We start from the raw sequence: 114,420 nt of genomic DNA, 5'->3' as shown, positions 1-114,420 counted from the left end.
ATGGGTGGCAAGCCGCTGGTGGTGTGCACGGGCGGCGAGCCGCTGCTGCAGCTCGATGCCCCGCTGATCGACGCGCTGCACGCGCAGGGCTTCGAGATCGCCATCGAGACCAATGGCACCATGGCCGTGCCGCCCGGCATCGACTGGGTCTGCGTGAGCCCGAAGATGGGCTCGGAACTGGTGGTCAGGCGCGGCGATGAGCTCAAGGTCGTGATCCCGCAGGCCGGCCAGGACTTTGCCGCATACGAGCAGCTTGATTTCCGCCATTTCCTGGTACAGCCCATGGACGGCCCGCTGCAGAGGGAAAATACCGCTGCGGCGGTGGACTTCTGCCAGCGCCATCCGCGCTGGCGGCTGTCGCTGCAGACGCACAAGCTGCTGGGCATCCGCTGAGCCCCGCACAGCGCGGGGCATATCCACTGGCAGGGTCGCCCCAGGGCGGCAAAACGTACACAATACAGGCTTCGGACGCACGCGCGGCGTCCGCACCAACGCAGGCGGCCAGTACGGCGCCGCTACCCATGAGCAAACAAGTTTCCATCACCCGCCGGCTGGAATTCGATTCCGGCCACCGCATCCCGAACCACTGCGGCCAGTGCCGCAACATCCACGGCCACCGCTACCGGCTCGACCTGACGCTGTCGGGCGAAGTCCTGCATCGCGAGGGCGCGTCGGATGACGGCATGATCCTGGATTTCGGCGATATCAAGGCGCTCGCCAACGAGCACCTGGTCAACAAGTGGGACCACGCCTTCCTGATCTATCGCGGCGACATTGCGCTGCTGGACTTCCTGCAATCGATGGAAGGGCACAAGACCGTGGTGCTGGACGCGATCCCGACGGTCGAGAACCTGGCCCAGATCGCCTTCGACATCCTGGCCCCCGTGTTCAAGGACTGCTTCGGCCACCACCTGCAGCTTACGAAGCTGGTGCTGTTCGAGACCCCCAACTGCTGGGCCGAGGTGAGCGCGCCGGTAGTGCTGCCGGCACAGGACTGAGCGGGGACGATGCCAGAGACGCCGCCGCTGCCTGTGCGCGCGCTGCCAGCGCTGCCCGACGATCCCGCCGAGGGGGCCGCGCGCGACGCGCGCTACATGCGCGCCGCCCTGGAAGAAGCCCGCCTGGCCGAAGCCGCCGGAGAAGTGCCGGTGGGCGCGGTGGTGGTCTGGAACGACACCATCATCGCGCGTGGCCATAACCTGCCGATCCGCTCGGTCGACCCGTCCGCGCATGCCGAGATGCAGGCGCTGCGCGCCGCCGCGCAGGTGGTCGGCAACTACCGCATGCCCGAGTGCGAACTGTACGTGACGCTGGAACCGTGCGCGATGTGCAGTGGCGCGATCCTGCATGCGCGGCTGCGCCATGTAGTCTTTGGTGCCACCGATCCCAAGACCGGCGCCGCCGGCAGCGTGGTCAACCTGTTCGAGCAGGCGCAGCTCAACCACCAGACCACCATCACCGGCGGGGTGCTGGCCGAACCCTGCGGGCAGATGCTGAAGGATTTCTTCGGCGCCCGGCGCCGGACCCAGAAAGCGGCGCGCAACAACGCCACCGCATCGGCCACCGATCCCGACAAGAACAACTCCGACACCGAAGCATGAGTACGCCCAACAGCAGGCCGCCGCATACCGAAGTCCGACTGATCGCCTCGTCCGGTTATCCGCACGACGTGGCCGTCGCCGCGCGCGGCTGTGCCTGGCTCAAGCAGCATGGCTACCACATGACCAACCCCGACGTGCTGGCCCGGCGCTACCTGCGCTTCGGCGGCACCGACGCCGAGCGGCTGGCCGATCTGCACGCGATCGGCACCGGCGTGCCGCACGAGCTGACGCTGGCGGTGCGCGGCGGCTACGGCATCGCCCGGCTGCTGGCGCAGGTGGACTTCGCCCGCATCGCCGAACAGGCGCGCGCCAGCGGCACGCCCATCGTCGGGCATAGCGACTTCACCGCGTTCCAGCTCGCCTACCTGGCAGCGACCGGCGGCGTCACCTTCGCCGGGCCCATGCTGCTGGCGGACTTTGGCGCCGATGCCGTCGATCCCTATATGTGGGAGCACTTCGAAGGCATCCTGCGCAATCCCGCGTACAGCGTGGACGTCGCCGCGCCGCAATCGGGCGGACAACCGTTCTCCGGCACCGTGGCGGGCACGCTGTGGGGCGGCAACATGGCGATGCTGTGCAGCCTGCTGGGCACGCCATTCATGCCGCAGGTCGAGGGCGGCGTGCTGTTCCTGGAAGACATCAACGAGCCGCCGTACCGCGTCGAACGCATGCTGATCCAGCTGCAGCAGGCCGGCGTGCTCGGCGCGCAGCGCGCCATCGTGCTGGGCGACTTCTCCAACTACCGCGTCACCGACTACGACAACGGCTACGACATGGACGCCGTGGTGGCTTACCTGCACGAGCACTTGCCAGTGCCGGTGCTGACCGGACTCCCGTTCGGGCATTGCGCGCGCAAGCTGACGCTGCCGGTGGGCGCGCAGGTGCGGCTGGATGCACGCGCGGACGGCTACACGATGGCGTTCTCGGGCTATCCGGTGCTGCCGCCGCTGCCCTGAGCGGCCGGTCCACGGATGCCGCGCATCCGGGTCGCAAGGAATGCGTCCGGATGATATAATACGCGGTTATTTCCTGACTTCCTGCCGGGTTCTCACATGAACCGGGCGCGGCCGGCGGCGCATCACCAGCGATGCTCCCAGCGATACCCCCGGTATCCTGGGGATCGCGATGCATCCCCGGCAAGGCCGGCCCCGCAGGGCAAGGGCGCAAATCCGGCATCGCACCGAATTTTTCGCTTCGGCGCCACAATCTCCAGACAAGGTTCCAGACGTGCTTTCTACCGCAAACATCACCATGCAGTTCGGCCCCAAGCCGTTGTTCGAGAATATCTCGGTCAAGTTCGGCGAGGGCAACCGCTACGGCCTGATCGGCGCGAACGGCTGCGGCAAGTCCACCTTCATGAAGATCCTCGGCAGCGACCTCGAGCCGTCGTCGGGCAACGTCATGCTGGAGCCGGGCATCCGCCTGGGCAAGCTGCGCCAGGACCAGTTCGCCTATGAAGACATGCGCGTGCTGGACGTGGTGATGATGGGCCACACCGAGATGTGGGCCGCCGCGCAGGAGCGCGACGCCATCTACGCCAACCCGGAAGCGACCGACGAAGACTACATGAAGGCCGCCGACCTGGAGGCCAAGTACGCCGAGTACGACGGCTACACCGCCGAGTCGCGCGCCGGCGAACTGCTGCTGGGCGTGGGTATCCCCACCAGCCAGCACCAGGGCGCGATGAGCGACGTCGCTCCAGGCTGGAAGCTGCGCGTGCTGCTGGCGCAGGCACTGTTCTCGAACCCGGACGTGCTGCTGCTGGACGAACCAACCAACAACCTGGACATCAACACGATCCGCTGGCTGGAGACCGTGCTCAATGAGCGCAACTCCACCATGATCATCATCTCCCACGATCGCCACTTCCTGAACTCGGTCTGTACCCACATGGCCGACATGGACTACGGCACGCTCAAGGTCTACCCGGGCAACTACGACGACTACATGGAAGCGTCGATGCAGGCTCGCGAGCGCCAGGTGGCCGCCAACGCGCGCGCCAAGGAGCGCATCAGCGAGCTGCAGGACTTCGTGCGCCGCTTCTCGGCCAACAAGTCCAAGGCGCGCCAGGCCACCTCGCGCGCCAAGCAGATCGAGAAGATCAAGGTCGAGGACATCAAGCCGTCGTCGCGCCAGAACCCGTTTATCCGCTTCGAGTTCGAGAAGAAGCTGCACAACCTCGCGGTCGAGGTGGAAAACATCACCAAGACCTACGACCGCAAGATCATCAACGGCCTGTCGCTGGCGATCCAGGCCGGCGAGCGCGTGGCGATCATCGGTGAGAACGGCGCGGGCAAGACCACGCTGCTGCGCAGCCTGCTTAACGGCGCGGTGCAGACCGGCGTGCAGCGCGGCGTTGAAGTCGACCGCGGCACGGTCAAGTGGGCCGAGAATGCCAACGTCGGCTACATGCCGCAGGACACCTACGAGGAATTCACCGACAACCGCGTCCTGATGGACTGGATGAGCCAGTGGACGCAGGCCGGCGACGACGAGACCTCGCTGCGCGGCACGCTCGGCCGGCTGCTGTTCTCGGCCGACGACATCAAGAAGTCGGTCAAGGTGCTGTCCGGCGGCGAGAAGGGCCGCATGATCTGGGGCAAGCTGATGCTGGGCCGCCACAACGTGCTGGCTATGGACGAGCCGACCAACCACATGGACATGGAGTCGATCGAATCGTTGCAGATCGCACTGGACAAGTTCCCGGGCACGCTGATCTTCGTCTCGCATGACCGTGAGTTCGTCAGCGGGCTGGCTACGCGTGTGATCGAAATTCGTACCGACGGTACGTTGACCGACTACCTGGGTACGTATGACGAGTACCTGCAGTCGCAGGGTATCGACGGCTGAGCGCGCGGCGCTGCGCCATGCACGAAAGGCCGCCTCCGGGCGGCCTTTTGCTTTGGGTGCGCTTGCGTGGGCCGCTCAGCCGGCGGCAATGACTTCTGCGATCAGGTCGAGCTGGCCGGTGATCGCGTGCGCGGTGATCTCGCCCTTGGCCTTGAGCAGCGCTGCGTGCAGCGGCTCGCGCAGCGCCAGCAGCGCGGGCAGGTCCGTCGCCTTTTCGACCTTCACTTGCAGCATGTAGCCGCGCAGGCCGAGATGCTGGCCGATCACATCGGTATAGAAGTGGTAGATACGCTGGAAGGCCTCGATTTCCGCGGCCGAATGCGCTGGGGCTGATTGCGGCGCATCGGCGCTTGCGCCGGCCCCTTCGTCCGCCGGCGCGTGCCGCATGGCATACACGGAGAACAGGTTGGTGTCGGCCGCGGACGCTGCAGTGCCGGCCGGCGCATGCACCACCGCCGGCGCAACTTGTGCCGGCTCCGGCACAGTCTCGACCAAGCCCTGTAGCAGCAGTTCGTCCATCGCATCGGCCCCGACGCCCATGCCCGCCACCTGCGCCAGCAACGCCTGCCCGCGCCGCTCGCCGTTGACCATCAGCAGCAGTGCGCGCAGCTTGTGGTCCAGCCTGCGCGCGCGCGTCTTGATCTCGTCCTGCCCCGCCTCCGTCTTGCGGTAGATCGGATCGACCATGTCTCGCTCCCTTGTTATGCCGGCCGTCCGTGCGAGCATCCCATGAGGGTGCGGCCGATTATCGCCATCTTATGTGCCACCTTATGGAGAGCCGGGTTTGGGCCAATTCCGGCGGGCCAGAAACATGGCCCCGATTCCGCTCTACAATGTGCGTGCACCATAAAAGTAACAAAAAATTGCAATCGCCAATTCAACAAACCGAGAACTGTGGCCATGCAACAACGAGACAAAGTCTTTATCAACGGTAAGTGGGTCACCCCCCACGGCAGCGGCAAGATCGACGTCATCCATTCCGCCACGGAAGCGGTGATGGGCACCATCCCCGAAGGCTCGCCGCGCGACGCCGAGGACGCCATCCAGGCCGCCCGCGCCGCCTTCGACAGCTGGTCTGCCACGCCGGCGGCGGTGCGCGCCGGCTATATCGCAAAGATTGCTGAAGGGCTCAAGGACCGCAGCGAAGAGCTGGCCGAGCTCATTGCCGGCGAAGTCGGCATGCCGATCAAGCTGGCCCGCGCGATCCAGGTGGGCGGTCCGGTCTACAACTGGGGCCAGGCCGCGAAACTGTTGGAGGGTTTCCGCTTCGAGGAGGAAGTCGGCAACTCGCTGGTGGTGCGTGAGCCGGTGGGCGTGGTGGCAGCGATCACGCCGTGGAATTTCCCGCTCAACCAGATCACGCTGAAGGTGGCCCCGGCGCTGGCCGCGGGCTGCACCGTGGTGCTCAAGCCCTCTGAAGTGGCGCCGCTCAATGCCTTCGTGCTGGCCGAGGTGATCGAAGCCGCCGGGCTGCCCCCGGGCGTGTTCAACCTGGTGACCGGCTACGGCCCGGTGGTGGGTGAGGTGCTGGCTAGCCACCCGGAGGTCGATATGGTGTCGTTTACCGGCTCCACCCGCGCCGGCAAGCGCGTGTCCGAGCTGGCCGCGCAGACGGTCAAGCGCGTGGCGCTGGAACTGGGCGGCAAGTCCGCCTCGGTGATCCTGGACGATGCCGACCTGCCGTCGGCGGTCAAGGGCACCATCAATGCCTGCTTCCTGAACTCCGGCCAGACCTGCTCGGCACATACCCGCATGCTGGTGCCGCGTGCCCGCTATGAAGAAGTGAAGGCGATCGCGCAGAAGGTGGTCGCAGGCTTTACCGTGGGCGACCCGCTGCAGGAAACCAGCAAGCTGGGCCCGCTGATCTCCGCGGTGCAGAAGGACCGCGTGACCGCTTATATCCGCCGCGGCCTGGAAGAGGGCGCCGAACTGGTGGCAGGCGGCCCGGAGACCCCCGAGGGGCTGGACAAGGGCTTCTTCGTCAGGCCGACCGTACTGGGCAACGTGGAGCCGCGTGCCACGGTGGCGCAGGAAGAGATCTTCGGGCCGGTGCTGTCGATCATCTGCTATGACACCGAGGAAGATGCGGTGCGCATCGCCAACGACAGCATCTATGGCCTGGGCGGCGGCGTCTGGTCCGGCGACGAGGCGCGCGCCATCCGCGTGGCGCGCCGCATCCGCACCGGTCAGGTCGACATCAACGGCGGCCCGTTCAATATGCAGGCGCCGTTCGGCGGCTACAAGCAGTCCGGCAACGGGCGCGAGGCGGGCAAGTACGGGCTCGAAGAGTTCCTCGAGTACAAGTCGCTGCAGTTGAAGAAGCCGGCGGCCTGACGGCCTGCAGGTTCCTATGAAGCTTGGGAAATGCCCGGCGGGACCGGGCATTTTTTCGCGCGGATAATCGCGCTGCGGCAGCAACGCTGACAACACAACAACAAGGATAGAAGGGGAGCAACGATGCGTTGGTTCGGTCGGCTGGCCAGGCTCTTGGCAGTGCTGCTGGTGGTGGCGGTGGCCGGTGCCGGGGGGGCGCTGGTCTGGTATCGCCATGCGGCGCAGCCGCCTGCATCGGGAACCGTGGCACTGCCGGGTTTGCGCGACAAGGTGACGATCGTGCGCGACAGCCACGGCGTGCCGCATATCCGCGCCGCCAGCAAGGCAGACGCCTGGTTTGCGCTGGGCTATGTGCACGCGCAGGACCGGCTGTGGCAGATGCAGATGAACAAGCGCGTGGTGGCCGGCCGGCTGGCCGAGATCCTGGGCCCGTCCGCGCTCGATAACGACAGGTTCCTGCGCACGCTGGGCGTGCGGCGCAACGCCGAGGCCATCCTCGCCCAGACCCCGCCCGAGACGCGCGCCGCGCTGCAGGCCTATGCCGACGGCGTGAACGCCTGGATCGATCACCGCAAGGGCCCGCTGCCGCCCGAGTTCCTGCTGCTGCGCGCGCAGCCCGAGCATTGGGAGCCGGTCGATACGCTGGGCTGGCAGACCATGATGGCCTGGGACCTGGGCGGAAACTGGGTCCAGGAAACGCTGCGCATGCGCCTGGCGCAGGTGCTGCCGGTGGCCCGTATCAGCGAACTGCTGGCGCCGTATCCGGGCGATCAGCCGGTGCGCACCATGGACTACGGCCACCTGTACCAGCAGCTGGCGCCGCTGGCGAACGCCATGGCCAGCGTCGGCGACAAGGCGCCGCCGGGCTATGTCGAGGGCATGGGCTCGAACAACTGGGTCGTGTCCGGCGCGCATACGCAATCGGGCAAGCCGATGCTGGCCAATGACCCGCACCTGGGGCTGCAGGCGCCGGCGCTGTGGTACTTCGCACGGATGACGGCGCCCGGGCTGGACGTGGCCGGCGCCACGCTGCCCGGCATACCGGTGGTGGTGCTCGGACACAACGCCCGCATCGCATGGGGGCTGACCAATACCGCGCCGGACGTGCAGGACCTGTATATCGAACGGCTGCGCCCCGGCAGCGACAGCGAGTACCAGACCCCGGAGCGCTGGGCCGCGTTCGAGACCCGCATCGAGACCATCCGCGTCAAGGGCGCGCCAGACGTGACGCTGAAGGTCCGCGCCACGCGCCACGGGCCGGTGATCTCGGACGTGGCCGAGGTGGTCAGCAGCGCCGCCGGCCCGCTGGGAGCGCAATACGTGGTGGCATTCCAGTGGACCGCGCTGCGCCCGGACGACCGCACCTTCCAGGCTGGCATCAAGATGAACGAGGCGCGCGACTGGGCCAGCTTCACCGCGGCGCTGCGCGACTTCCATTCACCACAGCAGAGCATCGTCTATGCCGATGTCGACGGCAATATCGGCTTCTATGCGCCGGGGCGCGTGCCGCTGCGCCGTGCCGACAACGACCTGAAGGGCCTGGCCCCCGCGCCCGGCTGGGACGCGCGCTACGACTGGACCGGCTTTATCCCGTTCGAGGCGCTGCCGCACCGCTACAACCCCCAGGACGGCGTGATCGTGACAGCCAACCAGCGCATCGTCGCGCCGGACTATCCGTACTTCATCACCAGCGAATGGACGGTGCCGTACCGCTTCGACCGGATCAAGTCGTTGCTGGCGGCCACGCCGAAGCACTCGTTGGACAGCTTTGCCCTGATCCAGAAAGACGTGGTCTCGCTAGCGGTGCGCGACACCTTGCCGCTGCTGCTGGCCGCACCGGTCAGCCGCGACGCCGCGCGGCCGGCACGCGAGCGCGCGCTGCTGGACGCGCTGCGCAAGTGGGACGGCACCATGGACGCCGGGCGTGCCGAACCGCTGGTGGTCACCGCCTGGCTGCGCGAGCTGTCGCGGCGGCTGTTCGAGGAAAAGGTAGGCGAGCCGATCTTTGTCCGCCTGTGGGACCAGCGCAACGTGCAGCAGCCCATGCTCAATATCCTGCGCGATCCCGGCAAACTCGGCGCGTTCTGGTGCGATCGCCCGCATACGCGTCCGGCGGAAAGCTGCGACGACGCCATCGCCGATGCCTGGGCCCAGGCTCTGGCCGACCTGTCGCGCCGCTACGGTGGCGACCCGGCGAAATGGCGCTGGGGCGAGGCCCACACGGCCCGCTCCGAGCACAAGCCGTTCGGCAAGGTGGCGTACCTGTCGCCGCTGTTCAACCTGCGCGTGCCCACCGGCGGCGACACGTATACGGTCAATGTCGGCCGGCATAACCTGCGCGACGACAAGGCGCCGTTCGAGAACACCCACGCGGCCAGTGTGCGTGCGCTCTATGACCTGGCCAATCTGGACACGTCGCGCTTCATGGACTCCACCGGGCAGTCCGGCAACGCGCTGCTGCCGCGCTACCGGGACTGGACGGACAAATGGGCGGCGGTCGAGTACGTGACCATTCCGCCCGCTTCTGCCGGATCGGGCCCGGCGCATTCGCTGACACTTGCCCCGGCTGCGACAAAATAGCGCAGGCAGGCCACGGCGCGCCGGGACGATTCGCATATAGGCGATATCCCGCCGGGGTCATCCGCGAGGCGCAGCAATTGGCGCTACCATGGGGACCCTCTCGACCCGGCAGGAGCCCGCCATGGCCACGCGTACCACCCATGTGATCCAGCACGTCGCATTCGAGCATGCGGGCGTGATCGGCAACGCCCTGTGCGCACGCGGGCATGCGCTGCAGGTGTTCCAGGCCGGCGTCGACGACCTGGCTCCCATTTCAGAAAATCCTGCAGACCTGCTGCTGGTCCTCGGCGGCCCGATCGGCGTCTACGAAACCGATGCCTATCCGTGGCTGGAGGCCGAGATCGCGCTGATCCGGCAGCGCCTGGCCAGCGGCGGCAAGATGATCGGGGTTTGCCTCGGCGCGCAGCTGATCGCACGTGCCGCCGGCGCGCGCGTCTACCCGGGTACTCGCGAGATTGGCTGGGCGCCGATCACGCCTACGCCGGCAGGGCAGGATTCGGCGCTGGCCGAACTGGCCGCGGCCAACTGGGAGGTGCTGCACTGGCACGGCGACACCTTCGACCTGCCGCCCGGCGCGCAGCTGCTCGCCTCCACCGCCGCGGTACAGAACCAGGCCTATGCCATCGGCAACCAGGTGCTGGCGCTGCAGTTCCATCCGGAGGTGATGCCGCGCGATATCGAGGCCTGGCTGATCGGGCATACCGTCGAGCTGGGCAAGGCCGGGATCGATCCGCGCACCATCCGCGCACGGACGGCGGAAGCCGGCGCCACCGTGGCGGCGGCGGGCGAGCGCATGTTCGCGCGCTGGCTGGAGGATGCGGGCCTATGAGCGAGCCCGCCACACCTGTGCGAGCCGTCATCGATGCGGTGCTGGTCGGGCAGGTACGCCCGTTTGGCCCCAAGGCTGTGCCCAGCGGCATCGACAAGCACGCCACCGGCGCCCGCGTGCGCGTGGGCAAGCTGGGACTGGCAGGCGACGAGCAGGGCGATTTGCGCCATCACGGCGGGCCCGAGAAGGCGGTCCACCACTATGCCTTCGACCACTATCCGGCGTGGCGCGAGCAACTGGGCGCACAGGGCGCGACGGGGATCGGCGTCCTCGAAGCGGCGGGTGCTTTCGGCGAGAACCTCAGCACGCAAGGGCTGACCGAGGCCGAGGTCTGCATCGGCGACCGCTTCCGCCTGGGCACCGCACTGGTCGAAGTCTCGCAGGCACGCCAGCCTTGCTTCAAGCTCAACCCTCGCTTCGGCTACCCGGACATGTCGCGCGCAGTGCAGCAGAGCCTGCGCACCGGCTGGTATTACCGTGTGCTGGAAGAGGGTGAAGTCGCGGCGGGCGATACGCTCGCACTGGTGGCGCGCCCGCATCCGCAATGGTCGCTGCTGCGGCTGCTGCAGGTGCTGTATGTCGACCGGCTGGACTACGCCGCGCTTGGTCAGATGGCGGCTCTCACCGTGCTCGCCGAGAGCTGGCGCAAGCTGGCCCGGCAGCGCCTGGAACGGCGCGAAGTCGAAAACATGGAAAAGCGCCTCGCGGGCGGCTGAGCGCCGCGGGGCGCATCAGCCCTGCCGGAACCGCTTTGCAGTGCCTTCGCGGGTGATCCGCTCCCACACCACCTGCTTCTCTTCATTGCTGAAGAACACCCAGTTGCTGACCTCGCTCGCGGTGCGGCCGCATCCCTGGCAGATTTCGTCGAACAGCGTCGAGCAGATGCCGATGCAGGGGCTGTCCGGGCGCTCGGACAGCGTGGAATCCGTGGAGCCGGTGTCCGGTTCAGGGCGGAACGGGGCGGATTCGGTGAACTGCGGCATGGTGGCGGATAAGGTCGGGGTGAAACGGGGGGTCATTATACGGGGTGGGGCCGACCGCCATCGGCCCGGCCCCAATGCCGTGCCCTCTTAGTGGCTATCGCGCAATCCCAGCACGTTGGCGCCGATCTTCGGGTCGATGCCGCGTTCCAATTGTTGCGGATACGTCGTAACCGTCACTTCCAGCGATCCCGTGCCGACTTCCATCGACAGAATGTGGCCGCCGTAGGTATCGAAGCGACTGTCTCCGGCCACGCCGTGTGCATGGATCGAGGGTTTGCCTTCCTTCCACGCCAGGCTGCCGACAATGCTGGCCATCTCGACATTGCGGAAGGTGCGCGGGTTGAACTGCTTCTTCTCCGCATCCCAGAAACCGAACGTGACATTGGCGAAGCCGATCGCTGACAGGCTGGCGCTGGGCACCTTCTCGCAGATGGCGAAGGCCTCGATCTGCTCGAAGACGTTGTCGCCCATGCGCAGCACCAGCAGGTAGCCGGTGGGGGTCTTGATGTAGCGCGGCACGCTGTCGCGCGGATAGTTGGCGTTCTGGGCGCGGGCGTCCAGTGCCGCCTTGCATTCGGCGGACGGGGCCTGCTGCGCTGCGGCGGGTGCGGGCATCAGGGCAGCGGCGAGCGCAGTGCCGGCTGCCAGCATGGTGAGCGCGTGGCGGGCCCGCAGGGTTGTGCGAAGGATCATCTGTTGTCTCCGGATCGGTTGTGTGTGGTTGGGTTTGTGGCTACGGCAATCGGATTTACGAGGTGTGTTGTGCGTAGAGGCGGGAATGGAATCGGCGGTGCCTCAGTGCAGCCACGCGGCCGGCACCAGGATCAACTGCGGGAACAGCACGAACAGGGACATCAGCGCGGTCAGGCTCAGCAGGAAGGGCCAGACGCCGGCGATCACGCTGTCCAGGCTGCAACGCGAGGTGCCGGCCACCACGTTGAGCACCGTGCCGACCGGCGGCGTCAGCAGGCCGATGGCGTTGTTGAGCACGAACATCACGCCGAAGTACACCGGATCGATGCCCGCCTTGGTGATCACCGGCATCAGGATCGGCGTCATGATCAGCACGGTCGGCATCAGGTCGAGCGCGGTGCCGACCACGATCACCAGGACCATGATCACGAACATCAGCAGGATCTTGTTGTCGATGAAGGGCTCGAGCAGGTCGGTCACCTGTGCCGGGATATTGGCGATGGTGATCAGCCACGCCGAGACCAGCGCGCACGCCACCAGGAACAGCACCGTGCTGGAGGTCTTGGCCGCGGTGACGATCAGCTCGGGCAAGGCGCGCAGCTTCAGCTCGCCGTAGACGAAGCGGCCGACCACGATGGCGTAGACCACCGCCACCACCGCCGCCTCGGTCGGCGTGAAGGCGCCGATCTTCATGCCGCCGATGATCACCACCGGCAGCACCAGCGCCCACACGCCGTCGAGCGCGGCCCTGGCCAGGCGGCGCACGTTGAACGGCTCCACCGGCGCCAGCTTTTCCTTGCGCGCGCAGAAGTGCCAGGTGACGGCGAGCGTCAGCGCCATCATGGCGCCTGGCGCAATGCCGGCCAGGAACAGCTTGGTGATCGATACCTGCGCGACCACGCCGAACACGACGATGGCGATCGACGGCGGGATCACCGGCGCAATGATGCCGCCCGCTGCGATCAGCCCCGCGGCACGCGGCACGTTGTAGCCGGCGTTGCGCATCATCGGGATCAGCAGCGCGGCGACGGCGGCGGTATCGGCCACGGCCGAGCCGGAGATGCTGGCCACCACCGTGGCCGCGATGATCGCCACGTAGCCCAGCCCGCCGCGCACGTGCCCGACCGCCGCATCCGCCACGCGCACGATGCGTTTCGACAGCCCGCCGGCATTCATCAGCTCGCCGGCGAGCATGAAGAAAGGCACCGCCATCAGCGGATAGTTGTTAACGCCCTCCAGCATGTTCTGCGCGAGGATCTGCGTATCGAAATTGCCCAGGTGCAGCATCAGCGCGACACCTGAAGCGAGCAGCGCAAAGGCGATGGGCATGCCGAGCGCCATCGCGCCCAGCAGCGAGCCGACAAAGACAAAGATGGTCATGATGGACTCCTCGCGCTCATTCGCCGGTGGTGCCGGATTGCGGCACCAGTTCGTGCTGCGGCATGCGGCCGCTGACCAGCCGCCACAGCCCGTGCAGCAGCATCGCCGCCATGCCGACGCTGCATACCAGCAGGCAGGCATAGACCACGCCCAGCGGCACGCCGGTGACGGGGGCACGGTCGTCCATGCCGATCGTCACCAGTTGCCAGGCGCCGTGCGCCAGCAGCAGGCAGCAGCCCAGCGCGCCGGCATCAGCCAGCAGGCGGCAGGCGCGCTGGCCGCTTTCGCCCAGGCGCGAAACCACGGTGGACATGCCCAGGTGGGCCTTGTCGTGCATGACCAGCAGCGCGCCGGTCAGCGTCAGCCACATGAAGACGAAGCGCGAGGCTTCCTCGGAGAAGGCAATGCCGGAATTGAAGACGTAGCGCAGGACCACGTTGCCGAAGACCAGCACGATCATGGTGGCCATCATGGCGACCATGGCGCCCTGGGCCAGGCGGAGCGTAATGCGGTTCATGATTTGGAACTCCTGGTTGGACGGGCGTCAGCGCAGGCTCGCTGCAGGCGCCTCGATCCGGTAAAAGCGCATGGCGTTGTCGTGCCACACCGCTTGGGCGGCGGCGTCGGGCAGGCCTTCCAGCCCCGCGGCCACGGTGTTGACGATTTCATGCAGCGATGCGCGCAGGCCGGAAACCGGCAGGTTGCTGGCGAACATGCAGCGCTGCCAGCCGAAGATCTCCAGCGCCTGGCGGATCACGCCGACATTGCCGGCGCGGTCCCACGCCGCGCCGGGCAGGCCGAACTCGGACAGCTTCAGGTGCACGCCGGGCAGGCTGGACAGCGCCGTGAGTCCGCGGCGCCAGCCGCCCAGGCCGGCTTCCGAGCGGTCCCATGGCAGGCCGGTGTGCTCGACCACCACGGCCAGCCCCGGCACGGCCGCTATCGCCTCCGCGGCTTCCTCAAGGTGCCACCAGGGCACGCGCAGGTCCCACGCCAGACCATGCTCGGCCAGCCGCTGCAGGCCGGACTGCCAGCGCGGATCCTGCAGCGTGCCGGGCTGCCCGCGCACGCTGCCATCGGCGGCGCGGCTGGTGCGCGGCTTGCACCGCACGCCCCGCACCAGCGGGAAGGCCTGGTGCGCGCGCAACTGCGTCGCCAGCGTGCCGCTGTTGAAATCGGCATGCGCCACCACCGCGTTGGGGAAGCCGTGGCGTGCGTGGACCTGATGCAGCCACGCGGTCTCGGCCACCGACTCGGCGGCATGCCGTTCGGCTTCGACATGCACGCTGGCGGCCAGGTGCAGCCCGTCCCACTGCCGCAGGTAGTCCGACGGGGTGAAGTCCTGCCGCAGGGTGGCGTAATCGCCGAGAAAGAAGGCGGCAGGGTCGTACCCTTCCTGCAGCCAGGGATAGCGCGCCGGGCCGAGCCGCCACAGGTGGTGGTGGGCATCGACGATGGCGGCAGGCATTGCGGGCATGGCGTGGTCTCCTAGCGCTGGGCGTCCATGGCGCGCAGCACGGCGTCGCCGTTCTTCTGCACGAACAGCTGGCGCGTTTCCTCGCGCACCACCTTGCGGATACTGGCGTTGTCGGGATGCTCGTTGACCTGCACGCCCTTGGCGCGCAGCGTGGCGATCGCGGCCGCTTCGTTGTCCGCGTTGAGCTTGCGCTGGTAGGTGGCGGCGGCCGCGGCTTCTTCCAGCAGCACCTTCTGATACTCAGGCTTGAGCGAATCGAACTTCGCCTTGTTCATCAGCACCACCAGCGCCGTATAGGCGTGGCGCGTCATCGAGACGTACTTCTGCACCTCGTACATCTTGGCCGACACCATCAGCGTGGGCGGGTTCTCCTGACCGTCGACCGCGCCGGACTCCAGCGCGCCGAAGACCTCGGCGAACGGCATCGGCTGCGGGCTCGCGCCCAGCAGCTGGAACGCCTTGATATGCGACGGGTTGGGCGTGGTGCGGATCTTCAGGCCGCGGATGTCCTCGGCCTTGTTGATGGGCCGCTTGTTGTTGCCCAGGCTGCGGAAGCCGATCTCCCAGAAGGCCAGGCCCTTGATGCGGTGCGCGCCCAGCTCGTCGAGCAGCGAGCGGCCCACCGCGCCGTCCAGCACCTTGTAGGCCGCCGGGCCGTCCTCGAACTGGTAGGGCAGGTCGAGTACGTTCAGGCGCGGCGCCAGACCGGTGACAAAGGGATTGCCGGTGGCACCGATGTCGATGGTGCCGCTGCGCACGCCCGTAACCAGCGTGGTGTCGTTGCCGAGCTGGCTGTTGGCAAAGACCTGGATCTCGACACCGCCCTGCGTGCGCTCCTTGACCTTCTTGCTGAAGGCGAGCGCGGCCTGGTGCTGCGAATCGGTTTCCGGAACGGTATGGGCAAAGCGCAGCTTGACGGGGGCCTGCGCGGCGGCCACGCCGGCGAAGGACAATAGCGCCGCCAGCACGATATGCGGGATAACGTGTTTCATGGTGTCTCCTCGGTTGTCATGCGGCCCGGTCGGATGTGCCGGGCTCTGTACTGCCCCGTGCGGGGGCGGGTGTTTCGCGATCTACAGGGAGGCCTGCAGCATCGCCATGTAGTCTTCGGCGCTGGCCACGCGCGGGTTGGTCTTGTGGCAATGGTCGGCCAGCGCGTAGTCGATCGCGCGGGGGAACAGGGCAGGGTCCACACCCATCTGCCGCAGGCCTGCCGGCAGGCCCAGGCGCTGGTTCATGTCCATGATGGCCGCGCCGATGGCATCGGCGCCGGGCAGGCCCATGGCCTGCGCGATGCGCTCCAGCTTGGCCTCTTCCTGCATCGACGGCGCATCCGCATTGAAGCGGATTACCGCGGGCAGTAGCACCGCGTTCAGGGTGCCGTGGTGCAGCGTCGGCATCAGCCCGCCGAGCGCATGGCTCAGGCTGTGCACGCAACCCAGGCCTTTCTGGAACGCCAACGCGCCCTGCATCGACGCGCTCATCATCGCCAGCCGTGCGTCACGGTCCTGCGGATCGCGGTGGGCGCGCTCGATATGCAGCCGCGCGCGGCGCAGGCCGTCCAGCGCGATGCCGTCGGCGGGCGGGTTGAAGGCCGGCGCCATGAAGGTCTCCAGGCAATGCGCGATGGCATCCATGCCGGTGGCCGCGGTCAGCATCGGCGGCAGGCCGAGGGTCAGCTCGGGATCGCAGATCGCCACGCGCGGCACCAGGTAAGGCGAGAGCACGCCCACCTTGCGGCCGTCGTCGAGGATCAGCACCGCGCCGCGGCCGACTTCGCTGCCGGTGCCGGCCGTGGTGGGAATGGCGATGACCGGCGCGGTGGCGGCCGTGATGCGCGCCACGCCGCCCTCGATCGCGGCGAACTGGCGCAGCGGGCCGTCGTGCGTGGCGCAGACCGCCACGCCCTTGGCCAGGTCGATCGGCGAGCCGCCGCCCACCGCGATGATACCGTCGCAGCGGTACTCGCCATAGAGGCGCACGGCCTCGCGCATGGCGGCTTCGGTCGGGTTGGACGGCGTGCCGTCGTAGATCACCGCTTCGCAGCCGGGGCGCAGCTGCTCCAGCACGCGCTTGACGATGCCCGCGGCCTTGACGCCGGCGTCGGTGACCACCAGCGGGCGCGTGATGCCGATGCGTTCGCATTCCTGCGCCAGCAGCCCGATGGCGCCGAAGTCGATCTGGATCTGGGTGATGTAGTGGATGAGGGCCATCTTGTCTCCATGCTGTGGGGTGCGCTGCTTGCCGGAATCACTGCAGGACTGCCTGCGGTACGCATTGCGGTGGTCCGGTCGGCTGCATTGGTGACGAAGTCTAGGAACAAGGCCCGTCAGTCACAACGTGGATTTACTTGAAGGCAGCCCAAGAAAATCTCACACCTCCGTGCGCCTAGTTTTTCTTGAAGCGCCGCTGAGATTTTCTCGTTTTGACGCGCGCGGCGCCGGCCCTAGACTTGCGCTGACCAGCCGGATTCCAGACCCCAGCCCGCGTTTGCCGGGCCTCCACCAAACCAACGACAACCATGAGACAACCGATCCTGATCGAGCGCGACGCGCAGGTCGCCACCATCACGCTGAACAACCCGGACAAGCTCAACGCCATGGACCTGTCCATGTGGCAGGGCCTGACCGAGGCCATCCAAAGCCTGTCAGCCGACGACACGGTGCGCTGCGTGGTGCTGCGCGGCGCCGGCGACAAGGCCTTTGCCGCGGGCGCCGACATCGCCGAGTTCGACACCATGCGCGCCAACGCCGCGCAGGCGCAGCAGTACGGCGAGATCACCAATGCCACCATGCGCGCCATCGCCGAATGCCGGCACCCGACCGTCGCGCTGATCCAGGGCGCGTGCGTCGGCGGCGGGCTGGAAATTGCGTCGATGTGCGACCTGCGCATCTGCGGCAAGTCGAGCCGCTTCGGGGTCCCGGTCAACCGGCTCGGGCTGGTGATGTCGTATGGCGAACTGGGCGGACTGGTAGCGCTGGCGGGGCCGGCGACGGCGCTGGAGATCGTGCTGGAAGGCCGTGTGTTCGATGCCGCGGAGGCCTTGGGGAAGCGCCTCGTCAACCGCGTGGTGGTGGATGAGGCGGTGCCCGACGAAGCGTACGCGGCGGCACGCCGCATTGCAGCAGGGGCGCCGCTGGTGGCGCGCTGGCACAAGCAGTTCGTGCGCCGGCTGCTGGACCCCACGCCGTTGCGTCCGGAAGAGCATGCCGAGTCCTATGCCTGCTTCGATACCGAGGACTTCCGCATCGGCCACCGCGCTTTTATCGACAAGACCCGGCCGCAGTTCGTGGGCCGCTGAAAGCACCCGACCCGCTTTTTTCAACACCGTTGCGGCGCCATCCCTGTGCGGCCGCCCGAACCTCAGGTGGTATCCATGAATTTGCCGTTATCGAAAATCAAGGTCCTGGACGTCAGCCAGATCATGGCGGGGCCGTTCTGCTGCATGCTGCTGGGCGACATGGGCGCCGACGTCATCAAGGTCGAGACCCCCGGTGCCGGCGACCAGACCCGCAAGTCGATGGGCTTCCGGCTCAAGGGCGATGACAGCGGCGGCTTCCTGGCGCTGAACCGCAACAAGCGCAGCGTCGAGATTGACCTGAAGAACCCCGCCGGGCTGGAGGCGTTCTATGAACTGGTGCGCGGCGCTGACGTGCTGGTGGAGAACAACCGCCCCGGCGTGGCCGCGCGCCTGAAGATCGACTATGCGGTGCTGCGCGAGATCAACCCGCGCCTGGTCTACGCCAGCATCTCCGGGTTCGGCCAGACCGGGCCGTGGTCGCGGCGCCCGGGGCTGGACCTGATCGCGCAGGCCATGTCTGGCGTGATGAGCGTAATGGGCCATCCGGACGCGCCGCCGGTCAAGGCCAGCGTGCCGATCGCCGACCTGGGCGCGGGGCTGTTCACCGCCTATGGCGTCCTCAGCGCGCTGATGGGGCGCGAGCACACCGGGCAAGGGCAGTATGTGGATGCCTCGCTGTTCGAGACGGCGCTCGGCCTGTCGGTGTGGGAGTCGGCGGAGTACTGGGGCACGGGCGAGGTGCCGGTGCCGATCGGCAGCGCCAACCGCATGAGCGCGCCGTACCAGGCGGTGCGTGCGGCGGACCGGCACTTTGTCATCGGCGCGGCCAATCCCAAGCTGTGGGCCGCGCTGTGCGATGTGATCGGGCGGCCTGACCTGCTCGCCGATTCGCGCTTTACCGACAATGCAGCGCGCATCCGCAACCGCGCTGCGCTGATCCCTGAAATTGAGGCAGAATTCGCGCGCAAGCCGGCGGCAGAATGGGTCGACGCGTTGCTGGCGGCCGGCGTGCCGGCGGCACCGATCTTCACCTACGACGAAGCGCTGTCCAGCGAACAGGCGGTCGCGCGTGACATGGTGCTGGAGATCGACCACCCGGTGGAAGGGCGGGTCAAGGCGCTGGGCTTCCCCGTCAAGCTGAGCGGCACGCCGCAGCAGGTGCGCTATCCGGCGCCCTTGCTGGGGCAGCATACCGACGAGGTGCTGGGTGAGTTCGGCTTCGACGCGGCCACCGTAGTGCGGCTGCGTGCGCAGGGCGCGTTCGGCGCCCCGGCACGTGCACAGGAACTGGAACGCGGCGCCGCGTGAGCGCGGCCGCGGCCATCATCTATACCGATAAGAGACAGGAGACAACGATGCAGATGTCACGTTCGCTATTGCGGCGCTGGGCGATGCCGGTGGCCGTGGTGCTGGGGCTGCTGGGCGGTACGGCCACGGCGAGTGCGGAAACTTACCCCAGCCGGCGCATCGAACTGATCGTGCCGTGGCAGGCCGGCGGCGGCGCCGACGTGGTGGCGCGCGCGCTGTCCGCGGCGGCAGCCAAGCACTTGCCGCAGCCGATCGTGGTGATCAACAAGCCGGGCGCCACTGGCGCGGTGGGGTTGGGCGAAGTGGTCCACGCCAAGCCGGACGGCTACAAGCTGGTGCTGTCGTCCAGCGAGCTGACCTTCCTGAACTACCTCGGGCTGGCCAAGTTCACCTACCAGGACCTGATCCCCATCGCACGCCTGAACGCCGATCCCGCCGCCGTGGCGGTGCGCGCCGACGCGCCGTGGACCACGATCGAGCAATTCGTCGCCGACGCGCGCAAGCCGGACGCCAATATCCGCGTTGGCAATGCAGGGCAGGGCTCCGCGTGGCATATGGCTGCCGCCGCGCTGGCGGACAAGACCGGCGCGAAGTTCAACCATATCCCTTACGCGGGCGGCGCTCCCGCCACGCTCGCGCTGCTCGGCGGACATATCGATGCAGTTACGGTCAGCACGGCTGAGGTCTTCACGCACGTAGCCGCGGGCAAGCTCAAGGTGCTGGCGGTAATGGCCGACAAGCGCGTCAGCGGCTTCGAGAACGTGCCGACGCTGAAGGAGCGCAATATCGACCTGTCGATGGGGATCTGGCGCGGCATCTCGGCACCCAAGGGCACGCCGCCTGAGGTGATCGCGGTGCTGAAGACGGCGATTGCCAAGTCGGTGCAGGAGCCGGTGATGCGCCAGACGCTGGAGAAGCTGCACTTCAGCACCGATACCTATGCCGACGACGTGACGCTGCAGGCCGCCATGGTGAAGGAGTCGGCGCAGTTCAAGCAGCTCGCTACCCGCATCGCCGTTAAGGAGTAAGCCCATGCGCGACGAACACGCGGCGCCCGTCGAGCCCTTTATCGATGCGCATCAGCATTTCTGGGACCTGGACCGCAATCCGTACCCGTGGCTGCAGGGCGAAACGGTGCCGAACTTCCGCTATGGCGATTACTCGGCGCTGCGCCGGAATTACCTGCCGGAGGATCTCGCCCGCGACACTGCCGGCTGCGCGCCGGTCCAGACCGTGCATGTCGAGGCCGAGTGGGCGCGCGCCAATCCTGTCGACGAGACCGCATGGCTGACGCAGCTCGCCGCGCGGACGGGGAGGCCAACGGCGATCGTCGGCCATGCCCAGCTTGACCGCGGCGATGTCGAGGAAGTGCTGGCGGGCCATGCCGCCTGCGCCATGATGCGCGGCATCCGCAACAAGCCGGTGACCGCGGCGCGGCGCGAGGATGAGCGGCGCGGGCTGCCGGGCTCGATGGACGATGAGCGCTGGCGGCGCGGCTACGCCTTGCTGGCGCGCCATGGCATGTCCTTCGACCTGCAGGCGCCGTGGTGGAACCTGGACCAGGCGGCGGCGCTGGCGCGGGATTTCCCGGGCACGCAGCTGATCCTGAACCATACCGGGCTGCCGGCTGATCGCAGTGAAGCGGGCCTGGCCGGCTGGCGGGCTGCGATGACGACTCTGGCGGAGCAGCCCAATGTCGCGGTGAAGATTTCCGGCCTCGGCCTGCCGGACAAGCCGTGGACGTTGGACGACAACGTGCCAGTGATCCGCGACGCCATCGCCATCTTTGGCGCCGAACGCTGCATGTTCGCCAGCAACTATCCGGTGGACAGCCTGGTGGCCCGCTACGACACCATCGTGGCTGGCTTCCGCGCCGCCATCTCTATCTGTTCGCCCGAACAGCAGCGCGCGCTGTGGCACGACAACGCCCAGCGCATCTATCGCCTGTAGCCACCCAACACATGGATACGCCACCAGCCCGCACACGCCGTGCCGTGCCGTGCCGGCTGGCGTCGTCCGCAACCATCAAAGGAATCCCTGATGAAGAACGGATTGCAACCGGGTGCGACCTGCTCGCGCACGCTGACGGTCGACCGCCAGCGTACTATCGATTTTCTCGGCGAAAGCCTGCGCATCTACGCCACGCCGGAACTGGTGCGCGATATCGAGCAGACCTGCCTGGACTTCCTGCAAGGCTATCTTGATGACGGCGAAAGCTCGGTCGGCGCGGAGGTGTCGGTGCAGCACAGCGGGGCCACGCCGCTTGGCGGGGAAGTGCGCATCAGCGCGGAGGTGACCGCCATCGACGGGCGCAGTGTCACGTTCAGCGTGACTGCCGAAGATGCGGTGGAGACGGTGTGCAGCGGCACGCATCGCCGCTTCGTGGTCGATATCGAGCGGCTGCGCGCACGCGTGCAGAAGAAGACGGCATCGATGCAGGGCGCGGCGTAAGCGCGCAAGGCCCGCCTGCCAACCCCGGCAGGCAGGTGCGACACGCGGGCAGCGCCCGCGTTGTCCTCAGGCGGGCGCCGGCTGCTGCTGGTCCGCCGCCACTTCGCTGCGGATCCAGTCGGTAAAGCTGCGGATGCGGCGATCTTCCAGCCGCTCCTTCGGGAACACCACGAAGTAAGAGAACTCGACCGGCAGCCGGATCGATTCGAACAGGCGCACCAGCCGGCCTTCGGCCAGGTCCTGCTCGATCCAGTTCTTCTTGACCAGCGCCACCCCCAGGCCGCTGAGCGCGGCGTTGATGACCAGGTGGCTCGGCCAGAACGACGGGCCGCGGCTGGCATCGACATCCTTCACGCCGGCGTGCTCCAGCCACATCGCCCAGTCAGGGTTGCTCACGTCCGTGTACGTGCTGTCGTCGTGCAGCAGCGTATGGTGCTTCAGGTCCGACGGCGTTTCGAGTGGCTGCGGGCCCTGCAGCAGTGCGGGGCTGCAGACCGGGATCACTTCCACCGCCATGCACAGCTCGCTATGCAGCCCGGGATAGTCGCCGCGGCCGTAGCGGATCGCCATGTCGAAATCATCGCGCTCGAAATCGATGCGGTGGTTCGACGTCGACACCTTCAGGTCGATATCCGGGTGCGCCTTCATGAAGCGGTCCATGCGCGGGATCAGCCATTTGACCGCGAACGTGGGCGGCATGTTGACCTTCAGCGCAGGGCGGTCCTTGCTGTGCAGACGGTGCGTGGCATCGGCGAGCTGCTTGAACGCCAGCTGCACGCTGGGCAGGTAGGCCGTGCCGGCCGGTGTCAGCACCAGCGCCTTGGCCTCGCGGATGAATAGCTGTACGCCCAGGCTTTCTTCCAGCGCCTTGATCTGGTGGCTGACTGCCGACGGCGTGACAAACAATTCCTCGGCAGCCCGCGTGAAGCTCAGATGCCGGGCCGCCACTTCGAATGCCCTCAGCGGGTTAAGTGGAGGAATCTGTCTCGACATATTGGGGGGTTACCGCAGCGTGGCAACGTTTCACTCGCATTCCTGTAGACGCCTTGCCGGCATGCCATGTGTGGTCTCATCGGCAGGCCGCAGCACGATAGCATCCGGGCAATGGCGTGTGAATAGGGGGCTGTCCCCGTGTAGGGGAATCCATGTCCCCCGTCTCACGGCCGCCGGGCAACCCGGAATATCGGTACCATGCATGCGCAGTCGCGATGTGCGCGATATGACTCTCGCCACGGGCACCTTTGCACGATCGCCGCTCAACTACGCGGGACGTAATTGAGCCGTTCCTCTTCGCTCGATATGCTGCCGTCATTGCCTGCCCATTCCGCTTAGGAGACATCCATGCCGCAAACCATCGCCAGCCTTTCCCGCCAGCACGAGCGTGACCCGAGCGTCGATCCGCGCATGCGCACCATGATCGACACCGTGCTGATGGGCTCGCCCGTCGCCCGCACGCTGGGCATACCACTGGCCAGCCTGGCGCCGGATCATGTCGAGCTGGAAATGCCGTTCCTGCCGACCAACGTGACCTACGGCAGCATCGTTCACGGCGGGGTGATCGCCACGCTGATCGACATCACCGGGGCGGCCGCGGCGGCGTCAGGCGCCAGCGCCGAGGAAGTGAAGGGCGGAGCCACTAGTTCGCTGTCGATCCAGTACCTGGCGCCGGCCCAGGGTGCGGCGTTGCGTGCCGTGGCGACGGTAGTGCGGCGAGGCCGCCGACAGGTGGTGACCGATGTGTCGGTGTATGCCGAAGCGCCCGACGAGGGCGTCCTGGTCGCCAAGGCGTTGATGAGCAGCGCGATGTTCTGATCGTGGTTACGGGCGCGGCATCGCGCCCGTCTTTAACACAGAAAACGCAATTAACTGCCGGAACTTTACCTCGACACCCCAGCGCGCCAGTACACTGGCGCGGGCTGCCTGCAACCCAAGGTAGTTGGCTCCCTGGAGGAATCGATGCAGCAAGACCCCGACACGGCGCAGCAGGGCGGTGCTCCAACGTCTTCGACACCGCCGGTCACCCCAGCAAGCCCGAATCCACCCGCACCACCCGAGGCGCCGCATTCGCAGATCGCTGTCTATGGCGCGATCGCCGCCAACGTGGCGATCGCCACCACCAAGTTCATCGTGGCCAGCATCACCGGCAGTTCGGCGATGCTGTCCGAGGCGATCCATTCCACCGTCGATACCGGCAATGAATTCCTGCTACTGGTGGGCATGGCGCGCAGCCGCCGTCCGGCCGATGCCATGCATCCCTTCGGCTACGGCAAGGAGCTGTACTTCTGGAGCCTGATCGTTGCCGTGCTGCTGTTCGGCGTCGGCGGCGGCATCTCGGCGTATGAAGGCGTGCTGCATATGCTGGAGCCGGCGCCCCTGACGGATCCGCACTGGAACTACATCGTGCTGGGGCTGGCGATGGTGTTCGAGAGCGTCAGCTTTGCCATCGCGTGGCGCGCGTTCCTGCACGAGAAGGGCGACGTGCCGTTCTGGCGCGCGCTGCGGCACAGCAAGGACCCGACCACGGTAACGGTACTGGCCGAAGACGCGACCGCGCTGGCCGGGCTGGTGATCGCCGCGCTGGGCGTGTATGCGAGCCATCGGCTCAATATGCCGGTGCTGGATGGCGCCGCGTCGCTGCTGATCGGCATCCTGCTCGCGGGCGTGGCCACGCTGCTGATCGTGCAGAGCCGCAGCCTGCTGGTAGGCGAGGGGATCGACAAGGAGATGGCACAAACCATGCGGCAGATCGTGCTGGATGACCCGGCGGTGCAATCGGCCGGCATGCCCCTGACAATGCACCTGGGCCCGGTTGACGTGCTGGTGACGCTGGACGTGCGCTTCCATCCGGAATCCAGCGCCAATGAAGCGGCGGGCAGCATAGATCGGATCGAACGCCGTATCCGGGCGGAGTTTCCGCAGGTCAGCCGCATCTATATCGAGGCCAGGCTGATGACAGGGGCCTCGCGGGTCGCGGCCTGATTACTGCCACGGCGCGAGGCCCCTGCGCTCGTATCTCCGGGCCGGCGGACCCGTCAGGGCAAGCGCCGGCCCGACTGCTACGCGCGGATCAGTACTTCCAGAAGACCTGCTGCAGCGCCTTGCTGTCGTTGGTCTTGGTCAGTGCCAGCGCCATCAGGATGCGCGCCTTCTGCGGCATCTGGTCGTCGGTGACGATCCAGTCGTACTTGTCGTCCGGCTGCTCGGCGTTGCGGATCACCACGCCGCTGCCGGTGCGCGAGGCACGCACGATCTGCACGCCCTTGGCACGTGCGGCCTTGAGCGGCTCGACCATGTAGTCGCCGACGCTGCCGTTGCCGGTGGCGGCGTAGACGATGGCCTTGGCGCCGCTCTTCACGGCGGCGTCGATGCTGGCCGGGTTGACGTTGCCGTAGGCGTAGACCACGGCCACTTCAGGCAGCTTGTCGATCTTGTCGATGTCCCACTCGGTCTGCACGGTGTGCGGGCGCGCCGGCAGGCGGTAGTACTGCGAGCGGCCTTCCACCACGTAGCCCAGCGGGCCGAACGCCGAGCGGAAGGTCTCGGTCTTGAAGGTGTTGCTCTTGGTGACGTCGCGGCCGGTGTGGATTTCGTCGTTCAGCACCACCAGCGTGCCCTTGCCCCTGGAAGTCGGGTTGGAGGCGACCAGCACGGCGTCATACAGGTTCAGCGCACCATCGGCGCCCAGCGCGGTGCCCGGGCGCATCGAGCCGACCACTACTACCGGCTTGTCGCTCTTGAGCGTCAGGTTCAGGAAGTAGGCGGTTTCCTCGATGGTGTCGGTGCCGTGCGTGATGACGATGCCGTCCACATCCGGCTGCTTGAGCAGTTCCGACACGCGCTTGCCCAGCTTGAGCAGGCGTTCGTTGTTGAAGCTTTCCGAGCCGATCTGGAAGATCTGCTCACCCTTGACGTTGGCGACCTTCGAGACCTCGGGTACCGAGGCGATGATCTTGTCGACCGGCACCACGGCGGACTGGTAGGCCGCGGTGTTGATCGCCGAGGCGCCGGCGCCGGCAATGGTGCCGCCCGTGCCGATGATGACGATATTGGCCTTGCGGGCTTCGGCCGGAGCCGTAGCAGGTGCGGCGGCGGGCTGTGCGGAGGGGGCGAGCTGCGCGTGGACGGTGCCAGTGATCAGGCTGGCCGACAGCAGGGCAGCGGCCAGCGTGGTGACGCGGGCGAAATGTTTCATGATTCTCCTCGGTATATATACGAACGTGTAGGCACGTATAGGAGCGACACGACATACCTTTTGGGTGGAACGGTGTCGTCTGTGTTCAGTCCATAGCCGCTTGCCCACGAGCCTGTGTTCCAGGGCCCCGGACGAGCAGCGGCAGAGACTATACGTGAGGAGAATTTGGCGCGGGAGGCTCGGTGGATGGGTTATGCCGATTCGGCATGAAGTCGCCGAAGTGATAACTCAAATTGCATACATATCGATGTACTCATTGACCGCCACCCCTTCCAGCCGGGCCTGGTCGAGCGACACGGCAAGGATGGCCTCCTGCTGCTTGGGCGGGAAACGCCGCGCCAGGTTGGTGCGGAATTTCTCCACCAGCAGCGGGATGCCTTCGGCGCGGCGGCGCTTGTGGCCGAGGGGATATTCGACCAGTACCTCGTCAAGCACGGTGCCGTCGTTCAGCGTCACGGTCAGGCCGTTGGCAATCGAGCGCTTGTCCGGGTCGTGGTAGTCGCGTGTCAGTGCGGAGTCTTCGACGCAGGCAATCTTGTCGCGCAGCGCGTCGATGCGCGGGTCGGCCGCGACGTTGTCTTCATAGTCTGCGGCAGTCAGCCGGCCGAGCAGCAGCGGCACCGCCACCATGTACTGGATGCAGTGGTCGCGGTCGGCGGGATTACTGAGCGGGCCTTTCTTGTCGATGATGCGCAGGCACGCTTCGTGGGTGCGGATGGTGATCGCGGCAATATCGGCAGCACTGCGACCCGCCAGCGCCAGCGTGCCGTGCAGGCGCATCGCTGCCTCGACCGCGGTCTGCGCATGGAATTCGGCCGGGAACGAGATCTTGAACAGGATGTTCTCCATCACGTACGACCCGTACGGCCGCTGGAAACGGAACGGCTGTCCCTTGAACAGCACGTCGTAGACGCCCCAGGTCTTCGCCGTCAGCACGGACGGGTAGCCCATCTCGCCGGTGCGCGCGATCAGCGCGAGGCGCACCGCGCGGCTGGTGGCGTCGCCGGCGGCCCAGCTCTTGCGGCTGCCGGTGTTGGGCGCATGGCGATAGGTGCGCAGGCTTTGCCCGTCCACCCATGCCAGCGATACGGCGTTGATGATCTCGTCGCGCGTCAGTCCCAGCATCTGCGCGACCACGGCGGTAGAGGCCACCTTGACCAGCACCACATGGTCGAGCCCGACCTTGTTGAACGAATTCTCCAGCGCGATACAGCCCTGGACCTCGTGCGCCTTGATCATGGCCGTCAGCACTGCCTTCATCGTCAATGGCTTGCGGCCGGCGGCGATGTTGTTGCGCGAGATCCAGTCGGCGGTAGCGAGGATGCCGCCGAGATTGTCCGAGGGATGGCCCCATTCGGCCGCCAGCCAGGTGTCGTTGAAATCCAGCCAGCGGATCATCGTGCCGATATTGAACGCGGCCTGGACCGGGTCGAGCTGGAACTGGGTGCCGGGCACGCGCGCGCCGTTGGGCACGATCGTGCCCGGGACGATGGGGCCGAGCAGCTTGGTGCAGGCCGGATAGGACAGGGCCTCGAGCCCGCAACCGAGCGTGTCGATCAGGCAGTTGCGGGCGGTATCGTAGGCGAGGCCGCTCTTGATCTCGTAGCGCGTGACATAGTCGACGATGTCGACCAGTATCTGGTCCGGATCGGGGCGTTTGGCGGACGGCGTGTCAGTAGCAGACATGAGCAGCCTCGGGAGGTGGCTTAGATCAGAACGCGTCGCCGGGCACACGCACCCAGCCCTCCATCAGCACGCGCGCACTGCGGCTCATGATGGCTTTCTTGACGACCCATTCGCCATCCACCTGCTGCGCCTCGGCGCCCACGCGCAGCGTACCGGACGGATGCCCGAAACGCACCGCATTGCGCTCGCCACCGCCGGCGGCCAGGTTGACCAGCGTGCCGGGGATCGCCGCGGCGGTGCCGATCGCCACCGCTGCCGTGCCCATCATGGCGTGGTGCAGCTTGCCCATCGACAGCGCGCGCACCAGCAGGTCGACATCGGCCGCGGCCACTTTCTTGCCGCTGGAGGCGACGTAGTCCACCGGCTTGGCCACAAAGGCCACCTTGGGCGTGTGCTGGCGCTTGGCGGCCTCGTCCACGTCCTTGATCAGGCCCATGCGCAGCGCGCCGTAGGCACGAATGGTCTCGAACATCGCCAGCGCCTTGGTGTCGCTGTTGATGGCGTCCTGCAGTTCGGTGCCGGTGTAGCCGATGCTCTCGGCATTGACGAAGATGGTCGGGATGCCGGCGTTGATCATGGTGGCCTTGAGCGTGCCCACGCCCGGCACTTCCAGGTCGTCGACCACATTGCCAGTGGGGAACATCGCGCCGCCGGCGCCTTCTTCCTCGGCGGCCGGGTCCATGAATTCGAGTTGCACTTCTGCGGCCGGGAAGGTCACGCCGTCTAGCTCGAAATCACCGGTTTCCTGCACTTCGCCGTTGGTGATGGGCACGTGGCCGATGATGGTCTTGCCGATATTGGCCTGCCAGATGCGCACGATGGCGACGCCGTTCTGCGGCACGCGGCTGGCATCGACCAGGCCGGCGCTGATGGCGAACGGGCCCACCGCGGCGGACAGGTTGCCGCAGTTGCCGCTCCAGTCGACAAAAGACTGGTCGATCGAGACCTGGCCGAACAGGTAGTCGACGTCATGGTCGGGACGCGTGCTCTTCGACACGATCACGGTCTTGCTGGTGCTGGAGGTGGCACCGCCCATGCCGTCGATCTGCTTGCCGTAGGGGTCGGGGCTGCCGATCACGCGCATCAGCAGCGCGTCGCGGGCCGGGCCGGGCACCTGCGCGGTTTCCGGCAGGTCCTGCAGGCGGAAGAACACGCCTTTGCTGGTACCGCCGCGGATGTAGGTGGCGGGGATTTTGATCTGGGGTACGTGGGCCATGGGAATCTTTGTCCGGGTTAGGCTAGGGGGCCTTGTCACAGCTTAGGAATCAATCGCGGGGGAAGCAAAGCGCGGCGGTGGTTTTCTCCCCTCTCCCTCTGGGAGAGGGGCGGGGAGAGGGCAGGCGTCTCCACGAAGTGAAGCGGCCTCATGCTTGCCAAGCGCCGGCCCTCTCCCCCGGCCCCTCTCCCGCAAGCGGGAGAGGGGAGCAATCCAGCGGTCTCCGCTTACGCCGCCTTGCTCGACTCCAGGAAGTCCTGCGCAAACCGCTGCAGCACACCGCCAGCCTCATAGATCGACACTTCCTCGTCGCTGTCGAGACGGCACGTCACCGGCACTTCCACGCGCTCGCCATTCTTGCGATGGACCACCAGCGTCAGCGTCGCACGCGGCTGGCGCTCGCCGATCACGTCATAGGTCTCGGTGCCGTCCAGCCCCAGCGTCAGGCGGTTCACGCCCGGCTTGAACTCCAGCGGCAGCACGCCCATGCCGATCAGGTTGGTGCGGTGGATGCGCTCGAAGCCCTCGGCGACGATGACTTCCACGCCAGCCAGGCGTACGCCCTTGGCAGCCCAGTCGCGCGACGAGCCCTGGCCATAGTCCGCGCCGGCGATGATGATCAGCGGCTGCTTGCGGTCCATGTAGGTCTCGATCGCTTCCCACATGCGCACGACCTTGCCTTCCGGCTCGATGCGGGCCAGCGAACCCTTCTTGACCTGGCCGTCGATCACGGCCATTTCATTGATCAGCGTCGGGTTGGCGAAGGTCGCGCGCTGCGCGGTCAGGTGGTCGCCGCGGTGGGTCGCGTACGAGTTGAAATCCTCTTCCGGCAGGCCCATCTTGGCCAGGTATTCACCGGCAGCGCTGTCCAGCAGGATCGCGTTGGACGGCGACAAGTGGTCGGTGGTGATGTTGTCACCCAGCACCGCCAGCGGACGCAGGCCCTGGAGCGTGCGCTCGCCGGCCAGCGCGCCTTCCCAGTACGGCGGGCGGCGGATGTAGGTGCTCTGCGGGCGCCAGTCGTACAGCGGCGCGGCGCTCTCGCCGGTTTCCGCGGTCAGGGCGAACATCGGTTCGTAGACCTTGCGGAACTGCTCGGGCTTCACGCTTTGCTTGACGATCGCGTCGATCTCTTCGTCGGTTGGCCAGATGTCCTTCAGGTACACCGGTTTGCCGTCCTGGTCCGTGCCCAGCACGTCCTTCTCGATGTCGAAGCGGATGGTGCCGGCGATGGCGTAGGCGACCACCAGCGGCGGCGAGGCCAGGAAGGCCTGCTTGGCGTACGGGTGGATGCGGCCGTCGAAGTTGCGGTTGCCTGACAGCACAGCCGTCGCGTACAGGTCGCGGTCGATGATTTCCTGCTGGATCTTGGGATCCAGCGCGCCCGACATGCCGTTGCAGGTGGTGCAGGCAAAGGCGACGATGCCGAAGCCGAGCTTCTCCAGGTCCGGCAGCAGCTTGGCCTCTTCCAGGTACAGCTCGACCGCCTTGGAGCCCGGCGCCAGCGACGACTTGACCCACGGCTTGCGCGTCAGCCCACGCGCATTGGCGTTGCGCGCCAGCAGGGCCGCGGCGATCACGTTGCGCGGGTTGCTGGTGTTGGTGCAGCTGGTGATGGCGGCAATGATCACCGCGCCATCCGGCATCAGGCCTTCGGCTTCCTGCGCGCGCGCCTTGTCCAGGTCCACGGCGATGCCGCGCTCGGCCAGCGCGGAGGTCGGCAGGCGCTTGTGCGGGTTCGACGGGCCGGCCATATTGCGTACCACGCTCGACAGGTCGAACTTCAGTACGCGCTCGTACTCGGCGTTCTTCAGCGAATCCGCCCACAAGCCCGCGGTCTTGGCATACGTCTCGACCAGCTTGAGCTGTTCGTCGGTGCGGCCGGTCAGGCGCAGGTAGTCGATGGTCTGCTCGTCGATAAAGAACATCGCCGCGGTGGCACCGTATTCCGGGGCCATGTTGGAGATGGTGGCGCGGTCGCCGAGCGTCAGGCTCGAGGCGCCTTCGCCGCGGAACTCCAGGTAGGCGCCGACCACTTTTTCCTTGCGCAGGAATTCGGTCAGGGCCAGCACGATGTCGGTGGCGGTGATGCCGGGCTGGCGCTTGCCGGTCAACTCGACGCCGACGATATCCGGCAGGCGCATCCACGAGGCGCGGCCGAGCATCACGTTCTCGGCTTCCAGGCCGCCCACGCCGATGGCGATCACGCCCAGCGCATCCACGTGCGGGGTGTGGCTGTCGGTGCCGACGCAGGTATCGGGGTAGGCCACGCCGCGGCCGTTACCGTTCACTTCGGCGTGGATCACCGGCGACATCTTCTCCAGGTTGATCTGGTGCATGATGCCGTTGCCCGGCGGGATCACATCGACGTTCTTGAACGCCTTCTTGGTCCAGTCGATGAAATGGAAACGATCTTCGTTGCGGCGGTCTTCGATGGCGCGGTTCTTGGCGAAGGCATCGGGATCGAAGCCGCCGCACTCCACCGCCAGCGAGTGGTCGACGATCAGCTGTACCGGCACCACCGGGTTGACCTTGGCGGGATCGCCGCCCTGGTCGGCGATGGCGTCGCGCAGGCCGGCCAGGTCGACCAGCGCGGTCTGGCCCAGGATGTCATGGCACACCACGCGTGCGGGGAACCACGGGAAGTCGAGGTCGCGCTTGCGCTCGATCAGTTGCTTCAGCGAATCGGCCAGCGTGGCCGGGTCGCAGCGGCGCACCAGGTTTTCTGCCAGCACGCGCGACGTGTACGGCAGCTTGTCGTAGGCACCCGGCTGGATGGCCTCGACCGCGGCGCGCGCGTCGAAGTAATCCAGCTTGGTGCCCGGTAGCGGTTTGCGGTTTGCAGAATTCATGGTGTAGGGAAATCAATATTGGTATGAAAAAGGGGTAGTGGCCCGGTGTCAGCGACCAACTACCCCCTTGCCCGCAGGCTCGGATCAGTGCAACCCGACGCGGAGCAAACCGGCAGCCGGTCTTACTTGCGATCCTTGATCGGCACGAACTTCAGGTCTTCCGGGCCGGTGTAGTTGGCGCTCGGGCGGATGATCTTGTTGTCGATGCGCTGCTCGATGATGTGAGCGGCCCAGCCCGAGGTGCGCGCGATCACGAACAGCGGCGTGAACATCGCCGTCGGCACGCCCATCATGTGGTAGCTCACCGCACTGAACCAGTCCAGGTTCGGGAACATCTTCTTGATGTCCCCCATCACCGTTTCCAGGCGTTCGGCGATGTCGAACATCTTCATCGAACCGGCGTCCTTCGACAGCTTCTTCGCCACTTCCTTGATTATCTGGTTGCGCGGGTCGCTGATGGTGTACACCGGGTGGCCGAAGCCGATCACGACTTCCTTGTTCTCGACGCGGCGGGTGATGTCGGCCTGGGCCTCGTCGGCGTTGTCGTAGCGCTTCTGGATCTCGAACGCCACTTCGTTGGCGCCGCCATGCTTGGGCCCGCGCAGCGCGCCGATTGCGCCGCAGATGGCCGAGTACATGTCCGAGCCCGTGCCGGCGACCACGCGCGCGGCGAAGGTCGAGGCGTTGAACTCGTGCTCCGCGTACAGGATCATCGAGGTGTGCATGGCGCGCTCCCACAGCTCCGACGGCTTCTCGCCGTGCAGCAGGTGCAGGAAGTGGGCGCCGATGGAGTCGTCGTCGGTTTCCACCTCGATGCGGCGGCCGTTGTGGCTGTAGTGGTACCAGTACAGCAGCATCGAGCCGAAGCTGGCCATCAGGCGGTCGGCGATATCGCGCGCGCCCGGGGTGTTGTGGTCGTCCTTCTCCGGCAGCACGGTGCCGAGCACCGACACGCCGGTGCGCATCACGTCCATCGGGTGGGCGCTGGCGGGGACCCATTCCAGCGCGGCCTTGACGTTGGCGGGCAGGCCGCGCAGCGACTTCAGCTTGGCCTTGTAGGCGGCCAGTTCAGCCTTGGTCGGCAGCTTGCCGTGGACCAGCAGGTGGGCGATTTCCTCGAACTCGCAGGTGTCGGCGATATCGAGGATGTCGTAGCCGCGGTAATGCAGGTCATTGCCGGTGCGGCCGACCGTGCACAGCGCGGTGTTGCCGGCGGTGACGCCGGACAGCGCGACGGATTTCTTGGGCTTGGGAGTGGCGAGCGGTTGCGCTTCGGACATCTGGGTCTCCTTGGTGTGATGCCTGGTGTTGCCTGTCTGTTGTGGGTCGTTCTCGACCAGACGGCCGGGCATGCCCGGCCGTGCGAGTGTCTTGCCTGCGTTGCTTACTTGCCCTTGCCTTGCGCGAACAGGGCGTCGAGCTTCTGCTCGAAATCATGGTAGCCGATGCTCTCGTAGAGCTCCGAGCGGGTCTGCATGGTATCGACCACGTTTTTCTGCGTGCCGTCGCGGCGGATGGCCGCGTAGACATTTTCCGCCGCCTTGTTCATGGCGCGGAAGGCCGACAGCGGGTACAGGACCATCGACACGCCGGCGCTGCCGAGTTCTTCGGTGGTGAACAGCGGGGTGGCGCCGAACTCGGTGATGTTGGCCAGCACCGGCACCTTCACGGCGTCGACAAACTTGCGGTACATGCCGAGGTCGGTCATGGCTTCCGGGAAGATGGCGTCGGCGCCGGCTTCCACGCACGCCACGGCGCGCTCGATGGCCTTGTCCAGGCCTTCCACGGCCAGCGCGTCGGTGCGGGCCATGATGACGAAGTTCTCGTCGGTGCGGGCGTCGACGGCGGCCTTGATGCGGTCGACCATTTCACCCTGCGTGACGATTTCCTTGTTGGGACGGTGGCCGCAGCGCTTGGCGCCGACCTGGTCCTCGATATGCATGGCCGCAGCGCCGAACTTGATCAGCGACTTGGTAGTGCGGGCCACGTTGAAAGCCGAGGCGCCGAAGCCGGTATCCACGTCCACCAGCAGCGGCGTGTCGCACACGTCGGTGATGCGGCGGATGTCGGTCAGCACGTCGTCCAGGTTGGAGATGCCCAGGTCGGGCAGGCCCAGCGAGCCGGCGGCGACGCCGCCACCCGACAGGTAGATGGCACGGTAGCCGGCGCGCTTGGCCAGCAGGGCGTGGTTGGCGTTGATGGTGCCGACCACCTGCAGCGGATGCTCGTCGGCAAGCGCCTGGCGGAAACGGGCGCCAGCGGAGCGCGCGAGGTCGGAAGCGGAATAGGTCATTGGCGTATGCGTTGGGTGAACAGGACGAGCCAATAGTGCAAGGGGTGTGCCAGCCTTTCCGCCGGCTGCCATGAAATCTCTCCAGCCCTTGCCAGTACTGGGCTGGCGGGCAGGATGCCGAACTGGCCACAGTGTCGCATGCCATGATTTCACCACATTTGCATTTCACGGCCGCAATTGTGGATTTCAAAGTTGAAATCCGGCCCGGCGTGGCGGACAATGTGCCAGCACTGTACGCCTGTTCGCCACGCGTTTCATCACGCTTCACACGCCGCATCGCACCATGAACCCTCCCGCTTCCACACCCGCCCGCCCGCGCATCTGGGCCATCGGCATCAGCCGCCTGGCGCGCGCCTTTGCCGACCTGATCCCGTCCTATGCCGCCCGCGCGGAATTCCGCATCGTCGGCAAAGGCTACGAGGCTGCGGCCAGCGCGGTAGCGCGCGAGGCCCGCGAAGGGCGCCTGGACGTGGTGGTGGCGGGCGGCTCCAACGGCGCCTACCTGCGCCAGCACGTGGACGTGCCGGTGGTACTGGTCAAGGTGACCGGCTTCGACGTGATGAGTGCGCTGGCCACCGCGCGGCGCATCTCGCCGAGGGTCGCGCTGGTGACGCATGCCTCGACGTACGCGGAGGTCGACGAGTTCGTGCGCGCGTTCTCGCTGTCGATCCCGGCCTATACGTACCTGACCGAGGATGACGCGGTGGCGCGCGTCAAGGCGCTGAAGCAGGAGGGCATCCAGGTCGTGGTCGGCCCCGGCCTGGTGACCGACCTGGCGGATCGGTACGGCCTCACCGGCGTGTTCCTGTACTCCGGCAACTCGGTGCGGATGGCGCTGGAGGACGCGATCGAGGCCGCGCGCCTGCGTCGCATCGAGGCCACCCGGCGCGACTACGTCAACACCATCCTGGCGCACCTGAACGAGGGCGTGGCGGCGGTCGACGCGGAAGGGCGGATCCAGTCGTTCAACCCGGCGATGGAGCGCTTCCTCGGCACCTCGGCCGCCGCCGCGGTGGGCCGCAAGCTGCAGACGCTGGCCCCCAGCCTGGCGCTCGACGGCGTGATGCAGAGCGGCGACAAGGAGCTGGAAGCGATCCACAAGCTCGGCGACAAGATGGTAGTGGTCAACCGCATCCCCATCGTGAGCGAGGCGGGCACCACCGGCGCGGTGCTGACCATCCAGGACGCCAGCGCGATCCAGCGCGTGGACCGCAACCTGCGCTCGCGCAGCCGCGCGCGGCCGGCGGGCGTGCGCTACAGCCTGGACGACCTGGCCGGCACCTCCGCCGCCATGACCGAGTTGCGCGAGCTGGCGCGGCGCTATGCCGCGGTGGACTCGACCGTGCTGATCGGCGGCGAGAGTGGCACCGGCAAGGAGGTGCTGGCGCAGGGCATGCACGATGCCAGCCCGCGCCGCGCCTTCCCGTTCGTCGCCGTCAATTGCGCGGCCTTCCCGGAAGCGCTGCTGGAAAGCGAACTGTTCGGCTACGAGGAGGGCGCCTTCACCGGCGCGCGCCGAGGCGGCAAGGCCGGCCTGTTCGAGTCGGCCCACAACGGCACGCTGTTCCTCGATGAAGTGGGCGACATGCCGCCCGCACTGCAGACGCGCCTGTTGCGCGTGCTGCAGGAAAAGCAGGTCCTGCCGATCGGCGGCCTCGATGCGGTGCCGGTCAACGTACGCGTGATCGCCGCCACCCACCGCGACCTGGTGGCGCTGGTGCGCGACGGTACCTTCCGCCAGGACCTCTACTACCGCCTCAATATCCTGCGCATCGAGATGCCGCCGCTGCGCGAGCGCACCGAAGACCTGCCCGAGCTGGCCGAACTGCTATACCGGCGCGCACAGGACCGTTTGGGCATGGAGCGTCCCCAGCGCCTGCCCGCCGCGGCCCGCGCCCGGCTGGCGCGCTACGGCTGGCCCGGCAATATCCGCGAGCTGGAGAACGTGACCGAACGGATTGCCGTGCTGGTGGCCGGGCGCAAGCTGGAAGCCGATGCGCTGCTGCGTGAACTGCAGGCTGCGGCGCCGGAGCTGTTCGGCGGGGATGGCGGGCAGGAGATACCGGCTGCGCCAGCCGGGCCCGCCGCCCGAACTGGGCCAGCCCGTACCCCGGGCCGCTTGCTGGCCGGCGTCAAGCAATCCAGCGAGGTCGAGCATATCCGTCGCGTGCTGGCCGAGTGCGGCGGCGACCGCACCGCCGCCTGCCATATCCTCGGCATCAGCCCGACCACGCTGTGGCGGCGGCTTAAGGCCGCGTAGGGCCGCGTAGGGCCGCGTAGGGCCGCGTAGGGCCGCTCAGGGCCGCCTGGCACGGCTACGCCACAGGACCGACGCGCCGGAACGGGATCGGCTGCAACCCCTTGCTGGCCAGCCAGGCTTCGTTGAACAACCGGGCCATATACAAGTCGCCCCGGTCGCACAACAGCGTGACGATGGTATGCCCGGGCCCCATCTGGCGCGCCAGCGCCACCGCGGCGCCGACGTTGATTCCCGACGACCCGCCCAGGAACAAGCCTTCCTCGCGCAGCATCCGATAGACCATGTCCACGCAGGTCTGGTCGTCGATCCGCACCGCATCGTCGATGGGCGTGTCCTGCAGGTTGGCGGTGACGCGGCTGGTGCCGATGCCTTCGGTGATCGAGCTGCCTTCGGCCTTGAGCTCGCGGTGCTTGACGAAGTTATAGAGGGCGCTGCCGTGCGGATCGGCCAGCACGATGCGCACGCCCGGCTTGTGTTCCTTCAGGCAACGGGCGATGCCGGCGAGCGAGCCGCCGGTGCCGGTGGAACAGGTAAAGGCGTCGATGCGCCCGGCGGTGGCGTGCCAGATCTCGGGGCCGGTGGTTTCGTAGTGGGCCTGGCGGTTGGCGAGGTTGTCGAACTGGTTGGCCCAGATCGCGTTGTCGGTCTCCTCCGCCAGCCGGCCGGCGATCTTCTGGTAGTTGCCGGGGTCGGCATAGGGCTTGGCCGGGACCGGGCGGACCTCGGCGCCCAGCATGCGCAGCCGCTCCATTTTCTCGGGCGACTGGGTGTCGGGGATCACCACGATGCAACGGTAGCCGCGCGCCGCGCACAGGTGGGCCAGGCCGATGCCGGTGTTGCCGGCGGTGCCTTCGATCACCGTGCCGCCTGGCTTCAGCAGTCCGCGCCGCTCGGCATCGCGGATGATATACAGCGCCGCGCGGTCCTTGACCGAGCCGCCGGGGTTCAGGAATTCCGCCTTGCCGTAGATGTCGCAGCCGGTTTCCTCGCTCACCCCGGCCAGCCGGATCAGCGGCGTGTGGCCGATGGTGCCGGCAAATCCATCCCTGACTTCCATGATGCACTCCCGCCGGGGCCCTTCCGGGCGTCAATCTGTGTGATAGACCGGGGCGGCGGGAATGACAAGCGGCCGGGGAAGCGATATCTGGGCCAGCCGGGGTGGCGCGAATGGCGCCTGGGGAAGGGGCGGGGTTGCCGTCAGGCGGCGTTGAGCCAGCGGAAACTGAAGTCGCCCTCGACGAAATCCCGGCGCGAGGCGTGGAAGTCGCGCATATACGGCCGGTTCAGGTGCGATTCGAGCGCGCGCTTGGAGTCCCAGACCATGTAGATCACGAAGACCTGCGCGTCCTCGGCGTCCTGCCCGACGTGGTAGTCCAGGCAGCCGGGCTCGGTCAGCCCGCGCGAGCGCAGCGAGGTGAGCTGGGACACCAGCGCCTCACGGCGATGGGACTTGGCGCGGGCGATGCCGACTAGCGTGTACGTTCCGGACATGGGTGAACGGGGGCGACTGGCTGGGGCGTCTGGTGAGCACTGGGCCAGCCATTGTAGCGCGGGCAATCCGGGCGCCGGCAATGCCCGAGGGCGCCGACCGGACATTCGTGCGCCGCTTGACAAGGCCCCGCGGCACAGTTCTCTCCCCCCGAAAGAGGGGGCTCAAGGAGCGCCCGGGGCTGCCGTTATCCGCATCGACAAGAAGAAAACCAATGTTCGAGGGGGTCTCGTATGCTCAGGCGCATCCGGTCGGAACAATTGCAGGTGGGAATGTTTGTCGCCAGGCTCGGCGGCCCGTGGATCAGCCATCCGTTCTGGCGGGCAAAATTCCTGGTCAGCCATGACGACCAGATCCGGCAGATCCAGTCCGCCGGCGTCCAGGAAGTCTGGATCGATATCCTGAAGGGCCGCAACCTGCCGCCGCCCGAAGCGGCCGACGCGCCGGTTGCGCCGGTGGGGGACACCACGCCCGAGCCCTTGCCCGCAACCCCGCCACAGCCCGCCGCGTCGCTGGAAGGGGAAATCGTCCGCGCGCGCGAGCTGCTGCAATCCGGCAAGAGCGTGGTCGGCTCGATGTTCGCCGCTGTGCGCATGGGCCGGGCGCTGGAGGTCGACGGCGCGCTGCTGCTGGTCGATTCCGCGTCGCGCTCACTGTCCCGCCACGGGCAGGCACTGCTGGCACTGGCGCGGCTCAAGGCCCGCGACGACTACAACTACCTGCACGCCTTTGCCGTCTGCGCGCTGATGATCGCCGTCGGCCGCACGCTCGGCCTGCCGGACGAAGAAGTGCGCGAACTCGGCCTGGCCGGGCTGGTGCACGACATCGGCAAGCTGACGCTGCCCGAAGCCGTGCTGCTCAAGGCCACCGCGCGCACTCCCGAGGAAGAAGAAGCCTACCGCCGCCATCCGTCGGCTGGCTACCGCATCCTGAACGAGGCGCGCCTGTACTCCAACATCCCGCTGGATGTCTGCGTCCACCACCACGAGCGCGTTGATGGCCGTGGCTATCCCTTCGGGCTGGTCGGGCGCGAGCTCAGCGTGCACGCCAAGATCGCGGCGATCTGCGACGCCTACGACTCGCTGACCTCCGCGCGCCCGGGCCACAAGGAGTGGTCGCCGGCCCGCGCGATGGAATACATGGCCGTGCGCGTCGACACGCTGTTCGACCGGCGCGTATTCAAGGCCTTTGGCCGCACTGTTGGCATCTATCCGCTTGGTACCGTGCTGCGGCTGCGCTCCAACCGTCTGGCCGTGGTGTGCGCGCAGAACGAGGCGGACCCGTTGCGGCCGCGGGTGATGGCGTTTTATTCGGTGTCGCAGTCCAGGCCGGTGCCTACGGAACTGATCGACCTGCGCCACAGCGATGAGACGGTAGTGGCGTTTGAGAATGCGGCGGAGTGGGGGTATTCGGATGAGCAGTTGATGGCGATGTACACCACGCTGTCATAGCGTTTAGCGTTCTCGTCGCTGCAGCCACGGCGAGGCGCCCAGTCTTTCGTAGAGGAAGTCGTTGAAGGCCCGCACCCGGACGCTGTGGCGCAAGTCCGGGTGGGTCAGTATCCATAGGGCCGTGTCGAGTGCCGGCTCCGGCGAGGCAAGCCGGACCAGCTGCGGATCGCCCTCGGCCAGCAGGCATAGCAGCATGCCCGCTCCCATACCATGCCGTACCGCCTGGGCCATTGCCACGAGGCTGTCGGCGCTGACCAGGCGGCGCGATTCCGGCACGTGTTCCATGGTCCAGCGTGCCTGCGCCAGGTGTGCCAGCGCATCGTCTGGCACTACCCAGTCGTAGCGTCCCCAGTCCGACGCTACCGTTCCCCCTCGCGCCGGCTTCTGCTGCGTTTGCTTCAGGTATTCACGCGAAGCGTATGGCGCGGTCTGGAGCAAACCAACCTGCCTGCCAACCAGATACTCCGGCACCGCATTCGCCGGCCGTATCGCCACATCCGCTTCCCGCCGGCTCAGGCTCAAGAAACTGTTATTAACCACGATCTGCAACTGGATCCGCGGATGCATGGCCCGAAACTCGGCAAACAGCGGCATCAGCAACCCACTCAGCAACGTGTCAGTGGTCGTCACCCGCAACGGCCCGCTCAACTGGCTATCAAGCCCCGACAACTGCCTTTGCGCAGCATCGATCTGTTCGCCGACTCCCGCAAGCCGATGTGCCAGCGCTTCGCCGGCTGCAGTCATCGCATAGCCGGTGGGATGGCGCTCGAACAGCAGGGTCCCGAGGACCTCTTCCAGCCGCGCCAGGCGGCGCAGCACGGTGGAATGATTGACATGCAGCGCCCGCGCCGCCCCGGCGAGGGAGCCGGACTGGCTAACGGCGAGGAAATACTTGAGGTCGTCCCAGTCTGCTTCCTGCATGTTTGCATAACTCCTTTGCAAAAACCGCCAGTTTGCGTGCCGATCCGCACAGCCTACAGTGCCCAGGGCAGCCCCGGCAATAGTTGCGGCGGGCGGCGAACCGGACGAAAGGAAATGACGATGGCGTGGATGCTTCTGGGCCTGGCGGGCCTGATCGAGATCGTGATGGCGCTGGCCCTTAAACATACCGACGGGTGGACGCGGCCCGGCCCGACGGCGTTGGGGATCGGGGCGGCGCTGGCCAGTATTTTCCTGCTCAGCGCGGCGCTGCGGCACTTGCCGGTGGGGACGGCCTACGCGGTGTGGACGGGGATCGGGGCGATCGGGGTGACGGTGGTGGGCATCCTGTTCCTGGGCGAGAGCGCTGCGCCGATGCGGCTTCTGCTGATCGCGCTGATCTTCATCGGGATAGGCGGTCTGAAGTTGCTGCCGGCGTGAGCCAACGGGGCGGGGCGAAGTAGGAAAATGGCCAGGCAACTACACAGATTCGCGGTGTGTCGGACACGTTTTGTACACTTACACTTTGCTATCCGGCCGGTTGACCGGCCTCCGACGCCCCCTTATGAATTTCGATGCCCTGCTGGAGTTGTTCCAGCAACGTATTCCCGCCTATCCGTGGGCGCAGCTTGCGGTATCCCTGCTGGTACTGGTGCTGATTGCAGTGCTGGCGCAATGGCTGTTCGGCCATGTTATATCGCGCGTGGGGCATCACATGCTGGCGGTATGGGGCAAGGCGCCCTGGGCCAAGGCGCTGACGCACCATCGCGCCAACCGGCGCTTTGGCTACGCGGTGGGGTTCGCGGTCATTACCATCGGCATCGGCGAAGTGCCGAACATGGGCCGCTATGCGGTGGTGATCGAGCGCCTGGCGCACGCCGGCCTGTGGATCAGCTTCTTCCTGATGCTGAGCGGGATGCTGGGGGCGTGGCAGGATGTCTACGCCAACACCCGGGAGGCGCAGACGCGCTCGATCAAGGGCTATATCCAGGTGGGCCGGCTGGGCCTGGGGCTGGTGTGCGCGGTGCTGGTGCTGTCGATCCTGATCAACCGCTCGCCGCTATGGATGCTGTCAGGCCTGGGTGCGCTGTCGGCGGTGCTGCTGCTGGTGTTCAAGGACACGCTGCTGTCGCTGGTGGCGAGCACGCAGCTGACTTCCAACGACATGTTGCGCATCGGCGACTGGATCGAGATGCCCCAGTGCAATGCCGACGGCTATGTGAAAGACATCGCGCTGCATACGGTCAAGGTGCAGAACTGGGACAACACCGTGACCACGGTGCCGACCTACAAGCTGTTCTCCGAGAGCTACCGCAACTACCGGCAGATGTTCGAGTCCGGTGCCCGGCGCATCAAGCGCACGCTGAGGCTGGACGCGGGCAGCGTGCGTTTCCTGGAGGACCACGAGGTGCACGCGCTGATGCGCTTCCGGCTGCTGCACGACTACCTGGAGGAAAAGCAGGCCGAGGTCGACGAGGCCAACCGCCTGCTGATCGCCGCGGGCAGCGACCCGGTCAACCGGCGCCGGCTGACCAATATCGGCACCTTCCGCGCCTACGGCATTGCCTACTTGAAGGCGCATCCGGAGATCCACCACGACCTGCTGCTGAACGTGCGCATGATGGAGCCCGATTCGCAGGGCATCCCGGTGGAGATCTACTGCTTTACCGCGCTCACCGCGTGGATGGACTATGAACGCATCCAGGGCGATGTGTTCGATCACCTGCTGGCGATCCTGCCGGAGCTGGGGCTGCGGCTGTACCAGGCGCCGTCAGGCGCTGACCTGACCGGCGCACGCGTGGCGCCGGTGCTGGCCGCGGCACAGGTGGCTGCGGCGCAGACCGCCGTGCAGCATGCGCCGGGTCAGCCCAGGGCGGGCAGCCATCCCGTCTGACCTGCAGCCAACCGCTCAGCCGACCGCGCGCGGGCGCACGCGGCTGGCGGCTTCTTTGGCGCGGGTGCGGGCGGTATCGACATCGTCCGCATATGCCAGCGCCACGCCCATGCGCCGCTTGATGAAACTCTCCGGCTTGCCGAACAGGCGCACCTCGGTCTGCGGCACGTTCAACGCCTGGTCCACGCCGTCGAAGACCACGCCCTGCGCATCCACGCCGCCGTAGATCACGGCGCTGGCGCCGGGGCTGCGCAGCGTGGTGTCGACCGGCAGGCCCAGGATGGCGCGCGCGTGCAGCTCGAACTCGTTCTGCCACTGCGTGGCCATGGTCACCATGCCGGTGTCGTGCGGGCGCGGGCTGACTTCGCTGAACCAGACCTGCTCTCCCTTGACGAACAGCTCCACGCCGAACAGGCCCATGCCGCCCAGGTCTGACGTGACCGCCTGCGCGATGCGCTGGGCCGTTTCCAGCGCGGCTGGGTGCATCGGCTGCGGCTGCCAGCTCTCGACATAGTCGCCGCTGACCTGCACGTGGCCGATCGGCGCGCAGAACTGGGTTTCTACCTGGCCGCTGGCACCGCAAGCGCGTACGGTCAGCAGCGTGATCTCGTAGTCGAAATCTATGAAGCCTTCCACGATCACGCGGCCGTGGCTGACGCGGCCGCCGGCCATGGCGTAGTCCCACGCGCCCTTGACGCCGTCGGGGCCGTCGATCTTGCTCTGGCCTTTGCCGGAGCTGCTCATCACCGGCTTGACCACGCACGGATAGCCGATACCGCCGTCGATGGCGGCCTGCAGTTCGTCCAGCGAGTCGCAGAACTTGTACGGGCTGGTCGGCAGGCCGAGCGATTCCGCGGCCAGGCGGCGGATGCCTTCGCGGTCCATGGTCAGGCGCGCGGCGCGGGCGGTGGGGATCACGCGAACGGTGCCGGCGGCTTCCAGCGTCTCCAGCATGGGTGTGGCGATGGCCTCGATCTCGGGCACGACCAGGTGGGGCTTCTCGGCCTCGATCAGCGCTTTGAGCTGATCGGGGTCGCTCATGGCGATGGTGCGCGCGTGGTGGGCCACCTGCTGGCCGGGCGCGTTGTCATAGCGGTCGACGGCGATGGTTTCCACGCCCAGGCGCTGCAATGCGATCAGCACTTCCTTGCCCAGCTCGCCGGAGCCGAGCAGCATCACTTTGGTGGCGGAGGGAGAGAGCGGGGTTCCGAGGGTGGTCATGGCGGCGGGGCGATGGGGCGGTAAGGAAAACCGAGATTGTACGTGTTGCCCGCCGCCGGTGGCGCCCCCGGGGAGGGTGCCCGGATCAGCGCTTGCCGGTCGTGTCGGGGGCGGCGGGCGTGGCGCGCCGCGCCGCGGTGTCCTTCTCGTCCGCGGCCTGGGCCTCTTCAGGGGTGGAGGCGACCCCGTACATGCCGTGGCGGGGCGTGCCGGGCGGCAGGTTGCCCAGGTCCGTCGGCTGGTACGGATGGGGGCCCGGGGGCGGGTGCGACGTCTCGCTGGAGGGATGGACGCGCCCGGCCAGTTTCTCGTCCTGCGTCACGCTGTGGCCGCCGTAGTGGTAGTCGGTCAGCGAGTCCGGGCGCGTGCGCGCCGACGGCGCAGGCGCACCGGAGATATCGGCAATGCGCACGGGGATGGACGGATAGACCTGGTGCGCGCCGGCGATCGCCATCTCGGGCGAATCGAAATCGCCGGTCAGCCGCTCTGGCGCGCCCTTGCCGACGCGCATCTCCAGATGCCAGCGGCCGTCTTCCGGGCCGCAGACCAGGATTTCCTGTTCGGTCGAGGTCATGGCGGGGCCTCCTTGGGTCTAAGCTTGGTTGCAGGGTCGAAGCGCGCACCGCTGGCGCCAAGGGCGTCGGGGCTTGCGCGATATTGCATAGCAACAGGCAAGTTGTGTTCCAGCGCCGCAGCGCTGGAACGGAACATGCTGCGCAGCCCGCGATACCTTCGACCTGCATCCCACCTCTGTTCCACTTCCGTGAGAGGCCCGCCATGCCCCCGACCCGACCGCTCACCGTTGTCATCACCGGCGCTTCCAGCGGCATCGGCCTGGCCACTGCGCTCGCCTTTGCCAAAGCCCATGCCCGCGTGGTCCTGTGCGCCCGCGGGGAAGCGCCGCTGGCGCGCGCCGCCGCGGCCTGCCGCGAACTGGGCGCGAAAGCGCTGGCGGTCCCCGGTGATGTCACGCAGCCGGCGGCCATGCACCGCTTGGCCGAGCGCGCGGCGGAGTTCGGCGATGGCGGCATCGATGTCTGGGTCAACAATGCCGGCGTCGGCGCGGTCGGCCTGTTCGAGGAAACCCCCGTGGCTGCGCACGAACAGGTGGTGCGCATCAACCTGCTCGGCTACCTGCATGGCGCGCATGCGGTGCTGCCGTTCTTCAAGGCGGCCGGCAAGGGCGTGCTGGTGAATATCGTGTCGCTGGGCGCATGGGCGCCATCGCCGTATGGCGTGTCGTATACCGCAAGCAAGTTCGGGCTGCGCGGCTTCTCGGAGGCCTTGCGCGCCGAGCTGGTGGAATGGCCGCAGATCCGCATCTGCGACATCTTCCCGTCCACCGCCGACACGCCGGGCATGCGCCACAGCGCCAACTACACCGGCAAGGCGCTGCGCCCGCCGCGACCGCTGGTCGATGCCAACTCGGTGGCGCGGGCGGTACTGCGCGCGGTGGCGGCCCCCGGCTCGCATTCCATGACCGTGGGAATGGTAGCCAGGCTGGCGCGTGCGGCCAACCTGGTGGCGCCGGGCCTGGTGCAGCGCGCTTCCGGCCGTGTGGCGCACCGGCATTTCAGCGGCGCGCACGATACGCCGGTATCGGACGGCAATCTGTTCCATGCCTCGCTGGGGCACATGTCCATCGGCGGAGAATGGGGATCGCCGCGACACACGCGCCAGTGGTGTATCGCCGGCGCGCTGCTGGCGGGCGCGCTGGCCGGGCTGGCGCTGTGGCACTGGCGCAAGGGTGAGCACTGACCTGCACGCGCCGCCAGATTTACAAAGCCGGGAGTTTCTTACCGCCCTCCGGTCAATGCTGCGGCGCGCTTCGCCATAGCGAACCGGCAAAAAGAAAACGCCCGCGCGAGCGCGGGCGGGAAAAGGCCTGAGGATCCAAGGACCACTCGTTATTCATGCTAGGCGCCGCCCGGCAGGCGGGCATCCCTCATTCGGGTGCCAGGCCACGCTCGGGCCGTCGCCGGAGCGCTTTTGTGCAAGGGGCTTAACTCGGCCCTCGAAAATCTTCATGGCGCAGGGTCGACGCAACCAGATCTGCTGCCGCTAAATTCGGGACCAGAGTCGGTCGGCTGCTCCCGCGCCCGGCGACGGAACCATCAAGGTTTTGTGAGAATCGTGAAACTGGCCAGTGTTTCGGCGGCCCTGTGCGGCCAGCCTGTGTTCGCCGGGCTCAACCTGACTTTAGTCAAGTGAGGATAACGCGCGAACCGGCCGTAGAGCGTCGGCCCAGCAGCAGGACGCTGGCCGGCTGGCTTGGCGCGATCGGCATGGCCTGCAGCGCGGCTGCCTTCGCGCAGGCGGAAGGCGCCGCAGCGCCCGCCACGCAACCCGCGCCAAGCGAAAAGAAGCTGTCGTTCTCCGACCCGGAGGACGGCAAGCTCGACATGAGCGACTTTCTGCTCCACCACAAGGGCGCACTGCCGGTGCCGACCGTCATCACCGAGCCCGCGGTCGGCTACGGGGCCGGGCTCGGGCTGCTGTTCTTCTCGGAGCCGGTGTCCGAAGCCGCGGCCAGCGCGCGGGCCAGCGGCAAGGGTCCGGCGCCGCCAAATATCACCGCGATCGGCGGCGCCTACACGGAAAACGGCACCTGGGCCGCCGGGCTGGCGCACTTCCATACCTGGGACGGCGACCGCTACCGCTACCTTGGCGCCATCGCCAAGGTCGATGCGCAGTTGGACTACTACGGGCTGCTGAACCAGCCGCGAGCCTATCAGCTGCAGGGCGTCTTCCTGGTGCAGCAGTTTCTGGTGCGGCTGGGCGATACGCGCTGGTACGTCGGGCCGCGCTACGTCTATTTCGATTCAACGGCCACCTTCAAAGCGGGCGGTGCCGGCGAGCTGGGCAGCTTCGACCAAAGCCAGCGCATCGGCAAGGGCGGGCTGGTGGTCGACTACGATTCGCGCGACAACATCTTTTATCCCAGCCGCGGCATCTATGCCGAGCTGGAGGCGCAGTTCGCGCGCGCCGGCTTAGGCAGCACGCAATCGTTCAATATGTACAACGCGCGCGGCTACACGTGGCTGCCGGTGGCGCGCACGCTGATCCTGGGCCTGCGTGCCGATACCAGGTTTTCCAGCGGCGACGTGCCGTTCTACGCGCAGCCGTACGTCGACCTGCGCGGCGTGCAGAAGGGGCGCTACCAGGACCGCAACGCGGTGATGGCCGAAGTCGAGCTGCGCTGGGACGTGACGCCGCGCTGGTCGCTGCTGGGCTTTACCGGCACCGGCAAGGCGTACGGACGCTGGCATGATTTCTCGGATGCGGCCACGATCTACAGCGTAGGCGCGGGCTTTCGCTACATGATCGCGCGCAAGCTGGGCGTGGCGATCGGGGTGGATGTTGCCCACAGCAAGGGCCAGAACGCGTTCTACATGCAGGTTGGCAGCGCCTGGCACTGACCGCTGGCCGCGATCAACGGCCGGCCGGCTGCAGCGCGATCACCGCCATGCCGGCCAGCGCGATGGCGGCGCCGGCCACGTCCCAGCGCGTCAGCGCCATGCCGTCGACAAAGCGCAGCCACAGCAGGGCCACCGCGATGTACATGCCGCCGTAGGCGGCATAGGTGCGGCCCGCCGCGGCCGGATGCAGCGTCAACAGCCATGCAAACAGCCCCAGCGACAGCGCCGCCGGCACCAGCAGCCACAGGCTCTTGCCTTGCCGCAGGACCAGCCAGGGCAGGTAGCAGCCGACGATCTCGGCAACGGCCGTCATGGCAAAAAGCAGGGCGATGCGAAGCAGTTCCAAGTCGTGATGGGGGTGAATGAAAAAGGGGCTCCCGTGCCGGAACCCCCCCCCGATTCTGACACGGCGTGCCGCGTTCAGGACGTAGCCATCAGCGGCGGGCGCCGCTGCGTGGCCACGGCAAAGGCGATCTGCGCCAGCCCCGCCGCCAGCCCCAGCGCCACGCCGGCCTGCCATGCCACCGTGTACGAGCCGAGCGCGTCATAGACCAGCCCGCCACCAAAGGCGCCGATAAAGCTGCCGATCTGATGGCTGAAGAACGCCACGCCGCCGAGCATGGCCTGCCAGCGCAGGCCGAAGGTCTCGGCGATCCACCCCGATACCAGCGGCGCCACGCCCAGCCACAGGAAGCCCATCACCGCGGCGAACATCAACGTGCTTTCCGGCGTGGGCGCCGACGAGAAGTACCACGTCAGCGCCAGCGAGCGGATGGTATAGATGCCGCCCAGCAACATCAGCTTGTTGAAGCGCCCGCCGGCCCAGCCGAAGAAAATGCTGCCCAGCACGTTGAAGCCGCCGATCACGCCCAGCGCCTTGGCACTGAGCATCGGGTCCATGCCGCAGATATCGAGATACGACGGCAGATGCGTGGTCAGGAACACCAACTGCATGCCGCAGACGAAATACGCCAGCGCCATCACCACGAACGGCGCATGCCGCAGCGCGGTGCCCAGCGCCTGGCGCGCGTTGTCCTGGCCCACGCCGGTGGATACGTGCAGCGGCAGCCGGTCCACGCGCCCGGCAAACCACGCCGCGGGCAGCATCACCAGCGCCAGCAGCACGAATGCCGCCAACCCGGCGCGCCATCCATACGACTGCGTCACCATCTGCCCGATCGGCGCCGCCAGCAGCGCCCCCAGCGATCCGGCCCCGGACACCAGGCCCAGCACCGTGCTGCGCAGCGCCGCCGGCACTGGCCGTGCCGCCACCGCCATCGCCAGCGCGCTGCCGGTGCAGGCCATCGACGCGCCGATCGCCACGCCCGCGCCCAGCGTCACGCCGACCATGCCGTGCGCGGTCGCCAGCAGCACCAGCCCGGTCACATACAGCATCGAGCCCGCCAGCATCAGCGGCCGGAAGCCGATGCGCGTGGCCCATGCCCCGGCCAGCGGCTGCAGCAGTCCCCAGGCCAGGTTCTGCACGGCAATGGCCACGGTGAAATCCGAGACCGAAATGCCGAGGTCGCGCGTCAGGGGCGGCATGAAGATGCCCAGGCTCTGGCGCAGGCCCATGGCCAGGCTGAGCATCACGGAGGCGCCGAGCAGGATGGGCAGGGCCGGGCGCAGGCTGTCGAGGCGGGAGGCTGGGATGGAGGAGGACAAGATGCTTCGTCTCGGGGTTGTCATTGTTATCGTTGTTGTTCTTCTTGTGAGCCCCCGGTCACTCGCGTCGTATTAAGCGATTGCTGAATATACCGAAGAGTAGGGCGAGGGTATGCCGCGGCCCGCGCCGTGTCAATTTGGCTTTGCGCGGGGCGGCCTTCCGCTTTGCTGAAGCCGCGGGCGTGCAGCGCCAGGCCAGGCCCCGGCGGGCGGGCCGTGGGCCGGATCCAGTGCAAACGGCCGGCTTGCGGCCGACCGTCTGTGGAGGAGGGCGCTACCTCCGCGCCTTCCGTCAAGCGATGCTATACAGCCGCATCACTTGCCCGTCCACACCGGCTTGCGCTTCTCGGCGAACGCGGCCGCGCCTTCGCGGGCATCGGCCGAGGTGAACACCGGTGCCAGCAGCGGGCGCTGGCGCTCGAACATTTCCTCGGCGCTCCAATCGGCGGACTCGGCCACGATCTGCTTGCTCACCGCGACCGCCAGCGGGCCGTTGGCGCCGATCTCGTCGGCCAGTGCCAGTGCACCTGCCAGCGCCTGGCCCGGCTCAGTCAGGCGGTTGATCAGGCCGTAGGCGTGGGCCTGCTCGGCGCCCAGCATATTGCCGGTCAGCGCGTATTCCATGGCGATGTGGTACGGCACGCGGCGCGGCAGGCGCATCAGGCCGCCGGCGCCGGCCACCAGCCCGCGCTTGACTTCAGGCAGGCCAAACTTGGCCGCCTTCGACGACACGATCAGGTCGCACGCCAGCGCCAGCTCGAAGCCGCCCGCCAGCGCATAGCCTTCCACCGCCGCGATCAGCACCTTGCGCGGCGGCTTCTCGGTCAGCCCGCCGAAGCCGCGGCCAGGCAGGCTGGGGCGCTTGCCTTCGAGAAAGCCTTTCAGGTCCATGCCGGAGCAGAAGGTGCCGCCCGCGCCGGTCAGGATGGCCACGCTCAGGTCGTCACGGCTTTCCAGCTGGTCGATCGCGGCCGCCAGCGCGGTCGCGGTCTCGAAGTCCATGGCGTTGCGCGCCTGGGGCCGGTTCATCGTGATCAGCAGCGTATTGCCACGGGTTTCCAGTTGCAGCGTGTCGCTCATTCTTCGTTCCTTGTATGCAGATGCGAGATCAATGCGCGTGCCGGCTCAGCGCGGCGCCATGCGGATGGCGCCGTCCAGGCGGATGGTCTCGCCATTGAGCATCGGGTTCTCCAGGATGTGCAGCGCGGTCGAGGCGTACTCATCCGGCGCGCCCAGCCGCGGCGGATGCGGCACCATGGCGCCGAGCGAGGCGCGCACGTTCTCCGGCAGCCTGGCCAGCAGCGGCGTGTCGAACAGCCCCGGAGCGATGGTGCACACGCGGATCGCGCGCTGCGCCAGGTCGCGCGCGGCTACCAGCGTCATGCCGACGATGCCGGCCTTGGCCGAGCTGTAAGGGATCTGGCCGATCTGGCCTTCATAGGCGGCTACCGACGCGGTCAGCACGCACGCGCCGCGTTCGCCGTCCACCAGTTCGTTCTTCGCCATGCGCGCGGCACCCAGGCGCAGCGCGTTGAAGGTGCCGATCAGGTTGATGCGCACCACCGATTCATACTTTTCCAGCGAGCCCGGCTGGCCGTCCTTCTCGACCACGCGCACCGGCGCGCCCAGGCCGGCGCAGTGGATCAGCGCGCGCAGCGGGGCGATGGCTTCGGCGGCGTCGTAGACCGCGTTCATCTGGTCGGTGTCGCAGACGTCGGCCTTGACGAAGCGGACCTTGCCACCGAACTCGTCCACCACCGCGTTGCCACGCTCTTCATTCAGGTCGGCGATGACCACGCCGACGCCGCGTTCCACCAGGCGCCGCGTGCAGGCCAGGCCCAGGCCGGAAGCGCCGCCGGTCACGACGGCGGACATGTTTTCGAGTTTCATGGTGTGTCTCCTTGAACGGATGCTTTGCTGAGAGGGGTGTGGTCCCACGCGCTCGGGTGGGGGACCGGGCAAGGACGATGGCGCCGGAATTACAGGCGCTCGATGATGGTGGCGTTGGCCATGCCGCCGGCTTCGCACATCGACTGCAGGCCGTAGCGCTGGCCGCTGTCTTCCAGCGCATGCAGCATGGTGGTCATCAGCCGCACGCCCGAGGCGCCCAGCGGATGCCCCAGCGCGATCGCGCCGCCGCGCGGATTCAGGCGCGCGGGGTCGGCGCCGAGCGCGCGCTGCCAGGCCAGCGGCACGCAGGCAAAGGCCTCGTTGATCTCGTAGTGGTCGATCTGGTCGAGCTTCAGCCCGCTCTTTTTGATCGCGCGCTGGCTGGCAGGGATCGGTGCGGTCAGCATCATCACCGGATCGTCGCCGCAGACGTCGAATGCGACAAAGCGCGCGCGCGGCTTCAGGCCCAGACGCTGCGCCGCGGATTCGCTCATCAGCAGCATGGCCGCGGCGCCGTCACTGATCTGCGAGGCATTGCCGGCGGTCACGTTCCAGCCGATCTGCGGGAAGCGCGCGCCCAGTTCCTCGCTGCGGAACGAGGCCTGCAGCGTGCCGAGCTTCTCCACCGAAGTGCCGGGGCGGATAGTCTCATCCTGGTCGATCAGCCCGTTGGGCGTGCTGATGGGCAGGATCTCGCGGCGGAAGGCGCCGCTTTCACGCGCGGCGGCAGCCAGCTCGTGCGAGCGCGCCGAATAGCTGTCCATCTGCTGGCGCGACAGTTCGTACTTGGCCGCCACCAGTTCGGCCGCCACGCCCTGCGACACCAGGCCGGGCGCGTAGCGTGCCTCCATCGACGGCCCGTAGGGGTTTTGGCCGATGCGTGCCGAGCCCATCGGCACGCGGCTCATCGACTCGATGCCGCAGGCAATGACGATGTCATAGGCGCCCGCCATGATGCCCTGCGCGGCGAAGTGCACCGCCTGCTGGCTGGAGCCGCACTTGCGGTCGATGGTGGTGGCGGGCACGTGGTCGGGAAAGCCGGCCGCCAGCCAGGCCACCCGGCCCGGGCCAGCGGACTGTTCGCCGGCCTGGGTGACGCAGCCGGTGATCACGTCGTCGACCAGGCCCGGATCCAGATTGTTGCGCTCGACCAGACCCTTGAGCACCTGCGCCAGCAGCTCGGTGGCATGCAGTTCGGTAAAGGCCGATCCCGGCTTGGAACGGCCCATCGGGCTGCGGAGGGCGTCGACGATGACGGCTTGTTGCATGAGGTGTCTCCTGAAGAAAGCTGAGCGTTGCGAGTCGTGGCTGGGATATTGAGACTTCCGTGCCGAAAAGTGATCGTCCAATACGATGAATTGGGATTCTGGCCTCGAAATTGCAGCATGTAAACTCAAAATACTCCGTTTGACTTCGGAAAAAACGAAGGGCAACATCCGGGTTTTGAGACGCTGGTATCAAAAAATTCCGGCCGAAGGCTCTAATATGGCTAATGCACCACAAGCTTCCCTGACCCCGACGCCCGCCGATCCCGACGGCGAGGCACGCCTCGTCAGCGCCCTGGCGCGCGGCATCTCCATCCTCAACTGCTTCTCGCCGACGGTGCAGGAACTGAGCAGCCGCGAGCTGATGGAGCGCACCGGCCTGGCCAAGCCAACGCTGTTCCGGCTGCTGGACACGCTGTGCGAGCTGGGCCTGCTGCGCTATTCCGAGCGACTGTCGCGCTACGTGGCAGGGGTGGGCCTGGTCAACCTGGCCGCGCCGGCACTGGCGCGCATGACCGTGCGCCAGCTGGCGCGGCCGCAGATGCAGGAACTGGCCGACCATATTGCCGGGCAGGTCGAGCTGATCGTCGGCTATGGCAACACGCTGACCTATGTGGAAATCGCCCAGGGCGTGGGCAGCCATGTATTCCGGCCGGAGGCCGGCACGCGGGTATCGGTCTCCCGCACCGCGTCCGGGCGCAGCTACCTGTTGATGATGAGCGAGCCCGAGCGCGAGGCCTATGTCGACCAACTGGCGGCCACCGAGCCGCAGCGCGCCGACTGGTTGCGCGAGCGGCTGGCCGACGCCGCCCTCGACCTGGATCAGCACGGTTTCTGCCGCGGCCACCGCGACCTGCACCGCGAGGTGGAATCCATTGCCGTGCCGATGCGCACGCGCCGCGACGGCGAGGCGTGGATCTTTGCCGCTTCGGTGCCGGTGTTCAGCCAGCAGAGCAAGCAGATGGAAGACGACGTCGGGCCGCGCCTGGTCAGCCTGGTGCGCAATGTCGAGGGCGCGCTGGGCGTGGCAGACTAAGGCGCCGACGGAAAGGTCGAGCAGGTGGCTGCGCTGCTGCGGCGAGCCACGCCGGAACCCGCGCATGGCTGAGGCCGTGGCGCTGTCGAAGACGCTGCGCCACGCGCCCGACAACGAAACGCTGCTGGCACTGTACGCGCTCTACAAGCAGGGCAGCGTCGGCGACGTCAGTGGCAAGCGGCCCCATGATGGACGAGGTCGGCCGCGCCAAGTACGACGCCTAGGACGCGCGCCGCGGGCTGGCGCGCGAGCAGGCCATGCGCGACTACGTGGTGCTGGTCAACCAGCTCAAGTCGGCGCAGACCCAATCCGCCTGAAGTCCGCCTGACGGCCCACAGTTGCCGGTGAACACCGCAGCCGTAGTACGCGCCGACGCTGCCGCGCGGCCCGGGGCGGCGGCGCGTTTTCAGTTTCTCTTGCAGGGCGATGAATTTTTTCGCGCGGCGGGCAAACTTCCACGCATGACTTGCGCGATACCCCCAGAATCCGGACAGTAGGGGGTATGCTCCCCCCTACAGGACTTTGCCGATGACCGCCGTTGCCGTCGCTGTAGTTGCCAGGAAAGAAACGCCGGCCCGCCCTGGCGCCGCCATGCGGGTACCGGCAGGGCCCGCCCCCGGCCACCGCTGAGGCCGCACCCATGGTGCTGGTGCTGCTGATCGCGCTGCCCCTTGTTGCCGCGGCGCTGACGTGGGCGATCGGCATGCGCGCGCCGCGGCTGATAGCGCCGGTGATTGTGGGATTTCCGCTGGCTGCGCTGGTGCTGTTGCTGCGCCTGCGCGGCGCGGTCTTCGACAACCCCGGCCATGCGCTGGGCTGGCGCATGAAATGGCTGCCCGCGCTGGGGCTGGACCTGTCGCTGCGCCTGGATGGCCTGGCCTACCTGTTCGCGCTGCTGGTAATCGGCGTGGGGCTGCTGGTGATCTTCTACGCGCGCTACTACCTGGCGCGCAATGAATCCGCGGTGCGCTTCTTCTGCCTGCTGCTGGTGTTCATGGCGGCGATGCTGGGCGTGGTGCTGGCCGCCAACCTGCTGTTGCTGGTCGTGTTCTGGGAACTGACCAGCATCATGTCGTTCCTGCTGATCGGCTTCTGGTCGTGGCGCGCCGATGCCCGCCAGGGCGCGCGCATGGCCCTGGCCGTCACCGGCGGCGGGGGGCTGGCGCTGCTGGCCGGGGTGCTGCTGCTGGGCCATATCTGCGGCAGCTTCGATCTGTCCGAGGTGCTGGCGCAGGCCGGCAAGGTGCAGCGCCATCCCCTCTACACGCCGATGCTGGTGCTGATCCTGCTGGCGGCGTTCACCAAGTCGGCGCAATTCCCGTTCAGCTTCTGGCTGCCGCAGGCGATGGCCGCGCCCACGCCGGTCTCGGCCTACCTGCACTCGGCCACCATGGTCAAGGCCGGGGTGTTCCTGCTGGCGCGGCTGTACCCGGTGCTGGACGGCACCAACGGCTGGTTCTACCTGGTCAGCATGACCGGCCTCGCCACGCTGATCTTCGGCGCCGGCATGGCGCTGCTGCAGCGCGACCTGAAGGGGCTGCTGGCGTATTCCACCATCAGCCACCTGGGGCTGATCACGCTGCTGTTCGGGCTCGATACCCAGCTCAGCACGGTGGCGGCGATCTTCCACATCATCAACCACGCGGTGTTCAAGGCGTCGCTGTTCATGGCCGCGGGCATCATCGACCATGAAACCGGCACGCGCGACCTGGACCGCCTGCACGGGCTGGCGCACTACATGCCGCATACCGCGGTGCTGGCCATCGTAGCGTCGCTGTCGATGGCGGGCGTGCCGCTGTTCAACGGCTTCCTGAGCAAGGAAATGTTCTTCGGCGAAACGCTGGCGCAGGGCCTGCTGGGCGAGTTCAACTGGGTCATCCCCGCTGCCGCCACGCTGGCCGGCGCGATGACGATGGCGTATTCGCTGCGCTTTATCTACGGGGTGTTCTTTGGCGGCTTGCGCCCCGACGTGCCCAACTACCCGCCCCATGAACCGCCGCGCTTCATGAAAGTGCCGGTGGAACTGCTGGTAGTGATCTGCCTGGTGGTCGGGCTGGTGCCGGCCTATACGGTGGGCAACCTGCTGGCGGCGGCCTCGCTGGCCACGCTGCGCGCGCCGCTGCCGCCGTACAGCCTGAACCTGTGGCACGGCGTCAACCTGCCGCTGGCGATGAGCCTGGTGTCGATGACGGGCGGCGCGGCGCTGTTCTTCCTGCGCCGCGATGCGCTGCGGCGCTGGCAGCAGGGCATCGAGCACCTGAATGCGCGCCGCTCCTTTGAAAGCGGCATGCGCGCGCTGGAACGCTTTGCCACGGCCGTCACGCGCTGGCTGGAAAGCGGCTCGCTGCAGGCCTATATCAGCTGGATGCTGCTGGCGCTGCTGGCCGTGCCGGCGTACTTTTTGCTCGACCTGGAGACCCTGGCCGGCAGCGTCGGCGCCGGGGCGCTCGACCCGATGGGCGCCGCCGCGCTGGCGCTGCTTGCCTTGCTGGCCGTGGCGGTGGTGGCCGCGCGCGGGCAACGCATGATGGCGCTGGTGCTGCTGGGCGGATGCGGACTGATGGTGTCGCTGGTGTTCCTGCGTTTCTCGGCACCGGACTTGGCGCTGACGCAGATCTCCGTGGAGGTGGTGACCATCCTGCTGCTGGTGCTGGCACTGTTCTACCTGCCGCGCGAAACGCCTGAGCGCCAGGGCCATTCCAAACGCGTGCGCGACGTGGTGCTGTCGCTGGGTGGCGGCACCTTGCTGGCGGTGGCCGCCTATGCCGTGATGACGCGGCCGTACGACCCGGTTTCCGCCTTCTATATCGAGCAAGCCGTGCCCGGCGGCGGGCACAACGTGGTCAACGTGCTGCTGGTGGATTTCCGCGGCTTCGACACCATGGGCGAGATCTGCGTGCTGCTGGTCGCCGGGCTGGCGGTGCAGGCGCTGCTCAGGGGCATGCGGCTGCCGACGCCGTCGGCCGCGCCCGACGGCCTGCCGTGGACCAGCCAGGCGCATCCGCTGCTGCTGGCGATGCTGGCGCGGCTGATGCTGCCGCTGACTTTGCTGGTGGCGGTCTTTATCCTGCTGCGCGGCCACAACCTGCCGGGCGGCGGCTTTGTCGCCGCGCTGATCACCTCGGTGGCGCTGTTGCTCCAATACGTGGCCAACGGGGTGCGCTGGACCGAGGCGCGCATCGCGCCGGACTATCGCGCCATCGCCGGCGGCGGCATTCTGCTGGCGGGGCTGACCGGGCTGGGCAGCCTGGCCTTCGGCTATCCGTTCCTGACCACGGCGTTCGGGCATTTTCATATCCCAGGCATCGGCGAGGTGGAGCTGGCGACCGCGATGATTTTCGACCTCGGTGTCTTCTGCACCGTGACCGGCACCACGCTGGTCATCGTCTCGCACCTGGGCGTGCGCAACCTGCCGCCGGCGCGCGCCGAGGAGGATGCCTGATGGCCGCCCTCTACGCCATCACGATCGGCATCCTGACCGCCTGCGGCATCTACCTGCTGCTGCGCGAGCGCGTGTTCAACGTGGTGCTGGGGCTGACGCTGCTGTCGTATGCGGTCAGCCTGTTCCTGCTCGGCATGGGGCGCTTGTCGATCGGGCGGCCGCCGGTGATCGTGCCTGGCGCCAGCTATGCCGATCCGCTGCCGCAGGCGCTGGTGCTGACCGCCATCGTGATCGCCTTCGGCATGACGGCGTTTGCGGTGGTGCTGGCGCTGCGCTCGCTGGGACTCACCGGCAGCGATCACGTCGACGCTGCCAGCCGGCCGGAATCACAGGACGAGGCGGGCGACAGGCAGGAGCCGCGGCCATGAACCACGCCGTGCTGCTGCCCATCGTGGTGCCCATGCTGGCCGGCGCGTTGCTGACCGCGATGCCGGCCCAGCGCCTGCGCGCGCAGCGGATCGTATGCGGGCTGGCCACGCTGCTGCTGGTGCCGCTGGCGGTCACGCTGGTGCGCCAGGCGGCCACCGGCGAGATCGCGGTCTATGCGGCCGGCAACTGGGCCGCGCCGTTCGGCATCGTGCTGCAGCTCGACCGCACCGGCGCGATGATGCTGATGCTGACCGCGGTGCTGGCCGTCGCCGCGCTGGCGGCTGCAGGCGACGGCATGGCGCGGCAGGGCCGGCATTTCCATGCGCTGTTCCAGTTCCAGCTGATGGGGCTGAACGGGGCCTTCCTCGCCGGCGACCTGTTCAACCTGTTCGTCTTCTTTGAAATCCTGCTGATCGCGTCCTACGCGCTGCTGGTGCACGGCGCGGGACGCGCGCGCATCGGTGCCGGCTTGCATTACGTGATCCTGAATCTGGTGGCGTCCTCGTTCTTCCTGGTGGCCATCGGCGTGCTGTACGGCTTGTCCGGCACGCTCAACATGGCGCACCTTGGCCTGCGCCTGTCGGTCCTGCTGCCGCAGGACCTGCCGCTGGCGGTGGCGGCCGGCGCGATGCTGATGCTGGTGTTCGCGCTCAAGGCCGCGCTGTTCCCGCTGTATTTCTGGCTGCCGCGCGCGTATGCGAGCGCCACCGGCCCGGTGGCGGCGCTGTTCGCCATCATGACCAAGGTCGGCATCTACGCCATGCTGCGCTGTGATGCGCTGATCTTTGGCGGGCCGCAGGGGCTGCTGGGGCCGTTCCTGCATGACTGGGTCTTCCCGCTGGCGCTGGTGACGCTGGCCATCGGCGCGATCGGGGCCGTGGCCGCCAGGGGGCTGCGCGCGATGACCAGCTACCTGGTGGTGGCGTCGGTCGGCCTGCTGTCGGCCTGCGTGGCGATGCAGACCCAGGCCGGCTGGGCGGGGGCGATGTACTACCTGCTCAGCACCACGCTGTGCACCGCCGGCTTGTTCCTGCTGGCCGATGCGCTGGAACCGGAGCAGCCGCGCGAGGATGGCTTGCCCGTCATCGCCTCGCGGCTGGCGGGGCTGCTGTACCTGGTCGGGGTGGTGGCAGCCGTGGGGCTGCCCCCGCTGTCGGGCTTCCTCGGCAAGACCATGATCCTGCTTGCCACACCGCCGCCGTGGATTCCAGCACTGTGGCCCGCGGTGCTGGTATCGGGCCTGCTGCTGCTGATCGCCGTGTCGCGCACCGGCACGCGGCTGCTGTGGCGGTTGCCGCATGAGGCCAGGGGCGTACCGGAAGGCGACGAGTATCTCGATGAAGACCATCCCGCCGCCGCGCGCGGCCGGGTGCGGCCGGATCCGCGCAAGCTCGCCTGCTGCGCGCTGCTGCTGGCGGGCAACGTGGCGCTGACGGTGTGGGCGCGGCCGGTCAGCGAATACGCGGCGGACGCCGCCGCACAGCTGCTGGACCGTGGCGCCTACCTGCGGGCGGTGCTGCCCGGGCAGGGGAAGTAGGCCATGCTGCGCCGCCTGCTGCCCCATCCCTGGCTGAGCCTGATCCTGCTGGTCATGTGGCTGATGCTATCCAACAGCATCGCCCCCGGGCACTGGCTGCTGGGCGCGTTGCTGGGCTGGGCCATCGGCCGGCTCGCTGACCGCTGGCTGGTGCTGGGCGCCTTCCGGCTGTCGCGTCCAGACCTGATCCTGCGGCTCAGCATCCATGTGCTGATCGATATCGTGATGGCCAACGTGGAAGTGGCGATCCTGGTGCTGGGGCGCACCGCGCGCCTGCGGCCGGCGTTTATCGTGGTGCCGCTGGACGTCGAGCATGAGCTTGCCACCACCGCGCTGATCAGTATCGTCTCGCTGAGCCCCGGCACGCTTTGCGCCGAACTCAGCGACGACCGCCGCGCGCTGCTGGTCCACGTGCTCGACCTGGAAGAAGAGGCCGCACTGGTCGAACGCATCAAGTCGCGCTATGAAACCCCGTTGAAGGAGATCTTCCAATGCTTGCCATCGTGATCCCGGTGTGCCTGGTGCTCCTGGGCCTGGCCTTCCTGCTGACGCTGGCGCGCCTGCTGCGCGGGCCCAGCCTGCCGGACCGCATCGTGGCGCTGGATACGCTCAATATCAACGCGATCGCGCTGATCGTGCTGCTCGGCATTCGCCTGGAGTCGGCGATGTTCTTCGAGGCGGCGCTGCTGATCGCGGTGATGGGCTTTGTCGGCACCGTGGCGCTGTCCAAGTACCTGCAGCGCGGCGACATCATCGAATACTAGGAGGGCCGGGAGATGCTGCATCCGGTTGCGGAATTCGTGGTTTGCGCACTGCTGCTGGTTGGCAGCGTGTTCATGCTGGTGGGGGCCATCGGGCTGTTCCGGCTGCCCGACTTCTTTATGCGGCTGCACGGGCCGACCAAGTCGACCACGCTCGGCGTGGGCGGCGTGGTGCTGGCCTCGGTGGCGTATTTCAGCTTTCGCGGGGATGCCAGCCTGCATGAGTTGCTGGTGACCGCGTTTCTGTTCCTGACCGCGCCGATCAGCGCGCATTTGCTGGCCAAGGCCGCGCTGCAGCGCCAGTTGCCGGTGGATCCGCGTACGCGGGGCAGCGGCTGGCTGCCGCGGATCAAGGCGTAGCAGGATTATTTTTTTGGTCAGCCGGTCGGCCAGCCGGAGATGCCGATACGGATCATCGCACTGCCTTTGCCCTGTACTTTCTGCAAGCGCCGGCGCCATACTGCATCCCGGCTATCCGGAAGCCATCGACAGGAGACGAACCCATGCCATCCCCGCAAGATCCGCGCCTTGGCGCCTGCGTCTACCTGCTGCATATGCTGCTGCAGCGTACCGAGGCAACGCGCCCCGGCTTTATCGACCAGATGATCCGCGGCGTCACCGCCGACCGCGACGCCTTGCCGGCGGACGCGCCGGGGCGCGATGAAGCGCTGCCGGTGTTCGACGAGACGCTGCGCATACTGACGCTGGCGAGCGAACAGCTGCAGGGAACCACCCCCCGGCCATAACCAATGCCGGCCGGGCCTTCCGTTTACATTCATCGCAATCTGTCCTACACCCAGTCAGGCGACACCGGCATTTCAAGCCGTGGCAGGGGGATCCCATGGGCATGCAACAATCGGACAAGATCTTCGCAGGGCCGATTCCGGGCATCTATGAGACCTTGATGGTGCCCATGATCTTTGCGCCATATGCCGCCGACCTGGCGGCGCGCATTGCCGCGCTGGAACCGCGCCGCGTGCTGGAACTGGCCGCGGGCACCGGCGTGGTGACGCGGGAACTAACGCGGCGGCTGCCGGCGGATACCCTGATCGTCGCCACCGACCTGAATCCGCCGATGCTGACCCGCGCGCAAGCGGTTGGCACCGGCCGCCCTGTGATCTGGCGCGAAGCCGACGCCATGGCGTTGCCGTTCGACGATGCCAGCTTCGACCTGGTGGCCTGCCAGTTCGGCGTGATGTTCTTCCCGGACAAGGCCAGGGCCTTTGCCGAGGCCCGGCGTATGCTGGTGCCGGGCGGGACGCTGGTCTTCAACGTCTGGGACCGGATCGAGTTCAACGCCTTCGCCCGCGATATCACGGCGGCACTCGCCGCGCTGTTTCCCGAGTCGCCGCCCGAGTTCATGGTGCGCGTGCCCTACGGCTACCATAGCCAGGTCACCATCGAGCAGGACCTGCGCCATGGCGGTTTCACGGCGCCGCCGGTGTTCGAGACGGTCACCGCCACCAGCCAGGCCGCTTCGGCCCGCATCCCCGCGGTGGCGTTCTGCCAGGGCACGCCGCTACGCGCCGACCTGGAAGCGCGCGGGCCGGACGCCGTATCGCGCGCCACCGATCACTGCGAGCAGGCGCTGATCCAGGCCTACGGCACCGGGCTCGTGGCCGGTCCGATACAGGCGCATGTGGTGGTGGTAGCCGCCTCCACGAGTTGAAGCGTTGCGAGGGACGTGCGGCAGCTGTCCATGCGGACATTGCCGTGCTGACCACGAGCGGGTTCTTTCCCTACACTTGATCAAGGCGGAACAGCGCCCACTGTGCCGCCGCAGGCCAATGCCTACCTGCCAGCGCTCAATAGGATACCTGGGCCTGGAATGGCAAGAGAAGGGAAGATCGTATGGAGCGGGAGCCCGCAGAACAAAAGCCAGTGGCGCTTGCCCTGCAGGGCGGCGGCATGCATGGCGCCTTTACCTGGGGCGTGCTCGACCGGCTGCTAGAGGACGGCCGGCTGGCAATCGAGGGCGTGAGCGCCACCAGCGCCGGCGCCATGAACGGTGTCGTGCTCGCGTACGGGCTGTTGCAGGGCGGCAGCGACGGCGCGCGCGAGGCCTTGCATGACTTCTGGCTCGCCATCGCGCGTTCCGCGCTGCGGTACAGCCCGTTGCGCTGGATGCCATGGCTCAGGGGCAGCCATACCCTGGGCCTGAATCATTCCCCGTTGTATGCGATGGCCGACATCGCGTTGCGCATCCTGTCGCCATACCAGTTCAATCCCAACAACCTGAATCCGCTGCGCGACGTGCTGGGCAGCCAGGTCGACTTCGCGGCCCTGCGCGAGCATTGCCCGATCCAGCTGTACCTGTGCGCCACCAATATCGAGACGGGGCGGATACGCATCTTCCCGCCGGAAGAACTGAGCATCGACGCCGTCCTGGCCTCGGCCTGCGTGCCCACGCTGTTCCAGGCGGTCAGCATCGATGGCCAGCACTACTGGGACGGCGGCTACGTCGGCAACCCGGCGATCTATCCGCTGATCTACCACTGCCAGACCCGCGATGTCGTGATCGTCCACATCAACCCGATCGTGCGTCGCGGCGTGCCGCGCACGGCCGCGGAAATCCTCAACCGCGTCAACGAGGTCAGCTTCAACTCATCGCTGATGCGGGAGATGCGCGCCATTGCCTTCGTGACCTCGCTGATCCGGCAGGGCAAGCTCGATGGCAGCGAGATGAAGGAGATGTGGATCCACTCGATCCGGTCTGACGAGACCATGGCGGCGCTGGGCGTCTCGACCAAGTACAACGCCGACTGGAATTTCCTTTGCTACCTGCGCGACCAGGGCAGGGCGGAGGCGGGCAGGTGGCTGGAGCAGCACTACGACAGCGTCGGCCAGCGCTCCAGCATCGATATCAGCGCGGAGTTCCTGTAAGCGGGGCCGCTGCCTGCGGCGGCCCAGGCTGCGCCAGCCGCCACGCCAGGTTGGCGCGCGCCTGGTCTTCATAGCGCGCGTGGAACAGGTCGGTATGGTAGATGCGGGGGCTGTCCAGCAGCGCGCGCAGGAAGGCCCGTTCGGCGGCGTCATAGGCCGCGTCATCCAGGTCGGTGCGCTCGGCCCGCAGGTTGACGCCGTTCTGGTGGAAGCGGGCGCGGCTGCTGCCCAGTGCCGCCAGGTCGATGTCGGCGGTGAAGCGCCCAGCCAGGCTCGCGGGGATGTCGGCGTGCGTGGTTTCCAGGATCAGGCCGGCGATACGCTCCTCGGCCACAATGCCGCCCGCCGACCAGTGCCGGATCCACTCGGCGCTGCGTTGCTCGTTGTCGGTCGCGCCGGGCACATAGATGACATCGTGGCACCACAGCGCCAGCTCGACGGCGTCGACGTCGCCATCGGGGATCGCGCTTCCTGCCCAGTCCAGGTCGCGCAGGCAGCGGCGCACGTGGTCGAGCGTGTGGTAGTGCCGGGTCGGCTGGGCATAGTAGCGGGCCAGGTCGGCAAAGGCTCTTTGCGCGTGCGTGCCGCCCGAACGCGTCCACAGGGCGAGAAAGCGGTCTTCCAGGTGGCGGGCTTGGATGGGTGTCATGCGCGCGCAGGCCTCGGGGCATTGGCGTCCTTGCCGGCAAGCGCTGCGAGCAGCGCCTGCGCCTGTTGCCAGTCCGCGGTATCGGTGCCCTCACTGAAGCTGGCGTGGATCTGTGCCAGCGCCTGGCGCGCCGCGTCGGCCTTGCCTTGTTGCTGCCACAGGCGCGCCAGGCTCAGCGTGGCCTGCAGTTCCAGCGGCCTGGCACCCTGTTCGCGGGCGACCGCGATGGCCCGGTGGAAGCAGGCTTCGGCCTCATCGCAAGAAGCGGTCTGGCCGGGGCGTTCGGCCTGCAGTTGCAGCAGCATGTCTCCCCTGAGCCGGTGCAGGGTGGCTTCATCGAGCCGTTCGCCATTCTCTTGCACGAGCGCTTGTGCCCGGGCAAGCGCGTCCAGCGCGGCCGCGGTCTGGCCCGCATTGCCATAGGCATCGGCAAGGAGGGCCAGCAGGTTCGGCACGCCCAGTGTCGCACCAGTGGCCTCGTAGGCGGCAAGGCCCTGGCGTATCAGCGCGATGCCTTCCTGGTGGCTTCCCATCCGGGCCAGCGCCCAGCCCTGCAGCACGTGGCCCCACGCCAGGTGGATCGGAAATCCCTGCTCCCCGGAAATCGCGATGGCCGCCTCGGCGTACTCGCGGGTCAGTTGCGGCTCGCGCCGGCAATGGTGCAGTTGAGCAGCAAACACCAGGCAGAGCGCCAGGTTGTAGACATCCGGGCGCTCGCGGGCCATGACCAGCGCCCGCTGGCTGGTCTCGTGGGATTGGTCCGGATGGCCGAGGTACCACAGGATCCAGCTCAGCGTGCTGGTCGCGTGGACGGCCGGGTCGCGGCCATAGCCCATCAGGAAGTCATACCCTTTCTCGTCAGGGTGCTGCACGGCGAGCACCTGCTGCATATGCATGCGCGCGGCATCGAGCTTGCCGAGGCGGAGCAGCGTGGCGCCCAGCACGCGATGGCCCTCGGCGAGCTGATTGGGCTTCTGCGACTTCATCGCCAGGCCGAGCAGCCGCTTGCCCAAGGGCAGCGAGACCTGGTATTGGGCGCGCAGCTGGTAGAACGCCCACAGGCCCAACTGCGCCGAGAACACATACGGCGTCTGCTTGCCTTGCTCGCACAAGGCCAGCGCGCGCCGGTAATTGGCCTCCACTTCCGCCGAGGCCTGGCCGCGCGCGGCCATCAGCGCCGGCCCGAGCGCGAGCAGCAGCGTCAGCTCCAGGCGCGCGCGTTCGGCATTGTCGGGCTGCCGCTTGAGCAGCTCGATCGCCGTGCTCAGGTGCAGGATCGCCTCCGCCTGCGCCGAGCGGTGCAGCGCCTGCTGGCCGGCGCAGTGCAGGTATTCGACCGCCTTGGGGATATTGCCGCTGTGGCTGTAGTGGTGCGCCAGCTCGCTGCAGTAGTCCTTGAGGCGGCCGTGGAAGATGACCTCGATGGCCTGCGCGGTGCTTTCATGCAGCGCGCTGCGCTGCTCGCTGAGCAGCGAGTTGCCGGCGACCTCCTGGGTCAGGGCATGCTTGAACGCGTATTCGACCTCCGGGAACGCCGGGCGCTCGTAGATGAAATCCGCCGCCTGCAGGTCGGCCAGCAGCGGGCGCAGCTTGTCTTCCTCCAGGCCGCTGACGCGCAGGATCAGGCTCAGCGGGAATTCCTTGCCGATCACGGCCAGCGTCTGCAGCAGCTCCTTCTGGGCCAGCGGCAGCCGGTCTATACGCGCGGCCAGCACGCCCTGCACGGTGGTCGGGATATGGAGCAGGGCGGGCGCCTTCTCGATGCGGTAGCAGCCGGGCGGGCCGAGCAGAGCCCCTTCCTCGACCAGGGTCTGCACCACTTCTTCCATGAAGAACGGGTTGCCTTCGGTCTTGTCTAGGATCAGCCGCTTCAGCGGCACCAGGCTGTGGTCGTCGCCGAGCAGCGCGGTCAGCAGTCCCTGTGCCTCGGCCGGTCCCAGCGGTTGCAACTGCAGCTGCGAGTAAGGCTCGCCGGCATCCCAGTGGTGGACATACTCCGGCCGGTAATTGACCAGCAGCAGGATCCGCGCGCCCGGCACATGGCCGATCAGCATGTTGAGGAAGGCCTCGGTCTCACCGTCCAGCCATTGCAGGTCTTCAAAGATCACCTGCAGCGGCTGGTTGAGGCTCTCCCGGACCAGCAGGCGCGCGATGGCGTCGAAGGTCCGCTGGCGCCGGATCGCCGGGTCCATGGTCGGCAATGGCGAGCCGGACTCTACCGTCCCCATCAGGTAGAGCAGGTAGGGCAGGTGGTCTTCCAGCGAACGATCGAGCGTCAGCAGTTTGCCAGTCACCTTCTCGCGGCAACTGCGGTCGCCGTCCTGCGCCGTGATCTGGAAATAGTTCTTCAGCAGCTCGATCAGCGGCAGGTAGGCAAAGGCCTTGCCGTGCGACACCGAGAAGGTCTCCAGCGCCAGGCAGCCTTGCTGCGACCTGACCTTGAACTCGTGGAACAGGCGGGATTTGCCAACGCCGGCCTCGCCGACCACCGCGACGATGCGCCCGTTGCCCGCCTTGGCTTGCTCGAGGGCATCGTGCAGATGCTCCAGTTCCGCGTGGCGCCCAACGAAACGGGCCAGGCCACGGTGCGCCGCAACCTGCAGGCGCGTGCGCAAGGCCCCGAGGCCGACCACCTCATACACCGCCAGCGGCTCCCGCACGCCCTTGACATGCGTGGTGCCCAGCGCCGTGAACTCGAAGTAGCCTTCGGTCAGCTTGTGGGTCGATTCGCTCACCAGGATCGACGCCGGCGTGGCGATCCCTTCCATGCGCGAGGCGATATGGATGGTGTGCCCGACCGGATCGTAGTCGGTATGCAGGTCATCCTTGCGGATCGAGCGCACCACCACCTCGCCGGTATGGATGCCGATCCGGATCTGCAGCGGGATGCCTTGCTCGAGCCGCACCCGGTCGCTGTGCCGATGCATCGCGTCCTGCATCCGCAGCGCCGCGTACAGCGCGCGCAAGGCATGGTCTTCGTGGGCGATGGGGGCACCGAACAGGGCCAGGATGCCGTCGCCCAGGAACTTGGCGACGTAGCCTTCATAATGGTGGACGGCCTCCATCATCAGCGTGACGACGGGGTCGATCAGGCGGCGCGTGTCCTCGGGGTCGAGGTCCTGCGTCAGCGCAGTCGAACCAGCCATGTCGGCGAACAGCGCGGTGATGGTCTTGCGTTCGCCGGCGGCCTCGCCGCGGGCTTCCATGGCGGCTTTTTCGGCAAGGATGCGTTCGGCGAGGTGGGGTGGGGTGTAGTGGACGGGTGCCGGGGCTGCGGGCCCGGGCGGTACCGAGGATGGGGCAGCGGAGGGCGCGTCGGCCAGTGCAAAGCCGCACGCACGGCAGAACTTGGCGGCGGGAGTGGCCTCCGCGCCGCACTGCGGGCAGACGCGGACAAGCCGGGCCCCGCATTCCTCACAGAAGTTGGCGCCTGCGAGGTTCGCGAAACCGCAACTTGTGCAGCGCATTTCGGCTCCTGGCGAGCATTGGTCACGTCGACGGTACTCACACTATTAGACGCACAATCGGCTGGGGTGGCAAGGCGTCCCGCCAGTGCGCCGGCAAGACCGAGGGGCGCTGTTGCGGCGTTGGCGGTACCCGGGCGCCGGGCGACTGCGGACTAGGCGGCGGGTGGCTTGGCGCCAGCGGCGATCGACCGCGCCGCCGGGCACAGGTGGTCCACCAGCAGCCGGGCCGCCACGGGAAGACCATCGTAGGAGCGAATGCACAGGTTCAGCCTGCGTTGCGCCCATGGTGCATCGAGGCCGATGGCGCGAATGCCCAGCGTCCTGGCATAGCGCCTGGCAAGGCTGACGGGGAGAATGCCGATGCCCATGCTGGACTCCACCATCAGGCATACGGCGTCATAGCTGTTGACCTGCATGCGGAACTTCACCGGCACCCCGAGCTCGCCGGCGATGCGCTGCAACTGCAGGTTGATATAGCTGCCGGTCTGCAGGCCAATCAGGTGGTGCGCCAGCAGTTCCGCTGTGCTCAGCGTCTTGCGCCGGCTGAGCGGGCTTCCCTTTGGGACGACCACGACGAGCTGGTCCTCCCGGTACGGCAGGGTAATGACGTCATGCTGGTGCCCGCCCAGGTCCGCATAGCAGCCGATGTCGGCGGCGTTCTCTGCCACGCCGCGCAGGATCGCGGTGCTGATCCGCTCCTCGAGTTGCAGCTGTACGTCGGGATACTTCTCGATAAAGCCCTGCAGGTCTGCCGGGAGAAACTGGGCGATGGAGGAAACGTTGGCATAGATGCGCACCAGGCCCCGCGTGCCGCTGGCGTACTCCCGCATCCTCGTCGCGACATTGTCGAGGTCGTTGACGATGCCGCGCGACAAATTCTGCAGCGCGATGCCTGCCGGCGTGGGGAAGATGCCCTTATTGCTGCGCTCCAGCAACTGCGTGCTCAGCAGCGCCTCGAGATCGCTGATGCGCTTGCTGACGGCAGAGGCGGCGATATGCTCGCGCTCCGCGGCGGCCGCGATCGTGCCGAGCTCGGACACGGCAAGGAACAGCCTGAGCGAAACTGGATCGATCCTCATGGCAGGAAGAAAGCAGGGCGTGGAGCCGGCACCCCGGTTCCAGGGATGGGGGCAAGCGGATTGTGCCATCGTCCCATGCGACGGCACAATCCGCTTGGTTGCTTGCCTGACACCCGCGTGATGACTCGCACAGCCAGTGCCCGTCTGCGCCGGCCGTTTCTTCCTTGTCGGAAGGCTTCAGGCCTGAGAGCAGGGAAGGTGTTGGCCGACGATTGTCATTGCCAGGCCAGCTCAAGTACAGCCCGCAGGTCAGCCTCGGCCGTGATCGGCCGAAGGTTGTTGCGCGTCACCATCGGATGCTCCAGCGCCGGGCCGATCATGCTCTCCACCCGCGCCCTGGTGAGGCCAAGGTCACCGAGCGTGGTCGGCATGCCCAGTTCCACGAGCAGATCGCGCAGGATGTCATGGAACGGCCTTCCGGGTTGTCCGAGGGCGGCGCGCAGGCGGTCATGCTGCAACGTGGCCGTGCCTTCGAGCCATTTCGCCTGTGCCAGCATCAGCACGCAGGCCGCATCGCTGTGCGCGATGCCGCCATACGGCCCGGCGATATGCACCATCCAATGGCTGAATCCGTGGGGCACGGACATCTGGCCCATGCCCGTGTACCAGGTGGCGAGCTGGCATTGCGTGAAGGGATCCCGCTGCCTCGTGTCGCGCAGTTTCGGCAGGTTCTGCATATAGAGCTGGATCGCCTTCTCCGCAAGCAGGCTGGCAAACGGATGGGTGGCGGAAGAGCAGGCCGTATTGATGGCGTGATCGAGCCCGCGGATGCCGGTCGACATCAGCAGGCGCGTGGGGGTCTGCTGCAGCAGGACAGGGTCGTAGAGGATCGCCTGGGGCGAGCCATCCGGCACCACGAAGCGTGCCTTGAGTCGGGTCTCGTCATCGACAGGCGTACTGACCGGTGTCCATTCCGAGGTGGCCAGCGTCGTCGGAATCGCGATCTGGCGAATGGCCGCCGGTGCGTGCGATGTGGTCAGCATTTCCGTGCCGTCTTCGGACAACACGAATTGCAGCGCCAGCATGCTTTCCCGGTCGTAGGCGCCCTCTGAGATGCAAAGCTGCATCGCCTTGCACATGTCCATGACGGAGCCGCCGCCGACCGAGAGCAGGACATCGGCGCGCGCATCGCGGGCGGCGCGAGCCGCCTTCAGCACATTGGACAATGGCGAATGCTCGCCGACGTCATCGGTCAGGCCGACGATCTGGTCGCCCAGCCGAGCCTTCAGCTGGTCAATGAAGGAGGTCTTTGTGTGTATCGACCGGGAGCACACGATGAACACGCGGCTGTAGCCGAGCAGCGACAGGACGCCGGGTAGGGCGTCTGGCGCCGATACGTTGTGAAGGACACGCTCGTGGCCGGTGAACCGGTAACGACCGGGCTTCTGTTCGACAGTCTCCATTTGGCTTTCCTTTGTGCTGTGCCGCGCGGACGCGGGCGGTGCTGGGGATGGCCAAATGATGACCGGCGGCAAGCCGGCTGAAAAACAGTGGTTCGAGAGCCTGCCATCGCGAACCACGATGGCAGGCACTGCGTTGCGTCGCGCCAGCTATACAGCGGAAACGCCCTCCCGATGCGCCCCTGCGTTGAAGACCGGCGGCGCCGTGACAATGGAACGCAGCGCGGGCGAGGCCGGCTTGAGCGAGGCCAGGTCGGGCACGGGACGGCGCAACGCCGCCGAGCCGGCAAAGGCCGTTTCCATCGCCTGCGCCGCGCCCAACGTTTGCACGTCGGCGCGGAAGCGGCCGGTCACCTGCAGCCCGAACGGCATGCCGAGCTCGTCGGTGCCGCACGGCAGCGAGATGGCGGGGTGCGTGGTCAGGGTCACGACGTAGGTCAAGGCCAGCCAGCGGTAGTAGTTCTCCTGCTTTTCCCCGTTGATGGTCTCCGCGAACAGGCGGGTCCACGGGAACGGCGAGACCGGCGTAGTCGGCGACAGGATCAGGTCGTACTCCTCGTAGGCTTGCTGGAAGCGCTGCAGGATGCGGTTCTGCTCCGCCTGCGCCCACGCGCTGTCGACCAGCGACATCTTCGCGCCCATCTCGTAATTGGCGCGCGTGTTCGGCCCCAGGCTGGCCGGATCACGCTGGTAGGCCTCGTGCATGCCGGCGACGAAGCTCTCCGCGCGCAGCACGTCGAAGCAGCGATGCACATCGCCAAGATCGAAGCTCACCTCATCGCAACGCTTGAACAGATGCTGCATTGCGGCGATCTTGCTGCGGAACACCCGGCGGATGCCGTCGTCCACCGCGCAGCTGCCGAAGTCCTCGGTCCAGCCGACCCGCAAGGACGACAGGTCCACAGGCGCCGGGGAGACGAAGGCGGCGGCATCCACCGCATAGCTCAGGGGATCGGTGACCGACACACCCGCCGAAGCCGCGAGCTGCAGGCAGGCATCGGCGACCGTGCGCCCCATCGGGCCGACCACCGAGATAGGCGTCCAGCCCAACAGCTTGCGCGAGTTGGGCACCACGCCCGGCGAGGGCCGGAATCCGACCACGCCACACTTGGCCGCGGGAATGCGCAGCGAGCCACCGGTGTCCGAACCCGTGCAAACCGGCAGGAAATCCGCGGCCAGCGCGGCGGCCGAGCCGCCGGAGGATCCGCCGGCGTTGAGGTTGGGGTTGAAGGGATTGCCGGTCGCGCCCCAGACGGCATTGCGGGAGTTCGCGCCGGCGCCCATTTCCGGGATATTGGTCTTGCCGACGACGACGGCGCCGGCCGCCCGCAGCCGCGATACCAGCACGTTGTCCTGGGTGGGCACATGGCTGCGGTACAGCGGCGAGCCATAGGTGGTAAGCAGGCCCTCGGTGGCTTCCAGGTCCTTGACGCCCAGCGGTAGCCCGTGCAACAGGCCCAGCGGTTCGCGGCGCAGCACCGCCTGCTCGGCGCGCCGCGCCTCTTCGCGTGCGCGCTCGAAGCAGGTTGCGGTAATCGCGTTGATGAGCGGGTTGTAGGTCTCGATGCGGGCGATGCTAGCGTCGAGCAGTTCGACCGGCGAGATCTCCCCGGTGCCGATCAGGCGGCGAAGTTCGACCGCGGAAGCCGAGGTCAGGTTGTCTTGGGCGTTCATGGAATAAGTATCTCCGGGGCCGCGCCGTCCCGGCGCCGACGGCCCGCGTCTGTGTCTGTAGGTCAGTCGAGCTTGATATTCGCGCGCTGCGCGATGGCGCGCATCTGCGGGATTTCCTTTTCGATCATGGTGCTGACCTGCTTGCCGGGCGCGTAGGAGGGCTCGATGCCGTTGTCGGTCAGCTGCTTGCGCGTGGCCGGATCGGCGACGGATTCGGCCAGCGCCTTTTCCAGCTTCGCCTTGACCTCCGGCGGCACGCCATGCGGCGCGACCAGCGCGATCCAGGTGCTGGCGTCCATGCCGGGATAGCCGCCTTCGGCGACGGTCGGCACATTCGGCAACAGCGACGAACGCTTTGCCGTGGTGACTGCGATGGCCTTGATCTTTCCGGCCTTGAGCTGCGGGAGCGCCGCGGCCACGGTGTCCACGCTGAATGGGATCTGGCCGCCGATCAGGTCGGTCATGGCAGGGGCGCTGCCCTTATAGGGCACGTGCAGCAGCTTGGTGCCGGTGAGGTTCAGCAGCTGCTCCGCGGCGAAATGGGCCGTGGTGCCGGCGCCGAACGAGCCGTACGAGTACTTGCCAGGCTCTGCCTTGGCCGCGGCGACAAACTCCTTGAGGGTGTTCACGGGCACGTCGCGGTTCGCCAGCAGGATCAGGCCGGTCGAGCCAATCTGGCCGATCGGATCGAAGTTCTTCTGCGGGTCATAGGGCAGCCGCGCGTAGACCGCGGGATTGACCGTGAACGTGGTACCCGAAGTCGCCATCAGCGTGTAGCCGTCCGGTGCGGACTTGGCCACATAGCTGGCCGCGACGACGGTGCCGGCGCCGGGACGGTTTTCAACCACCACAGTCTGGCCAAGCCGTTCGCCCATTTTCTTGGCAATCACGCGCCCGACCACATCGGTGGCGCCGCCTGGCGGAAACGGCAGGATCAGCTGGATCGGCTTGGATGGATAGCTGCCTTGCGCGGCGGCAACGGCCGGCGCCAGCGCAGCGCCGGCGGCGAGGCCGCAGGCCGTCAGGACGAACAAGACGCGGTGGGTGGGGGATCGCATATTGGTGCTCCGGCAGGTGGCAGGACGACGTGCATAGCAGCACGCCGTGACACCATCGTACGACCGATCCGGAGTGAGATCGTAGCAATGTTTCGAAGTCTTGATTGCCGAATCGGCAATCAATAGAATCGACCTTGTCCCCCGTGTCCTGCCCAAGCCACCATGTCCTACCGCATCCTGCAGGAAACCGCCGTCCGCTACTTCCTCGAGGTCGTGCGCACCGGCTCGGTCAAGGACGCCGCCCTGAAGCTCAATGTGGCGCCGTCGGCGGTCAGCCGGCAGATCGCCAAGCTGGAAAGCGAGCTCGACACCCTGTTGTTCGACCGGCGGGCGCGGGGCCTCGTCCCCAACGCGGCGGGAGAGTTGCTGGCTGCCCATGCCAAGCGGGCGCAGCAGGACATCGAGCGCGTCACAGGGGATATCCAGGCGCTGCGCGGCCTGCGCGTGGGGCAGGTGCGCCTGGCGAGCGTGGAAGGCCTGGCGCACGATTTCATCCCGACGCTGGCGGCGAGCTTCCGCGAAAAGTACGGTGGCATCCGCTTCGACCTGGACGTCTGCCCGCAGGGCGACATTGCCAAGCGCATCCGCGACGGCGAAGCCGACGTCGGCATCACGCTGAGCGGGCTTCCGGAGCTGGATATCGAGGTGGAACTGCGCCATCCGGCGCCCGTGCTCGCGGTCATGTCCCCGGACCATCCGCTGGCGGGCCAGCGCCAGCTTTCCTTGTCCCAGGTCGTCGCCCATCCGCTGGCGCTGCCGCCCAAGGACAGTTCGTTGCGGCAGTTGCTCGACACCAGTTGCAGCCGCCAGGGGCTGAGCTACCAGACCGTGTTTTCCAGCAACCAGCTGAATTCCCTGCTCGGATTCGCGGCAGCAGGGGGCGGGGTGATCACCTTCTACGGGGAGCTCTCGGTACGGAGCCAGCTGAAGGCGGGCACCATTGCCGCCGTGCCGTTGCGCGACCGGGAAATGAACGAGCGCTATGTCGAGATCCAGACACTGGCCCGGCGCAACCTGCCGCCCGCGGGGCGGGCGTTCGTCCAGCACCTGGCCACGGCCATTACGCAGATTGGCGAGGCGTGATTGCCGGATTGGCAATCATGTATTCAATTAATTGCTCGCGCCGCATATTCCGTCCGACCCTGCCGGCAATGCAGAATCAGGCATGGGATGCCGTTGCCTTCCCCGACCTGCTGCTTGCCATGACCCGACCGCACACGTGCCGCTCCCGAAAATCCGCATGCCGGCTTGACATGAAATCCCGGTCGTCGCTCCGATCCTCTCTTAAAAGGCAGAATACAGGCATGACCAAGGAGATCCTGGTACTCGGCGCCGGCATGGTCGGCGTGTGCACGGCGCTGGCGCTGCGCCAGCGCGGGCATGCGGTCGTGCTGGTCGACCGGCAGGCACCCGGCAGGGAAACCTCGTATGGCAACGCGGGCATCATCCAGCGCGAAGCGGTGCAGCCCTATGCCTTTCCGCGCGAGTGGATGGCCGTGCTGCGCGTGATTACCCGCCAGGGCAACGATGTCCACTACCACCCGCGGGCGCTGGCGAGCCTGCTGCCGACGCTGGCGCGCTACTGGCGCGAATCGGCGCCTGCGCGGTATGCCGGGACGGTGACGGCCTATAGCGCACTGATCCGCCACTGCCTCACCGAGCATGAACGCCTGCTCACGCTGGCCGGCGCCCAGGACCTCGTGAGCCGGTCGGGATGGCTGCAGGGTTACCGTCGCAACCTGCCGTTCGAGCAGGCGGCGCGCAACGCCACCGAGGTCGCGCGGCTGCACGGACTCGATTGCCGGATTCTCGACAGCGCAGGGCTTGCCGCCACCGAGCCGGCGCTGCACGGGTCCATGGCCGGCGCGATCTACTGGCGCGACCCCTGGACCATCGCCGACCCCGGCGAGCTGGTGAGCCGCTACGCCACGTACTTCGAAAACGCGGGCGGCACCATCCGCCGCGGTGATGCCACCACGCTGAAGCAGACGGGCACTGGCTGGACCGTGGCAACCGACGACGGGCCGCTCACGGCGGCCCATGCGGTGATCGCGCTTGGGCCTTGGGCGCCGGCGTTGACCCGGCCGCTCGGCTACCGTTTTCCGCTGTTCGTGAAGCGCGGATACCACCGCCACTATGCGGCCGATCCGATGCCGAAACTGCCGCTGCTCGATGCCGAGAACGGCCTGATGCTGGCGCCCATGAAGCGCGGCCTGCGCCTGACCACGGGTGCCGAATTCGCGCACCACGAAGCGCCGGCGACGCCGGTCCAGTTGCTGCGGGCCGAACGCTACGCCAGCGAACTGGTGCGGCTTGGCGAACCGGTCGAGGCTACGCCGTGGCTGGGGGCCAGGCCCTGCGTCGCGGACATGCGGCCCATCGTCGGCAGGGCGCCGCGCCATCCCGGCTTGTGGTTCAACTTCGGGCATGCGCACCAGGGCTTCACGCTGGGCCCGGCCACGGCGCGACTGCTCGCCGAACTGATAGACGAGGAGGTGCCCTATATCGATGCCTTGCCGTACGACCCGATCCGCTTCGGGGGCTGAGACGGAACCAGGCCGTCGCCTGGCATCGGTGGTTGCGTGCAAGCGGACAGGGTGACGAGCGCAGAGGGCTTCGGACACGGCGATTTCCTTGATACGCTGGAGCTTATTGAGCCGGTATCTTGCCTGCATCGCCCCGCGGTGACGCTTCTGGCACAGCAGGTTCCGGCAACGCTTCTGACACAGGCCTTGAGTACTGCAGGCAGGCGCGGCTGAAGGAGTCATCATGCAAGAACTTGCCTTTCGCACCATGCTGTATCGCTACTTCTTCTTCGGCTGGCTGTTCCGGGACGCCAGCCGCGGCAACCTGCTCGAGCGCTCGGTCGCCTGGCGTTTCAACCAGGCGCACGCGCACTGGCTGCTGACCTATATGCGACGGTGGCTCTGGTGCGGGCTGTTCTTCTATGCACTGGGTGGCGTGGTCGAGCTGATGCTGTGCGCGCCTGAGTTGTCCGCGCTGTTCTACGTGCCGTGTGTGCTCAGCGTGCCGGTCAATGTCGTCATTGGCGTGCTGTGGGTTGGGCTGAAGGCGCTTCCGGGGCCGTTGTGAGGTAAGCCCGTTCGACGCGGGGGAGCAACAGGTTTTCCCTCGGCTGCGGCGCCTGTCATGGCGCGTCGCCCGCCGACGCGCTATGCTCGCGGAGTGCTGCATCAGCCGCGTCGAGGGCATTGTTCAATGCCCCGGCATTCTCCCTCCACAACCTGCCCCCCGGAGACCTTGTCCATGCCTCGCCGTATCTCCCTTTGCGCCACCAGTCTGTTCATCGCCTGCGCCACGCTTGCCGGCACCGCGGCTGCCGCCCCGGTAGAGCCGGTTCACCAGCTCGCGCAACAGGAGAAGCCCGCACTCATCGCGACCCTGAAAGACCTTGTGTCGATCGAGTCCGGCAGCAAGGACATCGAAGGGCTGGACCGCATTGCCACGCTGATCCGCGACCGGCTCGCGGCGCTGGGCGCCACCGAAGCCAAGCTGGTCGAGCCCGCCGAAATCTACCGGATGGATGACACGCCCAAGCAGGTGGGCAAGATGGTGATGGCCCAGTTCAAGGGCAGCGGCAAGCGCAACATCATGCTGATCGCCCATATGGACACCGTGTACCTGCGCGGCATGCTGGCCCAGCAGCCCTTCCGCATCGAGGGTGACCGCGCCTACGGGCTGGGCATCGCCGACGACAAGAACGGCGTTGCCGTGATCCTGCACACCATCGCCATCCTGCAGAAGATGAAGTTCAAGGACTACGGCACGCTGACAGTGCTGATCAACGGTGACGAGGAAATCAGCTCACCCGGCGCCCGGGCCATGCTGAGCCGCCTGGGCGCGCAGCAGGATGCCGTGTTCTCGTGCGAGGCCAGTCGCGTCACCGGCGACCGCCTGTCGCTGGCGACGAGCGGCATCGGCTCGATCTATCTCACAGTGCAGGGCAAGGCTTCGCACGCGGGCAGTGCGCCAGAGCAGGGCCGCAATGCGCTCTATGAACTGTCGCACCAGGTCCTGCAGATGCGCGACCTCTCCAATCCGGCCACCGGCCTCAAGGTCAACTGGACAGTTTCCTCGTCCGGCACCAATCGCAACGTGATCCCGGCCACCGCTACCGCGCAGGCAGACGTACGCGTGCTGCGCACCGCTGACTACGACAGCCTCGAGAAAACGCTGCAGGAACGCATTCGCAAGCAGCTGATTCCCGACACCAAGGTTGAAGTGAAATTCGAGCGCCGCCGTCCGCCGCTGGAGGTAACCGACGCGGCACGCAAGCTTGCCGCGCATGCGCAGGGCGTCTATGCCGAGATCGGAGAAACGCTCCAGGTCCATGACACCGCGGAGGGTGGTGGCACCGACGCCGCCTTTGCCGCCGCGGCCACCAAGGCGCCGGTGATCGAGCGCTTCGGGCTGCGCGGGTTCGGCGCCCACTCCAACGATGCCGAGTATGTCGACCTGAACTCGGTCACGCCGAGGCTGTACCTGTTGACGCGGATGATCATGGATGTGTCGCAGGACAAGACGGCGCGGTGAGAGGAGGGGCGACAGCCCTTCGAAGCAAGAGCGGTTTTGGGTGCTCCAAAGCCGCCCGAACTAGCCTGAGCAAGGTGTACTCCCTCTCCGCTCATGGGGAGAGGGACCGGGGTGAGGGGTGGTTTAGCTAGGAGCCACAACAAGCGGGGCCAACGGTTTTAACCCACGGACGTCAGCCTTTGACCCTACTATCGAGGGACTTTTGCCACCACTTACCGACCCAGCAGCGCTGCTATGCCGGAGCTGGCGAAAGGTGGCACTAGTCCCGCAAATGCTCATCCACGAAGCTCCGGAACAACGCCATGCTTGGCGCCTCGGTCCGCCCTGCCAGCGTGAAAAAGGCATAGCGGGGCCCGTCGTCGACCGCCGGTGTGGTGACCAGTTCGCAAAGTTTCCCTTCGGCAAATTCCGCACGCACTGCCGCGACGATGCTGAACAGTATTGCATCGGAATCCAGCACAGCTTCGACCAGGCTCCGGACATTCTCGCAGCTGAGGCTCAGGCAATGCTCCGGATCGGCTCGCGGTCCGAAGCGCTTCACGAGGCTGCGTGCGACTTCCATGCTGAGCGGGGCGGAAGCCAGCGGATATCGCATGACATCGTCGAACGTTACGGCGTTTCCCCCGGCGGCCTGTTGCAGAAGCGGATGTCCTGTGCGGCAGATAAAGCGGCCCTGCAACGCGTTAAGCAGCTCGTGGCGAAGGTCCGTGGCTGGCGCCACGCTGCTCACCTCGACGATCACGGCGTCAAGCGAACGCTGACGCAACTGGATCATCAGCGCATCGGAAGTACCAAGTGACACACTGACCTGTATGCCGGGATGGTGCCTGGCCATGTATCGGAGAAACGGCGTCGCCAGCACTGCGCCCGGCCCCGCGCCCAGGCCGACGCGGATGGCCCCCAGGTTGTGGTGGTGGAACAGTTCGACACTGCGGTGCAGCTCCGCTTCCTCGAACACGATGCGCCGGGCCCGGTTTGCAATCAGCTCCCCCAATGGCGTCAGCACATTGCGCTTGCCGTGGCGGTCGATCAGGCGGCCTCCCAGTTCATCCTCCAAGGTCTGGATGCTCCGGCTCAGCGCGGACTGGGTTAGGTGCAGGCGTTGCGCCGCCTGGCTGAAGGACGCCATATCCGCCACCATCAGCAGATGCTTGAGATGTTTGAGATGCATTGTGCACTTTTGTATGAGATTTTTGAATAAATTTTAGACTAGTAATGCATTGGACACATGGTCGATGGCGCTTTACGATCCGATTCCACAAGAACACGCACTGAGGAGACAGCCATGACCCGATTCAAGAACGTTGGCCGCCGCTGGCTGGGCGGCATGGTTGCAGGATTGCTTTTTACCGGCCTGGCGCCGGCCCACGGCTTTCCTGACCGGCCGGTAACGCTGATGGTGCCTTTCCCGGCGGGCGGTCTCTCCGACGTCGTTGCGCGCAACCTGAACGCGCCGCTCTCCCGCCAGCTCGGGCAGCCGGTCATCGTCGAGAACCTTGGGGGAGCTGGCGGAGCGATTGCCGCCCAGAAGGTCCTTCACGCACCGGCCGACGGCCACTTGCTATTCCAGGCAGGGCCTGGCGAGCTCATCACTACCCCGCTGGCCAATGCCGCAATCAAGTTCAGGAGCGAGGATTTCAGGCTGGTGCATATGGTCGGCGCTGTCGATCTTGCGATCCTGGTGCGCAGGGATCTGCCGGTAAAGGATGTCGACGAACTGGCCGCCTATGCTGCGCAGGCAGCCAAGGCTGGCAAGCCGCTGACGTATGCGAGCGTGGGTGTCGGCTCGCTGTATCACCTGCTCGGGGCGCATATGGCGCAGACCATCGGCGTACCGATGACACACGTCCCCTATAAGGGCGGCGCGCCGGTCATCCAGGACCTCATGGGCGGGATCATCGACATCTTTATCTCGCCGTTTGGCAAGCCCGACATTGAGCGCATGCGTACCGGCCAGGTCAGGATGCTGGCCGTGCTTTCGCCCACGCGCCTGGATGCCGTGAAATCAGTGCCCAGCGTCAATGAGAGCAAGGCACTGCGGGGCTTCAATTACGCGACCTGGGCCGGCGTATTCGTGAAGAAGGACACCGCGGAGCCGGTCGTGCAAGCGCTGCACAAAGCCATTGCGCAGACGCTGGCGGATCCCGCCGTGCGCGCCAGCCTGGACGCAGCGAACCTGCCGGCTTCCAAACCGGTGTCGCTGGCGGAGAGCCAGAAGGCGTACCAGCAAAGCATCGAACAATACCGCGGCATTGCCCGTGCCATTGGCCTGCAACCGCAGTAAGGACGCGCATGCATCCCATCCTTGCCGCGCTGAAGCACAGCGCAGACGAGTTCGTCGCGGTCCGGCACGACCTGCACCGGTATCCTGAACTCGGCTTCGAAGAGCATCGCACCAGCGAAATCGTGGCCAGCCTGCTTGGCGAATGGGGCTATGAGGTCGAACGCGGGCTGGGCACGACGGGTGTCGTCGGCCGCCTGCGGCGCGGCACAGGCAAGCGGCGCCTCGGCATCCGGGCCGACATGGATGCCCTGCCGATGAGCGAGGTCACGGGGCTGCCCTATGCAAGCTGCCATCCGGGCGTGATGCACGCCTGCGGGCACGATGGCCATACGGCCATGCTCCTTTGCGCGGCAAGGTACCTGTCTCGACACGGTAGTTTCAACGGCACCTTGAACCTCATCTTCCAGCCGGCCGAGGAAGGGCTGGGCGGCGCAAAGAAGATGATGGAGGACGGGCTGTTTGAAAAGTATCCTTGCGATGCCGTCTTTGCCATGCACAACGTACCTGGCACACCCGCGGGCCGATTGCTGCTGCGCGACGGACCAGCCCAGGCGTCGGCTGACAACGTGACCATCACGCTGGAAGGCGTCGGCGGACATGGGGCGATTCCCCACGACGCCGTCGATCCTGTCGTGGCAGGCGCAGCGATCGTGATGGGCTTGCAGACAATTGTGGCGCGCAATGTCGATCCGTTGAAAACGGCTGTCATTACCGTCGGTGCGTTCCAGGCCGGTACCGTCGCCAATATCATTCCCGCGCACGCCGTGCTGAGGCTGAGCGTGCGCGCATTGGACCGCAGCGTGCGCGAACTGCTGGAACAGCGCATCAAAGACCTGGTATCCGCACAGGCGCAAAGCTATGGCGTGAGCGCGCAGGTCGATTATCAGCGTGGCTATCCGGTCCTTGTGAACACAACGGCTGAAACGGAATTTGCGCATCAGGTTGCGCTCGAGTTGTTGGGTCCCGACCATGTCAATGGTCAAGCGTCGCCCATTGCCGCCAGCGAGGATTTTGCGTTCATGCTGGAGGCGGTGCCCGGTTGCTATCTGTGGATTGGCAATGGCGAAGGAGGCAAGGCAGGAGGTTGCAGCGTGCACAATCCTGCCTACGACTTCAATGACGGGAACATTCCTGTGGGCGCGGCATATTGGGCCCTTTTGTGCGAGCGTTTCCTGGTGGCTTAGCTGTCGTGGACCGCGCTGAAGCTGTCCCGAAAGGCCTTGGCCAATCCCCGGGCCAAGTCGTCGCGCCGCGCAGTCGCGGTTGCCATGGCAACGTCCATGCCGGTGGCAAGCTCCTGCACGGGCACCGCCGCCGGCGCTCCGGCCGAGCCCCAGGTCGCGGCAAAGGCAGCCTGCTTGCTCTGCGCAAGCGCCTGCCCGGGCCGCAGCACGCCCAACCGGGGCAGGGCGAACGCGCCCGCGACGATGCTGCCATGCAGGCTACTGCCGGCGAAACCGCGGCTGTGCGCGATCAGGGCACAGATATCCCACAGGTTGAGCGAGCCAAACACCGCCACGGAGATGCCGCCCAGTCGTGCCGCGAGGCGCCGGTAGCTGTCCAGGTCATCGTGCCAGGGTGCCGCGCCGGCGCGGAACAGCACCACGCCAAGGTTTCTGGACCGGGACACACGTTCAAGCTGGGCGGCAAGCTGCGCCAGCGTTTCGTCATCGCCAAAGTCGGCACTGAACTGCACCGCGAGATATCCATGCGGAAAGCGCGAGACCACCCCCGCGAGCTCGCCATGGCGGGCGCGTTGCCGGAGGCGATCGCCGAACAGTTCGGCCACCATCACGGCCGGGTCGGGTTCCAGGCGGCAGTCAATGCCATTGGCCACCAGCATGGCCCGGGTCTGCTGGTCCCTGACGCCAACGTAAGTGCCCGATCCGAGCTTGGCCACCACCTCGTCGCGCATGGCTGGGTCAACCTGTTCAAGCGCGATGCCGCCGACGCCGTGGTAAATCACCCGCCTCACGTTGGCAAAGATGCCGGCCGGCAGCAGATAGGGGGCGAGGTCCGGCAACCCCAGCACCTCGCGCGCCCAGGCGGCCCGCTCCAGCGGCCGTGCATCGAGTTGCGCCACTACATCGCGAGCTCGCTCGGGCGGCAGCAGCATCACGGCCGCTTCCCAGGCATTGCAGGTCAGGGTCTCGCCTCCGACATGAAGGATATCGACGGCGGTGTTTCCCAGGCCGGCCGCCAGTCGCGCCATCGCGTGCACGCGATGGCCACCCAGGGCTGTCAGGTTGCGTTCGGCCAGGCCGCCGTAATGGAGGCAGGGCAGGGCGATCAGACGCGCGATCACATGAGGCAGCAGCAGGTCGCCAAAGTTGTGGCGGTCAAAGGCGCCGAACAGGAGGGTGGGACAGTCGGCGCTTCGCGAAGTATTCTCAGGGGAGCTCATGCTTGCTTCAGCTGCAAGGCTGGCATTGGCAGTGGGTTGGATCTGAGGGGCCGGGACGGGCTGGAATTGCGGCCTCCGGAAATTCTCGCACTGATTCGCGCGTCTTGAACAGCGACGAAAAGCTGTTCCGGAAATGTGGGTTACATGGCCAGGCGCGTGTCGCAGGTGCAGGCCGCCGGGTCTCGCGGCGGTGTTGCGCGGTCCCCGCTGACAGAAGCTGCACTGCCACCTCTGTCAGCGGGCCGGGCCGCTCCCCTTCTGACCTCGACGACCCCTCCCTTGCGAGAGGCAGGCAATGCGGAGGCTTTTCGATCATTTGCCCCCAACTCGCGTTGGCTTCGGATTTGGAAGCCCCCGGCGGGGCCTTTGTTGTGTGATCGAAGCAACGGGCAAATGATGGGCAAGATCCTATCGAAATGGCGCAAAAGGTAATACCCTGCTAATCAGCAGGGTGCTCTTGAAGGCGCGCGGGCATTGGCGGCGGTAGCCGGGAACGGTACTTCCAGTGCCATGCTTTACATGCGCCGGAGCGTGTTCTAGTCTTCACATCTGGCCCGGCTGCGTTCGCTGGATCCGGTCGACGCGTCCGCTCCATTCACCAGCATCGGGATTTTCTGGGCTGCCATGACTATCGAGATCGGAAAGGACATCACCGAAGTCGCGGACCATTTGCTGGACGCCGTGTTCCTGGTCGATACGGGCGGCCGCATCCAGTATGTCAGCGCCGCCTGCGAAGGCATATTTGGTTATGTGTCGAGGGATATGACGGGCGAACTCATCATCGATCTGGTCATGCCTGCGGACCGGGACAGGACCATTATCGAGGCCAAGCAGGTCATGTCCGGGAAGAAGCGGGTCGGTTTTGAAAACCGCTATCGCCACAAGGACGGCAGCGCCGTCCATATCATGTGGTCCGCCGGATGGCTCCAGTCGGAACGGCTGCGCGTCGGGGTTGCCCGCGATGTCACGGCGCTGAGGAAAAAAAGCGTGCTCGACCTCGGACTGGCGCTGTCTTCCATTCCGTTGGCGCCCCACGAGCAGAAAGTCTTGCGGCTGCTATTGACCGACGCCTCGGAAAAGCAGATTGCCCAGCGCCTCGGCCTGGCCGTTTCCACGACCCATTCTTATGTGACCGGAATTTTCCGGAAATTCGGCGTCAGGGGCCGTGCCGGGTTAATGAGCCTGTGGCTGGAAAACCTGACCAGGGATTAGCCATCAGCCGTAGTGGCTCACCCAGGCTTGCGGTTCATGGGCAGGCAAGCGCGGCGGCAGCGTACAGGAGCAGTGCCACCAGTACCACCGCCGTGAATCCGACATGGATCGCGACCAGCGTGGCAAGCACCGCCGCCACCACCGAGGCGCAGGCATTGATGCCCCATGCCCAGGGCACCAGCGTTTCGTCTTGTGCCGCGACACGGGCCAGACCGAGCGGGAACGGCATTCCCATCAGGAACGCAAGCGGGGCGATCAGCAGCACCGAGACGGCAATCCTGGCCGGATCCGGTAACGCGATCAGCAGCCTGAAGACCGTCGGCAGCGCCACAAGGTAGACCAGCGAGGCCACGCAGATGCCGCTGACGGCCAGCGCCGCCTGCCGCCTGCCGCGATGATCGCCGCCGCGCGCAGGCATGAGCTGGGAATACCGGCTCCCCAGTCCCGCAAAGCAGAGAAAGGCGCACAGCACGACCGCGACCGCATAGAGCGGGTGGCTCAGGAACAGGATGAATTTCTGGATGAAGGCGATCTCCACGAACATGAAGCCGAGGCCGACCGCCAGGAAGTAGAAGCCGAATCGCCACTCGGGCAACCGCCGCACCGCTGCGCCATTGCCGCCAGGCCCCGTGGCGGGCTGCAGGCCGGGGCGGCGCCGCAGGATCCGGAGCGGAACCACGATCAGCAGCAATGCCGCGGCGGTGGCTTGCAGCAGCGTCGCCACCAGCACCGGATAGCCCCATTCCAGCAAGGGCAGGCCGCCCTGCGACTTCAGCGACAGCAGTTCAGGCAGCGTACGCCATTTGAAGAAATGGAAGAAGTATGGCCTGTCATCGGTGGCTGGCCGCACGTCGAATTTGTAGCGGGACAGGAACTGGTCGCGATCGGGGCCGAGCAAGGCCTGCGCGGTGTCGAAGAAGTAGGGCTTGTCCAGCACGTTGTAGCGATTCGCCTCACCGGGCTGGATGCCGGGATAGTATTCGACGTCGAACGAACGGGTGCGGCAGAAGTCGCGCAGGGCGGCAAGGTCCGCCGCATCGAACTCCCCGTTCTTGACGACCAGCGTGGCCGTCTTCCAGCCGCGGACCAGCGCCAGCCGCCGCGACGGCTCCGGCACGCCTGCGCCTTGCATGGCCGCCACGGCGGTGGCGAGCAGTTTGGGCATGTCACGGGGTGGCAGCGTGACCCAGCGCGTGATCGCCAGCAGGCCGCCGGGCCGAAGATGGCGCAGGTAGCCCTGGAAGGCTTCCACCGTGTAGAGATAGCTCTCGGAGAGCGCGTACAGTCCCGCCGACGAAGTGCTGAAGGAATCCAGCAGGGCCACCTGGATGAGATCGTAGCGTTCCGTGCTGGCCGCCAGGAATCCGCGCGCCTCGCCGGCAAAGACACGCACGCCGGCCGCACTGTACGGCTTGCCGGAAAATGCAGCGAAGCGGCCCTGCACCAGTTCGATCACTTGCCGATTCAGCTCCACGGCATCGACCGCGCTGGCCCGGTGATAGATCGCCTGCAAGACATCCGCCCCCGCACCGCTGCCCAGCACCAGCACCTTCGGGCCTCGCAGCAAGTGATAAGGCAGGGCAGACGTGATGTCACCCAGGTAGGCAAGCGATTCACGCCGTCCGTCATAGCGGTTGAGCGCGCTGAGCCCGTCGCCATCGGTAAACACGGCCAGTTGTGGCGGCGGCTCCATGCTTGCATTGAGGCTCAGTCCGGGCGCGTACCGCAACGGGATCGAGGGGCTCTCCACCACCGTGACCAGGCCGAGGGGACTCGACCGTTCCGCCACCACGCGTGCGTTGCCGATGCGCAGGGTCTGGCTCAACTCCTTGTACTCGGACGGCCGCAGCGCAATCCAGTCGCCTGGCACGCCGGCCGGCACGATTGCCGCCGACAGCAGCAGCGCCGGCAGCCAGGGCCGATGCCAGCGGCATTCAACGCTGGCCAGCGCGGCCGCCGCCATGCCCGCCGTGCTGACCAGCCGCAGGGCACCGACCGGGCTCAGCACGAACAGCGCCACGATGATGGCCAGGCAACCCAGCCCGGCGCCAAGGATGTCGAAGCTGTAGATGCGGTGAACCTGTTCGCTGAAGCAGGAAAAACACAGGCAGACACTCGTGGCGGCGCAAAAGAACGGTACGAACAGCAGCAGGTAGAGCAGCAGCAAGCGCAGCGGCTGCGTCGGCTCCCACAGGATTTCCAAAGGATTGAACGCCACGTGCTGGGCGAGCGCAAAGCAGGCCATCGCGCCAACGCCGAACAGCAGGGCGCCGCCAGCGAACACCGCCACGAAATGGCGGATCAGCGTGCGCTGCGCCAGTGCCACCAGCGCACCCGCCGCCCCATAGCCCAGCAGCGCCACGCTGATCATCATGTAGGCGAAGTGATGCCACTGGATGATGGAGAGCAGCCGCATCAGCAGGATTTCGTAGCCAAGCGCGGCGGCAGAGAGCAGGGCCAGGGCGAATAGTGGCGGTCGTGGCATGGCGCAGGCTGGCACGGCCGATGTGCCGCGATGCCTTAGTGCTTGCCAACCAGCGGCACGAACCTGACGGGCAGGATCTGCCTGGTGGAAACGGTGCCGTCTCCGGACTTCTCGACCAGCAGCAGATACTGCGTCAGGAACTGCGCGCCCACCGGGATCACCATCCGCCCGCCCGGCTTCAGTTGCCGGATCAGCGGTGGCGGCACATGGCTGGCCGCCGCGGTGACGACGATCGCGTCATAAGGCGCGTGCTCGTCCCAGCCGTAGTAGCCGTCGCCCACCTTGCACGCGACCTGCCGGTAGGCCAGCCGCTTCAGGCGGTCGCAGGCCTGCCGCCCCAGCGGTTCGATGATTTCGATGGTGTAGACCGCGCGCGCCAGTCCCGCCAGCACCGCCGCCTGGTATCCCGAGCCGGTGCCGATCTCGAGCACGGTGTCGCCCGGCTTGACCATCATCAGGTCAGTCATCAGGGCGACGATATAGGGCTGCGAAATCGTCTGGCCATGGCCGATGGGCAGCGGCCGGTTCTCATAGGCGTACACCTTCTGCGGGTCCGGCACAAACTCGTGGCGAGGCACTTGCCCCATCACCGCCATCACGCGCGGGTCGAGCGCATGCCTGCCGCTCTGGGCGCCCGCGGCTGCCGCGACCGTGGCGATCTCCTTGACCATGTCAGCGCGCTGTGGGGCCAGCGGGTCGGCGGCAGCAGCGGTCGAACAGAGCAAGGCGAGGGCCAGGGTGGCGATCGGGATATATGGGAGGGGTGTTGACTGCTTCACGGGCGGGGCAGGCAAAGTGCTTAACGTCATCGTAGGTCACGGATGCCACCCACGGAACACACCGCGACCGCTAACTGCAGCCATCGGCAATGACCTTGCGCAGACAAGTGACAAAAGAGGCCCTTTCAGGTCTGTTCAGAAAAAGACTTGCAAGTCCGGCATCAAGGCATTAGTATTCGCCCCCTCCTGCCGCACAAGCAGTGCTGCAAGTCAGGCGGGGGAAAATGGTTGCAGGGATTTACTTGGGTAAGCAGCCCTTACCGAAGAAAAAGAAGTTTCTCGAAAACAGTTGCTTTATCGAAGAAAACTCTTTAAGATCTCTCTTCTTCGCTGCTGACAAAGCAGTGACGCGACAAGCAAAGCGAATCGCGGCAAGTTCTTTAACAAACAAACACCGATAAGTGTGGGCGCTTGATAACGGATGCGAAAGACTTCGGTCTTTTAGCTTACAAGTTATAAAGTGCTCGCACAGCAAAACGTGACTGGATCTTCGGATCTGGTCAGTCAGTTTTCTGAGAGTGAGCGACCGCTCGAAAGAGCGAGGACCCGCGAGGGTCCACACAGAGATTGAACTGAAGAGTTTGATCCTGGCTCAGATTGAACGCTGGCGGCATGCCTTACACATGCAAGTCGAACGGCAGCACGGGCTTCGGCCTGGTGGCGAGTGGCGAACGGGTGAGTAATACATCGGAACGTGCCCTGTAGTGGGGGATAACTAGTCGAAAGATTAGCTAATACCGCATACGACCTGAGGGTGAAAGCGGGGGACCGCAAGGCCTCGCGCTACAGGAGCGGCCGATGTCTGATTAGCTAGTTGGTGGGGTAAGAGCCTACCAAGGCGACGATCAGTAGCTGGTCTGAGAGGACGATCAGCCACACTGGGACTGAGACACGGCCCAGACTCCTACGGGAGGCAGCAGTGGGGAATTTTGGACAATGGGGGCAACCCTGATCCAGCAATGCCGCGTGTGTGAAGAAGGCCTTCGGGTTGTAAAGCACTTTTGTCCGGAAAGAAATGGCCTGGGTGAATACCCCGGGTCGATGACGGTACCGGAAGAATAAGCACCGGCTAACTACGTGCCAGCAGCCGCGGTAATACGTAGGGTGCGAGCGTTAATCGGAATTACTGGGCGTAAAGCGTGCGCAGGCGGTTTTGTAAGACAGGCGTGAAATCCCCGAGCTTAACTTGGGAATGGCGCTTGTGACTGCAAGGCTAGAGTATGTCAGAGGGGGGTAGAATTCCACGTGTAGCAGTGAAATGCGTAGAGATGTGGAGGAATACCGATGGCGAAGGCAGCCCCCTGGGACGTCACTGACGCTCATGCACGAAAGCGTGGGGAGCAAACAGGATTAGATACCCTGGTAGTCCACGCCCTAAACGATGTCAACTAGTTGTTGGGGATTCATTTCTTCAGTAACGTAGCTAACGCGTGAAGTTGACCGCCTGGGGAGTACGGTCGCAAGATTAAAACTCAAAGGAATTGACGGGGACCCGCACAAGCGGTGGATGATGTGGATTAATTCGATGCAACGCGAAAAACCTTACCTACCCTTGACATGCCACTAACGAAGCAGAGATGCATCAGGTGCCCGAAAGGGAAAGTGGACACAGGTGCTGCATGGCTGTCGTCAGCTCGTGTCGTGAGATGTTGGGTTAAGTCCCGCAACGAGCGCAACCCTTGTCTCTAGTTGCTACGCAAGAGCACTCTAGAGAGACTGCCGGTGACAAACCGGAGGAAGGTGGGGATGACGTCAAGTCCTCATGGCCCTTATGGGTAGGGCTTCACACGTCATACAATGGTGCGTACAGAGGGTTGCCAACCCGCGAGGGGGAGCTAATCCCAGAAAACGCATCGTAGTCCGGATCGTAGTCTGCAACTCGACTACGTGAAGCTGGAATCGCTAGTAATCGCGGATCAGCATGCCGCGGTGAATACGTTCCCGGGTCTTGTACACACCGCCCGTCACACCATGGGAGTGGGTTTTGCCAGAAGTAGTTAGCCTAACCGCAAGGAGGGCGATTACCACGGCAGGGTTCATGACTGGGGTGAAGTCGTAACAAGGTAGCCGTATCGGAAGGTGCGGCTGGATCACCTCCTTTCAGAGCGTGCATCTGAAGTTGAGCGCTCACACTTATCGGTAGTTTGTGGTTAAGGCCAGGCTGGTTGGCCAAATGGAAGCACTCTGCGAACGAGTGCTTCCATTTGGCATTGCCAAGCGATCTAACGATCGGCTGTTCTTTAAAAATATGGGATGTAGTAAAGGTGTCGCGCAAGCGTTGATGAGACGCTGCAGTACAAACGCGATACCGGGTTGTGATTGTATCAACCAAAATGTATTTAAGTGATCGAAAGATGACTTGGAATACGGCACAAATGCGAGAACTCATCCTGTAGCGACTTGTTTCGAGCGATCGAGACACACTCGTTATAGGGTCAAGCGAACAAGTGCATGTGGTGGATGCCTTGGCGATCACAGGCGATGAAGGACGCGGTAGCCTGCGAAAAGCTTCGGGGAGCTGGCAAACAAGCTTTGATCCGGAGATGTCCGAATGGGGAAACCCGGCCCGTATGGGTCATCCCACACTGAATTCATAGGTGTGGGAAGCGAACGCGGCGAACTGAAACATCTAAGTAGCTGCAGGAACAGAAATCAACCGAGATTCCCAAAGTAGTGGCGAACGAAATGGGAAGAGCCTTGTACTCTTTAGCAGTGGTGTTAGCAGAACGGGATGGAAAGCCCGGCCATAGCAGGTGATAGCCCTGTATGCGAAAACACGATTGTGGAACTAGGTGTACGACAAGTAGGGCGGGACACGTGAAATCCTGTCTGAAGATGGGGGGACCATCCTCCAAGGCTAAATACTCGTGATCGACCGATAGTGAACCAGTACCGTGAGGGAAAGGCGAAAAGAACCCCGGGAGGGGAGTGAAATAGATCCTGAAACCGCATGCATACAAACAGTCGGAGCCTGGCAACGGGTGACGGCGTACCTTTTGTATAATGGGTCAGCGACTTACATTCAGTGGCAAGCTTAACCGATTAGGGAAGGCGTAGCGAAAGCGAGTCCGAACAGGGCGTTGAGTCGCTGGGTGTAGACCCGAAACCAGATGATCTATCCATGGCCAGGTTGAAGGTGCGGTAACACGTACTGGAGGACCGAACCCACTAACGTTGAAAAGTTAGGGGATGAGCTGTGGATAGGGGTGAAAGGCTAAACAAATCTGGAAATAGCTGGTTCTCTCCGAAAACTATTTAGGTAGTGCCTCGTGTCTCACCTTCGGGGGTAGAGCACTGTCATGGTTGGGGGGTCTATTGCTGATTACCCCGCCATAGCAAACTCCGAATACCGAAGAGTGCAATCACGGGAGACAGACATCGGGTGCTAACGTCCGGTGTCAAGAGGGAAACAACCCAGACCGCCAGCTAAGGTCCCCAAATATGGCTAAGTGGGAAACGAAGTGGGAAGGCTAAAACAGTCAGGAGGTTGGCTTAGAAGCAGCCACCCTTTAAAGAAAGCGTAATAGCTCACTGATCGAGTCGTCCTGCGCGGAAGATGTAACGGGGCTAAGCCATATACCGAAGCTGCGGACGCGCGCAAGCGCGTGGTAGGAGAGCGTTCTGTAAGCCTGTGAAGGTGTCTTGTAAAGGATGCTGGAGGTATCAGAAGTGCGAATGCTGACATGAGTAGCGATAAAGGGGGTGAAAGGCCCCCTCGCCGTAAGCCCAAGGTTTCCTACGCAACGTTCATCGGCGTAGGGTGAGTCGGCCCCTAAGGCGAGGCAGAGATGCGTAGCTGATGGGAAGCAGGTTAATATTCCTGCACCGTCGTATGATGCGATGGGGGGACGGATCGCGGAAGGTTGTCCGGGTGTTGGAAGTCCCGGTCCCTGCATTGGAGAAGGCGCTTAGGCAAATCCGGGCGCGGAATTCAAGGATGTGGGGCGAGCGGCCTAGTGCTGCGAAGCAATTGGAAGTGGTTCCAAGAAAAGCCTCTAAGCTTCAGTCATACGAGACCGTACCGCAAACCGACACAGGTGGGCGAGATGAGTATTCTAAGGCGCTTGAGAGAACTCGGGAGAAGGAACTCGGCAAATTGGTACCGTAACTTCGGGATAAGGTACGCCCTGGTAGCTTGACTGGCCTGCGCCAGAAGGGTGACGGGGTTGCAATAAAATGGTGGCTGCGACTGTTTAATAAAAACACAGCACTCTGCAAACACGAAAGTGGACGTATAGGGTGTGACGCCTGCCCGGTGCCGGAAGATTAAATGATGGGGTGCAAGCTCTTGATTGAAGTCCCGGTAAACGGCGGCCGTAACTATAACGGTCCTAAGGTAGCGAAATTCCTTGTCGGGTAAGTTCCGACCTGCACGAATGGCGTAACGATGGCCACACTGTCTCCTCCCGAGACTCAGCGAAGTTGAAGTGTTTGTGATGATGCAATCTCCCCGCGGCTAGACGGAAAGACCCCATGAACCTTTACTGTAGCTTTGCATTGGACTTTGAACCGATCTGTGTAGGATAGGTGGGAGGCTTTGAAGCGTGGACGCTAGTCTACGTGGAGCCGTCCTTGAAATACCACCCTGGTTTGTTTGAGGTTCTAACCTTGACCCGTGAATCCGGGTCGGGGACAGTGCATGGTAGGCAGTTTGACTGGGGCGGTCTCCTCCCAAAGTGTAACGGAGGAGTTCGAAGGTACGCTTGGTACGGTCGGACATCGTACCTAAAGTGCAATGGCAAAAGCGTGCTTAACTGCGAGACCGACAAGTCGAGCAGGTGCGAAAGCAGGACATAGTGATCCGGTGGTTCTGAATGGAAGGGCCATCGCTCAACGGATAAAAGGTACTCTGGGGATAACAGGCTGATACCGCCCAAGAGTTCATATCGACGGCGGTGTTTGGCACCTCGATGTCGGCTCATCTCATCCTGGGGCTGTAGCCGGTCCCAAGGGTATGGCTGTTCGCCATTTAAAGAGGTACGTGAGCTGGGTTTAAAACGTCGTGAGACAGTTTGGTCCCTATCTGCCGTGGGCGTTGGAATCTTGACGGGGGCTGCTCCTAGTACGAGAGGACCGGAGTGGACGTACCGCTGGTGTACCTGTTGTCTCGCCAGAGGCATCGCAGGGTAGCTATGTACGGAAGAGATAACCGCTGAAAGCATCTAAGCGGGAAACTCGCCTGAAGATGAGGATTCCCTGGAGGCTTGACCTCCTTGAAGGGTCGTTCGAGACCAGGACGTTGATAGGCTGGGTGTGGAAGCGCAGTAATGCGTTAAGCTAACCAGTACTAATTGCCCGTAAGGCTTGATCCTATAACCAGTGTGTTTTACCTGGTGTGTGTGATCGTGTCTGTGCCAGATACGCACAACCCCCAACTACATCCCTATTCGTGACGCTGGCTTCAACCCCAGCGCCACAACCCCTTATGCCTGGTGACCATAGCGAGTTGGAACCACCCCTTCCCATCCCGAACAGGTCCGTGAAACGACTCCGCGCCGATGATAGTGCGGATTACCCGTGTGAAAGTAGGTCATCGCCAGGCTCTTATCCCCAAAACCCCTCGACAGCTTTGCTGCGAGGGGTTTTGTCTTTGGCGGTTCAAAATGCGGACGTGTCTATCCGCCTGCGATCAGAACGTCGCTGTGGGTTCAGGTTTCACCCCGCGATCAGTTTGAGGCCGGCGGGCAGCGCCTCCCCAAATACCCGTCCCTCGTCGGCTGCGTCGAGTTCCACGACTTCACGCACCATGGCGATCCAGCTTTGCGGCGCGTTGGCGGCTTCGAGCCGGCGCACCACCGCCGCCCGAATCTCGTCAGGCAGGTCCCTGCTGCGATCGCCGGTCATGCGGGCGATCTGCACGGCAGCGAACGCAGCCGGCTCGACCTTTTTCCAGTCGAGCGCAAGAATCGTCTCCACCCATTGCGCGGCAATATCGGCTGGCACGACGCTGTGCGCGCTGCCATAGAACGGCCGGCGCGCCCCGATGCGGCCCACGGCCCACCAGCCCTGACTGTTTTCTGAAGGCTTGCGCAGACGGGCCAGCAGCCATTCGGCGAGCTCGATCTTGGATTCGGTGGGGATGCGCTCCAGGGAGCCGGCGAGGCGCACCATATCGGCATAACCAGACCTTGCGGGCCCGGCGGGCTTCTTGTAGCGGGTGCTGCCCGGCGGCTGCAGGTAGAAGGCCATCTCTTCCAGCAGGCGTAACTGCGCGCTTTCGTCCAGGCCGCCAGCGGCGCGCCGCCAAAGCGTCCACCACTCCGACCAGTTCTGGCTTTCGTTGACGTACTGGATGCCCTGGTCGTACTGCGACCAGAGTTGCTCAACGCGCCATTCGTCGAGCGGGTAGCCGAATCCCGGGCGCACGCAATAGCCGGCCAGGTTCAGCCACAGGCGTTCATGGTCGGCAGTGCGCCGTCGCCGCCGCGCGCGCTCCCAGAATGCGCCGAACAGATCGCGCAGCACGGCGCTGTCCCACTGCTCGCGCGCACCCAGCAACTGCTCCAGTTGTGCACGCAGCCGCTTGACCTCCTTGGGACCGACGTCCTGCGAGCGGGCGCCAAAGGTGCGGTCGATCGCCTCGAGGGCTTGTGGCAGGGAAGGGTGTGCCGTATCGGTCGCGGGCGCTGCGGCCTCGGCATCGTTGCCACGCAACTGGAACTCGAGGCGCCATCGATGCGAGGCATCCGCAATGTTGATGCAGTGGACCTCGAGCGTGCCGACCTCGGTCAGCGAGGTGGTGATCTGCACCGGCGTCTCGCGGGGGCCGCTGGCGCCACGCGGCTGTACCACGGTCGCAATCGGCGGCAGGCGGACGAAATCGCCCGTCGACAGATCGGTCAGTTGACCCGGCTGGTAGGCCGTGTCGGCGACGGAGGAAACCAGGTGGAATTGCACCGGATGCCCGAGCCGCAAGGCGAAGGTACGATCGCTGAGTTGGACCTCGTGACCTTCTTCGGTACCCCGTGGCAGCAGGCAGATCCCTTGCTGCCCCGACGCGCCATCATCGAGCACGAGAAAGTAGCTGCGCGGCGAGCCGCCGCCGATGCGCGGGGCCTGGCCGGTACGTGCTCGGGCATACGCGACCGCGCCCCGTGCCACGGCAACGTCGGGGTCGTCGTTGTGCAGGACATGCACCGGCGTGCCGCGCCACGTGCCCAGCGTATCGGCGATGCGGCCTGCCAGGGCTTCGGCCCGGAACACGCCACCGTTGAGCAGCAGGGTGTCGGGTACCGGCGGGGCATCATCCCGCGCCTGTGGTGCGTCCAGTGCTGCCCGTGACTGCGCAGCGTGCTGGCTCAGGAAGGCCGCAACGTGCCGGGTAACGCCCGGGTCGGACGCATACGGCAGGCCGAATTCGACAATGGCGCCCCGTGCGCGCCCCGGCCGTTCGCTGGCCGGCACCTTGGGAAAGAAGCCGTCGACGACGAGCTGTTCGACCTCCTGCCGCGTCACTTCCACCGAGCGTGCGCCGCCGATCAGCCTGGAGCCCGCGCCCAGCAGCGTCACCGTGACCGAGTCCGGTGCCTGCGCGCTGAGCAGTTGTTCCTTGGCGGCGCGGCAGCGCGCGACGAGTTGGGACAGGCTGGACGCCGACAGTCGCGCCTGTGCGGCCCCCCCTGACCCGAGACGCGCTTCGGCAAGATGCGCCAGCGCGAGATCCATGTTGTCGCCGCCGAGCATCAGGTGGTTGCCCACGCCGATGCGGGTCAGCTGCGGCTGCCCGTCCTGCATTTCCACCCGGATGAGGGTGAGGTCAGTGGTGCCGCCGCCCACGTCGCAGATCAACACCAGGCGTGTTTGCGCCAGGTCCGCGTCCAGGGTCCGGCGATGATGGAACAGCCAGTCGTAGAGCGCGGCTTGTGGCTCTTCGAGCAGGCGCAGGGCGGGCAGCCCGGCCAGGCGCGCCGCCTCCAGCGTCAGCGCGCGTGCGCCTTCGTCGAAGGAGGCTGGCACGGTGAGCACCACGTCTTGCGCTTCGAGCGGTGCATCGGGAAACCGGTGGTTCCACGCCGCACACACGTAGCCCAGGTAGCTCGCGCTGGCGACCACCGGCGAGATCTTGTCGACCTCGTCGTGTCCACCCCAGGGCAGGATGGCCGCGGTCCGGTCGACCGAAGCGTGCGACAGCCAGCTTTTTGCGCTGGCCACGAGCCTGCCGGGCACCTGCGCGCCGAGCGTGGCCGCCAAGCGGCCGAACACGGTCCGGCGCGCGGCGGCGCTGGCGGCGGATTGCCAGGGTAACTGCAGGTCATCGCCGCTGAGCTCGCCCGGCGCCGCGTGGTAACGCACCGAGGGCAGCAGGGGACGGGCCGCGACCTCACCCGGGCCGACCAGCTGATCGATATCGAAGACGCGGATATCGTCGGAGCCGGCCTTCGCATAGGCGACGACCGTATTGCTGGTACCGAGGTCAATGCCGACGATGTACTGCTTAATCGTCGGTCGGGCCGCTGGTTCAGGCATCGGCATTGCCGCGCACATCGAACTCGACCTTCCAGCGCTCGCCGTTGCCGCGGGGCACGGCCTCGAGTTCCAGCGTGCCGGCCTCGGTCACGCGCGCATGCAGCCTGACCGGTACCACTTCGCCTGCCGTTCGTCCTTCGGCTGGCAGGGTCGCCTGGATTTCCTCGAGCTCCTGCAATTCCTCCGGCCCCCAGAAATCGAGCAGGGTGCCGACCTGGTCCTGGCGGCGCACCGACGAGCCGAAGAAGCGGAAGTGCACCGGCTCGCCAACCACCAGGCCGAATTCCTGCGGCGGCAGCGCGGCCTCCGTCCCTTCCTCCATGCCGAACGGCGCAACGCATAGTGCCTGCACGGGTGGTTCGAAGCCAGGCACGGCAGGCATCGACGACTCCACGGCAATATAGTAGGAGCGCGCGGTGCCGCCACGAATCCGCACCCCCTGGCCGCGCCGCACGTAGCCGTAGTAGGCGGCGCCGCGTGCCACTGCCAGGTCCAGCTCCGCGCCATCAAGCAGGCGCGCCGGCGCCGCGCCTTCCGCGGCGAGCCAGCCATTGAGCGTCTGCAGGATGCGGTCCACCAGCAGGCCCGACTTGAACACGCCGCCATTGAAGAGGACGGCGGTCGGGTGGAGGAAAGTCGCGCCTTCCGGCTGCGCGCCTTGCAGGCCTTCGAGTTCGGCCAGCGCCGCCACCTGGCGGCCAAGGAACGCGGCCAGATGCCGCGTGATGGCCGCGTCCTGCGCATAGGGCAGGCCGAGCTGCGTCAGGCCGGCGCGGGCCCGGCTCACCGGTCGGGCCGAGGCCTCCACCTGCGGGAAAAACCCTTCCAGGATGGTCTGGGTCAGTTCGGTGCGGGTCAGGTCCGTGCGGATCGAGCCGCCGATGAGCTTGGAGCCCCGGCTCGGCACAACCAGGGGCACGGTATCGGTCTCCGGGTCGGTGAGCAACGTTTCCTTGGCCGCGCGGCAGGCGTAGGTCAGCGCGCGCAGTTGCCACGGATCGGCCTGCGTGCCCTGGGCCGCCAGCTTGCGCGCCACCACGTGGGCAAGCGCCAGGTCCATGTTGTCGCCACCGAGCAGGATATGGTCGCCCACGGCAACGCGGTGCAGTTCAAGATTGCCTTCGCGCTCGATCACGGCGATCAGCGAAAGGTCGGTAGTGCCGCCACCGACGTCCACGACCAGGATGATGTCGCCGACCTTTACCTGCTTGCGCCAGTGGCCATCGCTTTTCTGGATCCAGCTATAGAGCGCGGCCTGGGGTTCTTCGAGCAGGGTCATGCGGGCATACCCGGCCGCTGCGGCGGCCTCGGCCGTCAATTCCCGTGCGGCCGGGTCGAACGATGCGGGAATCGTCACGGTGACGTCCTGCTCGCCAAACGGCGCCTCGGGGTGGGCCTGGTCCCAGGCTTCACGCAGGTGCGTGAGATAGCGCACGGAAGCCTCGAGCGGCGAGACGCGCGGGACTTCAGGCGGCGCGTCGTTGGGCAGGATGGGCGAGCGGCGGTCGACGCCGGGATGGCAAAGCCAGCTCTTCGCGCTGGACACCAGGCGGATCGGCGTGGCCGCGCCGCGGCTGCGCGCCAGCTCGCCCACAGCGAAGTCGCGCTCGGCGTTCCACGGCAGCCCCAGGTCCCCCGGGGCAAGTTCGCTGGCGTGCGGCAGGTACAGGAAGGAGGGCAGCAGGTCGAGGTCTTCGATGGCCCCCGGCGCGGTCAGCTGCGTGATGGGCAGGACGCGCTGGCTGGTCTTCTCGCCATCGCTGGCGGCCAGGTCCACATAGGAAACGGCGCTATGGGTGGTGCCCAGGTCAATGCCGATGGCATAACGTGCGTCGCTCATAGTTCCACCTCGGCCGGGGCAATCACGGTGGCGTCATGGCGTTCGGCCACGCGGGGCAGGCGGACGTCCTCGACCTTCCAGCCGCGGTGGCTGATGCTGCCATGGAACGGCGCGCTGCCTACCACGTTGCCAGTCAGGCGGATGGCGCTCGCGTCGAAGCCGTCGGCCAGCGTCACACGGCTGCCCTCGGCTTCCTCGCGCACCGGCCGGATGGTGAAATGCTCGCGCAGCACCGCGCGGCAGCCATCGTGCACCAGGCGGGCGGCGGCACCGATCTCCGTGTCGGAATAGCCCGCGATGTCTTCCTCGACGAAGTCGACAAAGCGTGCGTCGCGCTGGAGCAGTCCCAGCAACTGAAGGGCCGCCACCGGGCTCGCTTCTTTCAGCGCGGGTGCGACAGCTTCCGCTACCGGGGCAGGTGCGGGTGCCGATACCGATACCGGTGCCGATGCCGGGGCAGCCGGGGCAAATCTCTCTCCGTCCCTCAGGCGCTTTACGCCGGCTGCGAATTCGCGGTTGCCAAGGATGGTGAAGAAGGTGCCCACGGCAAGCGAGACCCTGCCGAAGAAAGATAGGTTCGAGTCAGTCATGGAAAAGATCCTTTGTGCTCCGTTGAAGGACGAACTGTCCCCTTGCTACGCCGGATAACAGATAGGGCCCGCAGGTCCATGCGATTCGGAATCCGGGGCGCAAACCGGGCGTCGGCCTCTTTGTTCCTGGCCGGTCGGGCCTGTCAGCTTCGGATTTTGCACCAACAAATGTGTCAGCCGGCCAATTTGCGACTGGCTGGCACGACCGCATGCCGAGGGTGGTCGCGCCCGCGGTGGGGCGCGACCAGCAAGGATCAAGCGTCCCGCAGGTAGGTGATCAGCTGATCCGCGCGGCTGGGATGCCGCAGCTTTTTCATCGCCTTGCTTTCGATCTGCCGAATCCGCTCCCGTGTGACATCGAACTGCTTGCCGACTTCTTCCAGCGTGTAGTCGGTAGACATATCGATGCCGAAGCGCATCCGCAGCACCTTGGCTTCACGGGGCGTGAGCTCATCGAGCATCTCGCGCACGACGGCCCGCAGACCCGCCTGCAATGCGGCGTCGGCGGGCGTGGCCGTGTCCGAGTCGGCAATCATGTCGCCCAGGCTGGTATCGCCGTCCTCGCCAACCGGCGTTTCCATCGACACCGGCTCTTTCGCAATCTTCATGATCGCGCGGACCTTCTCTTCCGGGATCTCCATGCGCTCGGCAAGCACCGCCGGATCGGCTTCCTTGCCGGTCTGCTGCATGATCTCGCGCGACAGGCGATTGAGCTTGTTGATCTGCTCGATCATATGCACCGGGACGCGGATGGTCCGGGCCTGATCGGCGATCGCCCGCGTAACAGCCTGGCGGACCCACCACGTCGCGTAGGTGGAGAATTTCCAGCCGCGGCGATATTCGAACTTGTCGACCGCCTTCATCAGGCCGATATTGCCTTCCTGGATAAGATCCAGGAACTGCATCCCGCGGTTGGTGTACTTCTTGGCAATCGAGATCACCAGCCGCAGGTTGGCCTGGGTCATCTCATGCTTGGCTTGCCGCATCTGCCGTTCGGCGGCCAGCATCTTGCGGTTGACCGTCTTCAGTTCGGGCAGCGACAGGGCAGCCCGGGCCTGAATGTCGATCAGCTTTTGCTGATGCGCCTCGAGGTCTGGCAGGGCCCGCGCGACCGCCGCACTGTACGGACGGGATTGGGCGGCAAGATCCTTCCCCCAGTCGAGGTTGGTTTCATTGCCCGGGAAGCGGGCAACGACCTCCTCACGCTCCATCGCGCACCGCTCGACCAGCAGCTGAACGACCTGGCGCTCAACCGTGCGAACCTCGTCGACCATCCCCTGGACGCTGGCGCACAGGCGCTCGATGGTCTTCGCGGTGAAGCGAATCGTGCGCAATTCATCGCGCACCGCATCCCTTGCCGACACGAACGCCGCCGAGCCCGTGCCATTTGCGGCTTCCTTGCGCATCAGCTCGAATTGCGCGGTAACGCGCGCAAATCGCTTCATGCATTCGTCGCGAAGCTGGGCGAGATCGGCTTCGGCGCTCTGCTGGGTCGACCCTTCGTCGGCGCTGTCTTCAGCGCCGTCATCGTCCTCTTCGGAGCTATCGCCGCTGTCGTCCGTATCGTCAGCTCCCGCCGCCGCGGCTGGTTCGGGAATACTCTCGTCGCTCAAGCCATCGACCAGCTCGTCGATGCCGATTTCATTGCTGGCGACCCGGCCGGACAACTCGAGAATCGTCGCGATGGTGGACGGGCAGGCCGAGATGGCGTGGACCATGTTGTTCAGGCCGTCTTCGATCCGCTTGGCGAGTTCGACTTCCTGTTTGCGCGTGAGCAGCGTTGCCGAGCTCATTTCGCGCATGTACATACGGACAGGGTCGGTCGTCCGGCCGAACTCGGAGTCCACGGTAGAAAGCGCTACCTCGGCCTCTTCATCGGCTTGTTCGTCCGAGGCCACCACCGCGCCATCGGTAAGGAGCAGCGTCTCGGCATCCGGCGTCTGCTCATAGATCTTCACGCCCATCTCGGCGAACGTGCCGATGATGCTCTCCATCGCAGCCGTGTCCGTGAAGTTCTCCGGCAGATGGTCGCTGATATCTGCGTGGGTCAGATAACCGCGCTGCCTGCCCAGCTGGATCAGGGCGCGCAATTGCTGACTGCGCTCGGCGGCCTCGGTCGAGGGATCAGGCTGCCCCGTGGCCCCTGCGCTAGTGTCGCCAGGGACCTTGACTGCTCCTGCATCGCCTGCTTTGGCTGCCGTTCGTTGTGCGCCGCTTGTCATTTACAGCTATTTCCTTCGTGAATCGCGTTTCGACAGCAGCGCGCACGATTGGGTGCGTTATTCGACCTGCTGTCAAGGTCCGTGAGGGGTATCGGTGTGGCGCGGGGCCGAAATCGGGCACCGCAGCCATTTGAATCGGGGCGCGTATTTTACAGCCAATGCCGCGGATGTGCTCCGTCGCCGAGCCGCGATCAAGAATTACAGAATAATTAAACGGAAGTTTCGTGCGGCCATCGCGCGCGGCGAGACGGCAGGGCAGGGGATGTGGCGTGAAGTCGGCATCGACGATTGCGTCACTAAACCGGTATCGCCCAAAGGGCCTGCTGGCGCGGCTGAAAGCGCTGTTTTCGCCACTTTGTTGGAGTCACTTCCGGGGCGGGCAGGAGATGATTACGGCAATTCGGCCAGCCATGGATCCTTGCGGCACCGCAGTGCGCTTCCTTGGGTTAGACCTTCCACGGAGGCATGTGCGCTGGCTTGAACCCGCCCTGGTTTGGCACTAAGTTGGATTCACCGCGCGGGGGATCCGCGGTTCCAGACCGTAACGGCAACTCGTCCGCTACCTGAATCGCACAAGAGGAGTCGACCATGCGCATTTCCCCTTTCCTTTCCCCTTTTCTGTCCGGCGTCTTACTGGTGGGCTTGATGGGGCTCGGCGGTTGCGCGATGCCGGACACGTCGAAGCGGGCCGCGCCATCGGATGTGTCGAAGCCGACGATGCCTTCGTTATACGAACGCCTTGGCGGTAGCCAGGCGATTACGGCCGTAGTCGACGACTTTGTTGGGAATGTTGCCGCCGACACGCGCATCAACGCGAAGTTCGCCAATGCGAATATTCCGCGTCTCAAGATGCGGCTGGTTGAGCAGATTTGTGCTGGCGCAGGGGGGCCATGCACTTACAAGGGTCGTGACATGCGGACCGCCCATGCCGGCATGGGCATCACCAATGGCGAGTTTGATGCGCTGGTGGAAGACCTGGTGAAGTCGCTCAACAAGTTCAAGGTGCCAGCACCGGAACAGAAGGAGTTGCTCGACGTGCTGGGGCCAATGCGGCAGGATATCGTCTCGCGATGATCCTGCCGTGTTTCGGCGAACTGCGCGGGCAACTGGCTAGATAGTCGGCTGAACACCGGTGTCGCGGTCACAAAGATCGCGCAGGTCTCATTTGCACCCCAGCCTACGCGGCCGCCGCGGCGGCCTTCTGGCCGAGCCAGTAGCCGGTGTTGACCTCGACGTTCTCCTGCAGCGTCACGAGATCCACCGCCTGGTCGCTCAGCAGCAGCACGAAGCGGGCCAGCAGGTCGAATTCCTGCTCCATCAGCTTGGACACCGAATTGGCCCGCCTGATCCGGGCACGCTCCTGCAGCCAGCTCATGCACAGATGCAGGGCGTTCAGTTCATAGGCATCCTCCGCCTCCGGCGCGGCGGCGCGGAACGACTCGGCGCAGCGGTAGGGGCCGCCGGCGATCACGCCGGCCCCGGCAAAGCTCGACGAATGCGCCAGATGCAACTGCACCGTCATGAAGGCGCCGGACGACAGGCCGGAGACGGAGCTCCTGCGTTTCTCGACCTTGTACGCGCCCAGTTGTACGACTTCGGAATGGATATCGCCCGCCATTGTGTCTCCCGCATGTTGACCGTCGGCATTGCCCGGTGATCGGGAAGACTATCGTTCCGTTTTATGTGGATTTGATGACAGCCGGCGGCGCGGCGATGGCTCCGGCAAGCGCATATCGATGGCACCCGCTGCCATAGCGGGCACCGCTCTTCGCGCTTCTTCGGCGATAGGGGAATCTACTGCTGTTTGCGGCAGGGGAGTTCGCGTCAGCGCGGTTTGCTGGCGCTTTCGACCTCAGCGCGCAGTCGCTCTTCCTGCGCGCGCAGTTCGGGCGTGAATTCAGCGCCGAAGTCCTCGACCTCGAACAGCGGGCGGATTTCGATTTCGGACTCGCCTTCCATGGGGTTGGGGCAGCGCCTGACCCATTCGACGGCCTCGTCCATTGACTTGACTTGCCACAGCCAGAACCCCGCGACGAGTTCGTTGGTCTGCGGGAACGGCCCATCGGTCACGGTCCGCTGTTCGCCCGAGAAGCGAACGCGTTTTCCCTTCACGCTCGGGTGCAAGCCCTCGCCCGCGAGCATCACGCCGGCCTTGATGAGCTCTTCGTTGAAGTTGCCCATTGCCGCGAGCAATTCCGTGCTTGGCATCTTGCCAGCTTCTGAATCGCTCGTAGCCTTCACCATCACCATGACACGCATCGCCTTCCTCCTTGAAGGAATGGTTGGAGCCACACAGCCTCGAAGCCGGGGCAGCCGCGACGGCGGTGAACGCTGGCACCAGGAACAGGTCAGGATAGTTGAAATCCTCAGTCCCTTCAAACGGCCGTGCCGGGGCGTGCTCGATGGAAACTTGCGCTGCAAGTACGCGCAGCCCTGCGGGATGCAATGGCGGGAGCGCCTCTTGCCAGGGATCGCATCAGGCACTACAACAAGGCATGGCGATGAAGGAGGATCCATGGGAAATATCGCTCGCACAGATCCCCTCGTCGTTGCGCTGCGCCGGCTGGCGCTGGCATGTGCCCTGGCACTTCCGGCGCTCGCCTCCGCGGCAGACCCCGGCGGCACGTTCCAGCCCACGCATGTGTCACCCACGCCGGACCGCAGCGCCGGCCTGCAGGCCTTCGCGCAGATCGAGCGCGTGCTGCTGCATGCACGCTGCCTGAATTGCCACGTGCCGGACGGCCCGCTGCAGGGCGATGCCAAGCGGGTGCACTTCCCACCCGTGCAGCGTGGCGTCGACGGCAAGGGCGTGCCGCCGCTGCAATGCGCTACCTGCCATGCCACGCAGAACAGCCCGCTTGCGCATGCGCCGCCGGGGCTGGAAAGCGACGGCCAGCCGGGCTGGCACATGCCGCCGGCGAAGATGAAGATGTCATGGCTGGGCCTGTCGGGACCAGCGCTGTGCAAGGTGTTCCGCGACCCCAAGACCAACGGGGGCCGTTCGCTCGCGATGCTCGAAGAACACATGGTGACCGACCACCTCGTGGCCTGGGGCTGGCAGCCGGGGCCGGGGCGTGAATTGCCGCCGCTCGCCAAGCCCGCGTTCGACGAACAGGTGCGCGTGTGGATTCGCAATGGCGCGCCATGCGATACGCGCGAGCCGCTGCGCACCTCGGTCGGAAGCACGCGCGCCGCGGCGGACGAAGCATTCTTGAGAAACCTGCGCGACATTGCCGGATCGGGCGCCCTTGCCAACATGACGCACGTGAGCCCCAGGAGCCAACCATGATCGCATTCCGACTGAACGGCAAGACCCAGCAAGTCGACGTGCCTGGCGACACGCCGGTGCTGTGGGTGCTGCGCGATACGCTGGGCCTCACCGGCACCAAGTTCGGCTGCGGCATCGCGGTGTGTGGGGCATGCACTGTCCATGTCGACGGCCAGCAGCGCCGCGCCTGCGTGACCCCGGTGTCGTCCATCGCCGGCCGGGAGCTGACCACGATCGAGGCCATCGGCGAGGACAGCGTGGGGCGCGCGGTCGAGGAGGCCTGGGTGCGCCACGACGTCACGCAGTGCGGCTATTGCCAGAGCGGCCAGATCATGTCGGCCGTGGCACTGCTCAAGGCCAACCGGCGGCCGACCGACGCCGACATCGAACAGGCAATGAGCGCCAACCTGTGTCGCTGCGGCACCTACGCGCGCATCCATGCCGCGGTCAAGGACGCGGCCAAGGCCATCGGCTGAGGGGATGCCATGAGACTCATGCAGCAGGCAAGCGGCGGCATCGACCGGCGGACGTTCCTGAAACTGAGCGTCGGCTCCGGCTTTGCGCTTTGTGCGGTTCCCCTTGGCGCGCAGACGGCGGGGGGTGGCGAACCGCCCAAGCCCCCGGTGCAGCCGTCGGCCTTCGTCAGTATCGACGCCGACGGTACGGTGACGGTCACCATCGGCAAGCTCGAGTTCGGACAGGGCGTGCAGACGGCACTGCCGATGCTGGTGGCCGAGGAACTGGACGCGGACTGGAGCAAGGTGCGCTGCCAGCTGGCCCCGGCCGGCGAGGCCTACAAGGATCCGGTCTTCCATATCCAGATGGTCGGCGGCTCGACCAGCATGAAGAACTCGTGGACGCAATACCGCGAGGTCGGCGCGCGCATGCGCGCGATGCTGCTCGCGGCGGCGGCGAAGCGTTTCGGTGTCCCGGCCGGGCAGCTGAACGCCGAGGCCGGCGTGGTGAGCGCGCCCGACGGCCGCCGTGCCACCTACGGCGAGCTGGCCGCCGCGGCCCTGGCCGAGCCGGTGCCGGCGAGCGTGCAGCTGAAGTCGCCGCAGCAGTTCAGGCTTATTGGCAAGCCGACCGGCCGGCTCGATGCGCGCGACAAGTCCACGGGCAGGCAGCAGTTCGGCATCGACATGATGCTGCCCGGCATGCGCACCGTGGTCATGGTGCATCCGCGGGTGTTCGGCGCCAAAGTCGCGCGCTTCGACGCCACGGGCGCGAAAGCCATCGCCGGCGTGGAAGAGGTCTACCAGGTGCCGCTGGTCGGTGGCGCGTCCGGGTTGGCGATCGTGGCCAATGGCTTCTGGCCGGCGCGCACGGCGCGCGAGCTGCTGCAGGTGGAGTGGGACACCAGCGGCGTCGAGAAGGCGGACAGCGACGCGCTGCTGGCACGCTACCGCGAGCTGGCGACGCAGCCGGGGGTACAGGCCAAAGCGGCAGACACCTCGGCGCTTGCCACCGCACCGCGCAAGATCACGGCCGAGTACACCTTCCCGTACCTGGCGCACACGCCGATGGAGCCACTCAACTGCACCATCGACTTCCGCGGCAACCAATGCACCGTATGGGCTGGCTCGCAGTTCCAGACGGTCGACCAGGCGGCGGTGGCTGCCGTGCTCGGCCTGAAGCCGGAACAGGTGACGTTCAACACTATGATGGCCGGCGGCGGCTTCGGCCGGCGTGCCGTGCCGACGTCCGACTACCTGTTCGAGGCCGCGCAGGTGGCCAAGGCGCGGTATGCGGCCGGCCGCCGCGAGCCGATCAAGATGATATGGACGCGCGAGGACGACGTGCGCGGCGGCTACTACCGCCCGATGCACCTGCACCGCGTCGAAATCGGCCACGACGGCAAGGGCAGGGTGCTGGCGTGGAAGCACGTGATCGTCGGCCAGTCCATTACCGGCGGCACCCCGTTCGAGGCCTTCACCGTCAAGAACGGGGTTGACTCGACGATGGTCGAGGGCGTGGGCGACAGTGTCTATCCGTTCCCGATCGCGCTCGAGATCCATCATCCCAAGGTCAACGTGCCAGTGTTGTGGTGGCGCTCCGTGGGGCACACGCACACGGCGTTCGTGATGGAGACCCTGGTCGATGAACTGGCGCGCGCGGGCGGGCTCGATCCGGTGGCATACCGCCGCACGCTGCTGCGCGAGCACAAGCGTCACCTCGCGGCACTGGACCTGGCGGTCGAGCGCTCGGGCTACGGCAAGCGGCGCCTGGCGGCCGGGCGTGCCTGGGGTGTGGCGGTGCACGAATCGTTCGACACCGTGGTCGCGTACATCGTCGAGGCCTCGATGCGCGGCGGCCAGCCCGTCGTGCACCGGGTGACAGCGGCTGTCCACTGCAATATGCCAATCAACCCGCGCACGATCGAGGCGCAGGTCCAGGGCGGCCTAATGATGGGGCTGGGCACCACGCTGCCCGGCGCGCAGATCACGCTGAAGGACGGCGTGGTGCAGCAAGGCAACTGGAACGACTACCGGCTGGCCACGCATGCGGACCTGCCGCCGCAGATCTCGGTGCATGTGGTACCGTCGGCCGATCCGCCGACCGGCATTGGCGAGACGGCAGTGCCGCCGATTGCGCCCGCATTGGCCAACGCGGTCGCGGCGCTAACCGGCAAGCGGCATCGCAGCCTGCCGTTCAGCGGGTAGCTGCAGGCCGGCGGCCTCTAGGCGGGGTGCTCCGCAATCCAGTGCCTGGCGATGTCTTCTCGCCGGCAGATCCACACGCCGTCATGACCCCGCACGTAGTCAAGAAAACGCGCAAGCGCGATGGCACGCGCGGGGTGGCCGCTGATGCGGGCATGCAGTCCGACGCTCATCATCTTCGGCCTTTGCGCACCCTCGTGCCAGAGCTGCTCGAACGCGTCCCGAAGCGTACGGTAGAAATCCTCCCCTGAGGCAAAGCCATCAGGCAGCAGATAGCGTGCGTCGTTGTTGACCAGGGTATAGGGAATCACGAGCTGCGGCGGCGATCCAGGCAGCCAGTAGGGCAGGTCATCATTGTAGGCATCGGAGCTGTAGAGGAACCCGCCTTCTTCATGGATCAGGCGCCGGGTATTGTGGCTGACCCGCCCCATGTACCACCCCACCGGGCGCCTGCCGCAGATCCGCTCGATGGCCTCGGTCGTCAGGCGGATATGGCGCCGCTCCTCGTCTTCCGGCACGTCCCGGTAGTCAAGCCAGCGGTAGCCATGCCCCGCCACTTCGTGTCCCGCGGCGCTGAGCGCTTGCCCGACTTGCGGATTGAGCTCGAGGGCGCGACCCACAGCGAAAGCGGTCAGTGGCAGGCCACGCTCGCCGAACAGGTCCAGCAGGCGCCAGACGCCCGCGCGCGCACCGTACTCATACATGCTCTCGACACTCCAGTCGCGCTCTGCCTCGCGCGACGGCCGGCCGGGCAGTTCGTGCAGATACGATTCGGAACGGGGATCGCCGTTGAGTATGCAGGATTCCGCGCCTTCCTCGATATTCAGCACAAACTGTACCGCCACACGCGCGGCACCAGGCCAGTGCGGATGGGGCGGGGAGCTTGCGTAGCCGGTCAGGTCGCGTCCTGGCATCATCCCAGCTCGAAGGTCGTGATGCCGAAGATCCGCGCGTGTACGAGGCCCGGCTCGGGCCCAAGATACATGCGCGCGCAGCCGAATACTTCCGTCATGCCGTGCCGATGCGCAAGCGCCATGGCGGCCGGGTGATTCTCCGGTACATCGAGAAACAGGGGGCCACCCGCCGCGAACGCTGCCAGGCGCGTGTAGAGCACTTCCGCTGCCTCGGCGTCATCTGCGAACAACGGTCCTACCTTGTAGCCGTCTCCACAGCGACGCACCACACCATATCCGCTCAGCTTGCCATGGCGCATGAACCCCAGGGCAAGCGCATCGGGCTGCCGGGTCCAGCCTTGCAGGAAAGCGGGGCGTGCAGCGGGAAAGCAGGTCCGGTCGTAGTCAAGCAACTGATCGAACGCCACCTCACCCAGCGGTACGATGCTTTCATCGTCTGACGGCGGCGTGAGTGGATGGCCCGGGGTATCCGGGCTCCCGGCACGAAAGCGCAGATTGCGATGCGAGAAGACGAAGCCGCCCTTGGCATAGTAATCCTGCATCGCGAATACGCCGTCCAGTCCGATGCTTGCGCCGGGCCGCAGGCGTGCAATGAGTCGGTCCCGGCGGGCATGCCACAGCACGTTGCCCAGCCCCCGGCCGCGAAACTCCGGGCGGACGATAAAGAAACCCATGAAGCCGAATTCCCCGTCGTAAGACGTGATGGCCCCGCCGCCAATCAGTTCTCCATCAAGGTCCGCCGCGATGAAAGCATCGGGGTCCGTGGCCCAGAACAGTTCCGCGTCGTGAAGACCGGGATTCCAGCCTTCGCGTGCCGCCCAGCCGACCAGTTGGTCCAACTCTGCACGCGTCATCTTCCGAATGACAAGGTCGTCTGCCATCGCACTCTCCGTTGACCCAGGTGGAGCCCGCCATACTCGCCGGCTTCGGGGGCGACTGGATCAGCCTTGACGTGCCGTGCCCTGGCTGCGTCAATAGATCGCGCCGCCCGGTTGGGTGGAAGTCAGCACGCCGCTGGTCACCGACAGGCTATAGCTGACCACACCACCATCGTAGCTCGCCCAGTTGTCCAGGTCGAACGTCCCGGCGCCGGACATGCGTTGCACGGACACGCTGGGATAGGTCAGCGGTGTCTTGGGCAGGAACGGCAGGGCTGGGGTGGAGGTGCTGCGCAGAAAGTAGGGAAGTTCTTTTCGACTTGCGGTGTTTCAGAACTGCCCGGGTCCGGATAGCATGCGAGGTGTCGCTCACGCCGCATGGCCGATGACGGGGATCACGCCGAAGGCAACGGTGGCCAGCATCATCACAAACGCCGCCGACAGGGCCCAGAGCAGGGTATAGCGTTGGTGGTCGCCAAACTCGACTTCGGCCAGGCCGACCAGCAAATAGGTCGATGCGACCAGGGGGCTCAGCAGGTGAACCTGCTGGCCGATCAGCGAGGCCCGTCCGATCTCGGCGGCCCCGATGCCATAGACGGCGGCGGCCTTGGCAAGGATCGGCAGGATGCCGAAGTAGAACGCGTCGTTCGAGATAAAGAACGTGAACGGGATACTCAGCGCACCGGTCACGAGGGCCATGTACGGGCCCATCCAGTCGGGCACGGCGCTGATGACACTGTTTGCAATCGCGTCGACCATCTTGGTGCCCGACAGGATGCCGACGAAGATGCCGGCGGCAAAGATCAGCGATACAACTGGCACGACATTGGCCGCATGCGCGCCGATCCGCTCCTTCTGTTCGTGCAGGGTGGGGTAGTTGACCATCAGCGCGATGGCGCAAGCCACGATGAACAGCGCAGGCAGCGGGAAAGTGCCGAGGATCAGCAGCACCATCAGCCCGATGGTCAGCAGGAAGTTGAACCACAGCAGCCTGGGCCGTGCAATCCCGGGATCGCCGACGGCAATCTCCGACACGGCATGGTCCGAATGACCGGCATGGCCAGACCCCGCGCTCATCAGGGCGATGGTGCCGAGCCGGTTGCGTTCGCGGCGGCCGAGCAGGAAGGCGACGAACAGGCCCCACATGCCGGTGACGACCATCGGCAGGATCATCGGCACGAAGATCGAGCCCACGTCGACCCCCAGCGCGCTGGCTGCGCGTGCGGTCGGGCCGCCCCAGGGCAGGATGTTCATCAGCCCGCCCGCCATCATGATCACGCAGGCCAGCACCAGCCGGCTGATGCCCAGCCGCTTGTAGAGCGGGAGCATGGCGGCGCAGGTGATCATATAGGTGGTCGAGCCGTCGCCGTCGAGCGACACGAATACGGCCAGCACGAAGGTGCCGACGATGATCTTGACCGGATCGCCGCCCACCACCTTCAGGATCACGCGCACTACCGGATCGAACAGGCCGGCATCGATCATCAGGCCGAAATACAGGATGGCGAACATCAGCATCACGCCGGTCGGCGCCAGCTTCTTGACGCCGTCCAGCATCATCGGCCCGAGTTCCGGGCCGAAGCCGCCGATCGCGCCGAAGGCAATGGGAACGAGTATCAGCGCCACCATGGCGGAGAGTCGCTTGGTCATGATCAGTGCCATGAACACGATCACCATCGAGTAGGCGAGCAGGGTCAACATCTTCTTCTATATCTCTCTTGCCGGTCAGGCCGCGTGGGGGCGCTTGCGGGTGCGTGCGTCCGTCTGGCGCACAAGGTTAAAGGCGTGGTCGGTCCGGCCGGCACGGCAGGGCGTGCCAGCGGAACAGAACGACCGTGGGGGGTGGCAGTCTTGCGCGCTTGCCCGTGCGGGGCGCGCCGACAAGACTGTGGCGCCGGGCAGCGGGCGTCGCCTGCTGCCCGGGCGGGGGTCAGTTGCCGGAAGCGATGCGTTTCACGACCGCGTCGGCAAACTGCAGCGTGGAGGCCGTGCCGTGGAGGTCGCCGGTCTTCACCTGGTCCTGGCTGAGCGTCAGCTCGATGGCCGAGCGCAGCCGTGCGGCCAGGTCCTGGCGGCCCACGTGGTCGAGCATCAGGCCGGCGGCCAGCATCAGCGAGATCGGGTTGGCAATGCCCTTGCCGGCGATGTCGGGCGCCGAGCCGTGTACCGCCTCGAAGATGGCAGCGTCGTCGCCGATGTTGGCGCCCGGGGCCATGCCAAGCCCGCCTACGAGGCCGGCGATCTGGTCCGACAGGATGTCGCCGAACAGGTTGGTACAGAGCAGCATGTCGAAGCGCCACGGGTTGAGCACCAGCTGCATGGCGCAGGCGTCGACAATGATGTCGTCCATGTCCACGCGGCCGGCGTAGTCCCTGGCCACTTCACGCGCCGCTTCCAGGAAGATGCCGGTGAGCGCCTTCAGGATATTGGCCTTGTGCACCACGGTAATCTTCTTGCGGCCGTTCCTGACGGCGTACTCGAAGGCGAAGCGGGCGATGCGCCGGCAGGCGTCGCGCGTATTCGTGCCCGTGGACACCGCCACCGCATGCGGGTCATCGCCAACCGGGATGTAGTAGTCATGCGCGACATAGAAGCCGCCGACGTTCTCGCGCACCAGCACCAGGTCGATATTCTCGAAGCGGCCCGGCACCAGCGTGCGGGCCGGGCGCACATTGGCGTAAAGATTGAATGCTTCGCGCAGGCGCACATTGACCGAGCGGAAACCGCCGCCCACCGGCGTGGTCAGGGGCCCCTTCAGGGCCAGGCCGGTGCGGCGGATGCTGTCCAGCGTCTCCTCCGGCATGGGATCGCCGCTGTACTCGACGCCGGCCATGCCCGCCTGCCGGACATCCCAGGCAAACGGGGCGCCAAGCGCATCCAGCACCCTGACGGTGGCGTCCACCACTTCGGGACCGATTCCGTCGCCGGGGATCAGCGTGGCGGGGATCTGTTCGCGTGCACCGTTTTCCATTTGCTTTCCTGTCGTGAAGTGAGCGTTTCGCTGGCCGGCCAATGCGCCGGGGCAGCGGGGCCCTGTTTCTCATCCCTGGGCTGGGCGCCGGCGTCCAAATCCGGCATTCGTCGCCGGGCCAGCTAGCCAGGGGCCCGATTCTAGGCGCGGAAGGCTGTCAGCAAACTGTCAATGTGCCGGTTATGTCATTGGGGTTTACGCTGAGGACATCGCGTAGCGCCCTGAACGCTACGATGCGTTGCCAGCTCCAGGTCGAGGGCTGCGAGCGGACGAGATCAACTGATTCAACCGGGTGACGCCAGCAGGTTTAACCAGGTGGTGATCGAAACCCGCCTGTCTGGCATGGTCGAGATAGTCTTTCCCGGCGTATCCGCTAAGGGCGATCAGCAAGGTATTGGCGCAGCCGGGCATCGCGCGCAGCCGCCGGGCGACTTCGTAGCCGTCCATGTCCGGCAGCCCGATATCGAGCAGGATGACGTCCGGATGAAATTCCGTCGCGACTTCCAAGGCGGACGGACCGTCGCCCTCGACCTTCACCTCGTGCCCCTCGAGCCTTAATACCATCGCCGTGCTCTCGGCCGCATCGGCGTTGTCGTCCACCACGAGAATCCTTTGTGGAGCGGCTTGGGGGGCCGCTCGTGCCACGCCCTGGGCGGAGCGTTGCAGCGCGATCGCCGGCGACAGCGCGGGAAGCCGGACCACGAACGTGCTGCCGCGGCCAGGACCATCGCTCGAAGCCTGCACGGTCCCATGATGCAGTTCAACCAGCTGATGCACCAGTGCGAGCCCCAGCCCCAGACCCGCGGACTTGCGGTCCAGCGAGCGGTCGCCCTGCACGAAGATGCTAAAGATGGTCGGGGCAGGAAGTCCGCTGTCATGCCGATGCCGTTGTCGGCGGCCGTCAGCACCGCCTCGCCGCCATCGCGTGCGAGCGAGACTTCAATGCGGCCGCCAGGCGGCGTGTACTTGATGGCGTTGCCCAGCAGGTTGGTCACGATCTGCTCGAGGCGCATGGCGTCGCCTTCGACCACCACGGCCTGAGACGCAGGCAAGGAAAGCACCAGTTCGTGCTGGTGCGCGTCGATTTCGGCGCGCAGTGTGGCAATGCCATGTTGCACGGTCTGCGCCAGATCGACGGGCGCTACATTGAGGTTGATGATGCCGCGCGTGATGCGCGACACGTCCAGCAGGTCGCTAACCAGGCCGATCTCATGATCCAGCTGGCGCCTGGCCGCCGCCCGCGCACGCTGTTGTGTCTGCTGGTCGACGTTCTCGCTACCCCAGACCTCCAGGCCATTGCCGATTGCCGCCAGGGGATTGCGCAATTCGTGCGCCAGCATGGCAAGAAGCTCGTCCTTCTGGTGATCGGCCGTTTCCAGTCGTTCCACCGCGAGCTGGTGCTGGGTAATGTCCTCCATGGTCAGCAGGATCAGCGCATGCGCGCGCCCGATCACGCGTGCGGCGTTCAGCCGCATCGTGCGCGCGCCAATGCGCGGGAAATCATGCGTGATCTGGAAATCCCGTATGAGAATGCGCCGGGGCAGAAGCTTCTCCAGCAACTCGCGCAGGCTCGGGATATTCCACTGTCCGTCACCCAGCGCATAGAGGCAGGTGCCGATGGTACGTTCGGCGTTGGTCTGAAACCGGGCGTTGCGCCGATGGTGCCAAAGAGCTCCGGGAAAGTGCCCACCGTCTCGGAAGGTCCCAGCATCAGCACGCCGTCGGGCTTCAGCGCATAGTGAAAGGAATGGCATCACGCTTCGCTGCGCCGCCGCACTCAGGTAGATCAGCAGGTTACGGCAGCTCACCAGGTCCATCCGCGAGAATGGGGGATCGCTCACCACATCGTGGCGCGAGAAGGTGCAGAGCTCTCTTACCGCCTTGTCGACGCAGTAATACTCGCCGTCGCGCACAAAGAACCGCGCCAGACGCTCGGGCGAGACATTGCGCGCGATGTTTTCGATGTACCTGCCGGTGCGCGCGGTCTCGAGCGCCTCCGTGCTGACGTCGGTGCCGAAGATCTGAACCGGCATGGTCGCCGCACGCTCACCCAGGTATTCCATCAGACATATCGCGATCGAATAGACTTCCTCGCCTGTCGAGCATCCGGGTACCCAGATCCTGAGCGAGCCAGCAGGTTCGTTGGCCGCCACGTGACGGGGAAACACCGTTTGGGTCAGCGCTTCGAATGTTTCCGGGTCGCGGAAGAACTGGGTCACCTGGATAAGCAGGTCGCGGCCGAGTGCCAGCGTTTCTGCAGGATCGGATTCGAGCACCGCGATGTAGTCCTCCACCGACATGAGTTGCCGCAATGCCATGCGGCGCGACAGTCGGCGCTGGATGGTGCCGGGCTTGTAGCGGGTGAAACCGAGCAGGCATTGCGAAGCAGGCGGAAGATCGGCCGCAAGCTGGCTTCCGCTGGCGCGGTCGACGCCCCCGCCGCCATCACGGCGGCGACCCGCAGATCATGTTTGCCGGAATGACGTACAGGTGGTCGGCTTCGACAATCATCCCTTCAACGGCTTCCAGCACCGGCATGGACACCCGTTTGGCCAGGATTTCAGGAAGGAGGCTGGGCCGGGAGGGGTCCAGATGCTGTACCACCAGGAATGCCATCCCGCTGACCGCGGGGATTTCCGCCATCAGTTCGGAAATCGCCTCAAGTCCGCCAGCCGAAGCGCCGATGTCCACCAGTGGGAAGGCCTTCGAAGCCGATTCGTTCGCCGCTGTCGCAAGATGGATCACGTCGTCTCCAGTGTGCGAATAAATATCCGCGGTGTACTGGCCCGCTCATGATCATTATCGCGGCTTGGCGGCGGCCTGTGCGACGACGGGTGCCGTTCCAGTCACCGCGCCTTACAGAAAGCGCGCAGCGGTATCGTAGCAACCGCGCCAGCGCGTGATCTTGCCGCCACGAACTGTAAAGACATGAATCCAGTCGGTTTCGACCAGTTTCCCTTGCGGCCGCGTCATAAGCCGTTCGAAGCCCAGCACGGTCACGTGTTCGCCAGCCTCGATGAACTCGCGCGGCTCGAAGAGTTGCGTGTCGTCCGCTTGCCCAACCTCCGCGAAGAAGCGCGCCACCTCATCCTTGCTACTGCGCTGCCCGGCGTAGGGGATTGCGGGCGGCCCCAGCAGCTTCCAGTCCACGTCGTCGGCAACGAGATCGAGAATGGCTGCGACATCGCCGCGCCCGAAGGCGTCGTAGGCGGCCTTGACGACGGGAAGTGCGGTGGCCATGTTTGCTCCTGCTTCGGAAACGCGGATTGCCCCAGATGTGAATCCAACTTAGTGCCAAACCAGGGCGTGTTCAAGCCAGGGCACGGTTGCCGGCTCAGGGCACTGCACGGTTAAAATCGGCCTGGCACGACAGCCGGTTCGCAGGCGTGCGTCCGCGCATGCGGGCGCCTGGCGCCATCCGGTCCCTCACCAACACGCTGCCCGGAATGCGCAACCCATGAGCGCGAATGCTCCTGCTCCATTGAATTCTGAAGACCTGGCCTGCTTCGTCTGCGTCGCCAGCACGGGCAGCATCTCCCGCGCCGCGCTGGAGCAGGGCGCCGACCAGTCCACCGTCAGCCGGCAGATCGCCCGACTGGAAGCCAACCTCGATACCCGGCTGTTCCATCGCACCGGCCGCGGCATGATCCTGACCGAGTCGGGCGAGACCCTGCTCGGGTATGCGCGGCAAGTCTCGGCCACGCTCGCCGAGGCGCGCGAGGCGATCCGGGCGTCGACCGCGCAAGGCCCCGCGCAGCTGATCATCGCGGCGCAGCCGACCATCGCCAACACCGCGTTCGCCAGCATCGGCACCGCCGTCAAGCAGCGCTTTCCCGCCACCCGAGTGCGCTTTGTCGAAGGGCTCGCCAGCCCGCTGCTGGGATGGCTGGCCGCCGGCGAAATCGACGTCGCGCTGATCTACCTGCCGGACCAGCACGGCGCACTCAAGGTCGACGTGCTGCTGGGGGAAGACCTGACGCTGGTCACGCCGACGTCATGGGGCCATATCGGGCCGAGCTTCCGCTGCGCCAGCCTTGACGAAGTGCCGCTGATCCTGCCGAGCACCGGCCACGGCCTGCGCGTGCTGGCCGAGAACCTGGTCGCGCGCGCGGGCAAGTCGCTGCAGCTGGCGATGGAGTGCGATGCGTCGAATACCGTCTCGATGCGGCTGGTGGAAGACGGCTGCGGCGCCACGCTGCTGCCGTTTGCCGCGGTGGCGGACCGCGTGGCCCAGGGGCGGCTGCGCTGCGCCAGGCTGGTCGAGCCGGTGGTGACGCGGCAGGTAGCGCTGGCCACCGCCAGGAACCGGCCGCCGGTGCCGGAGCTGTGGGACATCATGCAGACCGTGCGCCAGTCGGTCCGCAATACCGTGATGTCGGGGGCTTGGCCGGGCGCGCGGCTGGTCTGAGCGCGGTTTCCGGTCGTCAGTCAGTGAAGCGCTCACGCAGCGCCTGCGTGGCCTGGCGCAGCAGCACGTGGTCCAGCCCCACGGCGACGAAGCTGGCCCCCATCTCCAGGTATCGCCGCGCGTCGGCTTCCACCGGCGTCAGCGTGCCGACCGCCTTGCCGGCCCGCCGCGCTGCCGCGAAGATGCGCGCGATCTCGGCCTGAACCTCGGGGTGGTTGGGATTGCCCAGGTGGCCGCATGCTGCGGCCAGGTCGTTCGGACCGATAAAGATGCCATCCACGCCTTCGACCGCGCAGATTTCCTCGGCGGCGTCGACGCCCTTGCGGCTCTCGATCTGGACCAGCACGCAAATGTTGTCGTTGATCTGTTCGAAGTAGCCGGGCACCGTGCCATAGCGGTTACTGCGCTGCGTCATCGACACCCCGCGCGTGCCCAGCGGCGGGTAGCGCGTGGCGGACACCGCCTGGTGCGCCTGTTCGGCGCTCTCCACGAACGGAATCAGGAAGTTGTAGAAGCCAAGGTCGAGCAGGCGCTTGAGCAGTACCGGGTCGTTCCAGGGCGGCCTGACCACGGGGGCGCTGGGGCTGTCCTTCAGTGCCATCAGCTGCGGCAGCAGCGTCAGCGGATCGTTGGGGGCATGCTCGGTATCGAGCAGCAGCCAGTCGAAGCCGGCCAGGCCAATGATCTCGGCGGTGACCGGGCTGGCCAGCGAGCACCATAAGCCGAACTGCCGCTGCTGTGCCAGCACGGCGGTTCGGAAGGCGTTGGGCAGCGGCGAGTACGGCGGGCGAGGTTGGTGGGGCGTGGGCATGGCGTCTTTTCCTTTTGTCGGGATTGGCTGGGGGAGCAGGATCGATAGCGGGACGAACTAGGCCGCCAGGCGCGACAGCGGCCCGGGCGAGGTGCCGCGTACGGACTGCACCCGCGCCGCGGCGTCATCGAGCTGGGCGAGGGTGCCGCTGTCCACCGGGATGGTTTCGGCACGTTCGCGCCGGCGCTGCCGTTCGGGCTCGCCGGGCAGGGCGATGCCGTCATTGCCCGGCAGCAGCCGCGATGACCGCACCCAGTCGGCGAAAGCCTGGACCTCATCGCCGAAGCTGGTGCTGGTGCCCAGCCGCTCAGGGTCGAACACGATCGCCAGCATGTTGTTCCACACCGCATGGCGGTGGGTCAGCGTCTCAGGGCGGATGGTGTGGCCGCCCGTCACGGCGGCGCCGAGCAGTTCGCACATGACCGCCAGCGCGTAGCCCTTATGGCCGCCGGACTCGCCGCCGAACGCCTGCAGCGCACCCTGCGCCTCGCCCTCGCCGGGAAACATCACCCCCGGCCGCGTGGTCGGCACGCCATCCGCATCGAGCAGGCAGCCGGCCGGCACGTCGACGCCCTTGTTGTTGGCCACCCGCACCTTGCCCAGCGCGATCGCACTGGTGGCGAAGTCGAGCACCAGCGGCGGCGCGCCGGCCACCGGCACGCCGACCGTGAAGGGGTTGGTGCCGAAGCGCGCCTCGCTACCGCCGTGCGGGGCGACGATGGGCTTGGACAGCACGTTGACGAAGTGGATCGAGATCATGCCGGCCGCGCACGCCTGTTCGGCCCAGTGCCCGACCCGCCCGAGATGGTGCGACTGCCGCA

96 protein-coding genes, 3 rRNA genes and 2 pseudogenes (2 of these 101 running past the window's edge) are annotated in these 114,420 nt (G+C 66.2%); 48 read left to right on the top strand and 53 right to left on the bottom strand.

Translation table 11 applies throughout. The features are described 5' to 3' along the window. The 5 genes from queE to K307_RS36060 form a co-directional block, all read left to right on the top strand. Positions 1-393, top strand: the 3' portion of a protein-coding gene (gene queE, locus K307_RS36080; RefSeq protein ID WP_042885875.1) for a 7-carboxy-7-deazaguanine synthase. Its footprint begins 243 nt before the window's first position; 393 of the gene's 636 nt are visible here — the last part of the coding sequence; the start codon falls outside the window, past its left edge; its stop codon occupies positions 391-393. Positions 394-521: 128 nt separating this feature from the next. Beyond that, a complete protein-coding gene (locus K307_RS36075) occupies positions 522-998 on the top strand; it encodes a 6-pyruvoyl trahydropterin synthase family protein (RefSeq protein ID WP_042885873.1) in 477 nt (158 codons plus the stop codon). Positions 999-1,007: 9 nt separating this feature from the next. Further along, complete coding sequence (tadA, locus tag K307_RS36070) at positions 1,008-1,601, top strand: tRNA adenosine(34) deaminase TadA (protein ID WP_155301329.1); 594 nt, start codon at positions 1,008-1,010, stop codon at positions 1,599-1,601. After that, complete coding sequence (gene ldcA / locus K307_RS36065) at positions 1,598-2,557, top strand: muramoyltetrapeptide carboxypeptidase (protein ID WP_042885871.1); 960 nt, start codon at positions 1,598-1,600, stop codon at positions 2,555-2,557. Before tadA ends, ldcA begins: the two co-directional genes overlap by 4 nt. Before the next feature lie 271 nt (positions 2,558-2,828). Then, positions 2,829-4,451 carry an ABC-F family ATPase gene (locus K307_RS36060; protein WP_042885868.1) on the top strand — a complete coding sequence of 541 codons (1,623 nt, stop codon included), beginning with the start codon at positions 2,829-2,831 and terminating at the stop codon, positions 4,449-4,451. Positions 4,452-4,526: 75 nt separating this feature from the next. Here K307_RS36060 and K307_RS36055 read toward each other — a convergent pair whose 3' ends face one another. Then, a complete protein-coding gene (locus K307_RS36055; protein WP_042885867.1) occupies positions 4,527-5,138 on the bottom strand; it encodes a hypothetical protein in 612 nt (203 codons plus the stop codon). A gap of 213 nt (positions 5,139-5,351) precedes the next feature. Between K307_RS36055 and K307_RS36050 the strand changes: the two genes are divergently transcribed. The 4 genes from K307_RS36050 (at position 5,352) to K307_RS36035 (ending at position 10,910) form a co-directional block, all read left to right on the top strand. Then, a complete protein-coding gene (locus K307_RS36050) occupies positions 5,352-6,785 on the top strand; it encodes an aldehyde dehydrogenase family protein (protein WP_042885866.1) in 1,434 nt (477 codons plus the stop codon). A gap of 123 nt (positions 6,786-6,908) precedes the next feature. Then, on the top strand, positions 6,909-9,365 hold the full coding sequence (locus tag K307_RS36045) for a penicillin acylase family protein (RefSeq protein ID WP_042885865.1): 2,457 nt from the start codon (positions 6,909-6,911) through the stop codon (positions 9,363-9,365). A gap of 121 nt (positions 9,366-9,486) precedes the next feature. Continuing rightward, positions 9,487-10,194 (top strand): glutamine amidotransferase, encoded by a 708-nt coding sequence (locus K307_RS36040; protein WP_042885864.1) that lies wholly within the window; start codon positions 9,487-9,489, stop codon positions 10,192-10,194. Beyond that, positions 10,191-10,910, top strand: coding sequence for an MOSC domain-containing protein (locus K307_RS36035; protein WP_042885863.1), 720 nt, complete (start codon positions 10,191-10,193; stop codon positions 10,908-10,910). Before K307_RS36040 ends, K307_RS36035 begins: the two co-directional genes overlap by 4 nt. Before the next feature lie 15 nt (positions 10,911-10,925). Here K307_RS36035 and K307_RS36030 read toward each other — a convergent pair whose 3' ends face one another. From K307_RS36030 to K307_RS36000, 7 genes are all read right to left on the bottom strand, one after another. Next, on the bottom strand, positions 10,926-11,177 hold the full coding sequence (locus tag K307_RS36030; RefSeq protein ID WP_042885862.1) for a DUF1289 domain-containing protein: 252 nt from the start codon (positions 11,175-11,177) through the stop codon (positions 10,926-10,928). 87 nt (positions 11,178-11,264) lie between these two features. Beyond that, the gene (locus K307_RS36025; protein WP_042885860.1) at positions 11,265-11,870 is read right to left on the bottom strand and encodes a PPC domain-containing DNA-binding protein; all 606 of its coding nucleotides are present in this window, start codon (positions 11,868-11,870) and stop codon (positions 11,265-11,267) included. Positions 11,871-11,972: 102 nt separating this feature from the next. Continuing rightward, entirely contained in the window at positions 11,973-13,250 is a 1,278-nt protein-coding gene (locus tag K307_RS36020; RefSeq protein WP_042885858.1) for a TRAP transporter large permease, read from the bottom strand. A 16-nt stretch (positions 13,251-13,266) separates the two neighbouring features. Then, positions 13,267-13,767, bottom strand: coding sequence for a TRAP transporter small permease (locus K307_RS36015; protein ID WP_042885856.1), 501 nt, complete (start codon positions 13,765-13,767; stop codon positions 13,267-13,269). 27 nt (positions 13,768-13,794) lie between these two features. Further along, positions 13,795-14,727: an amidohydrolase family protein gene (locus K307_RS36010; protein ID WP_042885853.1), complete on the bottom strand. Its 933-nt coding sequence runs from the start codon at positions 14,725-14,727 to the stop codon at positions 13,795-13,797. 11 nt (positions 14,728-14,738) lie between these two features. Next, positions 14,739-15,719 carry a DctP family TRAP transporter solute-binding subunit gene (locus K307_RS36005; RefSeq protein WP_042885851.1) on the bottom strand — a complete coding sequence of 327 codons (981 nt, stop codon included), beginning with the start codon at positions 15,717-15,719 and terminating at the stop codon, positions 14,739-14,741. Between the two features lie 81 nt (positions 15,720-15,800). Continuing rightward, positions 15,801-16,940 (bottom strand): iron-containing alcohol dehydrogenase, encoded by a 1,140-nt coding sequence (locus K307_RS36000; protein ID WP_042885848.1) that lies wholly within the window; start codon positions 16,938-16,940, stop codon positions 15,801-15,803. A gap of 308 nt (positions 16,941-17,248) precedes the next feature. Here K307_RS36000 and K307_RS35995 point away from each other — a divergent pair, with 308 nt between their 5' ends. The 5 genes from K307_RS35995 to K307_RS35975 all read left to right on the top strand — a co-directional run bounded on the left by K307_RS35995 (position 17,249) and on the right by K307_RS35975 (position 21,787). After that, positions 17,249-18,028 (top strand): enoyl-CoA hydratase-related protein, encoded by a 780-nt coding sequence (locus K307_RS35995; RefSeq protein WP_042885846.1) that lies wholly within the window; start codon positions 17,249-17,251, stop codon positions 18,026-18,028. Between the two features lie 75 nt (positions 18,029-18,103). Continuing rightward, on the top strand, positions 18,104-19,336 hold the full coding sequence (locus tag K307_RS35990; protein WP_042885845.1) for a CaiB/BaiF CoA transferase family protein: 1,233 nt from the start codon (positions 18,104-18,106) through the stop codon (positions 19,334-19,336). A gap of 47 nt (positions 19,337-19,383) precedes the next feature. Continuing rightward, positions 19,384-20,364, top strand: a complete 981-nt coding sequence (locus tag K307_RS35985; protein WP_042885843.1) for a Bug family tripartite tricarboxylate transporter substrate binding protein — start codon at positions 19,384-19,386, stop codon at positions 20,362-20,364. A gap of 4 nt (positions 20,365-20,368) precedes the next feature. Then, on the top strand, positions 20,369-21,286 hold the full coding sequence (locus K307_RS35980; RefSeq protein WP_042885842.1) for an amidohydrolase family protein: 918 nt from the start codon (positions 20,369-20,371) through the stop codon (positions 21,284-21,286). 90 nt (positions 21,287-21,376) lie between these two features. Beyond that, entirely contained in the window at positions 21,377-21,787 is a 411-nt protein-coding gene (locus tag K307_RS35975; protein ID WP_042885841.1) for a thioesterase family protein, read from the top strand. Between the two features lie 66 nt (positions 21,788-21,853). Here the strand turns inward: K307_RS35975 and K307_RS35970 are convergent, their stop codons facing one another. Further along, a complete protein-coding gene (locus tag K307_RS35970; protein WP_042885840.1) occupies positions 21,854-22,780 on the bottom strand; it encodes a transcriptional regulator GcvA in 927 nt (308 codons plus the stop codon). Positions 22,781-23,128: 348 nt separating this feature from the next. Here K307_RS35970 and K307_RS35965 point away from each other — a divergent pair, with 348 nt between their 5' ends. Both K307_RS35965 and K307_RS35960 read left to right on the top strand, forming a co-directional pair. Beyond that, positions 23,129-23,599, top strand: coding sequence for a PaaI family thioesterase (locus tag K307_RS35965; protein ID WP_051975320.1), 471 nt, complete (start codon positions 23,129-23,131; stop codon positions 23,597-23,599). 144 nt (positions 23,600-23,743) lie between these two features. Continuing rightward, on the top strand, positions 23,744-24,766 hold the full coding sequence (locus tag K307_RS35960; RefSeq protein ID WP_080745349.1) for a cation diffusion facilitator family transporter: 1,023 nt from the start codon (positions 23,744-23,746) through the stop codon (positions 24,764-24,766). A gap of 88 nt (positions 24,767-24,854) precedes the next feature. On the opposite strand, the gene K307_RS35955 is transcribed toward K307_RS35960, so the two are convergent. The 6 genes from K307_RS35955 to prpB form a co-directional block, all read right to left on the bottom strand. Beyond that, positions 24,855-25,979, bottom strand: coding sequence for an asparaginase (locus K307_RS35955; RefSeq protein WP_042885839.1), 1,125 nt, complete (start codon positions 25,977-25,979; stop codon positions 24,855-24,857). Positions 25,980-26,207: 228 nt separating this feature from the next. Continuing rightward, positions 26,208-27,665, bottom strand: a complete 1,458-nt coding sequence (locus K307_RS35950) for a bifunctional 2-methylcitrate dehydratase/aconitate hydratase (RefSeq protein WP_042885837.1) — start codon at positions 27,663-27,665, stop codon at positions 26,208-26,210. A gap of 25 nt (positions 27,666-27,690) precedes the next feature. Beyond that, complete coding sequence (prpF, locus tag K307_RS35945) at positions 27,691-28,881, bottom strand: 2-methylaconitate cis-trans isomerase PrpF (RefSeq protein WP_042885836.1); 1,191 nt, start codon at positions 28,879-28,881, stop codon at positions 27,691-27,693. Positions 28,882-29,108: 227 nt separating this feature from the next. Further along, positions 29,109-31,733, bottom strand: coding sequence for a Fe/S-dependent 2-methylisocitrate dehydratase AcnD (gene acnD, locus K307_RS35940; RefSeq protein ID WP_042885835.1), 2,625 nt, complete (start codon positions 31,731-31,733; stop codon positions 29,109-29,111). 122 nt (positions 31,734-31,855) lie between these two features. Then, positions 31,856-33,013, bottom strand: a complete 1,158-nt coding sequence (gene prpC, locus K307_RS35935; RefSeq protein ID WP_042887851.1) for a bifunctional 2-methylcitrate synthase/citrate synthase — start codon at positions 33,011-33,013, stop codon at positions 31,856-31,858. A gap of 104 nt (positions 33,014-33,117) precedes the next feature. Then, a complete protein-coding gene (prpB, locus tag K307_RS35930) occupies positions 33,118-34,026 on the bottom strand; it encodes a methylisocitrate lyase (protein WP_042885834.1) in 909 nt (302 codons plus the stop codon). Positions 34,027-34,309: 283 nt separating this feature from the next. Here prpB and prpR point away from each other — a divergent pair, with 283 nt between their 5' ends. Next, positions 34,310-36,286: a propionate catabolism operon regulatory protein PrpR gene (gene prpR / locus K307_RS35925; RefSeq protein WP_080745348.1), complete on the top strand. Its 1,977-nt coding sequence runs from the start codon at positions 34,310-34,312 to the stop codon at positions 36,284-36,286. Between the two features lie 55 nt (positions 36,287-36,341). Here prpR and K307_RS35920 read toward each other — a convergent pair whose 3' ends face one another. Then, positions 36,342-37,343, bottom strand: a complete 1,002-nt coding sequence (locus K307_RS35920; RefSeq protein ID WP_042885833.1) for a cysteine synthase A — start codon at positions 37,341-37,343, stop codon at positions 36,342-36,344. Positions 37,344-37,483: 140 nt separating this feature from the next. Further along, on the bottom strand, positions 37,484-37,777 hold the full coding sequence (locus tag K307_RS35915) for a putative quinol monooxygenase (RefSeq protein WP_022535251.1): 294 nt from the start codon (positions 37,775-37,777) through the stop codon (positions 37,484-37,486). Between the two features lie 231 nt (positions 37,778-38,008). Between K307_RS35915 and K307_RS35910 the strand changes: the two genes are divergently transcribed. Continuing rightward, entirely contained in the window at positions 38,009-39,226 is a 1,218-nt protein-coding gene (locus K307_RS35910) for an HD-GYP domain-containing protein (RefSeq protein WP_042885832.1), read from the top strand. A gap of 3 nt (positions 39,227-39,229) precedes the next feature. On the opposite strand, the gene K307_RS35905 is transcribed toward K307_RS35910, so the two are convergent. Further along, complete coding sequence (locus K307_RS35905; protein ID WP_042885831.1) at positions 39,230-40,147, bottom strand: LysR family transcriptional regulator; 918 nt, start codon at positions 40,145-40,147, stop codon at positions 39,230-39,232. Positions 40,148-40,267: 120 nt separating this feature from the next. On the opposite strand from K307_RS35905, the gene K307_RS35900 reads away from it, so the two are divergent. Both K307_RS35900 and K307_RS35895 read left to right on the top strand, forming a co-directional pair. Then, positions 40,268-40,585 carry a DMT family transporter gene (locus K307_RS35900; RefSeq protein ID WP_042885830.1) on the top strand — a complete coding sequence of 106 codons (318 nt, stop codon included), beginning with the start codon at positions 40,268-40,270 and terminating at the stop codon, positions 40,583-40,585. Between the two features lie 124 nt (positions 40,586-40,709). Continuing rightward, positions 40,710-42,038 (top strand): mechanosensitive ion channel family protein, encoded by a 1,329-nt coding sequence (locus K307_RS35895; protein WP_042885829.1) that lies wholly within the window; start codon positions 40,710-40,712, stop codon positions 42,036-42,038. 15 nt (positions 42,039-42,053) lie between these two features. Here K307_RS35895 and purT read toward each other — a convergent pair whose 3' ends face one another. Both purT and K307_RS35885 read right to left on the bottom strand, forming a co-directional pair. Then, positions 42,054-43,259: a formate-dependent phosphoribosylglycinamide formyltransferase gene (gene purT / locus K307_RS35890; protein ID WP_080745347.1), complete on the bottom strand. Its 1,206-nt coding sequence runs from the start codon at positions 43,257-43,259 to the stop codon at positions 42,054-42,056. An 85-nt stretch (positions 43,260-43,344) separates the two neighbouring features. After that, the gene (locus tag K307_RS35885) at positions 43,345-43,833 is read right to left on the bottom strand and encodes a hypothetical protein (RefSeq protein ID WP_042885827.1); all 489 of its coding nucleotides are present in this window, start codon (positions 43,831-43,833) and stop codon (positions 43,345-43,347) included. A 203-nt stretch (positions 43,834-44,036) separates the two neighbouring features. On the opposite strand from K307_RS35885, the gene K307_RS35880 reads away from it, so the two are divergent. Further along, the gene (locus tag K307_RS35880) at positions 44,037-45,017 is read left to right on the top strand and encodes an SDR family oxidoreductase (protein ID WP_042885825.1); all 981 of its coding nucleotides are present in this window, start codon (positions 44,037-44,039) and stop codon (positions 45,015-45,017) included. Positions 45,018-45,544: 527 nt separating this feature from the next. Further along, the gene (locus K307_RS35875) at positions 45,545-46,678 is read left to right on the top strand and encodes a BamA/TamA family outer membrane protein (protein ID WP_051975319.1); all 1,134 of its coding nucleotides are present in this window, start codon (positions 45,545-45,547) and stop codon (positions 46,676-46,678) included. Positions 46,679-46,691: 13 nt separating this feature from the next. Here the strand turns inward: K307_RS35875 and K307_RS35870 are convergent, their stop codons facing one another. The 5 genes from K307_RS35870 to K307_RS35850 form a co-directional block, all read right to left on the bottom strand. Continuing rightward, a complete protein-coding gene (locus K307_RS35870; protein WP_042885824.1) occupies positions 46,692-47,024 on the bottom strand; it encodes a YnfA family protein in 333 nt (110 codons plus the stop codon). A 74-nt stretch (positions 47,025-47,098) separates the two neighbouring features. Next, positions 47,099-48,268 carry an MFS transporter gene (locus K307_RS35865; RefSeq protein WP_230626388.1) on the bottom strand — a complete coding sequence of 390 codons (1,170 nt, stop codon included), beginning with the start codon at positions 48,266-48,268 and terminating at the stop codon, positions 47,099-47,101. Positions 48,269-48,658: 390 nt separating this feature from the next. After that, positions 48,659-49,423: a crotonase/enoyl-CoA hydratase family protein gene (locus tag K307_RS35860; RefSeq protein ID WP_042885823.1), complete on the bottom strand. Its 765-nt coding sequence runs from the start codon at positions 49,421-49,423 to the stop codon at positions 48,659-48,661. A 45-nt stretch (positions 49,424-49,468) separates the two neighbouring features. Then, positions 49,469-50,233, bottom strand: coding sequence for an SDR family NAD(P)-dependent oxidoreductase (locus tag K307_RS35855; protein WP_042885822.1), 765 nt, complete (start codon positions 50,231-50,233; stop codon positions 49,469-49,471). Between the two features lie 89 nt (positions 50,234-50,322). Next, complete coding sequence (locus K307_RS35850; RefSeq protein WP_042885821.1) at positions 50,323-51,501, bottom strand: thiolase family protein; 1,179 nt, start codon at positions 51,499-51,501, stop codon at positions 50,323-50,325. A 217-nt stretch (positions 51,502-51,718) separates the two neighbouring features. Here K307_RS35850 and K307_RS35845 point away from each other — a divergent pair, with 217 nt between their 5' ends. The 11 genes from K307_RS35845 to K307_RS35800 all read left to right on the top strand — a co-directional run bounded on the left by K307_RS35845 (position 51,719) and on the right by K307_RS35800 (position 61,526). Continuing rightward, on the top strand, positions 51,719-52,534 hold the full coding sequence (locus tag K307_RS35845; RefSeq protein ID WP_051975317.1) for an IclR family transcriptional regulator: 816 nt from the start codon (positions 51,719-51,721) through the stop codon (positions 52,532-52,534). Next, positions 52,503-52,862 carry an acyl-CoA-binding protein gene (locus K307_RS46880; protein ID WP_329955946.1) on the top strand — a complete coding sequence of 120 codons (360 nt, stop codon included), beginning with the start codon at positions 52,503-52,505 and terminating at the stop codon, positions 52,860-52,862. Before K307_RS35845 ends, K307_RS46880 begins: the two co-directional genes overlap by 32 nt. 312 nt (positions 52,863-53,174) lie before the next feature. Continuing rightward, a complete protein-coding gene (locus K307_RS35840) occupies positions 53,175-55,976 on the top strand; it encodes a monovalent cation/H+ antiporter subunit A (protein ID WP_042885820.1) in 2,802 nt (933 codons plus the stop codon). Then, on the top strand, positions 55,976-56,344 hold the full coding sequence (locus tag K307_RS35835; RefSeq protein WP_042885819.1) for a Na+/H+ antiporter subunit C: 369 nt from the start codon (positions 55,976-55,978) through the stop codon (positions 56,342-56,344). Before K307_RS35840 ends, K307_RS35835 begins: the two co-directional genes overlap by 1 nt. After that, positions 56,341-57,882: a monovalent cation/H+ antiporter subunit D gene (locus K307_RS35830; RefSeq protein ID WP_042885818.1), complete on the top strand. Its 1,542-nt coding sequence runs from the start codon at positions 56,341-56,343 to the stop codon at positions 57,880-57,882. Before K307_RS35835 ends, K307_RS35830 begins: the two co-directional genes overlap by 4 nt. A 3-nt stretch (positions 57,883-57,885) precedes the next feature. Next, positions 57,886-58,389, top strand: coding sequence for a Na+/H+ antiporter subunit E (locus K307_RS35825; RefSeq protein WP_042885817.1), 504 nt, complete (start codon positions 57,886-57,888; stop codon positions 58,387-58,389). Then, positions 58,374-58,646, top strand: coding sequence for a K+/H+ antiporter subunit F (locus K307_RS35820; RefSeq protein ID WP_022535229.1), 273 nt, complete (start codon positions 58,374-58,376; stop codon positions 58,644-58,646). The genes K307_RS35825 and K307_RS35820 overlap by 16 nt, the downstream gene beginning before the upstream one ends. 12 nt (positions 58,647-58,658) lie before the next feature. Then, on the top strand, positions 58,659-59,003 hold the full coding sequence (locus K307_RS35815) for a Na+/H+ antiporter subunit G (protein ID WP_042885816.1): 345 nt from the start codon (positions 58,659-58,661) through the stop codon (positions 59,001-59,003). 143 nt (positions 59,004-59,146) lie between these two features. Further along, positions 59,147-59,389, top strand: coding sequence for a hypothetical protein (locus tag K307_RS35810; protein ID WP_042885815.1), 243 nt, complete (start codon positions 59,147-59,149; stop codon positions 59,387-59,389). A gap of 95 nt (positions 59,390-59,484) precedes the next feature. Continuing rightward, on the top strand, positions 59,485-60,312 hold the full coding sequence (locus tag K307_RS35805; RefSeq protein ID WP_042885814.1) for a class I SAM-dependent methyltransferase: 828 nt from the start codon (positions 59,485-59,487) through the stop codon (positions 60,310-60,312). A gap of 182 nt (positions 60,313-60,494) precedes the next feature. Beyond that, positions 60,495-61,526 (top strand): patatin-like phospholipase family protein, encoded by a 1,032-nt coding sequence (locus K307_RS35800; protein ID WP_042885813.1) that lies wholly within the window; start codon positions 60,495-60,497, stop codon positions 61,524-61,526. Here the strand turns inward: K307_RS35800 and K307_RS35795 are convergent. The 6 genes from K307_RS35795 to K307_RS35770 all read right to left on the bottom strand — a co-directional run bounded on the left by K307_RS35795 (position 61,507) and on the right by K307_RS35770 (position 70,853). Further along, positions 61,507-62,175, bottom strand: coding sequence for a hypothetical protein (locus K307_RS35795; protein WP_042885812.1), 669 nt, complete (start codon positions 62,173-62,175; stop codon positions 61,507-61,509). The two genes, K307_RS35800 and K307_RS35795, sit on opposite strands and share 20 nt — an antisense overlap. Further along, complete coding sequence (locus tag K307_RS35790; RefSeq protein ID WP_042885811.1) at positions 62,172-65,642, bottom strand: adenylate/guanylate cyclase domain-containing protein; 3,471 nt, start codon at positions 65,640-65,642, stop codon at positions 62,172-62,174. Before K307_RS35790 ends, K307_RS35795 begins: the two co-directional genes overlap by 4 nt. A 152-nt stretch (positions 65,643-65,794) precedes the next feature. Further along, a complete protein-coding gene (locus tag K307_RS35785) occupies positions 65,795-66,721 on the bottom strand; it encodes a LysR family transcriptional regulator (RefSeq protein WP_042885810.1) in 927 nt (308 codons plus the stop codon). A 215-nt stretch (positions 66,722-66,936) separates the two neighbouring features. Then, positions 66,937-68,124 carry an iron-containing alcohol dehydrogenase gene (locus K307_RS35780; protein ID WP_042885809.1) on the bottom strand — a complete coding sequence of 396 codons (1,188 nt, stop codon included), beginning with the start codon at positions 68,122-68,124 and terminating at the stop codon, positions 66,937-66,939. A gap of 147 nt (positions 68,125-68,271) precedes the next feature. Further along, on the bottom strand, positions 68,272-69,795 hold the full coding sequence (locus K307_RS35775) for an amidase (RefSeq protein WP_042885808.1): 1,524 nt from the start codon (positions 69,793-69,795) through the stop codon (positions 68,272-68,274). Between the two features lie 62 nt (positions 69,796-69,857). Next, positions 69,858-70,853: a Bug family tripartite tricarboxylate transporter substrate binding protein gene (locus tag K307_RS35770; RefSeq protein WP_042885806.1), complete on the bottom strand. Its 996-nt coding sequence runs from the start codon at positions 70,851-70,853 to the stop codon at positions 69,858-69,860. Between the two features lie 162 nt (positions 70,854-71,015). Between K307_RS35770 and K307_RS35765 the strand changes: the two genes are divergently transcribed. The 4 genes from K307_RS35765 to K307_RS35750 all read left to right on the top strand — a co-directional run bounded on the left by K307_RS35765 (position 71,016) and on the right by K307_RS35750 (position 75,407). After that, complete coding sequence (locus K307_RS35765; RefSeq protein WP_042885805.1) at positions 71,016-71,936, top strand: LysR substrate-binding domain-containing protein; 921 nt, start codon at positions 71,016-71,018, stop codon at positions 71,934-71,936. Positions 71,937-72,157: 221 nt separating this feature from the next. Next, positions 72,158-73,399: an NAD(P)/FAD-dependent oxidoreductase gene (locus K307_RS35760; protein WP_042885803.1), complete on the top strand. Its 1,242-nt coding sequence runs from the start codon at positions 72,158-72,160 to the stop codon at positions 73,397-73,399. 223 nt (positions 73,400-73,622) lie between these two features. Further along, positions 73,623-73,946 carry a hypothetical protein gene (locus K307_RS35755; RefSeq protein WP_042885801.1) on the top strand — a complete coding sequence of 108 codons (324 nt, stop codon included), beginning with the start codon at positions 73,623-73,625 and terminating at the stop codon, positions 73,944-73,946. A gap of 174 nt (positions 73,947-74,120) precedes the next feature. Continuing rightward, positions 74,121-75,407 (top strand): M20/M25/M40 family metallo-hydrolase, encoded by a 1,287-nt coding sequence (locus K307_RS35750; RefSeq protein ID WP_042885799.1) that lies wholly within the window; start codon positions 74,121-74,123, stop codon positions 75,405-75,407. 259 nt (positions 75,408-75,666) lie between these two features. Here K307_RS35750 and K307_RS35745 read toward each other — a convergent pair whose 3' ends face one another. After that, on the bottom strand, positions 75,667-76,578 hold the full coding sequence (locus K307_RS35745; RefSeq protein ID WP_042885797.1) for a LysR family transcriptional regulator: 912 nt from the start codon (positions 76,576-76,578) through the stop codon (positions 75,667-75,669). A gap of 114 nt (positions 76,579-76,692) precedes the next feature. On the opposite strand from K307_RS35745, the gene K307_RS35740 reads away from it, so the two are divergent. After that, positions 76,693-77,691, top strand: a complete 999-nt coding sequence (locus tag K307_RS35740) for a tripartite tricarboxylate transporter substrate binding protein (RefSeq protein ID WP_042885795.1) — start codon at positions 76,693-76,695, stop codon at positions 77,689-77,691. Positions 77,692-77,699: 8 nt separating this feature from the next. Beyond that, positions 77,700-78,875 (top strand): M20 aminoacylase family protein, encoded by a 1,176-nt coding sequence (locus K307_RS35735; RefSeq protein ID WP_042885793.1) that lies wholly within the window; start codon positions 77,700-77,702, stop codon positions 78,873-78,875. Here the strand turns inward: K307_RS35735 and K307_RS35730 are convergent. After that, a complete protein-coding gene (locus tag K307_RS35730; protein ID WP_042885792.1) occupies positions 78,872-80,095 on the bottom strand; it encodes a polysaccharide pyruvyl transferase family protein in 1,224 nt (407 codons plus the stop codon). The genes K307_RS35735 and K307_RS35730 overlap by 4 nt on opposite strands. Before the next feature lie 624 nt (positions 80,096-80,719). On the opposite strand from K307_RS35730, the gene K307_RS35725 reads away from it, so the two are divergent. Further along, positions 80,720-81,307, top strand: coding sequence for a helix-turn-helix transcriptional regulator (locus K307_RS35725; protein WP_080745346.1), 588 nt, complete (start codon positions 80,720-80,722; stop codon positions 81,305-81,307). A gap of 34 nt (positions 81,308-81,341) precedes the next feature. Here K307_RS35725 and K307_RS35720 read toward each other — a convergent pair whose 3' ends face one another. Together K307_RS35720 and K307_RS35715 are read right to left on the bottom strand one after the other, a co-directional pair. Beyond that, positions 81,342-83,792, bottom strand: coding sequence for a spermidine synthase (locus tag K307_RS35720; RefSeq protein WP_042885790.1), 2,451 nt, complete (start codon positions 83,790-83,792; stop codon positions 81,342-81,344). Between the two features lie 35 nt (positions 83,793-83,827). Next, the gene (locus K307_RS35715; protein WP_042885789.1) at positions 83,828-84,601 is read right to left on the bottom strand and encodes a protein-L-isoaspartate(D-aspartate) O-methyltransferase; all 774 of its coding nucleotides are present in this window, start codon (positions 84,599-84,601) and stop codon (positions 83,828-83,830) included. A 539-nt stretch (positions 84,602-85,140) separates the two neighbouring features. Here K307_RS35715 and K307_RS35710 point away from each other — a divergent pair. From K307_RS35710 to rrf, 3 genes are all read left to right on the top strand, one after another. Then, positions 85,141-86,672 (top strand): 16S ribosomal RNA (locus tag K307_RS35710). A gap of 332 nt (positions 86,673-87,004) precedes the next feature. Then, positions 87,005-89,883: ribosomal RNA gene (locus K307_RS35705) — 23S ribosomal RNA — on the top strand. A gap of 116 nt (positions 89,884-89,999) precedes the next feature. Then, positions 90,000-90,113 (top strand): 5S ribosomal RNA (rrf, locus tag K307_RS35700). Together the 16S, 23S and 5S rRNA genes form the textbook arrangement of a ribosomal RNA operon. A gap of 113 nt (positions 90,114-90,226) precedes the next feature. On the opposite strand, the gene K307_RS35695 is transcribed toward rrf, so the two are convergent. From K307_RS35695 to rpoD, 4 genes are all read right to left on the bottom strand, one after another. Next, the gene (locus K307_RS35695) at positions 90,227-93,055 is read right to left on the bottom strand and encodes an Hsp70 family protein (protein WP_051975316.1); all 2,829 of its coding nucleotides are present in this window, start codon (positions 93,053-93,055) and stop codon (positions 90,227-90,229) included. Continuing rightward, positions 93,030-94,877, bottom strand: coding sequence for an Hsp70 family protein (locus K307_RS35690; protein ID WP_042885788.1), 1,848 nt, complete (start codon positions 94,875-94,877; stop codon positions 93,030-93,032). Before K307_RS35690 ends, K307_RS35695 begins: the two co-directional genes overlap by 26 nt. Continuing rightward, on the bottom strand, positions 94,874-95,467 hold the full coding sequence (locus K307_RS35685; RefSeq protein WP_042885786.1) for a DUF2760 domain-containing protein: 594 nt from the start codon (positions 95,465-95,467) through the stop codon (positions 94,874-94,876). The genes K307_RS35690 and K307_RS35685 overlap by 4 nt, the downstream gene beginning before the upstream one ends. Positions 95,468-95,721: 254 nt before the next feature. After that, positions 95,722-97,689: an RNA polymerase sigma factor RpoD gene (rpoD, locus tag K307_RS35680; protein ID WP_042885784.1), complete on the bottom strand. Its 1,968-nt coding sequence runs from the start codon at positions 97,687-97,689 to the stop codon at positions 95,722-95,724. Positions 97,690-98,277: 588 nt separating this feature from the next. Here rpoD and K307_RS35675 point away from each other — a divergent pair. Beyond that, positions 98,278-98,763 (top strand): group I truncated hemoglobin, encoded by a 486-nt coding sequence (locus K307_RS35675; protein WP_042885783.1) that lies wholly within the window; start codon positions 98,278-98,280, stop codon positions 98,761-98,763. A 103-nt stretch (positions 98,764-98,866) separates the two neighbouring features. Here the strand turns inward: K307_RS35675 and K307_RS50735 are convergent, their stop codons facing one another. Beyond that, entirely contained in the window at positions 98,867-99,307 is a 441-nt protein-coding gene (locus K307_RS50735) for a hypothetical protein (protein WP_051975315.1), read from the bottom strand. Between the two features lie 206 nt (positions 99,308-99,513). Further along, a complete protein-coding gene (locus K307_RS35665; protein WP_042885782.1) occupies positions 99,514-99,948 on the bottom strand; it encodes a YciI family protein in 435 nt (144 codons plus the stop codon). A 256-nt stretch (positions 99,949-100,204) separates the two neighbouring features. Between K307_RS35665 and K307_RS35660 the strand changes: the two genes are divergently transcribed. The 3 genes from K307_RS35660 to K307_RS35650 are packed head-to-tail and all read left to right on the top strand — an operon-like array spanning position 100,205 to position 103,620. Continuing rightward, on the top strand, positions 100,205-100,978 hold the full coding sequence (locus K307_RS35660) for a hypothetical protein (RefSeq protein WP_042885781.1): 774 nt from the start codon (positions 100,205-100,207) through the stop codon (positions 100,976-100,978). Then, on the top strand, positions 100,975-101,433 hold the full coding sequence (locus K307_RS35655; RefSeq protein ID WP_042885779.1) for a (2Fe-2S)-binding protein: 459 nt from the start codon (positions 100,975-100,977) through the stop codon (positions 101,431-101,433). Before K307_RS35660 ends, K307_RS35655 begins: the two co-directional genes overlap by 4 nt. A 9-nt stretch (positions 101,434-101,442) precedes the next feature. Further along, positions 101,443-103,620, top strand: a complete 2,178-nt coding sequence (locus K307_RS35650; RefSeq protein ID WP_042885778.1) for a xanthine dehydrogenase family protein molybdopterin-binding subunit — start codon at positions 101,443-101,445, stop codon at positions 103,618-103,620. A gap of 17 nt (positions 103,621-103,637) precedes the next feature. Here the strand turns inward: K307_RS35650 and K307_RS35645 are convergent, their stop codons facing one another. From K307_RS35645 to K307_RS35615, 10 genes and pseudogenes are all read right to left on the bottom strand, one after another. Further along, positions 103,638-104,534, bottom strand: a complete 897-nt coding sequence (locus K307_RS35645) for a polysaccharide deacetylase family protein (RefSeq protein ID WP_230626286.1) — start codon at positions 104,532-104,534, stop codon at positions 103,638-103,640. After that, positions 104,531-105,412, bottom strand: a complete 882-nt coding sequence (locus K307_RS35640; protein ID WP_042885777.1) for a GNAT family N-acetyltransferase — start codon at positions 105,410-105,412, stop codon at positions 104,531-104,533. The genes K307_RS35645 and K307_RS35640 overlap by 4 nt, the downstream gene beginning before the upstream one ends. Positions 105,413-105,502: 90 nt before the next feature. Next, positions 105,503-105,637: a hypothetical protein gene (locus tag K307_RS50485; RefSeq protein ID WP_268989240.1), complete on the bottom strand. Its 135-nt coding sequence runs from the start codon at positions 105,635-105,637 to the stop codon at positions 105,503-105,505. A 141-nt stretch (positions 105,638-105,778) separates the two neighbouring features. Further along, positions 105,779-107,110: a CitMHS family transporter gene (locus K307_RS35635; RefSeq protein WP_042885775.1), complete on the bottom strand. Its 1,332-nt coding sequence runs from the start codon at positions 107,108-107,110 to the stop codon at positions 105,779-105,781. 229 nt (positions 107,111-107,339) lie between these two features. After that, entirely contained in the window at positions 107,340-108,380 is a 1,041-nt protein-coding gene (locus tag K307_RS35630; protein ID WP_042885774.1) for an isocitrate/isopropylmalate dehydrogenase family protein, read from the bottom strand. Between the two features lie 228 nt (positions 108,381-108,608). Further along, positions 108,609-108,980 carry a response regulator gene (locus K307_RS50050; RefSeq protein WP_051975314.1) on the bottom strand — a complete coding sequence of 124 codons (372 nt, stop codon included), beginning with the start codon at positions 108,978-108,980 and terminating at the stop codon, positions 108,609-108,611. Between the two features lie 144 nt (positions 108,981-109,124). Further along, a pseudogene (locus K307_RS51260) lies at positions 109,125-109,217 on the bottom strand (hypothetical protein); the annotation flags it as partial. A 35-nt stretch (positions 109,218-109,252) separates the two neighbouring features. Then, a pseudogene (locus tag K307_RS50045) lies at positions 109,253-110,755 on the bottom strand (CheR family methyltransferase); the annotation flags it as partial. Positions 110,756-110,825: 70 nt separating this feature from the next. Further along, the gene (locus tag K307_RS35620; protein WP_042885773.1) at positions 110,826-111,125 is read right to left on the bottom strand and encodes a chemotaxis protein CheB; all 300 of its coding nucleotides are present in this window, start codon (positions 111,123-111,125) and stop codon (positions 110,826-110,828) included. Between the two features lie 111 nt (positions 111,126-111,236). Then, positions 111,237-111,620 (bottom strand): nuclear transport factor 2 family protein, encoded by a 384-nt coding sequence (locus K307_RS35615; RefSeq protein WP_042885772.1) that lies wholly within the window; start codon positions 111,618-111,620, stop codon positions 111,237-111,239. Positions 111,621-111,837: 217 nt separating this feature from the next. Here K307_RS35615 and K307_RS35610 point away from each other — a divergent pair, with 217 nt between their 5' ends. Further along, the gene (locus K307_RS35610; protein ID WP_042885770.1) at positions 111,838-112,788 is read left to right on the top strand and encodes a LysR family transcriptional regulator; all 951 of its coding nucleotides are present in this window, start codon (positions 111,838-111,840) and stop codon (positions 112,786-112,788) included. A 16-nt stretch (positions 112,789-112,804) separates the two neighbouring features. Here K307_RS35610 and garL read toward each other — a convergent pair whose 3' ends face one another. Beyond that, positions 112,805-113,599 (bottom strand): 2-dehydro-3-deoxyglucarate aldolase, encoded by a 795-nt coding sequence (gene garL, locus K307_RS35605; RefSeq protein WP_042885768.1) that lies wholly within the window; start codon positions 113,597-113,599, stop codon positions 112,805-112,807. Positions 113,600-113,656: 57 nt separating this feature from the next. Continuing rightward, a protein-coding gene (locus K307_RS35600) for a malate/lactate/ureidoglycolate dehydrogenase (RefSeq protein WP_042885766.1) crosses the window boundary here: on the bottom strand, positions 113,657-114,420 show its 3' portion. 340 nt of this gene lie beyond the right edge of the window; the window shows 764 of its 1,104 coding nt (coding positions 341-1,104); the start codon falls outside the window, past its right edge; the stop codon is at positions 113,657-113,659.

Origin of the sequence: Cupriavidus necator A5-1 (assembly GCF_000744095.1) — a bacterium.
GTDB classification, from domain to species: domain Bacteria; phylum Pseudomonadota; class Gammaproteobacteria; order Burkholderiales; family Burkholderiaceae; genus Cupriavidus; species Cupriavidus necator_A.
This window is presented reverse-complemented; position numbering and strand designations above follow the sequence as displayed.

What these genes read in the sequence shown, in the direction of transcription:
- K307_RS35645 (WP_230626286.1), bottom strand. Translation starts at nt 104,534, where the DNA reads ATGATGCCAGGACGCGACCTGACCGGCTACGCAAGCTCCCCGCCCCAT.
- K307_RS35900 (WP_042885830.1), top strand. Translation starts at nt 40,268, where the DNA reads ATGGCGTGGATGCTTCTGGGCCTGGCGGGCCTGATCGAGATCGTGATG.
- prpB (WP_042885834.1), bottom strand. Translation starts at nt 34,026, where the DNA reads ATGACCTATTCCGCTTCCGACCTCGCGCGCTCCGCTGGCGCCCGTTTC.
- K307_RS35895 (WP_042885829.1), top strand. Translation starts at nt 40,710, where the DNA reads ATGAATTTCGATGCCCTGCTGGAGTTGTTCCAGCAACGTATTCCCGCC.
- K307_RS36045 (WP_042885865.1), top strand. Translation starts at nt 6,909, where the DNA reads ATGCGTTGGTTCGGTCGGCTGGCCAGGCTCTTGGCAGTGCTGCTGGTG.
- K307_RS35720 (WP_042885790.1), bottom strand. Translation starts at nt 83,792, where the DNA reads ATGCCACGACCGCCACTATTCGCCCTGGCCCTGCTCTCTGCCGCCGCG.
- K307_RS35885 (WP_042885827.1), bottom strand. Translation starts at nt 43,833, where the DNA reads ATGACCTCGACCGAACAGGAAATCCTGGTCTGCGGCCCGGAAGACGGC.
- K307_RS35630 (WP_042885774.1), bottom strand. Translation starts at nt 108,380, where the DNA reads ATGGAAAACGGTGCACGCGAACAGATCCCCGCCACGCTGATCCCCGGC.
- K307_RS35830 (WP_042885818.1), top strand. Translation starts at nt 56,341, where the DNA reads ATGAACCACGCCGTGCTGCTGCCCATCGTGGTGCCCATGCTGGCCGGC.
- K307_RS36005 (WP_042885851.1), bottom strand. Translation starts at nt 15,719, where the DNA reads ATGAAACACGTTATCCCGCATATCGTGCTGGCGGCGCTATTGTCCTTC.
- K307_RS35910 (WP_042885832.1), top strand. Translation starts at nt 38,009, where the DNA reads ATGCTCAGGCGCATCCGGTCGGAACAATTGCAGGTGGGAATGTTTGTC.
- K307_RS35610 (WP_042885770.1), top strand. Translation starts at nt 111,838, where the DNA reads ATGAGCGCGAATGCTCCTGCTCCATTGAATTCTGAAGACCTGGCCTGC.
- K307_RS35905 (WP_042885831.1), bottom strand. Translation starts at nt 40,147, where the DNA reads ATGCAGGAAGCAGACTGGGACGACCTCAAGTATTTCCTCGCCGTTAGC.
- K307_RS36025 (WP_042885860.1), bottom strand. Translation starts at nt 11,870, where the DNA reads ATGATCCTTCGCACAACCCTGCGGGCCCGCCACGCGCTCACCATGCTG.
- K307_RS35835 (WP_042885819.1), top strand. Translation starts at nt 55,976, where the DNA reads ATGGCCGCCCTCTACGCCATCACGATCGGCATCCTGACCGCCTGCGGC.
- K307_RS35955 (WP_042885839.1), bottom strand. Translation starts at nt 25,979, where the DNA reads ATGAAACATTTCGCCCGCGTCACCACGCTGGCCGCTGCCCTGCTGTCG.
- K307_RS36055 (WP_042885867.1), bottom strand. Translation starts at nt 5,138, where the DNA reads ATGGTCGATCCGATCTACCGCAAGACGGAGGCGGGGCAGGACGAGATC.
- K307_RS35990 (WP_042885845.1), top strand. Translation starts at nt 18,104, where the DNA reads ATGAATTTGCCGTTATCGAAAATCAAGGTCCTGGACGTCAGCCAGATC.
- K307_RS35840 (WP_042885820.1), top strand. Translation starts at nt 53,175, where the DNA reads ATGGTGCTGGTGCTGCTGATCGCGCTGCCCCTTGTTGCCGCGGCGCTG.
- K307_RS35820 (WP_022535229.1), top strand. Translation starts at nt 58,374, where the DNA reads ATGCTTGCCATCGTGATCCCGGTGTGCCTGGTGCTCCTGGGCCTGGCC.
- purT (WP_080745347.1), bottom strand. Translation starts at nt 43,259, where the DNA reads ATGACCACCCTCGGAACCCCGCTCTCTCCCTCCGCCACCAAAGTGATG.
- K307_RS35640 (WP_042885777.1), bottom strand. Translation starts at nt 105,412, where the DNA reads ATGGCAGACGACCTTGTCATTCGGAAGATGACGCGTGCAGAGTTGGAC.
- prpF (WP_042885836.1), bottom strand. Translation starts at nt 28,881, where the DNA reads ATGGCCCACGTACCCCAGATCAAAATCCCCGCCACCTACATCCGCGGC.
- K307_RS35860 (WP_042885823.1), bottom strand. Translation starts at nt 49,423, where the DNA reads ATGAGCGACACGCTGCAACTGGAAACCCGTGGCAATACGCTGCTGATC.
- K307_RS35975 (WP_042885841.1), top strand. Translation starts at nt 21,377, where the DNA reads ATGAAGAACGGATTGCAACCGGGTGCGACCTGCTCGCGCACGCTGACG.
- K307_RS36050 (WP_042885866.1), top strand. Translation starts at nt 5,352, where the DNA reads ATGCAACAACGAGACAAAGTCTTTATCAACGGTAAGTGGGTCACCCCC.
- K307_RS35920 (WP_042885833.1), bottom strand. Translation starts at nt 37,343, where the DNA reads ATGGAAGTCAGGGATGGATTTGCCGGCACCATCGGCCACACGCCGCTG.
- K307_RS35755 (WP_042885801.1), top strand. Translation starts at nt 73,623, where the DNA reads ATGCAAGAACTTGCCTTTCGCACCATGCTGTATCGCTACTTCTTCTTC.
- K307_RS35665 (WP_042885782.1), bottom strand. Translation starts at nt 99,948, where the DNA reads ATGCGTGTCATGGTGATGGTGAAGGCTACGAGCGATTCAGAAGCTGGC.
- K307_RS35790 (WP_042885811.1), bottom strand. Translation starts at nt 65,642, where the DNA reads ATGCGCTGCACAAGTTGCGGTTTCGCGAACCTCGCAGGCGCCAACTTC.
- K307_RS35735 (WP_042885793.1), top strand. Translation starts at nt 77,700, where the DNA reads ATGCATCCCATCCTTGCCGCGCTGAAGCACAGCGCAGACGAGTTCGTC.
- K307_RS35690 (WP_042885788.1), bottom strand. Translation starts at nt 94,877, where the DNA reads ATGAGCGACGCACGTTATGCCATCGGCATTGACCTGGGCACCACCCAT.
- rpoD (WP_042885784.1), bottom strand. Translation starts at nt 97,689, where the DNA reads ATGACAAGCGGCGCACAACGAACGGCAGCCAAAGCAGGCGATGCAGGA.
- K307_RS36010 (WP_042885853.1), bottom strand. Translation starts at nt 14,727, where the DNA reads ATGCCCGCAATGCCTGCCGCCATCGTCGATGCCCACCACCACCTGTGG.
- K307_RS35655 (WP_042885779.1), top strand. Translation starts at nt 100,975, where the DNA reads ATGATCGCATTCCGACTGAACGGCAAGACCCAGCAAGTCGACGTGCCT.
- prpR (WP_080745348.1), top strand. Translation starts at nt 34,310, where the DNA reads ATGAACCCTCCCGCTTCCACACCCGCCCGCCCGCGCATCTGGGCCATC.
- K307_RS35855 (WP_042885822.1), bottom strand. Translation starts at nt 50,233, where the DNA reads ATGAAACTCGAAAACATGTCCGCCGTCGTGACCGGCGGCGCTTCCGGC.
- K307_RS35760 (WP_042885803.1), top strand. Translation starts at nt 72,158, where the DNA reads ATGACCAAGGAGATCCTGGTACTCGGCGCCGGCATGGTCGGCGTGTGC.
- K307_RS35960 (WP_080745349.1), top strand. Translation starts at nt 23,744, where the DNA reads ATGCAGCAAGACCCCGACACGGCGCAGCAGGGCGGTGCTCCAACGTCT.
- garL (WP_042885768.1), bottom strand. Translation starts at nt 113,599, where the DNA reads ATGCCCACGCCCCACCAACCTCGCCCGCCGTACTCGCCGCTGCCCAAC.
- K307_RS36035 (WP_042885863.1), top strand. Translation starts at nt 10,191, where the DNA reads ATGAGCGAGCCCGCCACACCTGTGCGAGCCGTCATCGATGCGGTGCTG.
- K307_RS35770 (WP_042885806.1), bottom strand. Translation starts at nt 70,853, where the DNA reads ATGCGATCCCCCACCCACCGCGTCTTGTTCGTCCTGACGGCCTGCGGC.
- K307_RS35970 (WP_042885840.1), bottom strand. Translation starts at nt 22,780, where the DNA reads ATGTCGAGACAGATTCCTCCACTTAACCCGCTGAGGGCATTCGAAGTG.
- K307_RS35825 (WP_042885817.1), top strand. Translation starts at nt 57,886, where the DNA reads ATGCTGCGCCGCCTGCTGCCCCATCCCTGGCTGAGCCTGATCCTGCTG.
- K307_RS35780 (WP_042885809.1), bottom strand. Translation starts at nt 68,124, where the DNA reads ATGGAGACTGTCGAACAGAAGCCCGGTCGTTACCGGTTCACCGGCCAC.
- K307_RS35660 (WP_042885781.1), top strand. Translation starts at nt 100,205, where the DNA reads ATGGGAAATATCGCTCGCACAGATCCCCTCGTCGTTGCGCTGCGCCGG.
- K307_RS36020 (WP_042885858.1), bottom strand. Translation starts at nt 13,250, where the DNA reads ATGACCATCTTTGTCTTTGTCGGCTCGCTGCTGGGCGCGATGGCGCTC.
- K307_RS35775 (WP_042885808.1), bottom strand. Translation starts at nt 69,795, where the DNA reads ATGAACGCCCAAGACAACCTGACCTCGGCTTCCGCGGTCGAACTTCGC.
- K307_RS35750 (WP_042885799.1), top strand. Translation starts at nt 74,121, where the DNA reads ATGCCTCGCCGTATCTCCCTTTGCGCCACCAGTCTGTTCATCGCCTGC.
- K307_RS35915 (WP_022535251.1), bottom strand. Translation starts at nt 37,777, where the DNA reads ATGTCCGGAACGTACACGCTAGTCGGCATCGCCCGCGCCAAGTCCCAT.
- ldcA (WP_042885871.1), top strand. Translation starts at nt 1,598, where the DNA reads ATGAGTACGCCCAACAGCAGGCCGCCGCATACCGAAGTCCGACTGATC.
- K307_RS35725 (WP_080745346.1), top strand. Translation starts at nt 80,720, where the DNA reads ATGACTATCGAGATCGGAAAGGACATCACCGAAGTCGCGGACCATTTG.
- K307_RS35795 (WP_042885812.1), bottom strand. Translation starts at nt 62,175, where the DNA reads ATGACACCCATCCAAGCCCGCCACCTGGAAGACCGCTTTCTCGCCCTG.
- K307_RS35985 (WP_042885843.1), top strand. Translation starts at nt 19,384, where the DNA reads ATGCAGATGTCACGTTCGCTATTGCGGCGCTGGGCGATGCCGGTGGCC.
- K307_RS35875 (WP_051975319.1), top strand. Translation starts at nt 45,545, where the DNA reads ATGGCCTGCAGCGCGGCTGCCTTCGCGCAGGCGGAAGGCGCCGCAGCG.
- K307_RS35715 (WP_042885789.1), bottom strand. Translation starts at nt 84,601, where the DNA reads ATGACGTTAAGCACTTTGCCTGCCCCGCCCGTGAAGCAGTCAACACCC.
- K307_RS35635 (WP_042885775.1), bottom strand. Translation starts at nt 107,110, where the DNA reads ATGTTGACCCTGCTCGCCTACTCGATGGTGATCGTGTTCATGGCACTG.
- acnD (WP_042885835.1), bottom strand. Translation starts at nt 31,733, where the DNA reads ATGAATTCTGCAAACCGCAAACCGCTACCGGGCACCAAGCTGGATTAC.
- K307_RS35965 (WP_051975320.1), top strand. Translation starts at nt 23,129, where the DNA reads ATGCCGCAAACCATCGCCAGCCTTTCCCGCCAGCACGAGCGTGACCCG.
- K307_RS36030 (WP_042885862.1), bottom strand. Translation starts at nt 11,177, where the DNA reads ATGCCGCAGTTCACCGAATCCGCCCCGTTCCGCCCTGAACCGGACACC.
- K307_RS35805 (WP_042885814.1), top strand. Translation starts at nt 59,485, where the DNA reads ATGGGCATGCAACAATCGGACAAGATCTTCGCAGGGCCGATTCCGGGC.
- K307_RS35615 (WP_042885772.1), bottom strand. Translation starts at nt 111,620, where the DNA reads ATGGCCACCGCACTTCCCGTCGTCAAGGCCGCCTACGACGCCTTCGGG.
- K307_RS35865 (WP_230626388.1), bottom strand. Translation starts at nt 48,268, where the DNA reads ATGCTCAGCCTGGCCATGGGCCTGCGCCAGAGCCTGGGCATCTTCATG.
- K307_RS35745 (WP_042885797.1), bottom strand. Translation starts at nt 76,578, where the DNA reads ATGCATCTCAAACATCTCAAGCATCTGCTGATGGTGGCGGATATGGCG.
- K307_RS35995 (WP_042885846.1), top strand. Translation starts at nt 17,249, where the DNA reads ATGAGACAACCGATCCTGATCGAGCGCGACGCGCAGGTCGCCACCATC.
- K307_RS35810 (WP_042885815.1), top strand. Translation starts at nt 59,147, where the DNA reads ATGCCATCCCCGCAAGATCCGCGCCTTGGCGCCTGCGTCTACCTGCTG.
- K307_RS36040 (WP_042885864.1), top strand. Translation starts at nt 9,487, where the DNA reads ATGGCCACGCGTACCACCCATGTGATCCAGCACGTCGCATTCGAGCAT.
- K307_RS46880 (WP_329955946.1), top strand. Translation starts at nt 52,503, where the DNA reads ATGTCGAGGGCGCGCTGGGCGTGGCAGACTAAGGCGCCGACGGAAAGG.
- K307_RS36075 (WP_042885873.1), top strand. Translation starts at nt 522, where the DNA reads ATGAGCAAACAAGTTTCCATCACCCGCCGGCTGGAATTCGATTCCGGC.
- K307_RS35850 (WP_042885821.1), bottom strand. Translation starts at nt 51,501, where the DNA reads ATGCAACAAGCCGTCATCGTCGACGCCCTCCGCAGCCCGATGGGCCGT.
- K307_RS36015 (WP_042885856.1), bottom strand. Translation starts at nt 13,767, where the DNA reads ATGAACCGCATTACGCTCCGCCTGGCCCAGGGCGCCATGGTCGCCATG.
- K307_RS35980 (WP_042885842.1), top strand. Translation starts at nt 20,369, where the DNA reads ATGCGCGACGAACACGCGGCGCCCGTCGAGCCCTTTATCGATGCGCAT.
- K307_RS35695 (WP_051975316.1), bottom strand. Translation starts at nt 93,055, where the DNA reads ATGTGCGCGGCAATGCCGATGCCTGAACCAGCGGCCCGACCGACGATT.
- K307_RS35880 (WP_042885825.1), top strand. Translation starts at nt 44,037, where the DNA reads ATGCCCCCGACCCGACCGCTCACCGTTGTCATCACCGGCGCTTCCAGC.
- K307_RS35730 (WP_042885792.1), bottom strand. Translation starts at nt 80,095, where the DNA reads ATGAGCTCCCCTGAGAATACTTCGCGAAGCGCCGACTGTCCCACCCTC.
- K307_RS35815 (WP_042885816.1), top strand. Translation starts at nt 58,659, where the DNA reads ATGCTGCATCCGGTTGCGGAATTCGTGGTTTGCGCACTGCTGCTGGTT.
- K307_RS35765 (WP_042885805.1), top strand. Translation starts at nt 71,016, where the DNA reads ATGTCCTACCGCATCCTGCAGGAAACCGCCGTCCGCTACTTCCTCGAG.
- K307_RS35685 (WP_042885786.1), bottom strand. Translation starts at nt 95,467, where the DNA reads ATGACTGACTCGAACCTATCTTTCTTCGGCAGGGTCTCGCTTGCCGTG.
- K307_RS35650 (WP_042885778.1), top strand. Translation starts at nt 101,443, where the DNA reads ATGAGACTCATGCAGCAGGCAAGCGGCGGCATCGACCGGCGGACGTTC.
- K307_RS35845 (WP_051975317.1), top strand. Translation starts at nt 51,719, where the DNA reads ATGGCTAATGCACCACAAGCTTCCCTGACCCCGACGCCCGCCGATCCC.
- prpC (WP_042887851.1), bottom strand. Translation starts at nt 33,013, where the DNA reads ATGTCCGAAGCGCAACCGCTCGCCACTCCCAAGCCCAAGAAATCCGTC.
- K307_RS36000 (WP_042885848.1), bottom strand. Translation starts at nt 16,940, where the DNA reads ATGGCCCTCATCCACTACATCACCCAGATCCAGATCGACTTCGGCGCC.
- K307_RS35675 (WP_042885783.1), top strand. Translation starts at nt 98,278, where the DNA reads ATGCGCATTTCCCCTTTCCTTTCCCCTTTTCTGTCCGGCGTCTTACTG.
- K307_RS50735 (WP_051975315.1), bottom strand. Translation starts at nt 99,307, where the DNA reads ATGGCGGGCGATATCCATTCCGAAGTCGTACAACTGGGCGCGTACAAG.
- tadA (WP_155301329.1), top strand. Translation starts at nt 1,008, where the DNA reads ATGCCAGAGACGCCGCCGCTGCCTGTGCGCGCGCTGCCAGCGCTGCCC.
- K307_RS35800 (WP_042885813.1), top strand. Translation starts at nt 60,495, where the DNA reads ATGGAGCGGGAGCCCGCAGAACAAAAGCCAGTGGCGCTTGCCCTGCAG.
- K307_RS35740 (WP_042885795.1), top strand. Translation starts at nt 76,693, where the DNA reads ATGACCCGATTCAAGAACGTTGGCCGCCGCTGGCTGGGCGGCATGGTT.
- K307_RS35950 (WP_042885837.1), bottom strand. Translation starts at nt 27,665, where the DNA reads ATGTCTGCTACTGACACGCCGTCCGCCAAACGCCCCGATCCGGACCAG.
- K307_RS35785 (WP_042885810.1), bottom strand. Translation starts at nt 66,721, where the DNA reads ATGAGGATCGATCCAGTTTCGCTCAGGCTGTTCCTTGCCGTGTCCGAG.